The sequence below is a fragment of the Chryseobacterium sp. POL2 genome (assembly GCF_011058315.1).
GTDB lineage: Bacteria > Bacteroidota > Bacteroidia > Flavobacteriales > Weeksellaceae > Soonwooa.
Window position 1 is genome coordinate 2,652,704 of the sequence record NZ_CP049298.1, and the last position, 115,343, is coordinate 2,768,046.

Annotated in this window: 110 protein-coding genes, 3 tRNA genes, 3 rRNA genes and 1 riboswitch (2 of these 117 running past the window's edge); of the genes, 54 read left to right on the top strand and 62 right to left on the bottom strand. The window is 35.0% G+C overall.

The window, feature by feature from the left end; translation table 11 throughout:
* Positions 1-468: the 5' end (the start) of a nicotinate phosphoribosyltransferase gene (gene pncB, locus G6R40_RS12270; RefSeq protein WP_165135942.1), read on the bottom strand. It extends 711 nt beyond the left edge of the window; only the first 468 of its 1,179 coding nucleotides appear in the window; it begins with the start codon at positions 466-468; its stop codon lies beyond the left edge, outside the window.
* Between the two features lie 39 nt (positions 469-507).
* On the opposite strand from pncB, the gene G6R40_RS12275 reads away from it, so the two are divergent.
* A complete protein-coding gene (locus G6R40_RS12275; protein WP_165135945.1) occupies positions 508-765 on the top strand; it encodes a hypothetical protein in 258 nt (85 codons plus the stop codon).
* Here the strand turns inward: G6R40_RS12275 and G6R40_RS12280 are convergent.
* Positions 712-2,337 (bottom strand): T9SS type A sorting domain-containing protein, encoded by a 1,626-nt coding sequence (locus tag G6R40_RS12280; protein WP_165135948.1) that lies wholly within the window; start codon positions 2,335-2,337, stop codon positions 712-714. The two genes, G6R40_RS12275 and G6R40_RS12280, sit on opposite strands and share 54 nt — an antisense overlap.
* A gap of 163 nt (positions 2,338-2,500) precedes the next feature.
* Here G6R40_RS12280 and G6R40_RS12285 point away from each other — a divergent pair, with 163 nt between their 5' ends.
* The 5 genes from G6R40_RS12285 to rpsJ all read left to right on the top strand — a co-directional run bounded on the left by G6R40_RS12285 (position 2,501) and on the right by rpsJ (position 7,487).
* Positions 2,501-3,880 (top strand): hypothetical protein, encoded by a 1,380-nt coding sequence (locus G6R40_RS12285; RefSeq protein WP_165135951.1) that lies wholly within the window; start codon positions 2,501-2,503, stop codon positions 3,878-3,880.
* 250 nt (positions 3,881-4,130) lie between these two features.
* The gene (gene rpsL / locus G6R40_RS12290; RefSeq protein WP_165135954.1) at positions 4,131-4,538 is read left to right on the top strand and encodes a 30S ribosomal protein S12; all 408 of its coding nucleotides are present in this window, start codon (positions 4,131-4,133) and stop codon (positions 4,536-4,538) included.
* Positions 4,539-4,561: 23 nt separating this feature from the next.
* Complete coding sequence (rpsG, locus tag G6R40_RS12295; protein ID WP_079667158.1) at positions 4,562-5,038, top strand: 30S ribosomal protein S7; 477 nt, start codon at positions 4,562-4,564, stop codon at positions 5,036-5,038.
* Positions 5,039-5,046: 8 nt separating this feature from the next.
* Positions 5,047-7,164 carry an elongation factor G gene (gene fusA / locus G6R40_RS12300; protein ID WP_165135957.1) on the top strand — a complete coding sequence of 706 codons (2,118 nt, stop codon included), beginning with the start codon at positions 5,047-5,049 and terminating at the stop codon, positions 7,162-7,164.
* A gap of 17 nt (positions 7,165-7,181) precedes the next feature.
* The gene (gene rpsJ, locus G6R40_RS12305; RefSeq protein WP_002661363.1) at positions 7,182-7,487 is read left to right on the top strand and encodes a 30S ribosomal protein S10; all 306 of its coding nucleotides are present in this window, start codon (positions 7,182-7,184) and stop codon (positions 7,485-7,487) included.
* Positions 7,488-8,160: 673 nt separating this feature from the next.
* Here the strand turns inward: rpsJ and G6R40_RS12310 are convergent.
* The 4 genes from G6R40_RS12310 to G6R40_RS12325 all read right to left on the bottom strand — a co-directional run bounded on the left by G6R40_RS12310 (position 8,161) and on the right by G6R40_RS12325 (position 11,459).
* Positions 8,161-9,102, bottom strand: coding sequence for a HipA domain-containing protein (locus tag G6R40_RS12310; protein WP_165135960.1), 942 nt, complete (start codon positions 9,100-9,102; stop codon positions 8,161-8,163).
* Positions 9,095-9,430 (bottom strand): HipA N-terminal domain-containing protein, encoded by a 336-nt coding sequence (locus G6R40_RS12315; protein WP_165135963.1) that lies wholly within the window; start codon positions 9,428-9,430, stop codon positions 9,095-9,097. The genes G6R40_RS12310 and G6R40_RS12315 overlap by 8 nt, the downstream gene beginning before the upstream one ends.
* On the bottom strand, positions 9,427-9,639 hold the full coding sequence (locus G6R40_RS12320) for a helix-turn-helix domain-containing protein (protein ID WP_078703592.1): 213 nt from the start codon (positions 9,637-9,639) through the stop codon (positions 9,427-9,429). The genes G6R40_RS12315 and G6R40_RS12320 overlap by 4 nt, the downstream gene beginning before the upstream one ends.
* 770 nt (positions 9,640-10,409) lie before the next feature.
* A complete protein-coding gene (locus tag G6R40_RS12325; RefSeq protein WP_262887649.1) occupies positions 10,410-11,459 on the bottom strand; it encodes an ATP-binding protein in 1,050 nt (349 codons plus the stop codon).
* Between the two features lie 740 nt (positions 11,460-12,199).
* On the opposite strand from G6R40_RS12325, the gene G6R40_RS12330 reads away from it, so the two are divergent.
* Entirely contained in the window at positions 12,200-12,748 is a 549-nt protein-coding gene (locus tag G6R40_RS12330) for a hypothetical protein (protein ID WP_165135966.1), read from the top strand.
* Positions 12,749-13,443: 695 nt separating this feature from the next.
* Here the strand turns inward: G6R40_RS12330 and G6R40_RS12335 are convergent.
* The gene (locus tag G6R40_RS12335) at positions 13,444-13,779 is read right to left on the bottom strand and encodes a winged helix-turn-helix transcriptional regulator (protein ID WP_165135969.1); all 336 of its coding nucleotides are present in this window, start codon (positions 13,777-13,779) and stop codon (positions 13,444-13,446) included.
* A gap of 94 nt (positions 13,780-13,873) precedes the next feature.
* Between G6R40_RS12335 and G6R40_RS12340 the strand changes: the two genes are divergently transcribed.
* A complete protein-coding gene (locus G6R40_RS12340; protein WP_165135972.1) occupies positions 13,874-14,497 on the top strand; it encodes an FMN-dependent NADH-azoreductase in 624 nt (207 codons plus the stop codon).
* Positions 14,491-15,309, top strand: coding sequence for a DNA alkylation repair protein (locus G6R40_RS12345; RefSeq protein WP_165135975.1), 819 nt, complete (start codon positions 14,491-14,493; stop codon positions 15,307-15,309). Before G6R40_RS12340 ends, G6R40_RS12345 begins: the two co-directional genes overlap by 7 nt.
* Positions 15,310-15,419: 110 nt before the next feature.
* On the opposite strand, the gene G6R40_RS12350 is transcribed toward G6R40_RS12345, so the two are convergent.
* Positions 15,420-16,994, bottom strand: a complete 1,575-nt coding sequence (locus tag G6R40_RS12350) for an IS1182 family transposase (protein WP_165131100.1) — start codon at positions 16,992-16,994, stop codon at positions 15,420-15,422.
* Positions 16,995-17,275: 281 nt separating this feature from the next.
* On the opposite strand from G6R40_RS12350, the gene G6R40_RS12355 reads away from it, so the two are divergent.
* The 4 genes from G6R40_RS12355 to abc-f all read left to right on the top strand — a co-directional run bounded on the left by G6R40_RS12355 (position 17,276) and on the right by abc-f (position 20,768).
* On the top strand, positions 17,276-18,013 hold the full coding sequence (locus tag G6R40_RS12355) for a helix-turn-helix domain-containing protein (protein WP_165135978.1): 738 nt from the start codon (positions 17,276-17,278) through the stop codon (positions 18,011-18,013).
* Positions 18,014-18,048: 35 nt separating this feature from the next.
* The gene (locus G6R40_RS12360; RefSeq protein ID WP_165135981.1) at positions 18,049-18,471 is read left to right on the top strand and encodes a VOC family protein; all 423 of its coding nucleotides are present in this window, start codon (positions 18,049-18,051) and stop codon (positions 18,469-18,471) included.
* 2 nt (positions 18,472-18,473) lie between these two features.
* Positions 18,474-18,827, top strand: coding sequence for an MmcQ/YjbR family DNA-binding protein (locus G6R40_RS12365; RefSeq protein ID WP_165135984.1), 354 nt, complete (start codon positions 18,474-18,476; stop codon positions 18,825-18,827).
* Positions 18,828-19,181: 354 nt separating this feature from the next.
* Positions 19,182-20,768: a ribosomal protection-like ABC-F family protein gene (gene abc-f / locus G6R40_RS12370; protein WP_165135987.1), complete on the top strand. Its 1,587-nt coding sequence runs from the start codon at positions 19,182-19,184 to the stop codon at positions 20,766-20,768.
* 279 nt (positions 20,769-21,047) lie between these two features.
* On the opposite strand, the gene G6R40_RS12375 is transcribed toward abc-f, so the two are convergent.
* Positions 21,048-21,356: a helix-turn-helix domain-containing protein gene (locus tag G6R40_RS12375; protein ID WP_165135990.1), complete on the bottom strand. Its 309-nt coding sequence runs from the start codon at positions 21,354-21,356 to the stop codon at positions 21,048-21,050.
* A gap of 373 nt (positions 21,357-21,729) precedes the next feature.
* Between G6R40_RS12375 and G6R40_RS12380 the strand changes: the two genes are divergently transcribed.
* The 3 genes from G6R40_RS12380 (at position 21,730) to G6R40_RS12390 (ending at position 25,161) form a co-directional block, all read left to right on the top strand.
* On the top strand, positions 21,730-22,548 hold the full coding sequence (locus tag G6R40_RS12380) for an RNA polymerase sigma factor (RefSeq protein WP_165135993.1): 819 nt from the start codon (positions 21,730-21,732) through the stop codon (positions 22,546-22,548).
* Position 22,549: 1 nt separating this feature from the next.
* Positions 22,550-23,644 (top strand): hypothetical protein, encoded by a 1,095-nt coding sequence (locus G6R40_RS12385; protein ID WP_165135996.1) that lies wholly within the window; start codon positions 22,550-22,552, stop codon positions 23,642-23,644.
* Positions 23,645-23,958: 314 nt separating this feature from the next.
* Positions 23,959-25,161 carry a S41 family peptidase gene (locus G6R40_RS12390; protein WP_165136000.1) on the top strand — a complete coding sequence of 401 codons (1,203 nt, stop codon included), beginning with the start codon at positions 23,959-23,961 and terminating at the stop codon, positions 25,159-25,161.
* Positions 25,162-25,251: 90 nt separating this feature from the next.
* Here G6R40_RS12390 and G6R40_RS12395 read toward each other — a convergent pair whose 3' ends face one another.
* The 12 genes from G6R40_RS12395 to dnaK all read right to left on the bottom strand — a co-directional run bounded on the left by G6R40_RS12395 (position 25,252) and on the right by dnaK (position 36,592).
* The gene (locus G6R40_RS12395) at positions 25,252-26,499 is read right to left on the bottom strand and encodes a type II toxin-antitoxin system HipA family toxin (RefSeq protein WP_165136003.1); all 1,248 of its coding nucleotides are present in this window, start codon (positions 26,497-26,499) and stop codon (positions 25,252-25,254) included.
* Positions 26,500-26,511: 12 nt separating this feature from the next.
* The gene (locus tag G6R40_RS12400; protein WP_058879002.1) at positions 26,512-26,796 is read right to left on the bottom strand and encodes a helix-turn-helix domain-containing protein; all 285 of its coding nucleotides are present in this window, start codon (positions 26,794-26,796) and stop codon (positions 26,512-26,514) included.
* 72 nt (positions 26,797-26,868) lie between these two features.
* Positions 26,869-27,519: a hypothetical protein gene (locus G6R40_RS12405; protein WP_165136006.1), complete on the bottom strand. Its 651-nt coding sequence runs from the start codon at positions 27,517-27,519 to the stop codon at positions 26,869-26,871.
* Between the two features lies 1 nt (position 27,520).
* Entirely contained in the window at positions 27,521-28,432 is a 912-nt protein-coding gene (locus G6R40_RS12410; protein WP_165136009.1) for a relaxase/mobilization nuclease domain-containing protein, read from the bottom strand.
* 13 nt (positions 28,433-28,445) lie between these two features.
* Positions 28,446-28,901 carry a plasmid mobilization protein gene (locus tag G6R40_RS12415; protein WP_165136012.1) on the bottom strand — a complete coding sequence of 152 codons (456 nt, stop codon included), beginning with the start codon at positions 28,899-28,901 and terminating at the stop codon, positions 28,446-28,448.
* Between the two features lie 149 nt (positions 28,902-29,050).
* Complete coding sequence (locus tag G6R40_RS12420) at positions 29,051-29,962, bottom strand: toprim domain-containing protein (protein WP_165136015.1); 912 nt, start codon at positions 29,960-29,962, stop codon at positions 29,051-29,053.
* 234 nt (positions 29,963-30,196) lie between these two features.
* Positions 30,197-31,354 (bottom strand): VapE domain-containing protein, encoded by a 1,158-nt coding sequence (locus tag G6R40_RS12425; RefSeq protein ID WP_165136018.1) that lies wholly within the window; start codon positions 31,352-31,354, stop codon positions 30,197-30,199.
* Positions 31,355-31,358: 4 nt separating this feature from the next.
* The gene (locus tag G6R40_RS12430) at positions 31,359-31,697 is read right to left on the bottom strand and encodes a helix-turn-helix domain-containing protein (protein WP_058877525.1); all 339 of its coding nucleotides are present in this window, start codon (positions 31,695-31,697) and stop codon (positions 31,359-31,361) included.
* 133 nt (positions 31,698-31,830) lie between these two features.
* The gene (locus G6R40_RS12435; RefSeq protein ID WP_165136021.1) at positions 31,831-32,655 is read right to left on the bottom strand and encodes a hypothetical protein; all 825 of its coding nucleotides are present in this window, start codon (positions 32,653-32,655) and stop codon (positions 31,831-31,833) included.
* Positions 32,652-33,908: a site-specific integrase gene (locus G6R40_RS12440; protein WP_165136024.1), complete on the bottom strand. Its 1,257-nt coding sequence runs from the start codon at positions 33,906-33,908 to the stop codon at positions 32,652-32,654. The genes G6R40_RS12435 and G6R40_RS12440 overlap by 4 nt, the downstream gene beginning before the upstream one ends.
* Positions 33,905-34,471 carry a helix-turn-helix domain-containing protein gene (locus G6R40_RS12445; protein WP_165136027.1) on the bottom strand — a complete coding sequence of 189 codons (567 nt, stop codon included), beginning with the start codon at positions 34,469-34,471 and terminating at the stop codon, positions 33,905-33,907. Before G6R40_RS12445 ends, G6R40_RS12440 begins: the two co-directional genes overlap by 4 nt.
* Positions 34,472-34,699: 228 nt before the next feature.
* Positions 34,700-36,592, bottom strand: a complete 1,893-nt coding sequence (gene dnaK, locus G6R40_RS12450; RefSeq protein WP_165136030.1) for a molecular chaperone DnaK — start codon at positions 36,590-36,592, stop codon at positions 34,700-34,702.
* Between the two features lie 349 nt (positions 36,593-36,941).
* Between dnaK and ppk1 the strand changes: the two genes are divergently transcribed.
* The 3 genes from ppk1 (at position 36,942) to G6R40_RS12465 (ending at position 41,066) form a co-directional block, all read left to right on the top strand.
* Entirely contained in the window at positions 36,942-39,005 is a 2,064-nt protein-coding gene (gene ppk1 / locus G6R40_RS12455) for a polyphosphate kinase 1 (protein ID WP_165136033.1), read from the top strand.
* Positions 39,006-39,014: 9 nt separating this feature from the next.
* Complete coding sequence (locus G6R40_RS12460) at positions 39,015-39,896, top strand: exopolyphosphatase (RefSeq protein ID WP_165136036.1); 882 nt, start codon at positions 39,015-39,017, stop codon at positions 39,894-39,896.
* Positions 39,897-40,046: 150 nt separating this feature from the next.
* Positions 40,047-41,066: an LLM class flavin-dependent oxidoreductase gene (locus G6R40_RS12465; RefSeq protein ID WP_165136039.1), complete on the top strand. Its 1,020-nt coding sequence runs from the start codon at positions 40,047-40,049 to the stop codon at positions 41,064-41,066.
* Between the two features lie 38 nt (positions 41,067-41,104).
* Here the strand turns inward: G6R40_RS12465 and G6R40_RS12470 are convergent, their stop codons facing one another.
* The 8 genes from G6R40_RS12470 to G6R40_RS12505 form a co-directional block, all read right to left on the bottom strand.
* Entirely contained in the window at positions 41,105-42,676 is a 1,572-nt protein-coding gene (locus G6R40_RS12470; protein WP_165136042.1) for a flotillin family protein, read from the bottom strand.
* A gap of 12 nt (positions 42,677-42,688) precedes the next feature.
* A complete protein-coding gene (locus G6R40_RS12475; protein ID WP_165136045.1) occupies positions 42,689-43,255 on the bottom strand; it encodes an NfeD family protein in 567 nt (188 codons plus the stop codon).
* 174 nt (positions 43,256-43,429) lie between these two features.
* Positions 43,430-44,896 carry an RNA polymerase factor sigma-54 gene (rpoN, locus tag G6R40_RS12480; protein WP_165136048.1) on the bottom strand — a complete coding sequence of 489 codons (1,467 nt, stop codon included), beginning with the start codon at positions 44,894-44,896 and terminating at the stop codon, positions 43,430-43,432.
* 156 nt (positions 44,897-45,052) lie between these two features.
* Positions 45,053-45,385 carry a preprotein translocase subunit YajC gene (gene yajC / locus G6R40_RS12485; protein ID WP_165136087.1) on the bottom strand — a complete coding sequence of 111 codons (333 nt, stop codon included), beginning with the start codon at positions 45,383-45,385 and terminating at the stop codon, positions 45,053-45,055.
* Between the two features lie 11 nt (positions 45,386-45,396).
* Positions 45,397-45,915, bottom strand: a complete 519-nt coding sequence (locus G6R40_RS12490) for a DUF1573 domain-containing protein (protein ID WP_165136090.1) — start codon at positions 45,913-45,915, stop codon at positions 45,397-45,399.
* 17 nt (positions 45,916-45,932) lie between these two features.
* Entirely contained in the window at positions 45,933-46,838 is a 906-nt protein-coding gene (gene nusB / locus G6R40_RS12495; RefSeq protein ID WP_165136093.1) for a transcription antitermination factor NusB, read from the bottom strand.
* Between the two features lie 81 nt (positions 46,839-46,919).
* Positions 46,920-47,606, bottom strand: coding sequence for a beta-carotene 15,15'-monooxygenase (locus G6R40_RS12500; RefSeq protein WP_165136096.1), 687 nt, complete (start codon positions 47,604-47,606; stop codon positions 46,920-46,922).
* Positions 47,599-48,093: an RNA polymerase sigma factor gene (locus tag G6R40_RS12505; RefSeq protein ID WP_165137712.1), complete on the bottom strand. Its 495-nt coding sequence runs from the start codon at positions 48,091-48,093 to the stop codon at positions 47,599-47,601. Before G6R40_RS12505 ends, G6R40_RS12500 begins: the two co-directional genes overlap by 8 nt.
* A 154-nt stretch (positions 48,094-48,247) precedes the next feature.
* On the opposite strand from G6R40_RS12505, the gene G6R40_RS12510 reads away from it, so the two are divergent.
* Positions 48,248-49,111, top strand: coding sequence for a mechanosensitive ion channel family protein (locus G6R40_RS12510; RefSeq protein ID WP_165136099.1), 864 nt, complete (start codon positions 48,248-48,250; stop codon positions 49,109-49,111).
* On the opposite strand, the gene G6R40_RS12515 is transcribed toward G6R40_RS12510, so the two are convergent.
* The 6 genes from G6R40_RS12515 to G6R40_RS12540 form a co-directional block, all read right to left on the bottom strand.
* Positions 49,101-49,886 carry a T9SS type A sorting domain-containing protein gene (locus G6R40_RS12515; protein ID WP_165136102.1) on the bottom strand — a complete coding sequence of 262 codons (786 nt, stop codon included), beginning with the start codon at positions 49,884-49,886 and terminating at the stop codon, positions 49,101-49,103. The genes G6R40_RS12510 and G6R40_RS12515 overlap by 11 nt on opposite strands.
* Before the next feature lie 96 nt (positions 49,887-49,982).
* Complete coding sequence (gene sucC, locus G6R40_RS12520; RefSeq protein WP_165136105.1) at positions 49,983-51,176, bottom strand: ADP-forming succinate--CoA ligase subunit beta; 1,194 nt, start codon at positions 51,174-51,176, stop codon at positions 49,983-49,985.
* 120 nt (positions 51,177-51,296) lie between these two features.
* Entirely contained in the window at positions 51,297-51,557 is a 261-nt protein-coding gene (locus G6R40_RS12525) for a hypothetical protein (RefSeq protein ID WP_165136108.1), read from the bottom strand.
* 6 nt (positions 51,558-51,563) lie between these two features.
* Positions 51,564-52,103 carry a hypothetical protein gene (locus tag G6R40_RS12530; protein WP_165136111.1) on the bottom strand — a complete coding sequence of 180 codons (540 nt, stop codon included), beginning with the start codon at positions 52,101-52,103 and terminating at the stop codon, positions 51,564-51,566.
* Between the two features lie 6 nt (positions 52,104-52,109).
* Complete coding sequence (locus tag G6R40_RS12535; protein ID WP_165136114.1) at positions 52,110-52,496, bottom strand: DUF423 domain-containing protein; 387 nt, start codon at positions 52,494-52,496, stop codon at positions 52,110-52,112.
* Positions 52,497-52,690: 194 nt separating this feature from the next.
* Positions 52,691-54,019: a hydroxymethylglutaryl-CoA reductase, degradative gene (locus G6R40_RS12540; protein ID WP_165136117.1), complete on the bottom strand. Its 1,329-nt coding sequence runs from the start codon at positions 54,017-54,019 to the stop codon at positions 52,691-52,693.
* A gap of 168 nt (positions 54,020-54,187) precedes the next feature.
* Here G6R40_RS12540 and G6R40_RS12545 point away from each other — a divergent pair, with 168 nt between their 5' ends.
* From G6R40_RS12545 to ygiD, 3 genes are all read left to right on the top strand, one after another.
* On the top strand, positions 54,188-55,366 hold the full coding sequence (locus G6R40_RS12545) for an MFS transporter (protein WP_165136120.1): 1,179 nt from the start codon (positions 54,188-54,190) through the stop codon (positions 55,364-55,366).
* 202 nt (positions 55,367-55,568) lie between these two features.
* Entirely contained in the window at positions 55,569-56,081 is a 513-nt protein-coding gene (locus G6R40_RS12550; protein ID WP_165136123.1) for a YceI family protein, read from the top strand.
* 70 nt (positions 56,082-56,151) lie between these two features.
* On the top strand, positions 56,152-56,976 hold the full coding sequence (ygiD, locus tag G6R40_RS12555) for a 4,5-DOPA dioxygenase extradiol (protein WP_165136126.1): 825 nt from the start codon (positions 56,152-56,154) through the stop codon (positions 56,974-56,976).
* A 112-nt stretch (positions 56,977-57,088) separates the two neighbouring features.
* On the opposite strand, the gene G6R40_RS12560 is transcribed toward ygiD, so the two are convergent.
* Both G6R40_RS12560 and hutH read right to left on the bottom strand, forming a co-directional pair.
* Positions 57,089-57,544: a DUF2059 domain-containing protein gene (locus G6R40_RS12560; RefSeq protein WP_165136129.1), complete on the bottom strand. Its 456-nt coding sequence runs from the start codon at positions 57,542-57,544 to the stop codon at positions 57,089-57,091.
* Between the two features lie 4 nt (positions 57,545-57,548).
* On the bottom strand, positions 57,549-59,039 hold the full coding sequence (gene hutH / locus G6R40_RS12565; RefSeq protein ID WP_165136132.1) for a histidine ammonia-lyase: 1,491 nt from the start codon (positions 59,037-59,039) through the stop codon (positions 57,549-57,551).
* Positions 59,040-59,112: 73 nt separating this feature from the next.
* Between hutH and uvrC the strand changes: the two genes are divergently transcribed.
* Positions 59,113-60,909: an excinuclease ABC subunit UvrC gene (uvrC, locus tag G6R40_RS12570; protein ID WP_165136135.1), complete on the top strand. Its 1,797-nt coding sequence runs from the start codon at positions 59,113-59,115 to the stop codon at positions 60,907-60,909.
* A gap of 51 nt (positions 60,910-60,960) precedes the next feature.
* On the opposite strand, the gene G6R40_RS12575 is transcribed toward uvrC, so the two are convergent.
* From G6R40_RS12575 to G6R40_RS12590, 4 genes are all read right to left on the bottom strand, one after another.
* Complete coding sequence (locus G6R40_RS12575) at positions 60,961-61,728, bottom strand: hypothetical protein (protein ID WP_165136138.1); 768 nt, start codon at positions 61,726-61,728, stop codon at positions 60,961-60,963.
* A gap of 293 nt (positions 61,729-62,021) precedes the next feature.
* Positions 62,022-62,453 carry a PepSY-like domain-containing protein gene (locus G6R40_RS12580; RefSeq protein ID WP_165136141.1) on the bottom strand — a complete coding sequence of 144 codons (432 nt, stop codon included), beginning with the start codon at positions 62,451-62,453 and terminating at the stop codon, positions 62,022-62,024.
* Positions 62,454-62,511: 58 nt separating this feature from the next.
* Positions 62,512-62,838: a DMT family transporter gene (locus G6R40_RS12585; RefSeq protein ID WP_165136144.1), complete on the bottom strand. Its 327-nt coding sequence runs from the start codon at positions 62,836-62,838 to the stop codon at positions 62,512-62,514.
* A 67-nt stretch (positions 62,839-62,905) separates the two neighbouring features.
* Positions 62,906-63,469 (bottom strand): Crp/Fnr family transcriptional regulator, encoded by a 564-nt coding sequence (locus tag G6R40_RS12590; RefSeq protein WP_165136147.1) that lies wholly within the window; start codon positions 63,467-63,469, stop codon positions 62,906-62,908.
* A gap of 780 nt (positions 63,470-64,249) precedes the next feature.
* Between G6R40_RS12590 and G6R40_RS12595 the strand changes: the two genes are divergently transcribed.
* From G6R40_RS12595 to G6R40_RS12620, 6 genes are all read left to right on the top strand, one after another.
* Positions 64,250-65,766, top strand: a 16S ribosomal RNA gene (locus G6R40_RS12595).
* Between the two features lie 210 nt (positions 65,767-65,976).
* Positions 65,977-66,050: transfer RNA gene (locus G6R40_RS12600), tRNA-Ile, on the top strand.
* An 83-nt stretch (positions 66,051-66,133) separates the two neighbouring features.
* Positions 66,134-66,207: transfer RNA gene (locus G6R40_RS12605), tRNA-Ala, on the top strand.
* Positions 66,208-66,364: 157 nt separating this feature from the next.
* Positions 66,365-69,116 (top strand): 23S ribosomal RNA (locus G6R40_RS12610).
* 159 nt (positions 69,117-69,275) lie between these two features.
* A 5S ribosomal RNA gene (rrf, locus tag G6R40_RS12615) occupies positions 69,276-69,383 on the top strand.
* Together the 16S, 23S and 5S rRNA genes with 2 tRNA genes alongside form the textbook arrangement of a ribosomal RNA operon.
* Before the next feature lie 210 nt (positions 69,384-69,593).
* The gene (locus tag G6R40_RS12620) at positions 69,594-70,679 is read left to right on the top strand and encodes a tyrosine-type recombinase/integrase (protein ID WP_165136150.1); all 1,086 of its coding nucleotides are present in this window, start codon (positions 69,594-69,596) and stop codon (positions 70,677-70,679) included.
* Here the strand turns inward: G6R40_RS12620 and G6R40_RS12625 are convergent.
* Positions 70,676-72,565 (bottom strand): ABC-F family ATP-binding cassette domain-containing protein, encoded by a 1,890-nt coding sequence (locus tag G6R40_RS12625; protein ID WP_165136153.1) that lies wholly within the window; start codon positions 72,563-72,565, stop codon positions 70,676-70,678. The genes G6R40_RS12620 and G6R40_RS12625 overlap by 4 nt on opposite strands.
* Positions 72,566-72,757: 192 nt before the next feature.
* Here G6R40_RS12625 and G6R40_RS12630 point away from each other — a divergent pair, with 192 nt between their 5' ends.
* Positions 72,758-73,657 carry a carbohydrate kinase family protein gene (locus tag G6R40_RS12630; RefSeq protein WP_165136156.1) on the top strand — a complete coding sequence of 300 codons (900 nt, stop codon included), beginning with the start codon at positions 72,758-72,760 and terminating at the stop codon, positions 73,655-73,657.
* Here G6R40_RS12630 and G6R40_RS12635 read toward each other — a convergent pair.
* Complete coding sequence (locus tag G6R40_RS12635) at positions 73,634-74,497, bottom strand: glycoside hydrolase family 25 protein (RefSeq protein WP_165136159.1); 864 nt, start codon at positions 74,495-74,497, stop codon at positions 73,634-73,636. The two genes, G6R40_RS12630 and G6R40_RS12635, sit on opposite strands and share 24 nt — an antisense overlap.
* Positions 74,498-74,538: 41 nt before the next feature.
* On the bottom strand, positions 74,539-74,985 hold the full coding sequence (locus G6R40_RS12640; RefSeq protein WP_165136162.1) for a GreA/GreB family elongation factor: 447 nt from the start codon (positions 74,983-74,985) through the stop codon (positions 74,539-74,541).
* Between G6R40_RS12640 and G6R40_RS12645 the strand changes: the two genes are divergently transcribed.
* Complete coding sequence (locus tag G6R40_RS12645; protein WP_165136165.1) at positions 74,978-75,175, top strand: hypothetical protein; 198 nt, start codon at positions 74,978-74,980, stop codon at positions 75,173-75,175. The genes G6R40_RS12640 and G6R40_RS12645 overlap by 8 nt on opposite strands.
* Here G6R40_RS12645 and dinB read toward each other — a convergent pair whose 3' ends face one another.
* From dinB to lpxK, 4 genes are all read right to left on the bottom strand, one after another.
* A complete protein-coding gene (dinB, locus tag G6R40_RS12650; protein WP_165136183.1) occupies positions 75,176-76,261 on the bottom strand; it encodes a DNA polymerase IV in 1,086 nt (361 codons plus the stop codon).
* Positions 76,262-76,304: 43 nt separating this feature from the next.
* On the bottom strand, positions 76,305-76,820 hold the full coding sequence (locus G6R40_RS12655) for a TlpA family protein disulfide reductase (RefSeq protein ID WP_165136186.1): 516 nt from the start codon (positions 76,818-76,820) through the stop codon (positions 76,305-76,307).
* 286 nt (positions 76,821-77,106) lie between these two features.
* The gene (locus G6R40_RS12660) at positions 77,107-77,922 is read right to left on the bottom strand and encodes a purine-nucleoside phosphorylase (protein WP_165136189.1); all 816 of its coding nucleotides are present in this window, start codon (positions 77,920-77,922) and stop codon (positions 77,107-77,109) included.
* Entirely contained in the window at positions 77,906-78,931 is a 1,026-nt protein-coding gene (lpxK, locus tag G6R40_RS12665) for a tetraacyldisaccharide 4'-kinase (RefSeq protein ID WP_165136192.1), read from the bottom strand. The genes G6R40_RS12660 and lpxK overlap by 17 nt, the downstream gene beginning before the upstream one ends.
* 213 nt (positions 78,932-79,144) lie before the next feature.
* On the opposite strand from lpxK, the gene G6R40_RS12670 reads away from it, so the two are divergent.
* The 6 genes from G6R40_RS12670 (at position 79,145) to G6R40_RS12695 (ending at position 83,534) form a co-directional block, all read left to right on the top strand.
* Entirely contained in the window at positions 79,145-80,002 is an 858-nt protein-coding gene (locus G6R40_RS12670; protein ID WP_165136195.1) for a YicC/YloC family endoribonuclease, read from the top strand.
* Positions 80,003-80,055: 53 nt separating this feature from the next.
* A complete protein-coding gene (gene gmk, locus G6R40_RS12675) occupies positions 80,056-80,619 on the top strand; it encodes a guanylate kinase (RefSeq protein WP_165136198.1) in 564 nt (187 codons plus the stop codon).
* An 18-nt stretch (positions 80,620-80,637) separates the two neighbouring features.
* Positions 80,638-81,654 (top strand): quinolinate synthase NadA, encoded by a 1,017-nt coding sequence (nadA, locus tag G6R40_RS12680; RefSeq protein ID WP_165136201.1) that lies wholly within the window; start codon positions 80,638-80,640, stop codon positions 81,652-81,654.
* A 216-nt stretch (positions 81,655-81,870) separates the two neighbouring features.
* A complete protein-coding gene (gene folB, locus G6R40_RS12685) occupies positions 81,871-82,230 on the top strand; it encodes a dihydroneopterin aldolase (RefSeq protein ID WP_165136204.1) in 360 nt (119 codons plus the stop codon).
* A gap of 4 nt (positions 82,231-82,234) precedes the next feature.
* Positions 82,235-82,738 (top strand): RDD family protein, encoded by a 504-nt coding sequence (locus G6R40_RS12690; RefSeq protein WP_165136207.1) that lies wholly within the window; start codon positions 82,235-82,237, stop codon positions 82,736-82,738.
* 64 nt (positions 82,739-82,802) lie between these two features.
* On the top strand, positions 82,803-83,534 hold the full coding sequence (locus G6R40_RS12695) for an SIMPL domain-containing protein (protein ID WP_165136210.1): 732 nt from the start codon (positions 82,803-82,805) through the stop codon (positions 83,532-83,534).
* A 42-nt stretch (positions 83,535-83,576) separates the two neighbouring features.
* On the opposite strand, the gene dtd is transcribed toward G6R40_RS12695, so the two are convergent.
* Both dtd and G6R40_RS12705 read right to left on the bottom strand, forming a co-directional pair.
* Positions 83,577-84,026, bottom strand: coding sequence for a D-aminoacyl-tRNA deacylase (gene dtd / locus G6R40_RS12700; RefSeq protein WP_165136213.1), 450 nt, complete (start codon positions 84,024-84,026; stop codon positions 83,577-83,579).
* 9 nt (positions 84,027-84,035) lie between these two features.
* On the bottom strand, positions 84,036-84,488 hold the full coding sequence (locus G6R40_RS12705; RefSeq protein WP_165136216.1) for a hypothetical protein: 453 nt from the start codon (positions 84,486-84,488) through the stop codon (positions 84,036-84,038).
* Positions 84,489-84,598: 110 nt separating this feature from the next.
* On the opposite strand from G6R40_RS12705, the gene greA reads away from it, so the two are divergent.
* From greA to G6R40_RS12740, 7 genes are all read left to right on the top strand, one after another.
* The gene (gene greA, locus G6R40_RS12710; RefSeq protein WP_165136219.1) at positions 84,599-85,066 is read left to right on the top strand and encodes a transcription elongation factor GreA; all 468 of its coding nucleotides are present in this window, start codon (positions 84,599-84,601) and stop codon (positions 85,064-85,066) included.
* Positions 85,067-85,094: 28 nt separating this feature from the next.
* Positions 85,095-85,484 carry an HIT family protein gene (locus G6R40_RS12715; RefSeq protein WP_165136222.1) on the top strand — a complete coding sequence of 130 codons (390 nt, stop codon included), beginning with the start codon at positions 85,095-85,097 and terminating at the stop codon, positions 85,482-85,484.
* A gap of 62 nt (positions 85,485-85,546) precedes the next feature.
* Positions 85,547-86,713, top strand: a complete 1,167-nt coding sequence (gene clpX, locus G6R40_RS12720; protein ID WP_165136225.1) for an ATP-dependent Clp protease ATP-binding subunit ClpX — start codon at positions 85,547-85,549, stop codon at positions 86,711-86,713.
* Positions 86,714-86,852: 139 nt separating this feature from the next.
* The gene (locus tag G6R40_RS12725) at positions 86,853-88,832 is read left to right on the top strand and encodes a T9SS type A sorting domain-containing protein (protein WP_165136228.1); all 1,980 of its coding nucleotides are present in this window, start codon (positions 86,853-86,855) and stop codon (positions 88,830-88,832) included.
* Between the two features lie 13 nt (positions 88,833-88,845).
* Complete coding sequence (locus G6R40_RS12730) at positions 88,846-89,094, top strand: signal peptidase (RefSeq protein ID WP_165136231.1); 249 nt, start codon at positions 88,846-88,848, stop codon at positions 89,092-89,094.
* A 48-nt stretch (positions 89,095-89,142) separates the two neighbouring features.
* Positions 89,143-90,426, top strand: a complete 1,284-nt coding sequence (locus G6R40_RS12735) for a peroxiredoxin family protein (RefSeq protein ID WP_165136233.1) — start codon at positions 89,143-89,145, stop codon at positions 90,424-90,426.
* A gap of 44 nt (positions 90,427-90,470) precedes the next feature.
* Positions 90,471-90,544, top strand: a tRNA-Met gene (locus tag G6R40_RS12740).
* A gap of 114 nt (positions 90,545-90,658) precedes the next feature.
* Here G6R40_RS12740 and G6R40_RS12745 read toward each other — a convergent pair.
* Both G6R40_RS12745 and G6R40_RS12750 read right to left on the bottom strand, forming a co-directional pair.
* Complete coding sequence (locus G6R40_RS12745; protein WP_165136236.1) at positions 90,659-90,994, bottom strand: DUF3276 family protein; 336 nt, start codon at positions 90,992-90,994, stop codon at positions 90,659-90,661.
* Positions 90,995-91,132: 138 nt separating this feature from the next.
* Complete coding sequence (locus G6R40_RS12750) at positions 91,133-92,821, bottom strand: ABC transporter ATP-binding protein (RefSeq protein ID WP_165136239.1); 1,689 nt, start codon at positions 92,819-92,821, stop codon at positions 91,133-91,135.
* Positions 92,822-92,971: 150 nt separating this feature from the next.
* Between G6R40_RS12750 and mqo the strand changes: the two genes are divergently transcribed.
* The 3 genes from mqo to G6R40_RS12765 are packed head-to-tail and all read left to right on the top strand — an operon-like array spanning position 92,972 to position 95,475.
* The gene (gene mqo / locus G6R40_RS12755) at positions 92,972-94,459 is read left to right on the top strand and encodes a malate dehydrogenase (quinone) (protein WP_165136242.1); all 1,488 of its coding nucleotides are present in this window, start codon (positions 92,972-92,974) and stop codon (positions 94,457-94,459) included.
* 2 nt (positions 94,460-94,461) lie between these two features.
* A complete protein-coding gene (locus tag G6R40_RS12760) occupies positions 94,462-94,857 on the top strand; it encodes a hypothetical protein (RefSeq protein WP_165136245.1) in 396 nt (131 codons plus the stop codon).
* On the top strand, positions 94,858-95,475 hold the full coding sequence (locus tag G6R40_RS12765; protein ID WP_165136248.1) for a DUF1684 domain-containing protein: 618 nt from the start codon (positions 94,858-94,860) through the stop codon (positions 95,473-95,475).
* Here the strand turns inward: G6R40_RS12765 and recO are convergent.
* Genes recO through G6R40_RS12785 form a run of 4 tightly spaced genes read right to left on the bottom strand, consistent with a single transcriptional unit; the run spans position 95,472 to position 100,103 of the window.
* Entirely contained in the window at positions 95,472-96,161 is a 690-nt protein-coding gene (gene recO, locus G6R40_RS12770) for a DNA repair protein RecO (protein ID WP_165136251.1), read from the bottom strand. The genes G6R40_RS12765 and recO overlap by 4 nt on opposite strands.
* On the bottom strand, positions 96,161-98,398 hold the full coding sequence (locus G6R40_RS12775) for a T9SS type A sorting domain-containing protein (RefSeq protein WP_165136254.1): 2,238 nt from the start codon (positions 98,396-98,398) through the stop codon (positions 96,161-96,163). The genes recO and G6R40_RS12775 overlap by 1 nt, the downstream gene beginning before the upstream one ends.
* Before the next feature lies 1 nt (position 98,399).
* Entirely contained in the window at positions 98,400-99,350 is a 951-nt protein-coding gene (locus G6R40_RS12780) for a bifunctional metallophosphatase/5'-nucleotidase (protein WP_165136257.1), read from the bottom strand.
* Positions 99,351-99,356: 6 nt separating this feature from the next.
* The gene (locus G6R40_RS12785) at positions 99,357-100,103 is read right to left on the bottom strand and encodes a 5'-nucleotidase C-terminal domain-containing protein (RefSeq protein ID WP_165136260.1); all 747 of its coding nucleotides are present in this window, start codon (positions 100,101-100,103) and stop codon (positions 99,357-99,359) included.
* Positions 100,104-100,323: 220 nt separating this feature from the next.
* Between G6R40_RS12785 and dapA the strand changes: the two genes are divergently transcribed.
* Entirely contained in the window at positions 100,324-101,196 is an 873-nt protein-coding gene (gene dapA / locus G6R40_RS12790) for a 4-hydroxy-tetrahydrodipicolinate synthase (protein WP_165136263.1), read from the top strand.
* A 42-nt stretch (positions 101,197-101,238) separates the two neighbouring features.
* On the top strand, positions 101,239-101,733 hold the full coding sequence (locus tag G6R40_RS12795) for a GNAT family N-acetyltransferase (protein WP_228455861.1): 495 nt from the start codon (positions 101,239-101,241) through the stop codon (positions 101,731-101,733).
* Here G6R40_RS12795 and G6R40_RS12800 read toward each other — a convergent pair.
* Both G6R40_RS12800 and recG read right to left on the bottom strand, forming a co-directional pair.
* The gene (locus G6R40_RS12800; RefSeq protein WP_165137718.1) at positions 101,709-103,019 is read right to left on the bottom strand and encodes a Na+/H+ antiporter NhaC family protein; all 1,311 of its coding nucleotides are present in this window, start codon (positions 103,017-103,019) and stop codon (positions 101,709-101,711) included. The two genes, G6R40_RS12795 and G6R40_RS12800, sit on opposite strands and share 25 nt — an antisense overlap.
* Positions 103,020-103,053: 34 nt before the next feature.
* Positions 103,054-103,147: riboswitch (SAM-I-IV-variant riboswitch) on the bottom strand.
* Positions 103,148-103,185: 38 nt separating this feature from the next.
* Positions 103,186-105,273, bottom strand: coding sequence for an ATP-dependent DNA helicase RecG (gene recG / locus G6R40_RS12805; RefSeq protein ID WP_165136266.1), 2,088 nt, complete (start codon positions 105,271-105,273; stop codon positions 103,186-103,188).
* A 179-nt stretch (positions 105,274-105,452) separates the two neighbouring features.
* Here recG and G6R40_RS12810 point away from each other — a divergent pair, with 179 nt between their 5' ends.
* Positions 105,453-106,721 (top strand): ectonucleotide pyrophosphatase/phosphodiesterase, encoded by a 1,269-nt coding sequence (locus G6R40_RS12810; protein ID WP_165136269.1) that lies wholly within the window; start codon positions 105,453-105,455, stop codon positions 106,719-106,721.
* A gap of 54 nt (positions 106,722-106,775) precedes the next feature.
* On the opposite strand, the gene G6R40_RS12815 is transcribed toward G6R40_RS12810, so the two are convergent.
* The gene (locus G6R40_RS12815; RefSeq protein ID WP_165136272.1) at positions 106,776-108,470 is read right to left on the bottom strand and encodes an OmpA family protein; all 1,695 of its coding nucleotides are present in this window, start codon (positions 108,468-108,470) and stop codon (positions 106,776-106,778) included.
* 114 nt (positions 108,471-108,584) lie between these two features.
* On the opposite strand from G6R40_RS12815, the gene G6R40_RS12820 reads away from it, so the two are divergent.
* Positions 108,585-109,805 (top strand): hypothetical protein, encoded by a 1,221-nt coding sequence (locus G6R40_RS12820; protein WP_165136275.1) that lies wholly within the window; start codon positions 108,585-108,587, stop codon positions 109,803-109,805.
* Positions 109,806-109,821: 16 nt separating this feature from the next.
* On the opposite strand, the gene G6R40_RS12825 is transcribed toward G6R40_RS12820, so the two are convergent.
* On the bottom strand, positions 109,822-110,952 hold the full coding sequence (locus tag G6R40_RS12825) for a serine hydrolase domain-containing protein (RefSeq protein WP_165136278.1): 1,131 nt from the start codon (positions 110,950-110,952) through the stop codon (positions 109,822-109,824).
* 444 nt (positions 110,953-111,396) lie between these two features.
* On the opposite strand from G6R40_RS12825, the gene G6R40_RS12830 reads away from it, so the two are divergent.
* Positions 111,397-112,104, top strand: a complete 708-nt coding sequence (locus G6R40_RS12830; RefSeq protein WP_165136281.1) for a tetratricopeptide repeat protein — start codon at positions 111,397-111,399, stop codon at positions 112,102-112,104.
* A gap of 72 nt (positions 112,105-112,176) precedes the next feature.
* The gene (locus G6R40_RS12835) at positions 112,177-113,004 is read left to right on the top strand and encodes a helix-turn-helix transcriptional regulator (RefSeq protein ID WP_165136284.1); all 828 of its coding nucleotides are present in this window, start codon (positions 112,177-112,179) and stop codon (positions 113,002-113,004) included.
* Positions 113,005-113,013: 9 nt separating this feature from the next.
* Here G6R40_RS12835 and G6R40_RS12840 read toward each other — a convergent pair whose 3' ends face one another.
* Both G6R40_RS12840 and G6R40_RS12845 read right to left on the bottom strand, forming a co-directional pair.
* Entirely contained in the window at positions 113,014-113,316 is a 303-nt protein-coding gene (locus tag G6R40_RS12840) for a hypothetical protein (RefSeq protein WP_165136287.1), read from the bottom strand.
* Positions 113,317-113,444: 128 nt separating this feature from the next.
* On the bottom strand, positions 113,445-115,343 hold the 3' portion of the coding sequence (locus G6R40_RS12845) for a T9SS type A sorting domain-containing protein (protein WP_165136290.1). The gene runs 1,065 nt beyond the window's last position; 1,899 of the gene's 2,964 nt are visible here — the last part of the coding sequence; the start codon falls outside the window, past its right edge — the gene reads right to left on this strand; the stop codon is at positions 113,445-113,447.

Below are 115,343 nucleotides of genomic sequence, written 5' to 3' on the forward strand. Positions count from 1 at the left end.
GTGTTTTGCTTTTTCCACTGTCTTGTCGATGACTTCTTGGTTGGATTGTCGCTCGAGGTGGTTCATTTCATAATGGAGCTCGCTGATTAAAGATAATAACGGGACTTCCCAAAGGATGGTTCTGTACCAAAGTCCTTCGGCGCTGACTTTTAGGTCGTTGCCATGTTGTTCAATTTTTATTTCAGAAGGATCATATTGATAGCCTTCGAGAAAGTCTAAGTAGGGGAGGCTAAGGTACGGGCAAGTTTTTTTAAGGTAGGCTTTTTCCTCTTTGGTAAGTTTGAGGTTTGCCATGTCATTAACCGCTTTGCGCAGTTCTTCGGCGAAACCCTCGGGGAAGTTGTGTTTGCCACGGTTGATGAATTCGTATTTTACGACTTCGTTGGTAAAGAGTTTTACGACGGCATTTTGCATCGTAATTTTATAAAAATCATTATCTAATATAGACTGAAGTCTTACTTCTTGCATAAAAGCTTGTTTTATACAAAGCTACTGAAATATCATATTGTGAAGAATATTTTTAGTCAAAAGAATGTTGAATGTTTTAATCTAGCCCCGATGGAAGCGGCATCCTTTGGGCTTGGCGTGAGGCGGCGGAGCGTAGCGGAGCCGACCGAGCGCCAAGACGAAAGATATAGCGGACAGCGGGTGGGAAAAGTCAAGAGCATGACAACTTGCCATGCTCCTAATTTTATTGAAAATTTTAAACCTTTATTGTTTGATAAATTTAAAGTTTTTGTAGCCGTTGTCGGTTTTTATGTTTAAGATATAGGCACCCGAAGGAAGTCGAGCAACGTTGATTCTTGTAGAATTGGTGGATATAATTTGCTTGCCACTGAGATCATAAATGAAGATTCTTTCAATGTTTTTGTTGGTTGCCAAAATATTGATGAAATCAGAAGTAGGATTTGGGAAAATCTTGATAATTCTTGATGGATCTTCTATGCCAAGTTTGTCTGTTAGCTTAATAGGTTCGCGGAACAAAGAGAGTTGCATGAGATTTTTGCCAATCAGTTTGTAGGTGTAGGCTTCCACAGTGTAGGATCCGTAATCTTCGGTTGTTACTTCGTTGAAAAACAGGTTTTCTGTGGAAATGTCCATGTTTTCATCTAGATTTTTGAACCAAGTAAAGCTGTAGTCTGGTCCTGTTAAATATTGATGAAGAGAGGCGGGTTGTCCTATAACGCCCAGCACTTCTGCTGGCGCATCATAACGTTGTGGTGAATAATAAAATCCATCGTAATTGAAATTTTCTGAAGCGAATTTTGCTTGTAGTGCTTGTGGTGTATATCTGTTGTTGCTAAGGTCACAAACTGGTGGGAGCTTTGTTGGAAGTTCGCCTTCCAAATGATTGTCGCGTATGGATAACATTAACAAAGTCGGAATGTTTAGCAACTCCGAAGGAAAACTTCCCCGAAGTTCGTTTTCGTCAATCGAAAGTTGTTGGAGTTTTTTCAGTTGGATAAGGTTTGATAGCCCCGATTTTATTTTATTTTGGCTCAGATTGAGATTTAATAGATTTGAAAAACTCGCGATTTTTGCGGGTAATTGTTCAAGGTTGTTAGCGGCGATATTGAGTTGTTCAAGATTGTTAAGATTGCCAATGTTAGAATAGTTTGAAATGTTGTTCTTACTAAGGTTTAGTTTAATCAAACGTGTGAAACTATTAATAACATTGGGAACTGCTGTTAATTGATTGTTGGATAAATTAAAATCCTGTAATGCTGAAAGATTTGTAAGCCTGTCGAAGCCAGAAGTAATTTGGTTGTCGCTAAGGTCGAGTTGTAGAAGGTTTATAAAAGACGATAAGCTTGTTGGTACTTCGGTTAGTTGAAGATTGGAAAGGTTAAGGTTTTTCAGTTTTGTAAATGGCTGAAGCGTTTGGTTGATGTTAGGAATTTCGAAACGGTTGCCACCAAGTCCAAGATCTTCAAGATTGGTAAGGCTTGTGATTTTGGAAGATGGATCGCCTGATAAGCGGTTGTGGGAAATGTCTAATACTTTTAGATTTGTTAATCCGCCAAGGCTTCCTGCTAATTCGCCATTTAGTTCGTTATTACTTAAGTCTAGCTTTTGAAGTTTCGAAAATATAGAAAGATTGGACGGGAAAACACCTTTTAAGGCGTTGTTGTTAAGTGAAATTTCTACGACATCGCCGTTTTTTATATTGATACCAAACCAGTTTCTGGGATCTTTGGATAGATCCCAAGTGCGGTTCCAGTCTGGGCCATTGGTAGTGTTGTAGATGTTGATTAGCGCATTTCGTTGTGCGTTAGAAATGCTCCATTGTGCCCATACAAAATTGGAAATCAGTAGAAAAAGTAGAGTTTTTTTCAAAAGCTAAATGTTTTTTGCAAATATATATTTTATATGTAATACTTGTTTTATTTTTTTTGTTACAACTGATAAGCCTATCTCTAAGAATTTGAAAAATTATATCCAAAGGCTTGTGTTTTATTTCTTGAGAAAATTCTTAATATTGCGGGTTTTAGACTTTTCCATGAAGAAATATGTTATTCTTGCTGTTATTGTAGTTATTGTTAATCTGTTAGAAAGTTTTCTGTTACCAACAGGCGGCGTCTATGCGGATAGTTTGTCTTACTTCGAAATCGCTGCGGATTTACCTACTCCCGTGACAGATCTTTTCCCATTGGGATATCCTATTTTTTTGAGGGCTTTCTTTGAGGTGTTTAAAGATTACTTTTGGGCGTATAAGCTTCTTAATGTTAGTATGCTTATGACGGTATTTTTGTTTTCATATTTTAAAAAGTTTTTTTTCAGAGAAACGGTTTTGTTGTTCATGGGAAAAACCTTGTTGTTTGTAATGGCTATTGCGATTTCGGAAGGTCCATTTTTGTTCTTAATGTATTTTCTGATTTACTTTTTCTACCAAATTTTAACAAGTAATTCTTTTAAATATAGAGATGTTGTTTTCGCGTCGCTCCTTATGGTATTGATGTTTGTTGTAAGGTATTCGGGCATTTATGTGTATTTGGGTATAAGCTTATTCGCGCTGTATATGTTGCTAAAATCTAAAGACCGCAAACGGGTCACAACTTTGTTTTCATTTCTTTTAATTTCCGGAGTGGGCATTGCAAGTTATTTAGCCTTCAATTATATTTCTTTTGGAAGTTTTACAGGAGAAGATCTTAGAGGGCAGCCCCATGAGATTTTGGGAATTAGTGTTTTAAGAGGCGTTTTAGGAACTGTCAACGCGATTAATCCGTACATTGGTCTAAAGCCGGCATCGAATAGTATGTTTAGTATAGGCTTTCAATTTGTTTTAATGCTGGTTGATGTTGCAATATTGCTGTATTTTCTCAAATATTTTAAAAAATCAAAAAATACCACTGCTTCTTATTTCCATATGTTGTTGTGGACCATTGCAGGCGTATATGCAATTTGTCTTTTTGTTTCCAGTCTGGCGCAACAAATCGAAGAAATGAATACAAGAATGCAAGCTGCAGTCAATGTATGCTTGTTTTTCTCGTTCCTTATATTGTTCTTTCAAACGGGAAAATCGGATAAGATTATTGTAAGACTGTCTTGTTTTTTCTTTTGTTTTGGAGTGCTATATAGTTTGAAAAGTCCTGAAAGCTATTTCGAAAATCGCAAGCAGATTGAGCCACAAATGTCAATGTTCATAGATAAGGAATATAGTTTTAATAACGAAAGTAATAAGAGAGAAATGACAACCTATTATATCCCTATTATTAAAAAGACTTTCCAATACAGGCATACGGGAGGGCAAGCGGGCGATACCAAGCAGTCTATTATTGGAACGATTAATCCTAAAATAAAATGGTTAAAATTCGATACCGTGCAAGACAAGTCTAAAGTCTTGTACACTTCCGAAATTGTTTTGGACGGAAGTCAATAAGAATAGAATATTTATTAATCCTGTTTTTGTTACTATTAAATTTTCTCTTGCTACTAAAAGCAGTATCTGAACAAATCAGCGATTGTTAGTCTAGATAAAAACACTAATAGAAATGAAAAGCCTTTTAAAATATATTGTCCTAAACAAATGATTTTTAATGAGAAAGAATATTAAATTTTTATAGCATGTGTTGTTAATTAAAAAAATATTATTACTTTTGCACCCTGAATTATAATATAAAAGCAATTAAATGCCTACTATTCAACAATTAGTAAGAAAAGGAAGAGCCACGCTTGCCAAGAAGAGCAAATCGGCTGCCCTTGATTCTTGTCCACAAAGACGAGGAGTATGTACAAGAGTATATACTACTACACCTAAGAAACCTAACTCTGCACTTAGAAAAGTTGCAAGGGTAAGACTTTCTAACGGTAAGGAAGTTAACGCCTACATCCCGGGCGAAGGACATAATCTTCAAGAGCACTCGATAGTATTGGTAAGAGGCGGAAGGGTGAAAGACCTACCGGGAGTACGTTACCATATCGTAAGAGGTGCATTAGACACTGCAGGTGTTAATGGAAGAACACAAAGAAGATCTAAGTATGGAGCTAAGAGACCAAAACCAGGTCAAGCGCCAGCTGCAACAGGTAAGAAAAAATAATCATTAAATAAGGTACAAAAGCAATGAGAAAGACAAAAGCGAAAAAAAGACCGTTGTTACCAGATCCGAAATTTAATGATCAATTGGTAACAAGATTCGTAAACAACCTAATGTTAGACGGTAAAAAATCTATCGCATTCAAAATTTTTTATGATGCGCTAGATATCGTTGAAAACAAAAAAGGAGATAACGAAAAAACATCACTAGAAATCTGGAAAGATGCATTAACTAACGTTATGCCACACGTAGAAGTACGTTCTAGAAGAGTTGGTGGTGCTAACTTCCAAATCCCAATGCCAATCAGAGCAGATAGAAAAATTTCTATGGCTATGAAATGGTTAATCAAGTACTCTAAAGCAAGAAACGATAAATCTATGGCTCAGAAATTAGCTGCAGAAGTTATTGCTGCTGCTAAAGAAGAAGGTGCTGCTTATAAAAAGAAAACAGATACTCACAAAATGGCAGAAGCTAACAAAGCTTTCTCTCACTTTAAATTTTAATTAAGACAATGAGTAGAGATCTTAAATTAACAAGAAATATTGGTATCGCAGCACACATCGATGCTGGTAAAACAACTACAACAGAACGTATTTTGTTCTATTCTGGTAAAAACCATAAGTTAGGAGAAACTCACGAAGGTTCTGCTACGACTGACTGGATGGAGCAAGAAGCTGAAAGAGGTATTACAATTACTTCTGCTGCTGTTACTGTAGATTGGAAATTCCCTACAGAGCAAGGGAAAGCCCTTCCAGATGCAAAAGATTATCATTTCAATATCATCGATACCCCAGGACACGTTGACTTCACAGTAGAGGTTAACCGTTCTTTAAGAGTTTTGGATGGTTTGGTATTCTTATTCTCTGCTGTAGATGGTGTTGAGCCTCAGTCTGAAACCAACTGGAGACTTGCTGATAACTACAAAGTTCCAAGAATGGGATTTGTAAACAAAATGGACAGACAAGGAGCTGATTTCCTTAATGTTTGTAAGCAAGTTAAAGAAATGTTAGGTTCTAATGCAGTGCCTATCGTTTTACCAATTGGTGACGAATCCGACTTTAAAGGTGTGGTAGATTTAGTGAAAAACAGAGCAATCGTTTGGCATGATGAAAACCACGGATCTACTTTTGATATTGTTGAAATCCCAGCTGAAATGGTTGACGAGGTAAGACAATACAGAGGTCAATTAATCGAAGAAATTGCTGCATACGACGAAAATCTTCTTGAGAAGTTTATGGAGGACGAAAACTCTATTACAGAAGAAGAAATTCATGTTGCATTAAGAGCTGCTACTTTGGATATGAGTATCATTCCAATGACTTGTGGTTCTTCATTCAAAAATAAAGGTGTTCAGTTTATGCTAGATGCTGTTTGTCGTTACTTACCTGCTCCAACAGATAAAGAAGCGATCGACGGTACAGATCCTAAGACTGATTTGCCAGTTACAAGAAAACCTTCAGTAACTGAACCATTCTCAGCTTTAGCATTTAAAATTGCAACTGACCCATTCGTAGGTAGATTAGCATTCTTCAGAGCTTATTCTGGTAGATTAGATGCTGGTTCTTACGTATTGAATACAAGATCAAATAACAGAGAGAGAATCTCTCGTATCTTCCAAATGCACGCTAACAAGCAAGAGCCTATCGAGTACATCGAGGCTGGAGATATTGGTGCTGCTGTAGGATTTAAAGATATCAAAACTGGAGATACATTATGTGATGAAAAGAACCCAATCGTTCTTGAATCTATGGTGTTCCCAGATCCAGTAATTGGTATCGCTGTTGAGCCTAAAACTAAGGCTGACCAAGATAAAATGGGTAACGCTTTAGCTAAATTGGCTGAAGAAGATCCTACTTTCACAGTGAAAACTGATGAAGCTTCTGGTCAAACAATTATCTCAGGTATGGGTGAGCTTCACTTAGATATCATCGTAGACCGTATGAGAAGAGAGTTTAAAGTAGAAGTTAACCAAGGTCAACCACAAGTAGAATACAAAGAAGCGCTTACAGCAACAGCTAATCACAGAGAAACTTATAAAAAGCAATCTGGTGGTAGAGGTAAGTTCGCAGATATCGTATTTACTATTGGTCCAGCAGAAGAAGGTAAATCTGGTCTTGAATTCGTAAACGAAATTAAAGGTGGTAACATTCCTAAAGAATTTATCCCTTCAGTTGAGAAAGGATTCAAAGAAGCTATGAAAAATGGTCCATTAGCAGGTTTCGAAGTTGATGCTATGAAAGTCGTTCTTAAAGACGGATCTTTCCACGCGGTTGACTCGGATCAGTTATCGTTTGAATTAGCTGCTAAGATGGGATTCAAAGAATCAGGAAGAGCTGCAAAAGCAGTTATCATGGAACCTATCATGAAGCTTGAAGTGGTAACACCTGAGGAATACATGGGAGACATCGTTGGTGACCTTAACAGAAGAAGAGGTACTGTAAACGGTATGGATGACAGAAATAACGCTAAAGTTATCAAAGCATTCGTTCCCCTTTCTGAAATGTTTGGTTATGTAACGACACTAAGAACATTATCTTCTGGTAGAGCTACATCTTCTATGGAATTCGAAAAGTACGAAGCTGCTCCTAATAACGTTGCTGAAGAAGTAATCGCTAAAGCTAAAGGTTAATTTTAAATTAGATTAAAATGTCACAAAGAATCAGAATAAAACTTAAGTCTTACGATTACAATTTAGTAGATAAATCTGCTGAGAAAATCGTAAAAACGGTAAAAGCAACTGGTGCTGTAGTTAACGGTCCAATCCCTTTACCAACTAACAAGAGAATCTTCACTGTGTTAAGATCTCCACACGTTAACAAAAAAGCTAGAGAACAGTTCCAATTATCAGCTCACAAGAGATTGATGGATATCTACTCTTCTTCTTCTAAAACTGTGGATGCGCTTATGAAGCTTGAGCTTCCTTCAGGTGTAGACGTAGAAATTAAAGTGTGATACTAGCATACTTTGCTATGATTATAGAATCCCTTTCCAATTTTGGAAAGGGATTTTTTGTTGTAACAGCATTTGTTTAAAATTAACTTTTTTTGTGCACAAAGATTAATTATGATATTAGGACTTTTCTTTAACCTGAGTTTATTCTGTGATGTGTTTTAGTTGAGCCTCATTTACCGCATTCTCTGAGTCAAAGAAAGAAGTCTTTTTTAATAGCAAGAAAATTTTTGTAGAAACACAATCAATAGATTTAAAGTTGTCAACTAAGTCAGGCAAAAAAATAAAAGAATTAAGAGAACAGCTAAAATGAAATAGGAATTTATTGAAACTGAAAGCTTGAAATAGAATTAGTATTCTTTTTTAACCAAAAAATCCCCTCGTTTTCACGGAGGGGAGTTTATTTTATACCTTCAAGATTCCTAAAACCTTGAAGGTTGGTTGTAAAATTACTTCACTTCTTCAAAAATAACGATATATGATAATCAATTAGTTATGATTTTACGGTACAAATAAGGTACAGATAAAAGATCGTGAACATTGTCTTCTTTTTTATTCTTTTTGCCGTTTTCTTTAATTTATTAATTTTTGAAAAATAATTCATAAATATCAAAATTAAAGATTAACGCGTATTATTTCATACATTAAATTTGTCGGTGAAAAAAAATATAATTTTTTATTGAAAGATTAGCAATCTATTTTGGAGCAGTTTGATGTATTTTTCTTGATGTTCTTTACTTAAATAGGATTGATGAATGAGTGATAACATTTTCTTCTCTGATTTTAGAAAACGTTTAAAAGTATTCTCCACTTGTTTTTGGTTTAATCCTAATTTTAATCCTAAATTAATAAAATCGCTTTTGGAAAGTTTTTTCTTTTTTCCACCAATAGTTAATGCTGATTCTTCTTTATCTTCAGGTAAATGAAGTTGAACGTTGAGCAAATCGTAAGCAGGAGATATTTCCCAATTTTCACCATTTAATATGAGCGAAAAATTTTTGAGATGCATATCATTATTTCCTGTAATGTAACAGAAAATTACTATTTCATAAAACCTCATTAAATCTAATAAAGTGTTTGCAGAATGCTCTTTAATCGCTTTTCCAACCTTCTCTACTGAACCACGATATTTATCAAATGCTTCTAAGATTTGAAACATATCCAGCATATGAATTTTGTTTCCATTATCGTCTCTGTCAATTCGTTTTGTAATGTAGGATAATTCGCCAGATTTTAAACGAATGAGTGAGGACATCACGGTAGTAATACCGCATATTTCAGCCATTTTCATCGTCAGATGTTCATTTTCGGGCATCTCCGAAAAAGTGGAATTTTGCGGTTTTAAAATATAGTTACCTCCCAAAGCACCAACAACCGTTAATCTACCTCTGTTTGCATCCTTTAGAACATCTTTAATGAAGCCCATCGATAATTTTGGCTGAACTCCTGGAACTGCAACGGAAGTTTCAATGACTTGTTTTGCCAAAATTTCCATTTCCTGCAACGTATAATCTAAAATTGGAGGATTAGTTGTCCCAAAGAATTTCTGACTGCAATGCGGATGAAAATCCTCTTCGCCCATTACTTCTTGATAGCAATATAGACATTTTTTACCCATCACTTTTCACAATTAAAGGTTCTACACTTACTGCACCAATGCAATTTTTGCAACACGCCAAAAGCAATCCCATTCTGTCGTTTTTGTTGATTTTCCAACTTTCGGAGGCAATTTCCAAAAGCCAACCTTCTGGAATTAATCCTTCAAAAAAAGGGAACAACCTATTTTCTCTATATAATTTCTCGGAAACAGGCATTGAAAAGGTAATGAATTGATACGGAAATTTTTGAATATAATCATTATCATATTCAAAGGTGTAATCTCCATCGTTGGTTTCCGTAACGACTCCTGCAAAATGATTTTGATAAAAAACTTTTCCCTGTCTCATTTTTCAATTTCTTTTAAATTGGCAGGAACAAGTTTACTCCCAAACATCAGAAGTACCTGATTTACTTTTGACAAGCTGAGATTTTCTTTTCCCTGTTCTATTTTCCGAACCACAGTTAATGCAACACCAGCTCTTTCCGCAAATTCTTGTTGGGTAAGATTGGCTTCTTTCCTTTTTGTCTTTATAAAATTGGCTAGGTTAACGTACATAATTATATGCTTTTGCAATTATTTTATGCAAATATATTAAATTATATGCAAAAACGTATAAAATAATTAAATTTGCAATAATTATATGCAATTAGATATATAAATTTAGTATTAAATACATTGTCTAATAAATAAAGACTTTATGCTATTAAACCCTTCGGATAACTTGTCTGAAGTTAATAATATTTTAAAATGAGTTGTTTTTAACCCCTATTATATTGTGCATTAAAATCACTGTTTAAATGTCTTGCTAAATCTTTTGAAACTTTACCATCGCAAACCAATACTTCATTCTTCAATTCTGATTTGAATCGTTTCTCAAGATGATGAATTGTATCTACATATTTGAAAACAGAATAATTTTTCTGTTCGGCTCATTAGCTAGAAGGCGTTTTATTTTTTTATAATTTCTTCCTGCTTAGGATCATTCTCTACTAATTTTAAGTCTTTCAGTCGCTTTTGAATATCTTTAAATAATTGAATATCCGAATCTATATCATCTAAAAACTCTTGTTGCCTATGAAAAGTATCAACATTATAAACTTCATTGTTTTTAGGAGTTTTTCGTTTGAGTGCCTAAATAATTACAAAGGTGTAACCCCACTAACAATTTTATTTTTTATTGAGGATTTTTTTGAAGACTTAAGTAGATATCTGACCATCCTGAAAAATAAAAATAACCTACCAGAAATTTCAGCTTATCACTAATGGAAATCAAATTATTCAATCTTCCTTTTAGTGTTTTTTGTTGTTTATTATTGGTAATAAAATTATTCGACATTGTATTTAGTGATAAAGTAATTGATATATTGTTTTAAATACGTCCCTAAATAGTAAGGCAAATTCATTAACAAGTAAGGTTTCCCTTCTGGTGTAACAGTTTCTTCAATGTTGAATTTCCCTCCATACATTCTGACTGCGAATTGATGAGGGGCTTGATTCACAAATTGATGCAAGGATTTCAAACTTCCCGTTTTCCCCGATTTAATTTCAATAGGAATCAAGAATTTCCCGTGAGCAATGAGCAAATCAACCTCTGCTGACGATTGCGTTTTGTCCCGAACCCAAAAGTTGGTCTTTTTGTAATCCGTAGTATTCAAAGACAAAACTTCCTGATTGATAATATGAGGGATAGTCGCTCCTTTGTATGCTTCGTTAAGGTCTTTCATTAGCAACAAATCGGCTTGAATATTCTGATCAAAATTTAAAATTCCTGTATCCAAAAATTGTAATCGTGGCGATTTTTTATAATCTGGAAGAATTGGCGGCTCTACATTGGTACAAGGATAAATTACCTGAATGACCTTTGCGGCATCTAAATTATTGAATGCCTCGCTCACTTCCCTCGACTTATAATTAGAGTGTCCGAAATTTTGAAATTTAATCCGTTGGTCAACAAATGATGCAGCGGTATTTACGATGTGTTGCATCACATTTTCTTCCGATTTACTATCTGCATATTTTATCACATCATCTTTGTAGGTATTCCAAATACTTTCATAAATCTGTGGAAGGAATAATAAATCTTTATGAGCAACATAGTTGACAACAATTTCGGGCATTCCCCCAATAATACAATAGGTGTGGAATTCTTTCATCAAAAGTTCGTGGGCAATGTCGTCAACGGGAACATTCCGAAATCTTTCTAACAAATTCTTTTTCCCCTGTGCTTCAAGATATTCCTGAAAATTTAAAGGAAACAAATACAGATAATTAATCCTACCTACTGGATAATTTTTAGTTTTCTTTAAGGTATGCTCCAGCAAAGACCCCGCAGCAATGACATTCAATTCTGGCAAGTCCTCATAAAAATACCGCAAAAAAGAAATAGCTTTTTCGGATTCCTGGATTTCATCAATAAAAAGCAGTGTCTAGGGAAAATCTTTTGGAGAGATTTCATTTTTTAATGCAAAAAATTGACCAATTCCTGCACACTATTACTCCGTTCTACGAGATTAGCATCTTCGCTTTTTTCTAAATTAAACTCTATAAAATGGGTATAACTTTCCCCGAAACTACGAACCAAGGTCGTTTTCCTACTTGTCGAGCTCCTCTTAGTATCAACGGTATGGCATTAGAACTCGTTTTCCATTGAACCAACTCATCAAAAAATATGTCGTTTAAAATTCATTCTTATCATAAAACAAACCCAAATTTACTAAATTTTCGTAACAAAACAAGGGTGATTTTTGCACTTCATTTTTGATTTGATTTATATATAAAATGCAAATCGAGCTCCGTTAACAATTTTCTATAATAATTATCCTCAGGAACTAGCATATCTAGACTGAGTTCGTAGAACAGTTGTGATGTAAAGTGTTTTCGTCCTTGCATATTTAAATTTACGAAAATTTCATATCATAAATAACAGTTTTTAACTATATTTGAGTTGTGCAACAGGCACAAGGGTTTTGCAATAGTGGGGCTGAAAGTTAAAGGCTCAACATTTGTGCTACTATTGAGCTTTGGTGCAATCATCAACTAACGTTCTTCGATTGCCCCACCATCGCAAAGCCCCAAACCGTTATCTGCAAAGCAAAAACCATGATTGTCAATTAAAATGAAGGAAGAAAAATTCCAATTTGGTCAGTACTCAAATGAAAATCACACTTATTATGATGAAAATAATGAGGAATATGAATCATTCTTACAACAAACCGCTCCATTAATTGGTTACATTGTGCATGATTTTAATAAACTTGATGAGAGTTTAAACAACGCTATTTGGCAAATAATATCTGATAGAACTGACGAAATAGGAGCATTAATTACTTACAAAATGAATTTTTCCGCAAAAGTTGATTTGTTTAATAGAATAATTAAATCAATGGAAATAGGTTGTGATAATGAAATTCCAATTTTAAATGAATTAATTGAAAAACTTAAGAGATGTGCAACTTTAAGAAATGCTGTAGTACATGCTGAATGGTATAATATGAATGAAAAAGGCTATACTTTTGTAAAACTAAATTTTGAAAAAAATGGTTTGAAACAACATTATTGGCAGTTTACACCAGAGTCTCTTAGAAAAATAGTTGATTTAATTAACGAAACTTACTTTCTATTTGATACTTATTATGAACAAAAAGATGATTTGCTCAGCAGCTAACATATTCTATGTCAAAAAACAAGAAAAATTTTAAATATTTTCAATTGGCAAATTGATGGGTTTTTACATAGGGCGTTTCTCGTTTGATGACTGCAAAAATGCGGCTTACCAGTTTGCATTTTACATTATTTAAGGCTAATAAACTGTGTTTGCCTTCTCCTTTTTTTCGTTCGTAGTATAATTTGAGTTTCCGTTGTTGGCACAAGCATCTTGCCCGTGTCTGCATAACCTATTTTCATTAATCTGTAAAATTTGTATTACTGCTCATCTTTTATTTATTGTAAGCACGAGCGCTAGGGAGACCCTGCTAAGAATGATAAGATAAAAAAAGTGATAACGTTGTTATGTTCTTTTAATCGCAAAGGTTTTATATGCTTTGTATTTAGTTTTTAAAAAAAAAAAATTAACATGTTATAAAGCTAAAAAACAATGGTAAAAACATTCCTTTTGTATTCTTTTATCATAAAAATATGATATTATTATAAATCTCATAAATTAATAGCCATAACACAGCAATTTAACTTCGCATTTTATATAGATTAAAAAACAGAACGAAACATACAACTTACTAATTCTATACAAAATACGAAACCAAAAAAACACAAAAAACATATATAAAATAAACACTTACAATAAATAATAAAAATATTTGTGGTTTCACAAAACTTTCGTACATTTACGTGTTGTAGGCAATTTTAACCGCCCGAACCGTCCAAAGATTTTCCCCATTCGTTTAAATCCCAAAGAATTTTTACCAAACCATTTCCTAAATCCGACAACTCATATTCAACACGAGGAGGAAGCTCATTAAAAGAAGTTTTGGTAAGCAATCCATCTTCAACCATTTCAGAAAGTTGTTGATTGAGTACTCTTCGGTCAACATTTTTTATGCCACGCAAAAACTCGCTTGGTCGTTTTTTTCCTTCGTTGATTTGCCAAACGATGGAGATTTTCCATTTTCCATTAATGGCGTTTACTGCTTTTTCCAACGGACACATTTTTTCTTCTATCGTTAAAACCTTTATCCCCATAAAATTGACTTTTTTATCCCCTATTGATTAATTAATGCGGTATTGTGAGAGCGTTTCTACTACTATAAATTTGCTCAAATTCAACTACAAAAATATGAATATTTTAAGAATCGATTCAAGCGTAAGAGTACAAAACTCGAAGTCAAGAGAATTGACGGATTTTTTTCTGAAAGAACTTTCAACAAAACAAAATTTTAACCTAAAAATCTGTGACGTAGGCATTAATCCACCAGCATTTCCAACCGATGAATTCATAAAAGCAAATTACACTTTGCCCGAAAACAGGACGGACGAAATGAAATCAATTTTAGCAAATTCAGATGCGTTGATTGATGAATTGTTTTGGGCGGATAAAATCGTGATTGCTTCGCCAATGTACAATTTTACCATTTCGGCAACATTAAAGGCGTATATCGATAATATCGTAAGAATTGGACGCACATTTTACATAAACGAAAAAAGTGAAATGCAAGGTTTACTCAACGATAAAAAACTATTGGTCATCACTTCCAGAGGTGCAATGTTTTACGGCAAAAATGAAAATTTGGAATCGTTCGATTTTCAAGAAAGCTATCTAAAATCGGTGTTTCTGTTTATGGGAATTTCCGATTCCACTTTTGTAAATACAGAAGCCCAAGACTTTGGAACTACCGAAATGAAAATGATTAACTTTGAACATTCTAAAAATCAATTATCCGAACTTTCTAAAATATGGTAGAACCGCAGATTTTAAACAGAAAAGGAGCTTTAAAGGCAGAGAATATTCCAACCGAAGTTTTGGAATTATTGAATAGCGGAAAAATAGAAACCGTGAATTTAACGGAATGGTTGGCTGTAAATCATATTCAACTCATCAAAACCAATTTTTCGGAATTGGGAATTTCAAATTCAGTCATAGAAAAGGTTTTGGGCGAAATCCAAAAGCAGAAAAAATCTTCCACAATGAACACCATAAAAGTTGTTGGCGAAATGCTTTACAAAGAATTGAAAGACAAAAAAGAGTTTGAAAAAATCTTAGATAGTTTAAGCAATCATCCGTCCGATTCTATTCGTTGTTATGCTCCGTATTTAATTTCGCTGAATGAAAAATTAGAAATTCAAGAAAAGCTAAACCAAGCAAAACCTTTGATTGCCGACACTCATTTTGGTGTTCGGGAAATAGTTTGGATGGCTTTACGCCTCGAAATTGAAAAAAATCTTGAAGTATCGATTGAGTTTCTAACAGATTGGACAAAAAATGAAGATGAAAATATCAGACGATTTACCACCGAAGCAACAAGACCAAGAGGCGTTTGGTGCAAACACATTGACCAACTGAAAGAAACACCTGAAATCGCTTTGCCCATTCTGGAAAACTTAAAATCCGACACTTCAAAATATGTTCAAGACAGCGTTGGGAATTGGCTCAATGATGCAAGTAAATCCCGACCCGATTTCGTAATTGAACTCTGCAAAAAATGGCAAAAAGAATCGCCCACAAAAGAAACCGAAAAAATAATTAAAAGGGCAAAAAGAACGATTGAGAAATAAAAACTGCCTACAACATCGGTAACTGTTGCACAACTCCTTTTTTTTAGAAAATAGTTTTCAAAAACATGAAATTTTGACCTCTTTAGAAGCAATTTTAGAGAGGTTTTTTTTTAGTTGTAGTTCAAAATTCTAGAATTTGAATAGCTTAAAATCGAGTTTTTATAGACTGAAAAGGCGCGTTTTGAAAAAGCAAAGTTCTTCCCTTGTTTTAGAGATAGAACTTGGGCTAAAATACTTGGTTTTTTAATGGTAAAACGCATGTATTTCTTCAAGTTGTAGGTTAAACTTGCCATCAGTACATGTTTGTTTGCGTTTTTGATGCCTCGAGTGTTGACTCGTTTCATGTTGGTAAAGTTGATCAACGTTCCAATGACGGGTTCTACCGTTTTGCTTCGCACTCTAACCATTTTCTTGGCATATTTCTCGTTTTGGGTGAGTTTTTGATGCATACGGTCGTAATGTTCTTTGTGGATGCTGTCGTCTAGCTTTTTAAACTTGGTGCTTTTGCCACAGCATTGTTCTCTTAGTGGACAGTTTTTGCAATCTGTTTCACTGCTTCGGTACGTTCGTTTGGTGTAGCCTTTACTATCCATTTTTTCGCCTTTGAAAAGCAGTTTAGCTTGCTTACCTTCGGGTTTTGTGCATTGATAATAGTTTTCTTCTTTGTGGTAAGTAAAACCTTCTCGCTCTGATTTGTATTGTCCGAAGTTAGGGATGTAGGCGTTGATGTTTTTTTCGTGCAAATACGCCAATGCTTCGCCACTGCTGTAACCACCATCGGCTAAAAGTTCTTGTAATTCTATTCCGTTTTCCTTTAGGTTTTCTTCTGTGAGTTCTACAATTTGTTCTAAACACTGACTGTCGCGTTTATCCGCAAAATCTGAACACGCTCCTGTAATGACATGGTGCGCATCGTCAACTGCGATTTGTCCAAAATAATTTAATTGTCGCGCTTTGCCGGGTTTTACACTCACTCTAGCATCGCTATCTGTGGGAGAATAATGGGTGTGATTAGATAGGTATTTGGGACGGATGAGATTGCCGTTTTCATCTATCTGTCTACTATTGCTATTTGCTGGCATTCCTTTATACGCTTCTGCTTTCCAATCATGGTGGCGTTCAACGAGTTTCTTGCGGGTGGTAGTTACTTTGTATTCGCTGTTTTCTTCTAGTTCGTTTACAAAAGCACTGGCGTCTTCTAAAACTTCTTTCTCTACCAAGCTATCCATAGAAGCATTAGCTTTGATGAAAACGCTGTCCACCGCTTGTCGTTTACCACGAACCATATTTTTAGAAACGCACATTCTCAAGACTTCTTTAAACAAGTTTAAAAAGACTTCTTCGCCATACAAACCGCGAGTTCGGCTAATGGTACTGTGCCAAGGAAGCTGCTCATGTACATCATAACCTAAAAACAATCTTATCGACAAGCTATCACTACAAAAAGCTATCAACTGTCTATCTGAATTGATATTGTTTAAATATCCCACCAATAATATCTTAAAGAAAACAACAGGATCTATACTCTCTTGTCCTTCCTTACCATAATACTTTTGAGTTGCTTTATAAATGAAATCTAAATTGAGTTCGGATAACATTTTTCTATAAAAATTATCCTCTGGAACTAGGTCTAATAAATTGACCGAAACAAATAATTGTGGTGTAAAACTCTTCTTTCCTTGCATACATCAATTTACGAAATATCCCGTTTTTATACAAGTTTATTTGTATATTTGAGTTGTGCAACAAGCACATCGTGTTTGCGAAAGAGCGGGTTAAGTTCAAACCTGAACTTTTGTACTTTTTTCACCGCAAAAACCATTTTTTATTTGCAAAAAAATGTAAATTAGCAAATAAAAAAATGGTTTTGCTAACGTCGGTGCAAAGTTGAAACTTACTGCTTTCTACCCCGCTCCTTCGCAAACACGCGGATCGTTATATGCCATTTTAGAGCAACGTTACGTCAATGAAATACAGAGAAATAGCACCGAAGGGATTTTTGACGAACTTCATTCAAAGTTTTTGGGAATATGAAACTTTTGAAACTGATTTTGAGCATACCATTATTCCAGACGGATATTTTGACTTGATTGCCCAATTTGAAAACAACAAATTGACCCTTGTAAAACTCACAGGGGTTTGGACTAATCCTATTAACGTAAATATTCCAAAATCAACAAAAATATTTGCTGTTCGTTTCAAGCTTTTGGCAACTGAATATTTATTTCAGCAGGAAATAAAATCTATTCTGAACACAACCAAAAATTTACCACAAACATTTTGGAATCTAAACATCTATACAACTGATGAATTTGAAAAATTTGTTTTTGATATTTTTAATCGGTTAGAAAATTCAATCAAACATTTAAAAGAAATCGACAACAGAAAACTCAAACTTTTTGAACTGATTTACAGCAAACAAAACTTATCCGTTGAGCAGCTTTCGGAGAATGTATTTTGGAGCAGTCGCCAAATAAACCGTTATTTCAACCAACAATTTGGATTTTCTTTGAAGTCGTTTTTAAATATTGTTCGTTGCAATTCTTCCTACAAGGATATTTCTAAAGGCAATCTTTTCCCAAGCGAAAATTATTTTGACCAAGCACATTTCATCAAAGAAATCAAAAGATATACAGGAACAACGCCAAGCAAATTATTCAAAAACGAAAACGTCCGATTTTTACAATTAGCAACCAAAGAGTAAGAGTAATTTTGCATCATAAACTAAAAAGATTTATAATGAAGATTACGAAACTCACCCCAAATTTTGAAGTAACAGATGTGAAAAAATCAGTCGCTTATTATACAGAAAACTTCGGTTTTAAATTGATAATGACTGTTCCAGCGACACAAGACGCAATAGAACAAGGCTTTGCTGAAAATAAAGAGTATGTCTATGCAATGATGCAAAAAGACAATGTGGAGATTTTTTTTCAACGCACCGACACATTCAAGGAAGATGTTGTTTTTGCACAAGGTTTGCCAATCGGAGCATCCGTTTCATTTTATATGGACATTGAAGGAATTAAGGAATTTCGTCAAGAAATGAAATCGAAAAATCTGAAAGTAACCGAGCTGAAAACAACTTGGTACGGAATGCAGGAATTTTATTTAAAAGACCTTAATGGATATATTCTTGGATTTGCCGAAAAAGCCGAATAAAAATGAACATCGAAGAATTAAGAGCATTCTGTTTGTCGTTGAAAGGTGCGGAAGAATCCTTGCCTTTTGACGACAAAACACTTGTGTTTTCCGTGAAAGGGAAAATGTTTTGTGCAACCGACATCACAACTTTTAAACTTGTAAACGTAAAATGTGACCCAGAAAAAGCGGTTGAATTACGAGAACAATTTGAGGAAGTAAATCCCGGTTATTATATGAACAAAAAACATTGGAACAGCATAAGCACAAACGGAAAAATCACAACAGAACAGTTTAAAAAGTGGATTATCGATTCTTATAATTTAATTGTTGCTGGATTACCAAAAAAAGTCCAAAAAGAGTTGAACGAAGAATAAAAACGGCATATAATGGGTTTTGCAAGATGCGGGATTGAAGGAAATCTCAGAAATATTCTAGAAAATACCCGCAAAAAACCATTTCATTTTTTTTTTGTAAATTTGAAAAAATGAAAATGGTTTTTGCTAGAGATTGGTTCTCCTCCCGACTTTCAGTTTACAGTAGCCCGCACCTCGCAAAGCCCCTTTCCGTTACAGGCAATATTACGAACGACCGTACTAAAAGAAAAGTCGTATATTTGCAGACACAAAAACTTAAACAACACGAAATGTAAAATATAATTTCTTTCAAACAAATCAGAACAACAACCGCAAAGCGGTCGCTGTATTGTTTCATCTTTAAAGAAAGGAATTATGCTTACTTTACAAAATATTTCATATACACACCCTAACAAGGATTTACTGTTTAGCGACATCAATCTGACAGTAAACAATCACGAAAAAACCGCTTTAATCGGTAACAACGGAGTAGGAAAATCTACTTTACTCAAAATTATTGCAGGCGAATTTCAACCATCAAACGGACAAATAAACGTTGAAGTCGAACCGTATTATGTACCGCAGATTTTCGGACAGTTCAATCATTTGAGCATCGCACAAGCGTTGCAAATCGAAGACAAATTGAATGCTCTAAAAGAAATTTTGGATGGAAATACAAGCGAAGAAAATTTCAATTTGCTGAATGACGATTGGACAATCGAAGACCGTTGCAATGAAGCATTAAACCATTGGAAACTCAACGATTTAGACTTATCACAAAAAATGGAAGCGTTGAGTGGCGGACAAAAAACCAAAGTTTTCCTTGCGGGAATTTCCATTCATCAACCCGAATTGATTTTGTTGGACGAGCCAAGTAATCATTTGGACATCGCCAGCCGACAACTTTTGTATGACTTTGTTCAAACCACAAAAAGTGCCTTGATTGTCGTAAGCCACGATAGAAAATTGCTCAATCTTTTGAACAGCGTTTGCGAATTGAGCAAACACGGAATTAAAGTTTATGGTGGTAATTACGATTTTTATAAAGAGCAAAAACAAATAGAAAATAATGCTTTGAGCCAAGATATTCAAAGCAAAGAAAAGGCATTGCGAAAAGCCAAAGAGAAAGAACGGGAAACTTTGGAGCGACAACAAAAATTGGACAGTCGTGGCAAAGGCAAACAAGAAAAATCGGGTGTTGCCCGAATAATGATGAACACGCTTCGGAACAATGCTGAAAATAGCACTTCAAAATTGAAAAGTGTTCACGCAGAAAAAATCGGTGGACTTTCGCAAGACTTACAAGAGCTTCGTTCTTCCCTACCCGACATTGATAAAATGAAATTCGGCTTTGATAATTCGGCTTTACATAAAGGTAAAGTTTTGTTCACAGCAACGGACATCAACTTTGGTTATGGCAACAAACCGCTTTGGGAAAACGGCTTGACTTTTCAAATCACAAGTGGCGAACGTATTGCGTTGAAAGGGAAAAACGGTTCGGGAAAAACAACTTTAATCAATTTGATTTTAGGAAATTTAGAACAGCAATCAGGAACAATTTACCGAGCGGACAATAAATCGGTTTACATTGACCAGGATTATTCTTTGCTTGACAACACGTTGAAAGTTTACGAACAAGCCCAACAATTCAATACTTTGGCATTACAAGAGCACGAAATCAAAATCCGCTTAAACCGATTTTTGTTTACAAAAGACGATTGGGAAAAACCTTGCATTGCGTTGAGTGGTGGAGAAAGAATGCGTTTGTTACTTTGTTGTTTAACCATTAACAGCCAATCGCCCGACATTATTATCTTTGACGAACCAACCAACAATTTGGACATTCAGAATGTTGAAATTTTGACGACAGCCATAAATGAATATCAAGGAACATTAATTGTTGTGTCGCACGATGAAACATTTTTGGAGCAGATAAATATAGAACGAACAATTGAACTCTGAAAAAATACTGCCTGTAATAACTAGAGTTTCGTTGCGTGCGGAGCACGAACAATGAAACTCCTGTTGAACGGAAGCTTTGGGAGCTCTTTTCAGGAGTTATGGGGTTGTCGTAAAATTTTTAAATGATATTTGAAAGAGAACAGGACGTTCTCTTTTTTTTGTTGCCATTTTGCTGATTTTTAATTAGTTTCACAAAGTAACTAAATATGGCGCTGAGAAAGCTACCGAAGGTTTAGTTCAACATATTCTACGTCTAAAAAAGAAAAAAATCCCAATCTCTTAGGATTTTCTTTTATTTTGATTTTTAAATTTTTCTTTCAAATCAATAATTTCACTTTCAATATTATTGAGTTCATTTTTATTTAGAGTTGAGAATAAATATAGAACATCAATCTCAAAAAAATTACAGATTTTAACAATATTTTCTAGTGTAGGATTGGTTTCTGCTCTTTCAATTCTTCCTATATGATTGCTTGATAAATTAAGTTCATTTCCCAGTTGCAATTGTGACATTCCTTTTCTTAATCTATACAATTGTAAAAGCTTTCCGATTTGATTTTTTAATTCCTCAAGTACTAATTTATTCATTTAGTAAATTTTGGACTTTCTAAAGTTTTTCAACAACACATATATGTTGTGTATTTATTTTTTTTGTTTATATTTGTAAAAATTACAGTGAATATGTAATTTTGCGATAGTACAAAAAAATATAGAAGCTATTGCTTAGATTCTCGACTGGAAAACTGGCACTTTTCAAAAAGCAACGAGTTGATAAGTAAACGTGCCCACGACCTTGGCGTGGGCTCGCTTATCGTTGCTTGGTATGCCAGTACCACCAGTCGGTAAGTTGAGTTCCACGCCTTTTCTATTGGGCAAAATGTAGTGAGTATGTGTGTTGAATAGTACAAAAGAATTCATCTTCATGATCGAAGCAGTTCCTTCCAGCTAAAACACACTGCTTATGAAAAGAACAGACTCTTTGCCTCGGATACTGAAAGATGCTCAGCTCTATGAACTGCTGAAAAAAGGCGACCCAAACTCTTTAGAACATATTTATTTGCGCTACAAAAGACTTCTTTTCTGGATAGGAAAACAAATAGTGGAGGATGATTTTGTGGTAGAAACGCTTGTTCAGGATGTCTTTCTCAAACTTTGGTTGCAACGTGATTCTATTGAAACACCGAATCATATTTTGGGGTTTTTAAGGTTTGTTTTAAAAAGAGATTGCCTCACTTATTACAGTTCTCCAAGAAATAAATTTACTCGCCTTATTAATTCCTTAGAACGTTACGAGAACTATCAGGATTATCTGGCTGGTTACGACCCTGCTCAAGATAAAGAGCTTCTCCTCCTTCAAGAATCTGAACAGAAAAATTTAGATGAAGTGAAGAAGGTTTTAAATGTTTTGGATTCTAAAAGGAAACACCTCATAGAACTTTGCCTTGAATATGGCTTCCAGTACAAACCTATTGCAGAAGCTATGGGAAGCAGTGTAAAAGACATTAGCAATGAAGTGAACAGAGCCATCAATGACCTTCGGGACATTATTAAAGGTAGTTCTTTTGAACAGCCCAAAGCAAAAGTTTCTGAACATGAAAAGCAACCCAATAAACTCAGCAGTCGACAACTTGAGATTCTGAAAAGAAGGTTTGAGCATAAATCGTCTTTCTCGGTGATTGCTCAAGAGCTCAATTTATCTGAAAAGGATGTTCATCGGGAATTTCTTTTTGCGTATCAATTTCTACAAAGTAAAAAAAACACCACTGAAACACTTCTTTGAAATGGAAAAATCTACAATTACTCTTACCCGAAGAATTCAGTTGCTCCTAGATGTTTCTAGTGAGGAGAAAAAAGCAATATGGGAAAAACTGTATCGCTATCAGAACAGGTGTTATAGAGCAGCTAATTTTATTGTTTCTCATTTGTATGTTCAGGAAATGATGAAGGATTTCTTTTATTTTACAGAAGACATTCAATACAAGTTGGCGGACATCAATAAAGATGAAATGGGAATGTTTAACCGCTCAAAAACCAATACTACAGCACGAATGGTGTTTGATAAATTCAAAGGGGAAATTCCTACTGATATTTTGGGAAGTTTGAATAATACGATTCAATCTGTTTTTTCAAAAGAAAAATCTGACTATTGGCGAGGTGTAAAATCTTTGAGGAATTTTAGAAAAGATATTCCTATTCCTCTTCCTGTTAAATGCATCAGCAAAATGAGATATGAAGAGGAAACGAAAGCATTTTGTTTTAATGTATTTGCCATTCCTGTAAAAACGTATTTGGGAAAAGACTTTACGGATAAGCGTTTGATTATGGAACGCCTTTTAAGAGGGGAAATAAAACTTTGTACCTCACAGATCCAATTGAAAGACAAGAAAATCTATTGGCTTGCTGTATTTGAATTTGAAAAAGAGGAGCATCTTTTAAAACCCGAAATCATTGCTGAAGCTTCTTTGTCTCTGGAACATCCTATTGTAGCTAAAGCCAATAATGTACGCATCAATATTGGCACAAAGGAGGAGTTTCTCTACCGAAGACTTGCTTTACAGGCTAGCCTGAAGAGGATTCAAAATGGTATTGCTTCTGCCCGTTCTGGAAAAGGGGCAAAACGTAAAAAAAAGGCTCTTTACAATAGAGAAAATATAGAAGCTAGGTATGTGAATCATCGACTTCATTTGTACAGCAAACAGCTTATTGATTTTTGTATTGAGCAACAGGCAGGCACGCTGATCCTTAAAAATCAGGAAGACAAGATTGGCATTGCCCAAGAACGGGAATTTGTGCTTCGCAACTGGAGTTACTATGAATTGCAGTCCAAAATAAAATACAAAGCTGAAAAAGCGGGTATTGAATTGATTATAGGATAGCAGCAAGCAGCATAACGAGGGTGCTTGTACACCCGTAAGGTGAGGTCTTGAACGCTCACTAAATACTCTAGCAGTATATACAACGGCGTGGGTCTCTTTTTTTTCTGAAATAGTGATTGTGAGAAGAGGAAAACAGACAAGAAGGATAAGATGTATTTTAAATCCCTAATTACTTTATCTGTGTAAGCTTAAAAATTAAATAACATTGCTTCTTTAGCAAACTAAGTAAAACGCAGTACAGTTTGTGAAAGTTATGTAACAAAACTCTTATTTCAATTGTCTTTAAAGAGACAATTAAAATAATAAAAGATCAAATGTTACATATAGTCCGAATTAAAATTTCATATATTCTCCTCTTATTTCTATTATCAATTTTTAAAATTAATGCACAGAATTTAACCGAAAAACAATTTATTGAAGATTTAGAATTTCTAAAAACCGAATTACCTAAAAGACATAAAAATCTATTTGGGAAAATCTCTGAAAGAAAATTCAACCAAAAAATATTAGAAATTGAGAAAAAAAGGCAATCTCTGAATAATGAAACTTTTGAAATTGAATTATACAAATTGATTAAAAAAATTGGGGATGAACACACAAGAATAGAACCAAAATATAGAAACATTTTTCCAATTTATTTTGATTTTTTTAAAGAAGGTATTTTTGTTGTAAAAACAGATTCTATTCATTCTAAGCTAATGTATAAAAAACTTAATGGAATAGAAACTCACACAATTAAAAGTGTAATCAATGATTACAAAAGAATAATCAAAGATGATAATAAATCTTATTTTGAAATAAATTTTTTAAACTTCATCAATAATCCGAGCATATTAAAAGGCTTAAATATCACCAAATCAAATTCAGAAATCAAATCTATTTTAGACAACCAAGAATTTCCAATTTTAGCAACAAATAAAGAAAATTCTGCACTGACAAAAAACACTCAACTTTTAAGATTTAAACATAAGAATAATTATTGGTATGAACTGATTGAGAATAATAAAACAATGTATTTCAATTATCAAGATTGTGCAGAACAAGATGGAAAGACCTTCGAAATATTTAATAATGAATTATTCAATGCTATAGAGATTCAAAAACCTGAAAAACTTATAATTGATTTAAGAAATAATAGCGGTGGAAATTCAGCTATTCTAAAACCTTTTCTCGAAAATTTGAAAACAAACTATCTGAATAAAAAGGGTTCATTATACATTTTGATTGGTAAGAAAACATTTTCTTCCGCTTTAATGAATGCGATTGATTTGAAAAGAGATTACAACTCAATTCTTATTGGTGAACCAACAAGTGGAAATGTAAATCATTATGGAGAAACTAGAGGCTTTTATCTTCCAAATTCAAAAATAATTATTGGCTATTCAACCAAATATTGGGAAAATTGGAAAGGTTATTCTGGTTCACTCAAACCAGATATTCAAATAGATTATTCAATTGAAAACTTCAAAAATAATATTGATGAAGCAATTGAATACATAAAACAATTAGAATTTTAGTTTTTGCAACATGTATTTATTTTTTTCTCTTTCAGCGAGTATTACTTTTAATCTATTGATTTCCATTAGCTGTTAAAATACAATTTATATTCAATACAAAAAAGCCCCTTTCATCATTTCCTGTTCTGCTCTTGTAATCCCAATTTCTGTTGCAATGTTTTTCCAATTGCGGACTGCATCTTGAATTTCAGCAATAATAGCATCCATTTCAGAATCGCTTAATCGAAAATAAATCCCTACGCTTTTTGCTAATTCGAGATTCAGAGCATTATCATCCATATAAATATTTAAAGCCAATCCATCTTTCTCAACAGAAGGATTTAGGTCATAAGCAGGCGATAAAATCCAACCATTTTCTGTTAAAATAAAACCGTGATTCCGAAGATGGTCGTCTGTATTTGAAATACAAATATTGAACACAATTCTTCGCCATAATTGATGAAGATTTTCGTTGATATTTACGCCATTATTCATTACAAATTCGGCTATATCGAGATAACTTGCGGTGTGAAATCGTAAATTTTCTTCACTGTTTCCCGTCATTGTCATTGCCGAAGCAAAGTGAATTCTATCATCGCCTTCTCTGTCGAACCTTTTAGTGAAAAAAGTATGGTGTTTTCCTGCTATTTTTTCTATTCTGCATTCGTTCATTTCAATGCCACTTTTCAAAGCTAATTGATATGCTAAAAATTCCCAAGCTCCTTTGTCAATCGTATCATTTTTTGAAGGAAATTTCGCAATCCACAAATCGCCTTTTTCATCTACAATATTGGCTTTGGGTCTTGCTCCTCCCAACGAAGATCCTGGAGCCATAAGAATCGCTAACCATTTTTTTACATCTATATTTTCGTCATCCTCCAAATTTTTCGCAGCGGCTTGAAGCTCTCGAATAGACGACCAAGGCGGTGTAGCATTTTCATGATCGTCATCAAGAAAAGAACCATCTAAAGACGTTTTAAACCTCAAAGCGCCCATTCTTGTTTTGTCGAAGACACCCAAAAGATAATCTATATCGTAAAGAGTTTGTGGCTTCTCTCCAAATTCTCTTGCATGTTGTGCGGCTTTTCTTTTCATTAAAGTGCGCCCCCAAGTATCTGGCATACTGTCTAAAAAAACTCCAAAATTTTCTTTATTGTTTGGAAATTGTGCACCCGAAAAAAACTGAATATCTGGGTCAATCAAACGTTGAGATGCTGTTTTTATCCAATCCTTATCGTATTCAAAACCAAACGCCTTTTTCCCTTTTCCGTAATGTGCAGAAAGAATTCCCATCAATTTCGGGGCTGCCATTCCTTTCCAATCAGCGAAAACGTAAATATCAAATTTTCCTTGCTTCATAATAGTAGATGTTTATTTAAGTAATTCCAAATCCTGCAATTTTCTGCCAAACTCGTCATCAGCAGCTAATTTCAGAAAATCGTTTTGCAATCCCAGAACTCTTAAAACATTAAAATAAGCTCCCAAAGAAACACTTGCATCGCCTTTTTCAATCAAATACAATGTGGAACGAGCAATTCCCGCTCTTTCAGAAACCTGAACAGCAGTGAGCTTTCTACGTTTTCTTGCGAGCTTAATATTTTCCCCCATTTGCCCTAATAGTTGATTGAATTTTGGGAGGATTACCTGTTGTTTCATTACAATAGTGATTGTTATTTCGAACAAAAATACATATTTTGATTGAAATAACAATCATAAAATATATTATTTTTATTCCCTACTCGCCTCATACCCATCTTTAAATCTCAAAAAATTCTTTGCATCTTTGGGGTTTTTCTCTATCCATTTATTCATCAACTCAGTATTATTTTGTAGTTGAAGGTAATCTTCATCTTTATAAATAGATTGACCATCTTTTTTAATTTCATCCAAAATCTCTTGGCGGATTTCGCTTTTTGATTTAATGCTTTCCACATACCATTGCTTGGTAAAAAAGATGTTTCCTGCTGTTATTATAACTGAAAGGAATAATGCTGCAATCATTCCATAAAAGATAATTTTCATAAATTTTGAATTCTTTTCAAGTGCTTTATTTAGATTCAAATAATCTTCAGAGGGTATGATTTCAATGGTTTTAGGAATCCTTTCTATAAATTCATTCCTTTCTTGAGTTTCTTTTTCTAAAGATTCTGATAATTTTAAAATTGTAGCATTAAATCTCCTCATCGTAGATTCTGTTTCTCCTTTTATATTCAATAAATCTTCATACACAAATTCTGTTTTTATTCCTTGTTCAATGTTTCTTTCATTGGTTTCAATGACTTTTTTTAATAGTTCCAAGCCATTGTTTTGATTGTGATCTTGATTACGTTCCTGATTGTACTCTTGGTTTCCTTTTTGTTTTTTTTCTTGATTTTCCATTTTATCTAAATTTTCGTTTTTTCTTTTTTAATAGTTCGTCTTCTGGTGATGAAGTGTAGGTGGGCATTAATAATTCTTTTGCTATATTTTCAAACTGTTTGCTCACAGATGTTGAATCTCTTTTTTCATCTTTATTGATTTGTTCTGTTGCTGTTGAATTGAAAACGATTGTCCTTTCATTATTTTCTTGAAGTTTCTGCTTGATATCTTTAATTTTTAATGTATTGGTGATTTCAGAGAGTTTATATCCTGGTTTGTATTCTCTCTCGGTTTGATGGTTTATATCTTCAAACTTTACTATTCTCATTCCCGAGATTCCTACTTTTTCATTTTGTGAAAGTGTTACCCTATAACCTAGCTTTTTCATATTATTAATCAGTTCTTCAAAGCTTCTTGAAATTCTAAGGGAAGTTGTGAGTGCTTTCAGCATTTGCTTTTTCTTTTCTTTGCCAATTTCAATATCGGTTTTAAGGTTCATTTCTTTGCAAACTTCACGAACGGCTTTCCCAAAGACTTCTCCTATGTTGTGGGCTTTAATGGTATTCTCTCCGTGTATATTTACTCTATTGACAATAAAGTGAATGTGTCTCTGTTTGGTTGAAGAATGAATATCTAAAACCATTTGGTTGTTATTACTCACTCCAATTTTCTTCAAAGCTCTTAATGCCAACTGTGTGAGTTCTTCATTGGATAATTGGTTTCCAATGGATTTTTCTGGAGAAATATATCCTGTCAATGCCCAGTTTTTTACATTTTTATTGCGGTCTGCAACGGTTTTCATTTCTGTAAACTGTTGTTCTGGGTTCTGACTTAATAGATTGTTTTGATATACTCGTTCTGCTGTTCCTTTGTCATTGCCATTATATTCGATGGCGATTTTGGTAATTCGTCTGGTGGTTGCGCTGTTATTCATTTTTGAATTTCAGTTATGTGGGTTTCTGCTTGTTTTGTTTTTCATACAGATATTGGTAAATCAGTGTAGTGACGGTTTCAATTTCATGGAGGATTTGTTTCTTGTTTTCAAATTCGGAAAACGCTCTATGTCTCAATAAATTTTTAATTCTGATGAAATGATTTCCATATTGAAGCAGCACTTCTTCGGTTTTAAATTCATTGATCTTTAATTCTTTTTCAGTAAGAATCATCCTTACATATTTTGATATTTTCAAGTGATATTTTGAGGCTTGCTTTTCTATTTCGTCAAACTCTTTTTCGGTTAATCTTACGGAAATAACTTTTGAAAATTGTTGTGATGTTTTCTTTTTTAAACCTCCTTTTCTGCCGATTTCCTGAAAGTGTTTTTTTCTCTTTTCACCATCGGCTTTCTTTTCATTTTCTTCTAAGGATTTCTTGACAAATTCTTCTAAAAAGTCTTTTTCCATATTGGTGTGCATTTAGTTTTTAATTGAATTTTAGTTGGTTTTTGAAAAAGGTTTTTCAAGACATTTCTGACGATAGGAAGAAATCAAAAATCCCAATTTTGCAATTAGCGGCTACGCTTATTGTAAACTTTGGGTACTTTTTGCACTAACTATCTGCCGATTTTGCGTGTGTTTATTTTATTCAGGTCTTCATATTCTCTGCCTGTATCTCTTTTAAGCATTTCCCAACTCATTAAAAACTCGTTCAGGTCTTTTTGGTTTTTGTATAGAATCCGACAGTCTTCTATGTTTTCTCCTGCACTCTTTATCATTTCGATAGCTCGGTTTCCTGCGTTGTCGTTATCAAAATACAGTTCTACTTTTTGATAATTCTGAATTAAATTTTTGATTTTTGGAATCATCGAAACGGAGTTTAGGATGATGTAATCTGAAGGCTTTTTTTGCAAATCATCTTCTATATTTTTAAAGGAAAGGAAATCGAAAAAACCTTCGAAAATGCGAAGTGATTCTTCTCCATTTTTAATGGTGGAAATATCTTTTTTTCCTAAGCATATCTTAGAGTATTTATTGCGAATTTCGTAACCTCCAGAATCATTTTTGAAGCCTATTCCGAAATAGCTTTTATCGTTTATTTGGTAATGTATCTCTTTTAAGTAGGTGGTCTGATTTTCTACTTTTCGGCTTTTTAAATATTCCAAAAGTGCTGGATGTTGAATGTCTTTAACTTCAATTATTGTATAATTATTTGCTAGAGCTTCTTGCTTTGGATTAGAATTACTTTGATGTTGAAAAGAAGAGAAATTTTGTCTTTCTGCCCATTCCAGAACTTCTTTTATGGAAGCATTTAAATATTTTTTCATAAAGTCAATATTGTTTCCGCCTATTCCTTCGGAATGGAGATACCAAATGTTGTTTCTTTTATTGAGTTTGAAAGAGGCTTGTGTTTCTGTGGAAAAAGGATTGAGGTACCAAGCTTCTTTTTCATTTTGTTTTGTTGGATGGTGTCCTAGTGAAACAAGGACTTCTTCCAACTTTATAGAGTTGAATTGGTTGCAGTTCATTGTGATGTTTTTGTTTTCTTTGTTTTTTTGAATTACTCTTACCTAATTACCTTTTTATTGACTAACAATACTTTAAGGCAAATTTTTACAACTACCTGTTTTTACCTTCTTACCATAAATTTCTAATCAAGGTAACTTTAGGTAACTATTTTTAAAATTAAATTACCTTTATAAATCATTGATGATTAAATTGTTTAAAGATTTAAGGTAACTTGGTAACTTTGGTAGGTTGATTTATTCAGTTTTTCTCTTGATGAGATAACCATAAACTTGAAGTTTGTGATGTTTTATCCTTTGGTATTTCAAACTGGTAAGTGCTTTTCCTATTTTCACGTTATTTAACCGCAATCCTAAAGCGTTATTCATCGCCAACATAATATCAGTTGCTGTGAGAAATTCTTCTGTTTTTTCAGATTTTTCAAAATGAGCGGAAATCAGTTCTTGCTCCATTGAAACTTGTGCATATTTCTCGTTTCGCTTTTCGTTTTCAGCGATATCTGTTGCGGTTAATTCGGGATTGTAATTTTTCCTTTCAAAAGCATTGTGGTATGCTTGAGCCCAGACTTTATCCATTTCAATTTCTTTGGAATATTCAAAATCAAAAGAATACACCTCAAAAATTAACCATCTAATACTTCCTGTTTCATCGGTAAGAAAATCAGTTCGATTGGTAGAACCTACAAACGAGCATATTCTTTCTAAAAATTCAGCTTTTCTTGCATAAGGCAAACGAATATTTGCACTACTTTTTGAGATGAAAGATTTCAAAGTATTAACATCGGATTTAGATAAAACCGCCAATTCATCTAGATTGCAAATCAAATTTTTACAAATGGAAATGATACCATCTTTGTCGATGGAGATATTTTCGGTGTAATAATTCTCTAATTTTGGCGGAATTAAAAATCGTAAAAATGAGGATTTCCCTGAATTTTGATGAGATGCTAAAACCAATGACTGTTTATTGACATAGCCTTTTGTAAGCGAACACAATACCGCTCTTGTTAGCCATTTTTCAAAATGATAATAAAATGCTTCATCATCATTGGTTTTAAGATATTGAGAGAGTTTCTTGATATAATCTATACCATCCCAAGTTTCTAAATTTTCAAAATACTCACGAATTGGATTGTATTGCTGAATCATATGGCTTCTAACCAAAATTTCCAACTTATTCATATTAATTTCAATTCCAGACTGCGCCAACTCAATCAATAAAGAATTGATGTTGAGAACAGTCCAAGTTCCAACCTGCTCTTTCAACTGAATTTCCAACTCCAAAGCAATGGTATTAAAACGAATGTTGTATTTTTCGTCTAAATAATTCATCGCTCTATCGTAAATGGTCTTGGAAGGAGTGTCTGATTGATACAAGAATTTTTGTTCGTTCATAACCTTATCTATTTCGGTTATGATATTTCAGAGCTTCGGATTCTATTTCTAGTAAGGTTTTCTTTTTACCTTTAGAAATCCATTCCAAAAGTTCATCTTCAAAAAAATAGAGTTTTTTACCGTTTTTGTAACACGGAATTTTTCTTTGCCTTACAAGAGTATAAATTGTAGGTTTGGCTTTCCCTATTATCTTACATACATCTTCAATTCCAATAGGAATGCGTTTTTCTTTCGGTTCAGAAATTTTCGCATTCTGAACCATAGATTTAATTTCGGCAATTTCGTTCGTTAAGTGAGCAACTGCTTTTGGCAGGTTTTCAAAAGAAATTTCATTTACGTCCATAATTATCGTTTATGATTGTTATGGTGCAATGATAATTTATGTTATACGTATGTTTTTTGTATGATAAAGAATGTTTAAATCATACTAATAACATAAATAGTTTTCTGCTCAATATTAATTGTATTTTCCTTTACTAAAGGCGGTTATCTTCAATTTTTATTAATCCTTCCTCTTTTCTCGAAGAGAGTAATTTTTCTATTGTTGATTCTTCCATTTCTTTAAAACTTTCAGAAAAAACAATTTTCAAAAATTTAGCGACATCTTTTCTCTGATTGTTTCCTCTATAATGGTGCCACACATTCCATCCGAAATGCATTAGATCAATCGTTTTAAGAGTATTCACTCTTATTGGGGTAACAGTATCAATCTTACTATCTTTCAAAAATTCTATTAAATAAATGCTAAATCTATTGATTTCTTCATCCGAAGAGTATGGTGCAAATTTTTCTTTAGTGTATTGAACAATAAAACCCAGCTTTTCCTGGACGATTTTTTCACTTTCAGATTTTGCCTTAATTCTTATTTTTTCAATATCAGATATTTCAATAGGTTCTTCATTTTCCAATATTGTTTCGGATATTTTTTTTTCAACTTCAAAAGTTGGTTCTTCTTCGTTAATATTTGGGAAACTTTGCATGTGTTTTTCATTCAATTCAAAATTCTCCGTAGAATTAACTATTTGGATATTCTTTGAATCGTCTTCTTGTTCTTCAACTAATTTGGATTTTGAATTGTTTAAAAAACGTTTTACTATCCAATTTACTATTGGATCAAGAAATAAAATTACAAATACGAATATTAATACACCCAAACCAATACCACCCCAGAAAAACAAATTAATTGTAAATTCATCTGCTCCATTTCTAATAGAATATTCTCTAGCAGCATTACCTATGAATATGCAAGCTAGAAAAACTGACAACCAAATAGCGATATATTCAAAGTACTTTATTTTCATTCAGATTGATTTTTTAAAGATTTTAATTGTATCGCTTCCGCCGCTTTATTTTTCTTTTCATCAATCACTTTTGCATAGACTTGTGTGGTTTTCACATTGGTATGTCCCAACATTTTGCTTACTGTGTAAATATCAGTGCCACTCGAAAGTTGCAACGTAGCAAAAGTATGTCTGAAACAATGAAAAGTGATATTTTTATTGATTCCCGCTTTTGCAACCCAAGTTTTTAATGGACGATTAATCCAAGCAGGATTGGTTAAATTTTCAAAAACCAAATCATTTGGCGATTTTGGTTCTCCACAAATTTCTAAAGCCTGTTGAGAAATAGGCATATATTCTACGCCTTTTGTCTTTTTTTGCGTGAAATTAATTCTTGGCTGTCCGTTATCCATATTTATTTCATTCCACTTCAGTTTTTGAATATCAGAATGTCGCAAACCTGTTAATGCCGAAAAAAGCGCCGCTCGTTTCAAGACATCATTTTCACAAGGCGTTTCAACTAAAGTATTAAGTTCATCAATCGTTAAATATTCTCTTCTTGTTTCCTGGGCAGGAATAGATTTTATTTTTGCAGAAATGTCTGTGGTAAAATAACCATCAATAAAAGCTTGTTTCAATGCCGCTTTGAAAACAGAAAAATAAGTTGATGCACTATTTTGAGATAATTTCCCATTTTTATTTCCACCGCGAGGTGCATTCAAAAGAAAGGTTTTAAAATTCTCACAAAATTTAATATCAATTTTAGAAAAAGGGATTTCAGAACCTTCATAAGAGATTAAAAAGTCAATTGCTCTTTCCCAATTTATCTTAATTGATTCAGAATTATTTTTGTGTCGTCTTTTGATTAATGCTTCAAAATATTTAACAAAATTTTCTTGAGATTTTTCTTTTTGTTCCGATTTAATCAGGTCAATTTCGTTATAAAGCTCAATATTGTCGTATTCTCTTTGTCTTAATTTCCTTACTGAATCTGCATAAAACATTGTTTCTCTATCGTTCTCACTTTTGCAAATAATAATTCCATTATCGTCTCTTTTAGGTTTATAAGAAATTGACTTTTGAGTCGTTTTCGCTGGTCTTTTTTTATCAAAATCTACAGTTGTTACACTTCGGTTGAGATACTCACGAATTCTTTGAGGATTTTTTTTGCCTTTTATCATCACAGGATAACTCTCCAAATAGATGTACCATTCTTTTCGGAATTCTGCTTTTCTCAACCTTACGGTGACTTTAGTTTTTAAAAGTTCTTTCATTGTCCTGCGAAAATTTTGTCAATAAGATTTTTTGGCGCATACACAAAACTACCTACTTTTTTAGTTGGTATTTTGTTCTTCTTAATTACAAGATAAATAGTACTTGGATCTGCACGAAATTTTGTACTTATCTCTGAAATCGTGTAGCAATTGCCAATTTCAAATTTTGGTTTTTCTGCTTTCTTCTTTTCAATAGGCATTTCTATTGTAGAGAATAAGTTCTCTAAATCTGCTCGTTTTACTCGAGTTAATCTTATCCCAAGATTAGCACCACCAATCAATCCTTTTTTTATCATTCTATGAATGGTATCTTTTGAAATTCCATACATTACAGTTGCTTCAGAAACAGAAATAAATTCTCGAGTTTGAACTTCCGCAATTTTATTAGAATATTTTTGTAACAGATTTTCTTTTTCTTTTTGTTGCTTTTCTAATTTTTTACGTTCCTTTCCTGCTTTATTCGCACAAGAAACACCACAAAAACGTGTCGTAACTGTCTTTGCTTCAAAGGGTTTTGAGCATTGCTCACATACTCTTGGTATTTTTAATTTACTAAATCCCATTCTGAAATAACATCGGGTACATTGTCTCCTTTTTATGCTTTTTTAATTATTTTAGCGCATAAGACGCACATTATATCCAAATAGAGCGCGGTACAAATATGATACAAAAATATGACAAAAAACGATTAAAAACAAGTATTTTCAAAAAACATTAAAAATAAAAAAATCGCTGTAAATAGTACATTTACAGCGATTTAATTATTTATTTTAATTGATATTAATCAGTCTTTACTTGACTTCTTCGAAGTCTGCATCTTGTACATCATCTGCACCAGCGTTTGCATGACTTTGTTGTTGTCCAGCGTTTGGATCCGCTTGTTGACCTTGAGCATACATTTCTTCTGAAGCAGCCATCCACGCAGCATCTAAAGCTTCAGTTTTTGTTTTTGTAGCTTCTAAATCTTTAGCATCAAAAGCTGTTTTCAATTCAGCTGCTGCAGATTCTACTGCTGCTTTTTTGTCCGCGGAAAGTTTATCTCCAAATTCTTTCAATTGTTTTTCAGTTTGGAAAATCAATCCATCTGCTTTGTTGAAAACTTCAACTTCTTCTTTTTTCTTAGCATCGGCAGAAGCATTTTCTTCAGCTTCACGCTTCATTCTTTCGATTTCGTCTTCAGAAAGTCCAGAAGATGCTTGAATTTTGATAGATTGTTCTTTTCCTGTTCCTTTATCTTTTGCAGAAACACTCAAAATACCGTTTGCATCGATATCGAAAGTTACTTCAATTTGAGGAACGCCTCTTGGTGCTGGTGGAATATCTGTAAGATCGAATTTACCGATTTCTTTGTTATCGTTGAACATGGGCCTTTCACCTTGTCCTACTCTGATGCTTACTGCAGGCTGATTGTCAGACGCTGTAGAGAAAACTTCAGATTTTTTAGTTGGGATGGTAGTATTCGCATCAATTAATTTTGTGAATACAGAACCCATGGTTTCGATACCTAAAGAAAGTGGCGTTACGTCTAATAACAATACATCTTTAACATCACCTGTTAAAACTCCACCTTGGATCGCAGCACCAATAGCTACCACTTCGTCCGGATTCACCCCTTTTGAAGGCTTTTTACCGAAGAATTTCTCAACTTCTTCTTGGATGATTGGGATACGTGTAGAACCACCCACCAAGATAACCTCATCGATATCAGAGGCAGAAAGACCTGCATCAGATAACGCTTTTTTACAAGGCTCCATAGATCTTCTTACCAAATCAGCAGCTAATTGCTCGAACTTCGCTTTTGTTAAGGTTTTCACCAAGTGTTTTGGTCCTGTTGCTGTTGCTGTAATATAAGGTAAGTTGATTTCTGTTTGTGAAGTCGCAGATAATTCGATTTTTGCTTTTTCCGCAGCTTCTTTTAGTCTTTGTAGTGCGATTGGATCCGCTTTTAAATCAACACCTTCTTCAGTTTTGAACTCGTCTGCTAACCAATTGATGATTACGTCATCAAAATCATCACCACCTAAGTGTGTGTCACCGTTTGTTGATAATACTTCGAAAACACCATCTCCTAAATCTAGGATTGAGATATCGAAAGTACCACCACCAAGGTCATACACTGCGATTTTTTGATCTTTATGTGCTTTATCAAGACCGTAAGCTAAAGCTGCAGCTGTAGGTTCGTTGATAATTCTTTCTACTTTAAGACCTGCAATTTCTCCAGCTTCTTTCGTCGCTTGTCTTTGTGCATCGTTGAAGTATGCAGGAACTGTAATTACCGCTCTGGTTACTTCTTGACCCAAATAATCCTCAGCAGTTTTCTTCATTTTCTGAAGAATCATTGCAGAAATTTCTTGCGGCGTGTATTCTCTATCGTCGATTTTTACTTTTACAGTATCATTTGGTCCAGATACTACTTTATAAGGTACTCTAGTGATTTCCGAAGCGTCATCTTTAAAGTGCGTTCCGATAAATCTTTTGATAGAGTAAACCGTTTTTGTAGGGTTGGTTACTGCTTGTCTTTTTGCAGGATCACCAACTTTTCTTTCACCATCTTCTGTAAAAGCTACGATAGATGGAGTTGTTCTTTTCCCTTCTGCGTTAGGGATAACTACAGGATCTTTTCCTTCCATTACTGAAACGCAAGAGTTGGTTGTTCCTAAGTCAATTCCGATTATTTTGCTCATATTTTTATTTTTTAAATTTTAAATTATTGATGAGAAATTCTCAATCTTTGTGCCATAGCCGATTGATGACAGAAATTGAGGTTTTCAATGACAAATTGTCAGTTTTGATTGTTGTTTATTTTGAAATATGATTAAAAAGGACAGGCTTTTCTAAAATGCTTATTATTAAATTCGGTTTAAAATTAAAGCTTGTCATTAAAAGTAGTAAGAGATTTTGAATCAAATTTTTTCTTATATTAAACAAAGGCTAAATAACGATATCCTTTTACCAGCAAGCAATAATTTAATATTATAAATATTTAAAAATTATTTTTATTAAACGTAAATTTGAAACATATCAAATCCAAATATGGCGCAGCAATTCAATCCTAGAGATATAACATGGTTAGGTTTTAATGCCAGAGTTTTACAAGAAGCAAAAGACGCGACAGTGCCTTTGCCTCTCAGAATTCGTTTTTTAGGAATCTTTTCCAACAATCTTGATGAGTTTTTTCGAGTTAGGGTAGCGGGTCTGAAAAGAGCTATGGATTTTAAAACAAAAGTCATTCAAGAATCTTTTTACGAAGCACCTTCCAAAATTCTTCAAAAAATTAACAAAATAGTAATCGACCAGCAGTCGGATTTCGAGAAAACATGGCGAGAAGTCCAAAAAGAAATGGCCAAACAAAATGTTTTTATTAAAGACAGTAAAAGCTTGTCGGCAGCCCAAAAAGATTTTGTGGTAAAATATTTTGATGAAGAAATAGAAAGTAATATGATCCCAATTTTGCTGCACGAAAATGTCCCCATGCCCTATATGCGAGACAAAAGCTTGTATATTGGTGTTGCAATGCGACGAAAAGAATGGCAGTACGAAAGCAAATTTGCAATCATAGAAGTGCCCACAACGACCAATAGCCGATTCGTAATTCTTCCAACTGAGAACAAATCAGAGAAAAATGTTATGCTTTTGGAAGACGTTATTATCTATAATCTGCCTCATATTTTTTCATATTTTGGTTATGATGATTTTGAAGCAAATTGTTTTAAAGTAACGAAAGATGCGGAATTCGACTTGGATAACGACATCAAAACAACTTTGGCAGACAAAATCGAAAAAGGTATTAAAAGCCGAAGAAAAGGTAAGCCGACACGTTTTGTTTTTGATAAAGAAATGGACAAAGCGCTTCTGGAATTTTTGATTCGAAAACTCAATTTATCAAAAAAAGACAGCATTATTCCGGGGCAAAAGATTCATAACTTCAGACATTTTATGGATTTTCCAGATGTTTTTAAAGCTTACGAAAAGCCAGTTGAAAGAACGTCTTTTACCCATCAGGCTTTCGATAATAAAGAAAGAGTTACAGATGTTATTATCAAAAAAGACATCTTGTTGACCTTTCCGTATCATACATATACGCCAGTTATCGACTTGTTGCGCGAGTCAGCAATGGATCCCGATGTCAAATCCATTCAGTTGACTGCCTATCGTTTGGCGAGCAATTCCAAAATTATAAATGCTTTGGTTAATGCCGCGCGTAACGGAAAAGATGTAACAGTAATGTTGGAGCTGCGCGCACGTTTTGATGAAGAAGCCAATCTCCAATGGAAAGAAAGGTTGGAGCTAGAAGGCGTGAAAGTTTTGGTGGGAATCCCCAATAAAAAGATCCACGCCAAATTGTGCGTCATCAAAAAACGGGTCAACAATAAAACCATTCAGTATGGATTCGTCAGTACTGGAAATTTTAATGAGAAAACAGCAAAAATCTATGGTGACAGCATGTTGATGACAGCTAATCGATCCATAATGGCCGATATCAATAAGGTTTTCAGCGTTCTTAATAAGCCCAAAGCTGATCCAACTGCAATTCTGAAAAGTTGCAAAACTTTATTGGTGTGTCCACAGTTTATGCGGGACAAAATTATTTGGCACATCGACCGCGAGATTGAAGAGGCGAAAGCTGGACGCAAAGCGGAGATAATAATTAAAGTCAATTCTTTGAGTGATAAAATTTTGATTACCAAAATATACCAAGCTGCCGAAGTTGGCGTGGATATGAAAATGATTGTTCGAGGGATTTATTGCGCAGTCAATCAAAAAGGTTTTAAAAAGAAAATCTATGCCATAAGCATTGTTGACGAATATCTGGAACACGCCAGAATTATGTATTTTTATAATAAAGGTAAGAACGATTTTTATCTTTCTTCCGCCGATTGGATGTCACGGAACTTGGATTATCGCATCGAAGCAGCAACGCCAATTTTGCAAAATGACCTTAAAAAACAACTCAAGCATATGTTAGAAATTCAGTTAGCAGATAATGTTAAAGCCAGAGTTCTTGACAAAAATATTAGAAATGAATATGTTAAAGGTGACGAGAAAAAATTAATTCGGTCCCAAATAGAAATTTACCATTATCTAAAAAATCTTTAGATTTAAATTATGAAAATTGCAGCTATCGATATAGGCAGTAATGCCGCACGTCTTCTAATAAATGATGTACAAGAAGTCAATGGCAAAGCCACATTTACAAAGCTCAATCTTTTGAGAATACCGCTTCGTCTGGGGATGGATGTTTTCAACCTTGGAGAGATTGGCCCGCAGCGTAAAGAGATGTTTATTAATTCTATGAAGATTTTTCATCAGTTGATGGAGATTTACCATGTTGAGCATTATCGGGCTTGTGCGACGAGTGCCATGCGCGATGCCAAAAACGGAAATCAACTTATAGAATTGGCAAAAAAAGAAGCCAATATTGATATTGAAATTATTTCTGGTGACGAAGAAGCAACTTTGATTTATGCCAATCACGTTGAAGAAAATCTTGACAAAAAATCCGCTTATCTATACATCGATGTTGGCGGTGGCTCAACCGAATTGACCTTCTACGAAAATGGAAAAATGCTTTATGAAAGATCTTTCAATATTGGGACGATCCGTCTTTTGCAAGGTCTGGTCACAGATGATATGTGGTTCGAAATGAAATCTGAAATTAAACGTAACATTCTTAGCAAAAACAATGTTGTGGCGATTGGATCTGGCGGTAACATCAATAAAATTTTCTCCTTAAGCAAAACCAAAGATGGTAAAGCAATGGCCGCAAGCGCACTAAAAAAATATTATAAAACCATGAAGGAAATGAGCGTTTTGGAAAGAATGTCATTCTACCAAATTCGTGAAGATCGTGCAGATGTTTTGGTTCCGGCGCTTCAGATTTTTAATAACGTGATGCAGTGGGCAGATATACATCAGATTTTTGTTCCGAAAATCTCTGTTGCAGATGGTCTTGTCAAAAATATTTATACCAATCTTAAAACCAAATAAAGATTCTATTCTGCAAAAAATCGATTGTTTTTTTTCTAAAAATAAACACAAAGACATTCTTAAATGTTCAGATTTTTACAAATTTCATTCTTATCGTATGTTAATGTTAAGCCTAAAAAAGCATCGTAATTTTGTCAAAAATAATTGAATATGGAATTAGGAATAGGAATGTTTGGAGATTTGTCAATAGACTCCAAAACCGGAAAATATAGAAATGCTAGCGACAAACTAAACGAAATTCTTGAGCAAGTTGTACTTATGGATCAAACGGGAATAGATGTTTTTGCCATGGGAGAACATCACCGCGCAGACTATGCCGTTTCTTCTCCAGAAATACTTTTGGCAGCAGCTTCTAGCGTGACTAAGACTATTAAATTGGCAAGTGGCGTAACGGTTTTAAGCTCATCAGAGCCTGTTAAAGTTTATGAAGATTTTGCCACATTAGACTTGCTATCAAAGGGTCGAGCCGAAATTGTTGTGGGGCGCGGTAGCTTCATTGAGTCTTTCCCGCTTTATGGTTATGACTTGTCTAATTATAATCAGCTTTTCGAGGAAAAATTAGATTTACTTTTAAAAATAAATGCAGAGGAAAATGTGACTTGGACAGGACAACTTCGTGCGCCAATGCATAACCAAACAGTGTATCCACGCGCAACTAAGGATGGAAAACTTCCAATTTGGATTGCTGTTGGGGGCACGCCAGAATCGGTATTAAGAGCTGCGAAATTAGGATTGCCTTTAATTGTTGCAATAATTGGTGGAATGCCACTTCAGTTCAAAGCATTAATTGTTTTTTATAAAGAAGAGTATTTGAAAGCTGGACATCCAGAATCTGAAATGCAAATTGCCATACATTCTCATACTTTTGTGAGTGATAATCCGCAAGTGATTGAAAATTATTTTGAAACCTATAAATCACAAATGGATAGAATAGGGGCAAGTCGCGGTTGGGCACCTTATACCAAAATGCAATACGATGGTGGACGAAGCAAAGATGGCGCATTGTTTATCGGAAATGCTGAAGAGGTTGCTGAAAAAATTAACCGAATGAAAGAAGTTTTTGGATTAACAAGATTTCTTGGGCACATGGATATTGGCGATCCGTCGCATGATATTATGATGAAATCGATAGAGCTTTTCGGTACAAAAGTAGCAGAGCAAGTAAAATAACAAAATCGCCTTTCAAAATTTTTTGAAAGGCGATTTTTTTAAGCATTACTATCTGGATTATCCGTCTTTGGCGGATCTTCTTTTTTGATGATTTTTACCGTTTTAGTTTCCGTGGCTTTGGTTGCTTCTGTATCTTCTCCTTTTAAATAAGATGGCAAATTAAGTCCAGCCATATTGAATAAATCATTCAAAGGTGGAACGCTTTTCATCATCCCGGAAACGAAATTTGCTGTTGAAGTTGTTCCTTCAGGATTGTTGCCGCCATCCCAAACGGTAACTTTATCAATCTTAATATTTTTAACTGCTTCCACTTGGGTTTTCACCAATTCCGGAAGTTTCTCAATCAACAATAATTGGAAGGCGCTATTAGTGTCGCCACCAGCAGCTTTCACTACTTGGTCATAACCTTCGGCTTGTTTCGTTAGAATTTCGTACAAACCTTTTGCCTCGGCTTCCATTTTTGCGAAAATCGCGTCTGCTTCACCTTTGGCTTGTAATCTAATTTTTTCGGCTTGCGCTTGTGCGTCGATTATGGCTTTTTGTTTCGCAATTTCCGCAGGAACAACGATATTAGCTTGTTGTGTTGATCTTTCTCTTTCCGCACGGGCAGTTTCTGCTTTTTGTTCTGCTAAATAGGATTCCTCCAAAGCTCTTGCGGCTTGTACTTTTTCTGCGGCCATGGCTATTTTCAAAGCTTCTGCTTCTTTTTCGCGGCGTTCAGCATCCGAGTTGGCGATGGTGATTTTTGCTTCGTTTTCCCCTTTTACGGCTAATGAGTTGGCTTCGGAAGTCGCGATACGTGCATCTCTTTCTGCTTCTGCTTTTCCAATGGCTTCATCTTTTCCAGCAGACGCAATGCTGACTTCTCTGTCTTTTTGGGTGATGGCAATCTTTACATCGCGATCTCTTTGTGTTTCCGCAATTTGGGTGTCTTTTTCTCTGTCGGCAATTGCTTTTCCTGTTTCCCCAATTTTTTCTTGTTCGGCAACAGAAATTTTAGCTTCGTTGATGGCTTTTGCTGCAGCTTCTTTTCCTAAAGCTTCAATATATCCAGATTCATCTTTGATGTCGGTAACGTTTACGTTGATGAGTTTTAAACCGATTTTCTTTAATTCTGTATCCACATTTTTAGAAATATTATCCAAAAATTTGTCACGATCCGAGTTGATTTCTTCAATTGTCATCGTCGCAATAACCAAACGTAATTGTCCGAACAAGATGTCTTTTGATAATTCTTGAATTTGCTCAGGATGAAGTCCTAACAATCTTTCTGCGGCATTTCCCATAGAATCAGGCTCTGTAGAAATAGCAATCGTGAATCGACATGGGACATCGACACGAATATTTTGACGGGAAAGTGCATTGGTCAAATTGGCTTCAATAGAAATTGGTTTTAAATCTAAATATGCAAAATCCTGAATAACTGGCCATACAAATGCGCCACCACCATGAATACATTTGGCTGAGCTTCCGCCGGTTTTTCCATAGATTACTAAAATTTTGTCCGATGGACATCGTTTGTAGCGCGAGATAAGCGCCATAAAAGTTACGAACAGTACAAAGACTGCCACGAGAATCAAGATGAAAGTCCCGTTAATTCCTTCAATCATAGTTTATGTTATTTATATTTTTTCGACAATTAAAATGTTGTTTTCGTGGCGAATAACGCGTACCATATTTCCTGACGAAATTGTTTCGTTTTCCGTCATAGCTTGTAGTTCGCGTTGGCTGCCTTTATAAGAGATTAAAACTTTTCCATATCCAGTTTTATCTTTAGGAATTGTTAGATAGACTTCCGCATTTTTACCAATTAAGGCTTCATAATTAAAGGTATTATCTTCGGAGAGTTTTAAAATTTGTTTAATCATTACAAAGTATAATAAGACAAAACCAAGCCCAATAAGTGTCGCGATAACGATGAGAAATGTTGGACTTTTGATAGTGTTAAACAAGGCGACGCCTGCCCAGCCAAAACCTAAAAGAAAGTTGATAAGGTTTCGGAAAGAAAATAATTGAAATGGCGCTGCGTCATGATCGAGGTTGCCATCGAAATCAGCATTAATTCCGTCAGAGAAATCACTTCCAAATATAGTTAGCAAAGTTTGGACTATAAAAATGACGCTTGCCACAATAGCGACCCACCAAAAAGCTTGTTCTAGCGGCGCTAATTCTTGAATGAAATTGAACATAGTTGTGTTTAGAATATTTTTAAAAATACTAAAAAATATACATATCTGAAAGGTTTTTCAAAGCTTTTAATTGATTTTTTAAACATTCATCATGTTTGAAATTAAATCTTAATTAATGGTTTAATTTTTAAATAACGACAACGAAAAAGCACTCCGTTGTGAAGTGCTTTTTTGTTATAATTCTTTTCGTAAACGAGCAACTGGAATGTTGAGTTGTTCGCGGTATTTTGCTATTGTACGTCGTGCGATATTGTAGCCTTTTTCTTTAAGAAGCCCAACTAAAGCATCGTCGGTAAGAGGTTTTCGTTTGTCCTCGTTGTCGACAATATCTTGGAGATGATTTTTGATTTCTTTAGTAGAAACTTCTTCGCCATCATCGTTTGTCAAGCTGTCAGAGAAAAGGTTTTTAAGATAAATAATCCCATTCGGCGTGTCTGCATATTTGCTTTTTACAACTCTTGAAATGGTTGAAATGTCGAAGCCTGTAATGTCTGCAACGTCTTTCAGAATCATAGGTTTGATACTTTTTTCGTCACCAGTTATGAAATATTCTTTCTGAAGTTTTACAATTGCAGTTATGGTTTGCAAAAGTGTATTTTGGCGTTGGTTAATTGCGTCAATATACCATTTTGCAGCATCTAATTTTTGCTTGATAAACAAAGCTGCCTGCTTGTGTTCTGCAGAATTTTTATCGTGAGAATAGGTTGTTAAAATTTCTTTATATTCTTCCGATACACGCAGGGTAGGTGCGTTTTTGCTATTCAAAGATGGGGTCACCTCATTGTCTTTAACCTGAATAACAAAATCTGGAATAATTTCTTGATTAATAGTAATTGTCTGCGTATCGAAGTTACCACCCACGCGAGGCGAAAGCTTAGAGATAATGTCTAAGGCATCTTTAAGATCTTCTTCTTCGATATCGTATTTTTGGATGATTTTATTATAGTGCTTGTTGCTTAGCGCATCGAATTGGTTTCTTAAAATATTTGCTGCCAAAGAAACGGCAGGATCTGCTGTGACTTTTTTTTCGATTTGTAATAAAAGACATTCGCGCAAATCTCGGGCACCAACGCCTGCTGGATCAAGTTTTTGCACGTAGTTTTCTAAAATCTCTTGCGTTTTTTCTGTCGTAGTGTAAATACCTTGAGAAAAAGCTAAGTCATCCACAATGGATTTTATTTCACGGCGTAGATAGCCGTCATTGTCCAAATTTCCGATAAGGTATTCTGCGATATTTAGATCGTCACCGTCAATTTTGGCTAGTCTAATTTGTTCTAATAAATAGTCATAAAGGCTTTGGCCTTCTGTTAATAAGGATTGGTTGTCGAACTCATCATCATCTTGAGAATAGTTGCTGGATGCCGTTTTATAACTTGGTTCGTCGTCGTAAATGTAGTCGTTGACGTCGAAATCTGTTTCGATGCTTTCGTTACCTTCGTCTTCAAAATCGCTTTCGTTGGAATCCGCGTAATCGTCTTCTGAGTCGTTGTCCGAAGCTTTTTCTAAGGCGGGATTTTCTTCGAGCTCGCGTTCTAATTCTTCCTCAAATTCTAATGTATGAAGCTGAATCAATTTCATCAATTGAATTTGTTGAGGGGCTAGTTTTTGACCTAACTTAAGTTGTAAATTTTGTTTCAGCATATTTTTTTGTTTCAGACGAAATAATACATCTGTGCTACGAATTTACAATTTTTTTTAATATAGCATAGGCTTTTGCATGATTTTTGCTATTAGTTTAAATAACAAAAAAACCTTCAATATTGAAGGCTTTTTTTGTTAGGAGCTAGACTCTGTCGTTTATTTTTTCGTAATACCTAAAGTTTCAGGAAATCTTTGTGCTGTAAAATCTCTTGATATTGCGGCTTTTTCGAATTTTAATTTTCCTGATAAAGTTTCAAGAACAACACCATCTTCGTTAATACTGAAAATAGTCCCGTGCATTCCTGAAGTAGTCACTACTTTTGCGCCAGGTTTTAGCGCTTCTTGGAATGTTTTTTCTTGTTTTTGTTTACGCATTTGCGGACGGATCATTAAGAAATAGAATCCTACAAACATTAATCCCATCATAATTAAAGTTGGGGTCATCGATTGTTGTCCTCCTGCTGCTTGCAAAAATATTGTCATGTTCATTGTTTGTTATTTTAGTTGGTGATTTCGGCTGTGAAACCAATTCTGATAGGTGCTTTTTCTACGTTTGCATAGATGTCAGCAGCTTTTGCTACATTTCCATCAAAGCTTGATGAATCGAATTTAAGTGTTATTTTTCCTGATTTTCCTGGAAGGATTGGCTCTTTTGTGTAATCTGGAGCTGTACAACCACAACCTGGTTTAACACTAGAGATGATTAATGGATTAGTCCCTGTATTGGTAATTTCGTAAATGTGCTCTACGATATCCCCTTTTTTAATTTTCCCAAAAGAAAAATCAGATTCTTTTAACGCGACAGTAGTCAAAGGGTTTTTCTTAGCTTCTTCTAGCATTGCATCTTCTTCGGTAGCGTGGTCATGTCCTGCATGCTCATCTACTACAGCGTCCATAGCTTGGTTTTCTACAACTGCTGAACTATTGTCTGCTACGAGTGTAGTGTCGTCTTTTTTCTTACATGCCACAATGCTGATTGCCATGGCTGCGATTGCTAAATACTTGAATGATTTTTTCATAATATTTTAGTATGAGATTATGCTCTATTGTTGTCTTTGCTGTATTTATCCAAAATACCGTTGATAAAGATATTCGATTTTTCGCTAGCATAGACTTTAGAAATATCGATATATTCATTAATAATAACTTTGGAAGGTGTTTGTGGGAAATAGTCCATTTCTGTAATTGCAGCGACTAAAATGATTTTGTCCATCAGTGAGATACGTTCCAGCTCCCAGTTTACCAATCTTTCTTCAAGTTTTTTCTCTGCATCTTCCCAGTTGTTAAGACTTTGGCGCAAAAGTTTTTTTGCAAATTCTTCGTCTTCTTCATCTTTTATCGCTTTAACTAAAGTATGGCTGGGAACATCTTCTTTAAGGAATCCAATGGTTTTCTGGATCATCGAGTTAGAGATGTGATAATCATCTGCCCAACTCATTTCAAATTCTTCGAATTTTTCATGTAAGTCGTTGTTTTCTGCGATGTATCTTAGAAAAAGCTTTCCGATAAATTTTTGATCTTCTTCAAAAGAAATTTCTTGGCTCGCCATATAGTCTTGATAGCGTTTTCCAGCTTTAATTCTTTGAAAGGTTTTGATAAGGATTTCGTCGTTGTAATCCCAGGTTAGTTCCTTGTGTTTTTCTGTGAAACTTCTGCGTTCTTCGTTGTTTTCCAGACTTTCCAAAATTTGGTTACGTACAAATTTCTGGTTTGGATTAATATCGCTATCGATTTTAATAAACTTGTTTTTACCAATTTCAATTTGGTTTTCGGCAACATGTTTTAGCGCAACCAAAAAGTTGAGCTGATAGATGTACAAGTTGTAGATTTTTGACATTTCTGTCACAAGATTTTTTTCTACGAGATCTTGTTTTATCGGGTTTTGGTAGTAAGAATAGAGATTTTCTATTACTTTTTCACGGATTTGTCGTCTTCCAAGCATTTTCAAAGAACTTTTATGGCGGCAAAGATACGCATTTTAATTTTTCTGGAAAGCTGACTTTTGTACGAGCAACTATTAGATTTAAAATTTATTCTTATCGGATTCTATTTGTCGAAGTTGTTCTAAAGTTTTGCTAAGCCTTTTTAATAAAATACCATAGAAAACGCGATAGTAAATGATGATGAGGAGAATGCTTAACAATAAAGCGGTAATAACCCCGGTAATAAATCCTATTTTGGTGGTGTTGTTGAGGTGAATGCTTTGTTCTCCCATGACAATGCTGATGTAAACGCTGAACGATATAATGTATAAAACCAAAAGCAGAATATTGATGCCGATAAAAGCATTGACTTTTTTCTTGAAACTGAGGATTCTAAGGATGAATTGTTTTAAATTATCTTCAATGCTTATTTTTCTGAAGCTGTTATAAAATAAATAGACAAAAATCCCTGTTAAGCTCAAACTCAGAACTTTAATAACAAAATAAATATTGTCCATCGTTTGCATGATTTTTTCCTGATCCCGAATTTGTAATCTTTCCAAAATTTCTCGGAAGTTGCTATGGTTGTCTTTGTTGATTAATGAAAAAACTAATAAACCGATAAATACCAAAAACTCAGCAATACTTATCCACAGAAGGTATTTAACATAGTTTCTGGATTTTGTATTCAGCATGGCTTCGATGTCAGATTGCTGGTAGGCATCCTCGACATTTTGGTTCTGCCAAGCAGATTTTAGTTGGTCTATATCGAAATCGTTATTAGGCATGTTGCGTCATTAGTTCTTTTAGAGTTTTTTTCAATCTATTCATTTTTACGCGCGCATTAACTTCTGTAATACCGAGCGTTTCAGCAATTTCTTTATACGAAACATCGTCCAGATACATCATAACAATTGCACGTTCTACATTTGGAAGAAGTTTGATAACCTTGTAGAGTAACGAAATTTGTGCTTGTTTTTCCTCATCTTCATCTTGTTTGTAATTAAAATGAACTTCGTCTAACTCGTCAGTAAGAGGCGATTTTGTTTTTTTTCGAAATAAAGTAATGGCTGTATTAAGCGCAACACGATACATCCATGTAGATATTTTGGAATTTCCTTTGAAAGAATCGTACGAGCGCCACAATTGCAAAACAATTTCCTGAAAAAGATCTTGCTCATCTTCAATAGAATTGGTGTACAATCGTGAAACCTTAATGATAAGGCCTTGATTGTTTTTAATGAGTTGAGAAAATTCTTTCTGTTTCGAGTCCAATTTTTGTTGAAGGCTAAGATTTTTGTTTGCTTTGCTAAAGATAATAGTTTTTTTTGATACCATTAAATTAAATATTAATTCTCCGAAAAGCGTATCTATTCGTATTTTTGTGTTTTATGGTATTTTATTTGATAACAAAAGTCAAAATTATTTTATGGAAGAACAATCCGCCACTTATGTAGAACTTGTCTATCGTGTCCTTAATAATTGGTATGTTAAACTTGCGGAAATAACACCGAATCTTATTGTAGGCGTTTTGGTGTTCTTTTTCTTTTTCAGCAGTAGCAAGTATCTCAGCAGACTATCGGTAAAATTGTTTCATAAAGCCTTTCCGAAAAGTAGAATAGAATCCGTAGCAACTTTGGTAGGTATTTTCCGATTTCTGATTATGATTATGGGAACTTTTATTTCCCTTGAAATCATGGGATTCAGTGGTTTTTTTGTGAAATTCCTCGGAAGTCTCGGAGTGGCTGGGGTTATCGCTGGGGTTGCGCTGAAAGATTTGGTGTCGAGTATGTTTTCCGGTATGTTGGTGGGGATTGACAAAGCTTTTGTTGTAGGCGATTATATCACCATTGGGAATCATTCTGGAACGGTACAAGAAATTGGCTTTTTAACAACCAAACTAATTACCGACGAAGGAAAAAAAGTCTATGTCCCAAATCAAGTGATTTTCAATGCGCCGTTTTATAACATTACAGCATCGCCACAACGTAAAGTCATTATTAATTTTGATATTCCTATTAGTGAAGATCTGGATCAGGTTAAAACGGCAATAGAAAGCGTTATTAAAAATCTCGATAAAGTTGAAGGCGCTCATCCTGATGTATTGTTTACCAATCTTAATGCAGGATTGGCAACGGTACAAGCAAAGTTTGTTGTTGCACCAGGCGCGAGTCCATTGCTGTTGAAAAGTAATGCTATTTTGGCGATTAAAGATGAAATGACCAAACGCGATATTAAATTAACAAGCCCAACGAGTATTAGTCTAGAAAATCCAAATTCTGCTAGTTCTTAAATAGTATTTTTTGCTGATAATATTTGTTGTTATATAAATATTTGATGATGTAAACGCCTTGTGGGTATTGTTGAATATCGAAGTTGTTATTAGAGCTTTTAATTTCTTTTTCTAAAACTAATTTCCCATCATTACTGAAAATTTGCATCGACGTTTTTATTGGAGAAAACACGATAAGTTGGCCTTTCTCTGCAACCAATTGGAGTGGCTTTTGAGACGTTTCTTGTGTTTTTAAAGTCGAAGCAATCGTTATTTCGTCGATGCCGAGGAAGTACGTTCGGACATTTAGAAAGATTCGGATTTCGTCAACATCACCAAAAGCTGGAGTGTCTTCAAAATCAAATTTTGACCAACGCTCTGGCGTAAAGGTTCTAAAGTTTTTTGCCGCATTAGGGACTTCAACACCATTGACATAGCCAATAAAAGTGACATTGAGATTGCTGTCTGGTTTTAAATGAATGGAAGAAAATTTGAATCTCGAAGCATCGTTGGATTTAATTTTAACATACTTCATATCCCAATTGTCAAGACTGATGCATCCGTCAAGATTGTCGATACCACCGTAAGGAAAGCGCTTGTAATTGAATTGTCCCGTGTTGTCAAATGCGGTAATGTCCCAGCCGGTATCAAAAATATTATTAATCCAAGTATCGTTGTTGTAGGTGTTTTCTTCGTGTTCTGTGATGAAATTAAAGTCGGTTACGCCAATTGTAGGCGACTTTTGGGCTTTTATAGGAATGAAGAAAAGTGTGATAAACAGATACAAATATTTCATATAATTACTTTGTTGTTAAAGTTATTAAATTTAATAATAAAAAAAACTCCAGACTTATTAAAAGCTGGAGTTCTATATATTTAAAAAATTCTAGGATTAAGCGCCTAAAACTTCCTTTACTTTGTTAGCAGCTTCTTCCAAAGTAATTGCAGAATGTACTGGAAGACCAGACTCGTCAATTAATTTTTTAGCTTCAACAGCGTTAGTTCCTTGTAATCTTACGATCAATGGAACTGGAAGGCTTCCCATTGCTTTATAAGCGTCAACAACACCTTGAGCAACTCTATCACATCTTACGATACCTCCGAAGATATTAATAAGAATAGCTTTTACGTTAGGATCTCTCAAGATAATTCCGAAAGCTGTTTGTACTCTTTGTGCATCAGCAGTTCCTCCTACGTCTAGGAAGTTTGCAGGGTTACCACCAGATAACTTAATAATATCCATAGTTGCCATTGCAAGACCAGCTCCGTTTACCATACAAGCAACGTTACCATCTAGTTTTACGAAGTTAAGACCAGCTTCGCCAGCTTCAACATCCATAGGATCTTCTTCTCTTGTATCTCTTAGTTCAGCAAGGTCTTTGTGACGGAACATTGCGTTGTCATCCAAAGTTACTTTAGCATCTACCGCAATAATTTTGTTATCTGAAGTTTTTAAAACTGGATTGATTTCAAATAAAGAGGCATCGATGCCGATATAAGCGTTGTAAAGATTGGTGATGAATTTTGTAAATTCTTTGAAAGCATTTCCTTCAAGACCTAGGTTGAAAGCGATTTTTCTAGCTTGGAAACCTTGAAGTCCCAAAGTAGCATCGATAACTTCTTTGTGAATAAGGTGTGGCGTAACTTCAGCAACGTGCTCAATATCCATACCGCCTTCTGTAGAATATACTACAGTGTTTTTTCCTAAAGCTCTGTCCAAAAGGATTGAAACGTAAAATTCTTTAGTTTCTGATTCTCCAGGATAATATACATCTTCTGCAACCAAAACAGAATGTACTTTTTTACCTTCTGCAGAAGTCTGAGGCGTTACCAATTGCATCCCGATGATGTTGGAAGCATTTTCTTTAAGTTTATCCATGTTTGGAGAAAACTTAACACCTCCACCTTTACCACGACCGCCTGCATGGATTTGTGCTTTTACAACCCAAGCTTGTGCGCCGGTTTCAGAAGTCAATTTTTCAGCAGCTGCTACAGCTTCATCTACGTTGTTTGCAACGAAACCACGTTGTATAGCAACGCCGTACTTTGATAAAATCTCTTTTGATTGATACTCGTGAAGATTCATAATATTTTTATTGTTTAATTTTCAAAAATTTAAGATTTACAAATTTACAAAATCATGGCATACTTACAAGATTTTAGTATTTAGATTTAATAATTTATAATAAAATAAGCTATTTTTTATTTAATATTTTTCCCCGACCTCTTTACAAAGCATCAGATATTCCTGAGGCATGTTACCAAAATTTCCATTTTCATAGTATTCGTCACTGTGTGGAATGTACATGCTGTATTTTTTTCCGATGGGGAAAATAGGAATGAAAAACAATTCGAAATAATTTTTATAAATTGTTATAATCGCATTAACATCAAATCCGTTTTTTTGGATTTTTCGCTCTTCTTTGCCTACGATTTTGGATTTGATACCGAAAATGAAAAATAGCATGTCGAATTAATTAACTTCTTTGAAACTTCCAGCAATTTTTCTAAACTCTTCTATGTATTTGGATTTGTTTTCCTGATTGCTCCAAGAAAGTATTTGATAATAATAATTCGGGGTTTCAACAATGCTGAAATGATAAAATATTTTGGATAATTCAGATGTTTCTTCATCTTTTAATGCACCTTCCAATTCCATTTCAATAGTGTTGTAGTTATTTATTTTTAAGGTTTTTAATCCCGATTTTTTCGTAGATCCTTCTTCCATAGAAGCTACTAAGTTTTTGATATAAAAATCTAAGGCTTCTTCTAGGTTTCCAAACTTGATTTTAAAGTGATCTAAAGAGGCTTTTTCGTCCTGAATTATTATACTGAATTTACCCAAAGCCAAGTTAATCATTTGTAAAGAAGCGCTTTCGTTGAGATCATAAGTTCTCACAAAACTATTAGGATAATCTACTGTAAAAGTTTGTCCAACCCTGATTGTACTTGTTTGCGCAAAACTGAAACTTACAGTCAATAAGACTATACTTATTATTAATTTTCTTAGCATACAATTTTAAATTTTATTCTTTGCAAAATACCAAATCAACATTCCCCAAGAGATTATCATGAAAAGTCCTCCCAATGGCGTGATAGGTCCAAGAAGTTTTAGGTTAACGCCCCAATAATCCTGGAAACTTAAAAAATAGATACTAAACGAAAATAGAAAAGTCCCGATAATCATTAATAATGAAATCCATTTTTCGGATCCTGTTTCGAATTTTAAAATATAGCCGACAATTAGTAGAAAAAACGCCGCATACATCTGATATCTTACGCCCGTTTCGAAACTTTCTAATCGTTCTACGGAAAGAATTTTCTTAAAAGCATGCGCACCAAAAGCACCAAGGATTACGGACAATAAACCGTAAAATGCACCAAATATCAAAGTGAAAGTTTTCATTTATAATTTATTTTTGAGTTATTAATATAAATATTTTTCCCGCCGTTGTCAAAATTCCGAGAATGATAAAAAACCAAGCAAAACGTTTGCTACTCGCAAATCCTGGGTTGTGTGTGATTTTTAAAAATATACCGAAGCCTAGTATAAATAGGGCTAATCCAAGTCCAAACATGTAGTGATATTTTTTATTGAAATTATTGTCCTCTCAGTTTATTCAATTCCGAAATCACTTCATGGTGACTTACCGTTTTGTCTTTAAAATACGTCACAAAATGTTGTTTTTCTGCTTCGGTTGCCCCAAACTGATTAAGGATGTTAAACAAGTGCATTTTCATGTGACCTTTTTGGATTCCCGTTGTCACCAAAGAACGCAAGGCTCCGAAGTTTTGTGCTAATCCAGAAACCGCTAAAATACTCATCAACTCTTGTGCAGAAGGCTTTCCTAAAAGTGCTAAAGAGAATTTTACCAATGGATGAAGATTGGTTAATCCGCCAACTACACCCACGGAAATTGGTAAGTCAATCCAAAATCTAAATATGCCGTTATCTATTGTGCAATGCGTTAATGACGAATATTTACCGTTCCTAGAAGCATAGGCGTGGGCGCAGGCTTCTGTCGCACGGAAGTCGTTTCCTGTCGCGATAACTACGGCATCTACGCCATTCATAATGCCTTTGTTGTGCGTTGTTGCGCGGTAAGGTTCGATCTCGGCAATGCTCACTGCTTGTTTAAACTTCCATGCAAACTCTTCATTGGAAATGCCGCTATCATCTTTCAGCTCCTCAATTAGGCAAGATACTTCGGCGCGAACGATGCAGTCTGGGGTGTAGTTGGAAAGAATATTCATAACCACTTGCAAAGAGGCTTTTTCTTCTGGAGTGAAATCTTCTTCTAAAGCAATTTCCTCTTTCAAGGTTTTTCCAAATTGTTCCAAACACGAGTTGATAAAATTGGCGCCCATAGAATCCACCGTATCAAAACTCGCTTTCAGCTGAAAATAATTTTCCATTTCGGCGGTTTTGTCAATCAATCTGATATTCAAAATGCCGCCACCACGTTTCCTCATATTTGCGGTGATATCTTCGGTCGCTTCGAAAAGTTTTTTCTTTAATTTAAAATTAAAAAAATGTTGCAGTTTGTGTGGTTCAACATTCAATATAAAATGAGTGTGACCTAATTTTTTGGTGTTGATAATGGTTGTTTTGAAACCGCCTTTGTCCAACCAAAATTTTGCTGCTTTGGACGCTGCTGCTACAACAGAGCTTTCTTCAACAGCCATAGGAAGCGCTAATAATTTGCCATCGATAAGGAAATTAGGCGCAATTCCGTAAGGCATATAAAAATTGGAAATGGTGTTTTCCGAGAATTCTTCATGCAGTTTTTGTATGTCGTGATCGTTATTCCAATATTGTTGTAAGATCTGCTCGTAGCTACGATCTTGGCTAAGATATTCTTTGATTAACCAATCTATTTTTTGTTGTTTGGATAGTTTTGAAAAACCTTCAACGGGTTGGTGATTCATGTTTGTAAAAAATTTGATGTTCAAAGATAAGCAATTCGTTTTTGCCTTTTGAGAGATTCTTGTCAGGTATTGTTTTTTTTGTAATCAATTTTATAATTAGGCATTTTCTATGATTTTAAATTTCAAATAGTGGTAACTTTGCACTCGTTTTTTTAACACCTAATATATATGTCTATTACTTTCACTTTAGCCAAGCCCAAAAGAGTTTCCATTATACGTTATCGAACGGCGGTTTTTGGATATTTTTTCTGTCAAGGACTTGGTTTCGCATCATGGGCAAGTCGTATTCCTACAATAAAAGAAGCGCTAGGTCTTAGCGAAGGACAGTTGGGTGCCATGTTGTTGATGTTGCCATTAGGACAATTGTTTACGATGCCTTTGTCTGGGAAGTTGGTGACGAAATATGGTAGCGCAAAAGTTATTTCTGTTGTTTCCATATTATATGCTTTGATATTGTTGAGTATTTCTTTCGCTTCTAATATTTATATGTTGGCGGCGTCATTATTTTTATTTGGTATTGCTGGTAATATGGGAAGTATTGCGGTTAATACGCAAGCGGTTGCTGTGGAAAAAATGTTTCGGAAATCAATTATGACGTCGTTTCATGGTGGTTGGAGTTTGGCAGGGTTTTTCGGAGCGCTTATCGGATTATTAACGATTAATTTTCATCTTAATACAACCTATCATTTTTTGATTATTCTAAGTTTGGTTTTAATCAATACATTTTGGAATATTAAGTATCTTGTTCCGAAAGTAGAACATGCAAGTTCTAATGCCGAGAAAATAAAATTTAAGCCAGATGCTATTTTAATTCAGTTGGGTATTGTTGGTTTTTTCAGTATGGCGACGGAAGGTGCGATGTTCGACTGGACAGGCGTCTATTTTAAAGATGTTGTGAAATCTCCAACGTCTTTGGTTATTTTGGGTTATACATCATTTATGATTATGATGGCTACAGGAAGGTTTTTGGGTGACTTTCTCATTACTAAATTAGGCAAAAGAAAAGTACTTATTATAAGTGGACTTTTGATGTTTGTGGGGATGATGACTTCTGTATTGTTTCCTTATGTTGCGACGTCAACTATTGGTTTTATGCTAGTCGGTTTGGGCGTTGCGTGTTGTGTGCCAACCGTGTATAGTATGGCGGGGAAACATCCCAGTATTCCTCCAGGAATGGCCATTGCCTTGGTGTCGAGTATTAGCTTTTTAGGTTTTTTGATGGGGCCTCCTTTAATAGGGTTTATTGCGGAAATTTTCGGATTGCGTTGGTCGTTTACCTTGTTTTCTGTATTTGGGTTGGCAATGGTTGTGATGATGTTCACCAATTCTTACTTCAAAAAATCATAATCTTTTGTTAAGTTCGATTGTAATAAATTAAATATTTAAAATTTTAAAATATAATAAAGCCTTTTGTTGAAGGGGTTTTTGTTTTTATCATTTAAAATCTTAACATAGATCAAGCTGTTAAGTTATCATAAATCAATGTTTTATATAGATTCGCAGTGCTACATTTGCAATAGAAATTTTAATCAATAAAAAACAAAATATTATGGCAACTAAATGGCTACTAGATCCAGCACACAGCGAAATTACTTTTAAAGTAAGACACATGATGATCTCTAATGTTAAAGGACAATTCCAAAATTTCAACGCAGAAATAGAGGCAGAAGATGACACTTTTGAACATGCAAAAACTACTGCTTATATTGATGTCGATTCCATTTACACAAATAATACAGATCGTGATAATCACCTGAAATCAGCAGATTTTTTCAATGCAGAAGCGAATCCTAAAATCACTTTCGAAACCGGAACTCTTAATAATGATATCACTGGAAATTTAACAATAAATGGTATTACAAAACCAATTAAATTAGAAGTAGAATTTGGAGGGATTTCTAAAGACCCTTGGGGTAATACCAAAGCCGGTTTCACTTTCGAAGGAAAAATAAGCAGAAAAGAATTTGATCTTAACTGGAATGCCGCATTGGAAACGGGTGGTGTTATGGTGGGTGACGATGTTAAAATATCAGGCGATCTACAGTTTGTAAAACAAGCTTAAAAATCTTTCTACAAATCTATTTTAGAAAAATTTAAGAGGTCTTTGATTTCTTAAATTTTTCGTTTTTATCATGAATATCAATCATCTTAATCAAATAGTCGAGACTTTTGCTCCAACACCCAAAATGCCAGTTTTGTTTTTGGGACATGGCTCGCCGATGAACGCCATCGAAGATAATGTCTTTGTACAAGGATTCAGAAAAATATCAAAAGAAATCCCAACACCCAATGCTATACTTTGTGTGTCGGCCCATTGGTATACAGACGGAACTTTTGTTACCGCAATGCAATATCCAAAGACGATTCATGATTTTTATGGCTTTCCAAAAGAACTGTTCGAAGTGGAATATCCCGCGCCAGGTTCGCCAGAATTGGCTAAAGAAACCACTGAACTTTTGTCGCCTTTTGCCGAAGAAGATCTCAGTTGGGGGTTGGATCATGGCGCGTGGTCGGTGATTCGACATATGTATCCGGACGCTAATATTCCGGTAATCCAATTGAGCATCGATTATACAAAATCGCCTCAATACCATTTCGAACTTGCACAGAAATTAGACAAACTGCGTGAAAAAGGAATTCTGATTGTTGGAAGCGGTAATATTGTACATAATCTTCGAATGATTGACTGGCGAAATATAAATACAATAGGTGCCGGATGGGATTGGGCAATCGAAGCTCGAGAAAAAACCAAGCATTGGTTATTAGAGGGTGATTTCAAAAGTTTAATAAATTATACAAAACAAGGTTCTGCGCTGCAAAATGCAATACCAACGCCCGAACATTTTTTACCCTTGATATATACTCTAGGTTTAAAACACAAGTCGGAAGAGCTTTCACTTTTTAATGATGCATTAATCGGCGGAAGCCTTAGTATGACAAGTGTTTTGATTGGTTAACTTTAATGGTTAATTGTTTTTTTTTAGCCCTATTTCAAACAGAGATAGGATTTTTTGTTTCGAATGAAGTGAAAAAAAATCCCGATAAACTTTTATCAGGATTTTGTATTTTTTAATTTGTTTCCATTGGAGGTGGTGGGTTTTGCAGATAGCCATCTTTTTCAAGATCTTCTATAATTTTATTTCCAATATTAATTCCCCATTCTTGGCCAATCGCCATACTTTCTTGCATGATTTGTGGAAGTGTCGTTATCGTCTTTTGACCTAGGGGACTTTGGTAGAATTTAATTAGTCCATCAATATCTTCTCCTGTAAAATGTTTGGAGTAAACAGGAATCATTTTGGATTGTAAATCTTTGTAGTTGATGTTTTCACGAAACTTTGTCCAAAAAATAGAAGGGACATTAGGATATGTTTCGTTGTAATGTTGCATCATTTGGTCAAACATCAAGGCCATATTCTTTTGCATGCCCATAACTTCCATTAGCCTCTCAACTTTTTGCTCTTTGGTTTGTGCAAAAGAAAACGAACATGTGATTAAACCGAATATTAAAATTACTTTCTTCATTATTTTAAACAGTTACCTTTAGCTTTCTATTTCTTATTAAATCAGCAATTGCCAACATATCTTTTCCAATCAGTCGATCGTCTTCCAATTTTGGGACAACACTTCTTATAATGCTGAAGTTTTCTTCAATAATTTTCGAACATTTTGCTGGTCTGCGGAATTCCAAACCTTGCGCAGCGAACATCAATTCAACAGAGAAAATGTTTACCAAATTGTCTAAAACCTGATTGAATTTTCTCCCCGAAATACTGCCCATAGATACATGGTCTTCTTGACCTAAACTTGTCGGTATAGAATCTGCCGATGCTGGGAAACAAAGGGTTTTGTTTTCTGTAACTAAAGCTGCTGAGGTATATTGTGGAATCATAAATCCTGAGTTAAGTCCAGAACTTTCCGTCAACAATCTTGGCAAACCAAATTTTCCTTCTAGCAAAAGATAACTTCTTCTGTCAGAAATGTTACCCAATTCAGCAGCCGCTAAAGTGGCATAATCTAAAGGTAAAGCCATCAGTTGTCCATGGAAGTTTCCTCCAGAGATCGACTCTTCGGCGCTCAAGACGATAGGATTATCGGTTACAGAATTTAGTTCTGTTTCGGCCATCATTTTTAAATGTTCAAAAGCATTTCTGCTGGCACCATGTACTTGCGGAACACAACGCATAGAGTAGGGGTCTTGTACCCTTTCGCAGTCTTCGTGCGCTTGTAGATTTTCCGAATTTTTCAAAAATTTCAACATTCTTGCTGCTACTTTTTTGCTTCCAGCAAAGGGGCGAATATCGTGCAGTTCTTTTTTGAAAGGACTAGCAGAACCTCGGTAAGCTTCCAGACTCATCGCTGCCGTCATATCGGCAAGGTCGAGAAGATATTCCATTTTTTCTAAACCTTTGATAGCGTGGGCTAAAATAAATTGCGTACCGTTGATTAATCCTAGACCTTCTTTTGGTCCTAGTTTTAATGCTTTTAGTTTATGTTTTTTTAAAGCTTTTTCAGTGTCAACGATTTTGTTACCATCCCATACCTGTCCAAGTCCCAAAAGAGGTAACACAAGATGAGATAAAGGCGCCAAATCCCCCGAAGCACCGACAGATCCTTGTTCTGGAACAACAGGGATAATGCCTTTTTCCAACATCAAAATCATACGTTCGATAAGTTCTAGAGAAACACCTGAAAAACCTTTCGATAATGCATGGATCTTTGCAATCATCATTATTTTTGACAATTCTTTATCAATTGGCTTTCCAACGCCAACTGCATGGGAAATGATGAGGTTGTGTTGCAGCTGTGCCGTTTCTTCCTCAGAAATTTTCACGTCGCAAAGTGGTCCAAATCCTGTGTTGATACCATAAACTGTATCGTCCGAAGCTACAATTTTAGCCACGTTTTTTTGAGATTTTATAATTTGCTCTTTCGCAACTTTATTAAGTTTTGCCTTTTTTGAGTCTTTGCAAATTTCTAAAACATCTTTATATGTAAACAAATCGATTCCGTAAATCATTAGTATAAATTTTCGTTAAAAATACTGATTTTTGTTGAGCTTGTCAAAGGACAATTATTAGTATTTTTGTTGTATGAATCCTTCTTTAGAACTTCAGTTAAAAACTTTGACATCCGATCCTGGCGTTTATCGTTATTATGATAAAAACGAGCAATTGCTTTATGTCGGAAAAGCTAAAAATCTTAAGAAAAGAGTCCTTTCTTATTTCAACAAAAATTTGTCAAGTTATCGTACCAGAATTATGGTTGGTAAAATTTTTCGTTTGGAGACAACCGTTGTTAATAGCGAGTACGAAGCGCTTTTGTTGGAAAATAATTTGATAAAAGAGCATCAGCCGTTTTATAATGTGATGCTTAAAGATGACAAAACTTATCCGTGGATTTGTATTAAAAACGAAGCTTTCCCAAGAATTTTTATGACTCGGAATGTTATTAAAGACGGTTCGGAATATTTTGGTCCTTATGCAAAAGTGCGTCCAGCAAAAATTCTTTTAGATACGATAAAACATATTTATAAACTCCGAACTTGTAACCTAAATCTTTCGGAGGACAAAATTGAAAGTGGCAAATATAAAGTCTGTCTCGAATATCATATTAAAAATTGTGAAGGACCGTGCGAAGCTTTGGAAACCGAAGAAGAGTATAATGAAAAAATTGATGCAATCCGAGGAATTATTAAAGGGGATTTCCGAAAGGCAAAAGACTATTTGATCAATCAGATGATGCGCTATGCGGCTGATCTTAAGTTCGAAAATGCGCAGATGATAAAAGAAAGAATAGATGCTTTGGAAGATTATCAAACAAAAAATACCATTGTTAACCCCAATATAGATGATGTTGATGTATTTGGGATGACAAGCGACGAGACCGCAGCATATGTCAATTTTTTTAAAATAAGAAACGGGAATATTATTCAGAGTTTTACAACAGAAATTAAGAAGATTCTGGATGAAAGCGACGAAGATATTTTGGAAGAAGCTTTAATTGAGATTCGACAAAAATTTGGGTCAGATTCCAAAGAGATATTAATCCCATTTCATCTAAGTGTTGAAATTCCTAATGTAAAACTTATTGTTCCGAAAGTTGGTGACAAAAAACGTATAGTTGAACTCTCGGAAAAAAATGCAAAAGAATATCGACTTGAAAAATTAAAACAAGTCCAAATTGTGGATCCTGATCGTCACACCAATCGCATTATGGCGGAGATGAAACAGCTTCTGCGCATGCCTGTTGAGCCACGACATATTGAAGGTTTTGACAATTCTAATATTCAAGGGACAAATCCTGTTTCGGCTTGTGTGGTCTTCAAGGATGGAAAACCTAGTAAAGCAGATTATAGAATTTTTCATCCCAAAACCGTCGTGGGTGCTAACGACTTTGCAACGATGGAAGAAGTGATATATCGACGTTACAAAAGAATGTTGGATGAAGGCGAAGCTTTACCACAATTGATATTGATAGATGGAGGAAAAGGACAACTATCTTCTTCGGTGAAGAGTCTTAAATTACTTGGTTTATATGGTAAAATTACAATAATTGGTATTGCAAAACGTTTGGAAGAAATCTTTTTTCCTGACGATTCTATTCCGTTGTATCTAGATAAAAAGTCGGAAACTTTAAAAATACTTCAGCGTGTTCGTGATGAGGCGCATCGTTTTGGGGTTCGACATCACAGAACGCGACGTAAAAATTCTACGATAAAATCGGAGTTGGAAGAAATTCCGGGAGTCGGTCCGAAATCAATTGAATTATTACTATCCAAATTAAAATCGGTGAAACGAATAAAAGAAGCCAACTTGGAAACTTTAGAAGAAATACTTGGAAAGTCCAAGGCTAAAGTAGTTTGGGAATATTTTAATAATGGAAATTAATTTTTTTAAAATACATAAAAAAAGCAGCTCTTGTTGGGCTACTTTTTAGTTTTATTTTTTATTAAAAATTTCTTTGGAGTATGATCCATCTAATTTTGGAATTTCTATAACGATATTCCCATTTTCAGTATAACCAAGTGTTTTTATATTATTTCCCAATGTTACATGGAAAATCCCAGGTTTACTACTTTCAAATAATTTGGCAAAAGGTGTTGAACTTTTTGAAGATACCAAAATGAAATTGCCCGTTGCTAGATTGATGAGTTGGTAGTTTTCATTTTTGTTGGTAAAAACCAAAGCTTCTTCTTTTGCTGAGCTAATCGGCGCGGAGCTTACATTTTCAACAATTGTTTGCGCAGTTGTAGCTGTTGTTTCTTTTTTAGAATCTAGCTCTATGATGCTTTTGGGTGTAGAAAATGCAATGCTTTGTGTTGCTTGCTTCAAAGCTTTTGGAAATCCAATTTCAAATTCTTTTTCATCTGCGCTACCTTTGGATTCTAGAATTGTCTTCTTTTGACAGTCCGTAAAATTAACTTTCACTTTGTTTTTAAAAAATGAGCTGTCATCCAAGAGATTGGCGCTAAGTACAGCACAAGGATTATCTTTTAATGCGGCAGGCCAATCATGAGGTGCTTCCTGTATAACTTTGTATTTTTTTGCTTTTAGTTGGTCAACTAGGATTTTGTTGAGACCAAATTTGTTCATCTCTTTATCTTTTTCAAAGGTCTTTGGCACGTAGATATATTCGTAATCGGCTATATTTTGTGCAAAGCCCAAAGGAGATAAGGCTAAAAGTAATATTGCAAATGATTTTTTCATAAGATAATTTTGAACTACGAAGATAATAATACTTTTAGATTTCTTGATTAAATTTAAAATTCGGATTTTTAATATAAATGTAATTGAAAGGTATTTTTTAAAGTTTTATTTCTATGTATATTGCTTTTATTTATAACAAAAACGTTAAAATGTTTTTGTTTTTATAAAATTAATATTTACATTTGAGGCAGATTTCAAATCACATTAACATATTTAAAATTTACCAAACTCACAATTTGAAATTAACCCTTCTTAGCCTAAGAAGGGTTTTTATGAATTTAATACAGAAAAAATTACTTTTTTATTCCTAAGAAAATGCCTTTTTCGTTGAATTCCAAAACCCAACCATTGCTTAGATCCAGACGTTGTTTTTTGTTTTCTTTTTCCCAACCGATAATTTGTTGAGTCAAATAATTGGCTTTCGCGTAATCCCAAACATTTTTAGGTACAACAGAGTTAGGGAGTTCTTGCATGGACTTGCTTTCGATATCTTCCAATTGGTTTTTATGATCAAAGTCCAATTCGATTTTATTATCAAGACTCACATTATATTCGGTGCCAAATTTTGTGTTTTCTTCAGTTAGTTTTACAATTTTGGAATCGGGAAAATGTTTCTTTATATAATTTGAAATGCCTTGTGGAACTTTATCAACGGGTATTTCTTTTTCTTGAGCTTGTGTAAAAATTGACAAACAGAAAATACATAAATAGATTATTGGTTTCATGGGGTTAAAGTTTTGTCCAAAGCTAAGAAAAAATATGGATGTGTTAATTTGATAGAAATTAGTGACTGGCAGATTTTAGTCCAATAATAGAACCTATCAAAGTGGTTATGAAAAATAAACGCCAAAATGTTGCGGGCTCTTTAAAAATGAAAATTCCTACCAAAACGGTTCCTATAGCACCAATTCCTGTCCAGACGGCGTAGGCTGTTCCGATGGGTAAATTCTGGGTCGCCTTCATAAGGCCTAGCATACTTATGGTGAGGCATACCAAGAATCCTGCATACCAAAAATAAGATTCTGTTCCCGATGTTTCTTTTGCTTTTCCTAGACAAGATGCGAAGGCAACTTCAAATAATCCTGCGATAATTAATATAATCCAGCTCATTAAAATAAATTTTCCGCAAATGTCGAACTTTTAAATACGAATCCTTTTTACAAATGTTAAAAAAAAATTATTTGATTTGTGCTCGGATTCTGCTCAAGCTGACTTGTGTAATGCCAAGAAAAGATGCTATATGGCCTAATGAAGCGCGTTGTAGAAGATCTGGGTGTTCGGATAATAAAGCTAAATAGCGATCTGTAGCTTTCATCGAAATTCGAGAAATAAGACGTTGTTCGGTTGTAACCAATTCTTTCTCTGCCAAAATTCTTCCCCAATTGGCGATTTCCTGATTTTCCAAATATAGCTTTTGCAAGGTTTCAATAGATACTTTATACAAAATACTATCTTCTAAAAGTTCAATATATTCGTAGTTCTTCTTATTATAAACGTAGCTATTCATTGGTAAAATTGGCGCACCTTCTGTCCCGAACCAAAATGTAATGTCTTGATCTTTGTATTGTGTGAAAGCACGCACCAGACCAGACTTTATAAAATACATGTCTTTTTCAAGCTTATTTGCTTGAAGTAGGATTTCGTTTTTTTGAAAAGCTTCTTCCCTGAAAAGTAAAGCCAGTTTTTGGTTAGAGCTCGTTGAAAGTGTAGAAATTCTATTTATAATCTCTTTCGGCGTCATATCGAAGTATTATATAAGATACGAAACTACTGATATTTTAGTTGACTCGTGTTTTTTTTTCTTTCCTGGCAATCCGCCTCCTTTTCTAATTCTTTGCTACGGCCGGGCTGTCCGCTGTATCTTGCTTGCTCCGCTCGGGCGACTATCTTCTCTAGGCTTCGCTTTTCGAAGACCGTCGCCTCGCTGCGCTCCACAAGGATGCCGCTTCCATCCCTATTGCGGTGGGGAGAGATTTGTAGATTATGAATGATAAGGACCTCTATAAATTTAAAATTTGTAAAAGCGTTGAATTGTTAAACTGTATAATTGTTTAATTGTTTAATCGTACAATTGTTCATTAAATCCTTTTATACCATTGTTTCGTGTTTATTCTTTGTTTTCGGTTCTTGATTCTAAAAAAAAACGAACTTGAAAACAAGCAAGTTAGGATATAATTAAAAAATAAGTTCCGATAAGTTTGTGTGATAATAAAAAAGCCTCTACTTTTGCACTCGCAAATCAGAAGTGTTTTGCAGCGCAGAAGAGAGATAGAAATAAATTTAGAGATTGATTATAGGTTTTTGAAAAAAAATTTTAAAAAAACTTTCAAAAACATTTGGTCAATTTGGGAAAAGTTTTTACTTTTGCACTCGCAAATCGGCTGAAAGATGACAGAAAACAGTATGCTGATTTATGCGAAAAGAACGAAGTTCATTGACATAAATATAACAACCAAGTAAGGAAAAAAACCAAAGCGTCAATTTTAATAAATTGAGTTAGAGTTTAAGGACAAACAAACATACAATGGAGAGTTTGATCCTGGCTCAGGATGAACGCTAGCGGGAGGCCTAACACATGCAAGCTGAGCGGTAGAAATCTTTCGGGATTTTGAGAGCGGCGTACGGGTGCGTAACACGTGTGCAACCTGCCCTTATCAAGAGGATAGCCCGGAGAAATTCGGATTAATACTCTATAATATATTGACTGGCCTCAGTTTATATTGAAAGATTTATCGGATAAGGATGGGCACGCGCAAGATTAGGTAGTTGGTAGGGTAACGGCCTACCAAGCCGATGATCTTTAGGGGGCCTGAGAGGGTGATCCCCCACACTGGTACTGAGACACGGACCAGACTCCTACGGGAGGCAGCAGTGAGGAATATTGGACAATGGGTTAGCGCCTGATCCAGCCATCCCGCGTGAAGGACGACGGTTCTATGGATTGTAAACTTCTTTTATATAGGGATAAACCTACTCTCGTGAGAGTAGCTGAAGGTACTATATGAATAAGCACCGGCTAACTCCGTGCCAGCAGCCGCGGTAATACGGAGGGTGCAAGCGTTATCCGGATTTATTGGGTTTAAAGGGTCCGTAGGCGGGCTTGTAAGTCAGTGGTGAAATCCGGCAGCTCAACTGTCGAACTGCCATTGATACTGCAAGTCTTGAGTAAAGTAGAAGTGGCTGGAATAAGTAGTGTAGCGGTGAAATGCATAGATATTACTTAGAACACCAATTGCGAAGGCAGGTCACTATGTTTTAACTGACGCTGATGGACGAAAGCGTGGGTAGCGAACAGGATTAGATACCCTGGTAGTCCACGCCGTAAACGATGATTACTCGTTTTTGGGGATTTATCTTCAGAGACTAAGCGAAAGTGATAAGTAATCCACCTGGGGAGTACGTTCGCAAGAATGAAACTCAAAGGAATTGACGGGGGCCCGCACAAGCGGTGGAGCATGTGGTTTAATTCGATGATACGCGAGGAACCTTACCAAGGCTTAAATGGGAATTGACAGGTTTAGAAATAGACTTTTCTTCGGACAATTTTCAAGGTGCTGCATGGTTGTCGTCAGCTCGTGCCGTGAGGTGTTAGGTTAAGTCCTGCAACGAGCGCAACCCCTGTCACTAGTTGCTAACATTTAGTTGAGGACTCTAGTGAGACTGCCTACGCAAGTAGAGAGGAAGGTGGGGATGACGTCAAATCATCACGGCCCTTACGCCTTGGGCCACACACGTGCTACAATGGTAGGTACAGAGGGCAGCTACACAGCGATGTGATGCAAATCTCGAAAGCCTATCTCAGTTCGGATTGGAGTCTGCAACTCGACTCTATGAAGCTGGAATCGCTAGTAATCGCGCATCAGCCATGGCGCGGTGAATACGTTCCCGGGCCTTGTACACACCGCCCGTCAAGCCATGGAAGTTTGGGGTACCTGAAGTCGGTGACCGTAACAGGAGCTGCCTAGGGTAAAACAAGTAACTAGGGCTAAGTCGTAACAAGGTAGCCGTACCGGAAGGTGCGGCTGGAACATCTCATTTTAGAGCGTTGAAGAACGTAAAACAAATAAGTCATTTATATGACACTTACCTTAAACAAAGCATAGCTTTGGTTTTTTTTACTCGGTTGTAAATATTAAAATATACCCACTAGAAATTAGTACAGGGAAGAGATACAAGAGCCGAGAGCCAAGAATCAAGACGAAAGAAAGTCTTGTATCTAGGATCTTGAATCTATAAGTCTAAAAAGACAGTCTCGTAGCTCAGCTGGTTAGAGCGCTACACTGATAATGTAGAGGTCGGCAGTTCGAGCCTGCCCGAGACTACTAATTAAAGCGGTAAGCTGTTAAGCGATAGGCAGTAAGCATTTAGCTTAAAGCATATAGCATATAGCGTACAGCACCTAGAGGGGGAATTAGCTCAGCTGGCTAGAGCGCCTGCCTTGCACGCAGGAGGTCAAGGGTTCGACTCCCTTATTCTCCACAGTATTTTGAATTTGATTTAAAAGTTACGGATAGAGCCAAAAACAATATCTGTTCATCAGAGGATAAATAAGACAAAAGATCATTGACATTAACGGTAAAGACATCACAAAGAGAAAACCGAGCACTTATAAGTGCTTGAGTAACCTAAAAATAGGAAAGAAATCGTTAAGGGCGTATGGCGGATGCCTAGGCTTTCAGAGGCGACGAAGGACGTGGTAAGCTGCGAAAAGCTCGGGGGATTGGCACACACGAATTGATCCCGAGATGTCCGAATGGGGCAACCCGGCATGTTGAAGACATGTCACCTCGCAAGAGGAGCAAACCCGGAGAACTGAAACATCTAAGTACCCGGAGGAAAAGAAATCGAAGAGATTCCGTAAGTAGTGGCGAGCGAAAGCGGATTAGCCCAAAAGCTTTTATATGTTTAATAGAATGTTCTGGAAAGAACAGCCATAGACGGTGATAGCCCGGTATATGAAAGGCATATTTAAGTGATAAATGAGTAGGGCGGGACACGTGAAATCCTGTCTGAATATGGGGGGACCATCCTCCAAGGCTAAATACTCCTGAAAGACCGATAGTGAACAAGTACTGTGAAGGAAAGGTGAAAAGCACTTCGAATAGAAGGGTGAAATAGAACCTGAAACCGTACGCCTACAAGCGGTCGGAGCTGGCAAGTCCAGTGACGGCGTGCCTTTTGCATAATGAGCCTACGAGTTAATTTTACTAGCGAGGTTAAGGACTTCAGGTCCGGAGCCGGAGCGAAAGCGAGTCTGAATAGGGCGGTTAGTTAGTAGGATTAGACGCGAAACCTTGTGATCTACCCATGGGCAGGTTGAAGCTTTGGTAACACAAAGTGGAGGACCGAACCCGTTGACGTTGAAAAGTCTTGGGATGACTTGTGGGTAGGGGTGAAAGGCCAATCAAACTGGGAGATAGCTCGTACTCTCCGAAATGCATTTAGGTGCAGCGTCGTATATAAGTTTATTAGAGGTAGAGCTACTGATTGGATGCGGGGGAGTCAAATCCTACCAATTCCTGACAAACTCCGAATGCTAATAAATGTTTTACGGCAGTGAGGGCATGGGTGCTAAGGTCCATGTCCGAGAGGGAAAGAACCCGGACCAACAGCTAAGGTCCCTAAATCTATACTAAGTTGAAACAACGCGGTTGGACTGCATTGACAGCTAGGATGTTGGCTTGGAAGCAGCCATTCATTTAAAGAGTGCGTAACAGCTCACTAGTCGAGCGGTCCGGCATGGATAATAATCGGGCATAAGTATAGTACCGAAGCTATGGGATTATTTAATAATCGGTAGGAGAGCATTCTATTTGCGCTGAAGCAGAGTCGTGAGGCTTTGTGGAGCGGATAGAAAAGAAAATGTAGGCATAAGTAACGATAAAGGGGGCGAGAAACCCCCTCACCGAAAGACTAAGGTTTCCTCAGCCATGCTAATCAGCTGAGGGTTAGTCGGGACCTAACGCGCACCCGAAAGGGGAAGTGGATGGACAATGGGTTAATATTCCCATACTTGCTCACACTAAAAAGGGGACGGATTGCCGTACTTACTGGAGACTGACGGAATAGTCAAGGCCTAGCCTTCGGGCGAAGCTGCTGTAGGGAAAGCGGTTCCAAGAAAAGCCGAAGTGAAGCAACCCGTACCAAAACCGACACAGGTAGTCGAGGAGAGAATCCTAAGGTGCTCGAGTGAGTCGTGGCTAAGGAACTAGGCAAAATAGTCTCGTAACTTCGGAAGAAGAGACGCCATCAGCAATGGTGGCCGCAGTGAAGAGGCCCAGGCGACTGTTTATCAAAAACACAGGACTCTGCTAAATCGAAAGATGCTGTATAGGGTCTGACACCTGCCCGGTGCTGGAAGGTTAAGGAAGGTGCTTAGAGGTAACTCGAAGGCATTAACTGAAGCCCCAGTAAACGGCGGCCGTAACTATAACGGTCCTAAGGTAGCGAAATTCCTTGTCGGGTAAGTTCCGACCTGCACGAATGGTGTAACGATCTGGGCACTGTCTCAGCCACGAGCTCGGTGAAATTGTAGTATCGGTGAAGATGCCGATTACCCGCAATGGGACGAAAAGACCCTGTGAACCTTTACTATAACTTCGTATTGACTTTGAGTAAGTAATGTGTAGGATAGGTGGGAGACTATGAAGCAGGCACGCTAGTGTTTGTGGAGTCAACGTTGAAATACCACCCTTTACTTACTTGGAGCCTAACTTCTTTTAGAAGGACATTGCGTGGTGGGTAGTTTGACTGGGGTGGTCGCCTCCAAAAGAGTAACGGAGGCTTTCAAAGGTACCCTCAGCACGCTTGGTAACCGTGCGTAGAGTGTAATGGCATAAGGGTGCTTGACTGTGAGACCAACAAGTCGATCAGGTGCGAAAGCAGGACATAGTGATCCGGTGGTTCCGTATGGAAGGGCCATCGCTCATAGGATAAAAGGTACTCCGGGGATAACAGGCTAGTCTCCCCCAAGAGCTCACATCGACGGGGAGGTTCGGCACCTCGATGTCGGCTCGTCACATCCTGGGGCTGGAGAAGGTCCCAAGGGTTGGGCTGTTCGCCCATTAAAGTGGCACGCGAGCTGGGTTCAGAACGTCGTGAGACAGTTCGGTCTCTATCTATTGCGGGCGTTAGATGTTTGCGCGGAGTTGACTCTAGTACGAGAGGACCGTGTTGAACAAACCTCTGGTGTATCAGTTGTACCGCCAGGTGCACCGCTGAGTAGCTATGTTTGGATGAGATAAGCACTGAAAGCATATAAGTGCGAAACTCGCCGCAAGATTAGACATCTTTTAAGGGTCGTGGGAGATGACCACGTTGATAGGCTATAGGTGTAAAGGCAGTAATGTCATAGCCGAGTAGTACTAATTACCCGTAGATTTATAGCCTATTGGTTGCTATAATCTTAAAATTAATATTTAAAGACAAGTTCTTATAAGTGCGCTAAAGGTTTTGCCTTTGTGATGTATATTACCGATAAAAAGCAGTATGCTTTACGCTGTAAGCCTAGAGCTTATAGCCTACTGCCTACAGCTATATACCTTATTTAGGGTGGTTTTAGCAGAGGGGCTCACCTGTTCCCATTCCGAACACAGAAGTTAAGCCCTCTAGCGCCGATGGTACTGCTAACGCGGGAGAGTAGGTCGCCGCCAGTTTTTATTAGAAAGCTCATCAACATTGTTGATGAGCTTTTTTTGTTTTAGAATATAATATAAATGGAGAAAGTGAATAAAACAAAGCTGCTTTAACCACAAAATTATGATGCTATTAAAATTTGGCTAATATTTATTAGTTATAATTTTTTTAATTTCAGCTTATATTTGTAAAAATCTTACTAAATTTATTAGTTTGCTATTGACACAATTATGGAAACTAATATTATTAATCAATTTCCTATGCTAGGCGTCTTAAATAATCGGAATATTATTTGGCTTGGAGATAAGGTTTCTTATGAAATTTTAAATATCATACGGGATAAGTTCAACATTAAGCTAGAGCTAGAAAGCGGAATTAATTATTTAGAAGATTCTGAATATGCTCGTTTTCTTCTCGGTCTTGATAGTCAATTTAAAGGGCGGAAATTTATTTCTAAAATACACTTTGACAATCTATCAGAATTCTACCGATACCTTGATTCTTTAGTATTAAAAGGATTTTCTACGAGTACTATTAAAACTTATTGTGGCGAGTTTGCCCAACTTCTAAATATTATTGGCGATTTTTCTGTGAAAAAACTTTCCGAAGACAAATTGAGAAGCTATTTCCTATATTGTCATATGGAATTGAATTTATCAGAAAACCAGATTCACAGTCGGATGAATGCTGTTAAGTTTTATTTTGAAAAGGTTTTGGGTAGAGATAAATTTTTTGTAGATATTCCGCGGCCAAAAAAGGCTCAGATTTTACCTAAAGCTTTGAATGAGAAAGATATCTCGAAATTGATAGATGTTACCACAAATGTAAAACATCAACTTATTTTGAAACTTTGTTATGGCATGGGACTTCGAGTAAGTGAAATTGTTAATATCAAAATTCAGGATATTGATGGAGTTAAGCTTAAAGTTCTTATCGAAAGAGCGAAAGGTAAGAAAGACCGCTATGTTAATCTTCCGAAAAGTATTTTGAAAGAATTAAGAGATTATTATAAAGAATACCGCCCTCAATATTATCTTTTTGAAGGAGAACCTGGACAACAATATTCTAAACGCAGTGCACAAGCAGTTTTCAAACAAGCTATGAAAAAAGCGAACATCAGCAAGAAAGTTGGTATCCATAGTCTGCGACACAGTTATGCAACCCATTTGTTAGAATACGGAACCGATATTTCTTTAATCCAAAAATTATTAGGCCATAATAGTATAAAAACAACCTTAATCTATACAGAAGTTACGGATAAGAATATTGCTAATGTTGTGTCACCTTTAGATCGATTAAATAAAAATAAATTTTAAGATTCTAATAGTTCTTGAAGTTCTAGCCAACGCAATTCTGACATTTCTAAGGCTTCCGAAATCTGTTCTAAATCTGTGGAAAGTTTAGCAATCTTGTCATAATCTGTTTCATTACTTAATGCATCAAGGATTGTAGCTCTTTTTGCTTCTAACTCAGGCAGGTCTTTTTCCAAAGTTTCCAACTCACGTTGGTCTTTATAAGAAAGTTTCTTTTTAGGCTTGTTGTTTTGTGTAAGAGTCTTTTCTACAGTTGTTTTAGCTTTAGATTCATCTATTTTTTTAGTTTCGGAATCTTGCGTTTTTTTCCATTCGCGATATTCTGTAAAATTACCGACAAAATCCTTAATTTTTCCTTGACCTTCAAATGCTAATACATGATCAATTATACGATCCATAAAATAACGATCGTGGGAAACGATGATTAAACAGCCCTGGAATTGTAACAAGAAGTTTTCTAAAACCGTTAAAGTAGGCAAATCCAAATCGTTAGTTGGCTCATCGAAAATCAAAAAATTAGGATTTTGATACAGGACATACATCAAATGCAAACGGCGTTTTTCACCGCCAGAAAGTTTAGAAATTGGTGAATACTGCGTTTGATCATCGAATAAGAATAGTCTTAAAAATTGTGAAGCAGACAAGCTCCTCCCATTTGCTAATGGATAATATTCTGCTTTTTCTTTGATGAAATCGATAACGCGTTCGTCTTCTTTAAAACTAAGACCTTTTTGAGAAAAATAACCGAAACTTATCGTTTCACCTGTTTCTATTGTCCCATGGTCAGCCTTTTCTAAATTTTGAATAATATTGAGAAGTGTGGATTTTCCAGCACCATTTTTTCCAACAATTCCGACTTTCTCACCACGCTGAAATTGATAACTAAAATCCTTCAGTAGAACATTGTCACCAAAAGCCTTGTCAATATTTTTAAGTTCAAGGATTTTTTTACCCAAGCGTTTCATTTCAAAATCCAGTTCTAGACTTTGTTTTCTGGTGTCGGTTTTTGCTACTTTTTCAGTTTCGTAGAAAGCGTCAATTCTGCTTTTGGACTTAGTGGTTCTTGCTTTTGGTTGACGACGCATCCACTCCAATTCTTTTCTATAAAGATTGTTGGCTTTGTCGATTGTGGATTCTAGATTGTCTTCTCGGATCATTTTATTTTCAAGATAGGTCGCGTAACTTCCGTTATGGACGTAGAGTTGTGCGTCTTCCATTTCCCAAATTATATCACAAACGGCATCTAGAAAATAGCGGTCGTGCGTTACGAGAAGCAAGGTGATTTTTTGTTTAGAAAGATAATTTTCCAACCATTCTACCATTTCGACATCGAGGTGGTTGGTAGGTTCGTCCATAATTAAAAGTACATGCCGATGTTCAGCTCTGGTCTCTGTAAGAAGCTTTGCAAGGGCAACACGTTTTACTTGTCCACCCGATAATTTGCCCATCTGGATTGATAAATCCGTAATTTGAAGTTGGGAAAGTATTTGTTTCATTTCGTTTTCCAAATCCCAAGCTTTGTGAACTTCCATTTCTAAAAGCGCCTTTTCAATAAAGTCGTGGTTGCTCGACGTCAACGACAAATGATAATTTTTGAGTGCTACAATGGGTGGAGAGTTCAACGTCATCATAAATTCTTCAACCGTTAATTTGGGGTCAAAGTCAATCTCTTGGTCGAACAGAACAACTTGTATATCTTTATTAATGGAGATAGAGCCATGGTCGGAAATCTCTTTTCCCATAAGGATTTTTAAGAGTGTAGATTTTCCACTACCGTTTTTTGCGACAATCGCTATTTTGTCACCTTCATTAATATTAAAGCTAATATCTTCAAATAAAACCTTCAATCCATAGGATTTTGAAAGCTGTTCTGCCGTCACGTAATTCATAGTTCAAAAATACGAATAAGAATTGGCTTTGTTGCTTTTTATAAATTTGTTCCAATAATTTATTTTTGTTGATTTTACTATTTGTAAGGTTTTAGATTCATATAACTTAAAATTTGTTAAAAAATGTTATAATATTTGGAATATTTGGTAGTCATATTATAAAAATATTATCTTAGGTTTAAAATTAAATCTATGAGAAAAGCCATCTGTTTCGGAGAAGTATTATGGGATATTTTCCCAAATGGGAAAGTTATTGGTGGAGCTCCTTTGCATGTTGCTGCTAGATTATCTAGCCTAGGTGTGCCATCTCGTATTGTTTCTAAAATCGGAAATGATGCGGCTGGAAGAACACTTTTAGAACATATTCAAAATCTTAATTTGACGGGTGTGTACATCAAAATCGATCAGGATTATCCAACAGGTGAAGCTATCGTTAAGTTTGACGAAAATTCTGAAGCTTTTTATGACATTAAAACAGCCTCGGCTTGGGATAATATAGAATTGACCAAAGAAATTGAAGAAGCTGTTTCCGCTGCAGATATTTTTGTATATGGTTCGCTGGCTGCTCGTGGACAAACATCCAAAGAAACATTGCATGAACTTCTTAAAAAAGCAAAATACAAAGTTTTTGATGTTAATGTACGAAAACCTTATTGCGATTTTGATGAGATTTTGTTTTTAATGCGACAAGCAGATTTAATCAAACTTAATGAAATAGAACTTCGTTATTTGGTTAGACATCTTGGCGCAGAGAATGAATCTTTAGAATTAGATATTTTGTTTTTATCAGATTATACAGAAACTTCCCAGATCTGTGTTACACGTGGATTAGACGGTGCCGTTCTTTTAAGTGGTGAAAATCTTTATTCGCATCCTGGTTACGACGTGGAAGTTGTAGATACAATCGGTTCTGGTGATAACTTTTTAGCCGCTTTACTTTCCAAGATTCAAGATTGCGAAACCGAGCAGGATTTTAATGATTTGTTGGCTTATGCGAGTGCTGTAGGTGCGGTTGCAGCAACCAAAAAAGGTCCAGCTTCTAGAATTGATAAAGAAGAAGTTTTGCAATTAATCCAAGGTCAGTTGTCGTAAAGACCAATAGCTGCCGTTGTAAACGTTGAGATCAACTTTGACATTGATGCCGTAGGCAATTCCGTTTTCTGTGAATTGCCAGAATTGCCAATTTTCCTCTGGAGATGGCGCAGGAACATCGTTATAATTGGCTAGCCAAAGTGGATAATCCTCGAACTCGCCTGCTAGTACATCTTTGTGATAATGATAATAGGTGTAGATAATTGGTTTTACACCATAAGCGTTTTCCATTATTTTTAACCAAAGTTTAAGATCAGCAATCAGTTGTGCTTTGGTTTTATGGCGAGGCATTTTTTCAATATCCAAAACAGGTGGAAGATCACCAGATTCTAATTTGACAACGGAAGCGAAAGAATTAGCTTGCAAAATAGGATCTTCGTCGGGACGGTAAAAATGATAAGCACCACGCAAAAGTTCATGCTTTTTGGCTTGCTCCCAAAAGTGGTCAAAGTTTTTATCCGTTTTTTTGTTTCCCATCGATGCGCGGAGAAGAACAAATTTTAACGGAATTGTTTTGTTGCCGATGCTGAGGCTGTCCCACTTTATATCTTCTTTATTTTGATAATGAGAAATGTCAAAGCCAAAAGTTTTTGTCGCATAATCGCCAATAATTCTATTGATGCGTTGCTCCTCTTGCGCAGAATTTTTTAATTTTTTGTGATGAAATTTGTTGAAATAACTCGAGTAATAAAAATGAATTTTTTCCTTTAAATAATAGCCTGTTCCAAAAAGGCCAAGAAAAGTAAAAGCCAAGCTCCACCATAATAATTGGCGTTTTAGTTGACGTTTTTTTGATTTTGCTTGTCTTGATTTTTTATAATTCGGAACTCTTTTTTTCATCGGCGCAAAACTACAAAACAAATCCTGAAGTAGAGCGGATTTTAATAAATTTCCAAAATGGAAATATTTTGTTTGTTAAAGCTAACTATATCACCCGTTTTATGATTTAAAAGTGCTTGTGCGATGGGACTTTTATCAGAAATAACATAAAGCTTTTTGTCCTCAAATTTTATTTCTCCTAATGAAACTGAAACAAAAAAATCGGAAAGCGAAGTTTTGACGTAACTTCCCAGACTCACGACTTTCTTCTCGGAAAGCTTGATGTTTTTCAGTAAATTGTGTTGTTGTTGAAGTTCGTTAAGTTGAATTTGCAAATTGTTGATCTGTTGCTGCAACATTTCGCGTCCCGTTTCGTATTTGTCGCCCATGCTACTTTTGGTGTCATTATTTGACGTTCGCGTATCATCGATTAATTGTTCGAGTTTTGTGATTTTTTGATTTATAATTTCCAACAATTGCTCTTGAAGTGCTATTTTATTAATGGGCATTTTTTTAATTTTGAGGATTAAATCTTCGACAAAACTACTCAATGATCTTATGATTTCCTATAATTCTAAATTTAAAATTTTAATTTTCATCAACTTGGGACTTTTAATGTTTGGACAGAAAATGCCGCGCCCAGCAGAAGTTGTTGCCAATTATTACAAAGCTTTGGGAGGGAAAGAAGATTTGCGCTAATTAATCAAAATCTTCAAACGGGATTTTCAACTGTATCGAAACTTGTTTCTTTTCGTCGGTGTTGAGATTGGATAAGGACAGACCTAAAAGTCTTACGGCGCGATTAAAAGGTTTCTGTTGCCAAAGATTTTTTGCGGTTTTGTAATAATCGTCTTGGGATTGGAAATAGTCCGTCTTTGTAAAACTTCGTGTAAAAAGTGAAAAATCTTTGTATTTAATTTTTAAAGTCAGACTTTTTCCAAGAATTTGGTGTTTCGAAAGTCGTGTTTCGAGCTCTTGCGAAAGATATTTTAATTTTTCGTCAATTTGTTGTTCATCCAAAAGATCATCAAAAAACGTACGTTCTACAGCAACACTTTTCTGTATCCGATTGGGCTTTACCTCACTATTATGGATGCCACGCACTACATTGTAATAATATTGTCCAGATTTCCCGAAAAGTCGTGTAAGCTCCTCAATTGTTTTTTTCTTAAGGTCCAAACCTTTGTAAATGGATAAGCTGAACATTTTGTTAGCTGTTACTTTTCCGACACCATAAAATTTTTCAATCGGAAGTTCTTCCAAAAATTTTTCGATATGTTGCGGATGTATGGTTTTTTGTCCGTTTGGTTTGTTAATATCCGAGGCTACCTTTGCCAAAAATTTGTTAACCGAAATGCCTGCCGATGCGGTAAGTCCTGTTTCATCAAAAATGCGTTGTCGAATTTCTTTGGCGATTTGGTTAGCAGATTTGATGCCTTTTTTGTTTTCGGTAACATCGAGATAAGCTTCATCCAAAGATAGTGGTTCGACCAGGTCTGTGTAGTCGTAAAATATACTTCTAATTTTTCGAGAAATCTCTTTGTAACGTTGAAAGCGATGAGGAACGAATATAAGATGAGGACATTTTTCTTTGGCTGTCTTACTTGGCATTGCCGATCGTACACCATATTTTCTTGCTTCGTAACTTGCAGCTGATACAACGCCGCGATGACCGCCACCAACAGCAATGGCTTTGCCTTTCAGTTCGGGATTGTCGAGCTGTTCCACCGACGCATAAAAAGCGTCCATGTCAACGTGAATGATTTTTCTTTGTGGTAAAGGCATACACAAATTTAGAAATAAATAGACTTAAATTATTGATTTGAGTCTATTTTGAAAGTTGATCGATGGTCTTTTGGATGGCAGGATCTTCGGGAGATATTGCGTAATATTTTGCAATATTCGAAGATTGGTCAATCACCATGAATCTCGGAATCCAATTGAGTTCGATATAGTCATTGAAAGGATTTTTCCAGCCTGATGAGAACCAATAATTTTCTTTTTGCTTCATATTAAATCGTTCTAGACTTCTGTCGAATCCTTCTTTGTTGCGTTCCAAAGAAAAGTAAATGAAGTCTATATTGGGATTTTTATCGGCGAGTTCATTAGACTTTGGAATGGCTAGAATGCAGTCTTTGCACCAGCTTGCCCAAAAATCGATGACTAAAATTTTGCCTTTGTGTTGTTCCAAAATTTCTTTTACTGAAATGGATTTGCCTTCTTCGTCCTGCATTTTTTCAGCAAGGGCTTCTTGGCTAAATGTTGTTTTGTTTACGGATGGGATTTTTTGAGAAAAGCCTAAAGTGAAAATGGATAAACAAAAAATGGGAATTATCTTCTTCATTAATTCTAAAATCTAATATGACAAAGCTAAGTATTCTTGTTTGAGATTATCTTTTTTTTGATGTTAAAATTATATAAAAGTATTATTAAAGTCGCGTTGAAAAATTTTTCTAAAAACTCTGTATTTGCGCCCCGGCGTAGGTGGAGCTCTTTTCTATCTACAAGGCTGTGGCGGCGAAGCCGCCACAGCCTTGTAGATAGAAAAAGCGGGAGCCGAAGACGGAAATGGCGCCCAAATAAAAAATGCATCCTTAAGTAGAATGCATTTAATGATATGTTTTAAAATCTTAATTGTAATTTTTAACAAGACCTTTTACGATTTTGATAACGTCTGGCATGGCTTTGTTAGCGGCATTCAGAACTTCTTCGTGGGAAACAGCAAAAGCAATTTCTGGACCGCCCAAATCGGTAATAATTGAAATGCAGAATACGTCCATGCCCATGTGCTTGGCCACGATAACTTCCGGAACGGTGCTCATCCCAACGGCATCACCACCGATGAAACGTACCAATCCGTATTCTGAAGGTGTTTCGAAAGTTGGACCTTGCAAACCAACATAGACACCTTCGTGTACCAAAATATTATTTTCTTTAGCCACATCGTGTGCGGTTTGTAACATGTTTTTGTTGTAAGCTTCGCTCATATCCACAAATCTAGGACCTAGCTCGTCGATGTTTTTACCACGTAATGGATGTTCTGGCATCATGTTGATATGGTCTTTCACCAGCATAATGTCACCAACGTGGAAGTTCGGATTAACACCACCTGAAGCGTTGGAAAGCAACAGGTTTTTGATTCCTAAAAGATGGAAAACTTTGAAGGGAAAAGTTACAGTTTCCATTGGATAACCTTCGTAATAGTGGAAACGTCCACTCATCATAAGTACTTTTTTACCTTCAAGAATTCCGTAGATCAGTTTTCCGCCATGACCAACAACGGTAACTTGGGGGAAGTTAGGGATATCTTCGTATTCTATCGTATGGATGGGTTGTACTTCGTCTTGTAATTTTCCAAGTCCAGAGCCTAAGACGATTGCAAAATCGGGTGTGTCTTGGATAATATTTTTGATAAAGGCTGCTGTTTCTTTAATTTTTTCTAACATAATCGTTGATAATTTGATTAAACGCTTCTTGATTGTCAATTTCTACATTAATGGGCCAATAAAAGATTTTATCTCTAAGATAATCGAAAGTTTTTAGTCTTACATAATCTTTTTCTGTGGTGAGGATAATTTTGTATTCTCCTAGTTTTTTATATTCGGATACTATTTTTTTGATGTCGTCATCAGAAAAATTGTGGTGGTCTTTGTATTTAAGATGGGTTACTTTGTTAGAATATTTTCCAACTTCTTTTACAATTTGTGTTGGATTTGCAATTCCAGTTATCAGAAGAACGTCATAATAATCCAGATTTTTAACAGGCATATATTTGTCGATACTTATGATGTTTTCATCATATTCTATCGAAGAGAAAAACACCTTTTGATAATGTTGTGGTTTTATCCTTGAGATATAATATTGTTTTTTTTCTTCCGTAAGATCGTCTGGACATTTGGTTACCATAATAATGTCCGCGCGGCTTGCACCTCTACGGCTTTCTCTTAAGTCGCCAGCTGGTAAGATGAAATCTTTAAAGTAAGGATCATTATAAACAGTTAATAAAATGTTGAGTCCTGGTTTTATAGCGCGATGTTGATAGCTGTCGTCCAAAACTAAAACATTGAGGTCCATGTCTTCAATCAGTTTTTTGGCGCCAAATACGCGGTCTTCACACACGGCAATTACGAAACGATTTTTAAACCTTTCGAAAAGCTGCATGGGTTCGTCACCAACAGTTTTGTAGTTGCTGTCATAGTTCACAACATGATAGCCTTTGGTCATTCTGCCATAGCCACGGGACAAAACGCCCGTTCTGTAATATTTGGAGAGATAAGCTGCCAAATACATTACCATAGGCGATTTGCCACTTCCGCCCACGGAGAGGTTACCTACGCCAATGATAGGAGTTTTGAATCGTTTTGAAGAAGAGATTCCCCAATCAAACATTCGGTTTCTAATAGAAGTTCCGAGATGATAACCAAGGGAAAAAGGGTAGAGATACCATCTTTTCATAGCCGACAAAATTACAATAATCGATTGTCTTTATCAATAGGTTTTTGTCTAAAAAGGATTAATATTTATCAGTTTATTGAAAATTTTGAACCAAAAAATATTTAGTGCCTCTTTAAAATTCAAGCAAAACACAATTTATATTGATTATTAAGAATCTTTGAAAGGCTTTTCGAGGAACATCGTTATATTTGCATATTAATAAGAAAGTCAATTATGGTATTATCAATGACGGGATTTGGCCGTGCAGAAGGCGTTTTCGAAGGAAAAAAACTTACTGTCGACATCAAATCACTCAACAGCAAAACATTCGACCTTAACATCAAAGTGCCTCTTCGGTATAAAGAAAAAGAATTTGATGTTCGGAAATTGCTGAACGATAAATTGCTTCGTGGAAAAGTAGATTGTTACATCAATTGTGAAAATCTTGAAGATAGCAACGATGTCAATATTAATAAAGAAATTGTAAAGTCTTATATCGCCCAACTTAGTGATATTTCGCCAGGTGCAGAAGCTGTAGAATACTTGCAGATGGCCGTTCGTATGCCAGAAGCGATTAGCAACAAAACAACGGATCTAAATGATGAAGAATGGCGTTTTCTTTTAAAAATTATTAATGAAGCGATTTCTAAATTCTTAGAATTCCGTACCACAGAAGGTGCAATTTTGCAAACTGAATTAGGAAAAAACATCAAAAATATTGAGCTTAAATTATCCGAAGTTCCACCTTATGAAGAAGAAAGAATTGTTGCAATAAGAGAGCGTTATCAAAATGTTTTGAAAGAATTCGAAAATGTTGATGAAACGCGTTTTTACCAGGAAATGGCTTATTATACAGAAAAGCTAGATATTTCTGAAGAAAAAGTGAGATTGGCGCAACATCTTAAATATTATAATGACGTCATGAATACTGAAGATTTTAATGGAAAGAAATTAGGTTTTATTTCCCAAGAAATCGGACGCGAGATTAATACACTTGGTTCCAAAGCCAACCATACAGCCATTCAAAAATTGGTTGTAGAGATGAAAGATGATCTCGAAAAAATTAAAGAACAAACCCTTAACGTTTTGTAAAGTATAATTTTCAGTTACAACTTAGTTTTGTAATCATAATTATTAAATGAAAAATGAATAAAGTAGTCATATTTTCGGCACCATCAGGAAGTGGGAAAACCACTCTGGTAAAACATTGTTTGGCACATTTTCCAGAATTGCAATTTTCGATTTCTTGTACCACGCGTGACCCGCGAGGAGAGGAAAAACATGGGGTTGATTATCACTTTTTGAGTCCAGACGATTTTAAGAAAAAAATTTCTGAAAATGCCTTTGTTGAGTTTGAAGAAGTCTATACGGACAAATTTTATGGTACGTTGAAGGACGAAGTGCAAAAGATTTGGGATAATGGGAAAATCGTTATTTTTGATGTAGATGTCAAAGGCGGTGTTAACTTGAAAAAGATTTTTGGAGAACAAGCGCTTTCTATTTTTATTGCACCGCCAAGTATTGAGGAGCTAGAACGTCGACTGATTACTCGAGGAACAGATAATCTAGACACTATAAAAACGCGTGTAGCCAAAGCCGAGGAAGAATTAACTTACAAAGATCAGTTTGATAAAGTTGTCGTTAATGATGTTTTAGAAATAGCAACTCAAGAAATGGAAAATATTTTGACGGCCTTTATTAAAGCCTAATTTTAAGCACAAACTAATATGGAAAGTACATTACAAAAAGCAACATCCAACCTTCCTGTTAAAGGTTTTTTAGATATTAAAGACATTGCAATTCCGCAAGGACAAGATCTTGTAGATGCAATTTTGAAATTAAAAGAAGAAAAAAATGCGGTTATTTTGGCGCATTATTATCAACCTGCAGCGATTCAGGATATTGCAGATTTTTTAGGAGATTCACTTCAACTAGCACGTCAAGCAAAAGATACCAATGCAGATATGATTGTTTTCTGTGGTGTACATTTTATGGCAGAAGCAGCGAAAATCCTTAATCCGACTAAGAAAGTGGTATTGCCAGATACCTTGGCAGGATGCTCTCTAGCAGATGGTTGTAGCGGAGAAGGTCTTCGGAAAATGAAAGCACAACATCCAGGTGCTTTAGTAGCAACGTATATCAATTGTAATGCGGAGACAAAAGCAGAAAGTGACATTATTGTGACAAGCTCTAATGCGGAAACTATTATCAATGCATTATCCAAAGACCAACCAATTATTTTTGCACCAGACAAAAACTTGGGTAGATATTTAGCTCAAAAAACTGGTAGAGATATGATATTGTGGGACGGTAGCTGTATTGTTCACGAAGCTTTTTCTATGGAAAGAATTGCCAAACAATTGGCAGAAAATCCAGATGCAAAACTTATCGCGCATCCAGAGAGCGAAGAAGCGGTGCTTAAGTTGGCACATTTCATAGGTTCTACTTCAGCTTTATTAAATTATGTTGAGCAAGACGATTGTCAAAAATTTATCATTGCAACGGAGGAAGGTATTCTTCACGAGATGAAAAAGCGTGCGCCACATAAAGAACTTATTCCCGCGTTGGTGTTCGATGAAAGTTGTAATTGTAGCGAATGTTTTTTTATGAAACGAAACACCATGGAAAAACTTTATCTATGTATGAAGTACGAACTTCCAGAAATTCTTATCGATGAAGAATTGCGTCTTAAAGCTTTGAAACCAATTGAAGCGATGTTGGATTTGTCAAAAAGTATTAAGTAATAGGGCAATCCCGCGCCGAAGCTTTCCCAAGCTAGCGGTCGGGCTGTACGCTATATCTTGAGCGCTTCGCTCGGTCGACTCCGCGATGCTCCGTCGCCTCGCTCCGCTCCCAAGGATGTCGCTTCCATCCCTATTGCAATCAAAATAGAAATAAACTACAAGTTTTGTTGAGAAATTGGCAAAACTTGTTTAGTTTTACGAAAACGATTAAAGCCTATGAATTCAAAAATTATCCTTGAAAATATTAAGATATTTGCCTATCACGGTGTTTTACCAGAAGAAACGATATTAGGAACCTACTATATTGTCAATGTAGAATTACATGCAGATTTATCGAAGGCCACAGCGTCGGATGATTTGGAAGATACCATTAACTATGCCGAAGTCAACGATGTCATTCATCAAGAAATGAATGTGTCTTCCAAATTGTTAGAGCATGTTATTGGCAGGATTATTTCGAAACTAGAAACAAACTTTCCGCAGCTCAGTTTTATAAAAGTAAAACTAACCAAAACCCGTCCGCCAATGCATGGTGAAATGAAAGGCGTTAGCATCGAGATGGAGAAAAAACTATAATTGTATGAAGCCTAATTACAAACGCGTTAATCGATTTAAAGCCAGCCAAATGACGCGGTTTTATAATTTAATAATTGACAGTATTTTTCTTTTCATTCTCAATTATTGTATTGGGATGATTATCGGTCTTCTTTATGTGTTAACTAACTCTATGTTTATCTTAAAATTAATCTATAGTTTGGAAGACAAATTAATTAATTGGATGTTTGGAGCGGTAACTATGATACTGTATTATTTCTTGTTCGAATATTTTTCAAAAGGAAGAACAATTGGGAAGTTAATCACAGGAACTTGCGTTGTTGACATTAATGGATTGACGCCTTCCAGATGGGAATTTTTTACAAGAACTTTATCAAGAATAGTCCCTTTTGAAGCTTTTTCTTTTTTATCAAGTGTAGATAGGGGCTGGCATGACCGCTGGAGCGATACCGCAGTTGTACAGTGGAAAGACTATAACGAAGATATTCAGCAAGCAGTGGCATTAGATGAATTAGGAAAGTCTACATAATTATCATTATCAAAAAGCTTGGAATAAACTTTGATGTCATTTCGGAACACTAAAAACAAAAAATATGAAACAATACATTACGGTTGGCATCGCTGCGTTGGGGCTTATAATCTCTGCCGCTTTTCTCGGAAATGCAATCAAAAACCGTAACAAAGCAGATAATACAATTTCGGTAACAGGTTTGGGATCCAAGACCTTTACTTCCGATTTAATTACTTGGTCGGGAAGTTTTTCAAAAAATAATTTTGATCTAAAATCGGCTTATGACGAATTGGCGATTGATAAAAATGTCATTGCGCAATACCTAAAATCAAAAGGTGTTAAAGATGATGAGATGGTTTTTTCAGCGGTAGACATTCAGAAAAATTTTCGAAGTTATAATGACGCAAATGGGAACTATGTGCAAGGCGAATTTGCTGGGTATAATTTATCACAAAGCGTTAGCATAGAATCCAAGGAAGTTGCGAAAATCGAAAATATATCACGAAATATTACAGAAATTATCAACCGCGGTATTGAATTTACCTCTTCTTCTCCACAATATTTTTATACCAAACTTGCAGAAGTCAAACAACAAATGATTGCCGATGCGACCAAAGATGCCAAAGAACGCGCTGAAAAAATTGCCGATAATGCAGGAAGTAGTCTTGGTAATCTTAAAAAAGCAACCATGGGTGTTATCCAAATTACCGCGCCTAACTCCAACGAAGACTATTCGTACGGCGGGACTTTTAATACTTCATCAAAAGAAAAAGAAGCATCAATTACCATAAAATTAGAATATCAGGTTGACTAATTTTACTAAAAAATATTTCAAAAAAGCTAGATTTTCAAGAATCTAGCTTTTTGTTTTACTATCCATTACAATCGTTACAGGACCGTCGTTGATTAAAGAAACTTTCATGTCTGCGCCGAAGATTCCACTTTCTATTTTTAAAGATGATTTTTTGAGTTCAGCCTTAAAATACTCAAATAATGGAATGGCCTGGTCGGGTTTTGCAGCTTTAATGAAAGAAGGACGATTCCCTTTTTTGTAATCCGCAATCAATGTAAATTGGCTGATGCAAAGGATTTCGCCACCAATATCTTTTATGGATAAATTCAGCTTTCCTTCCTCATCACCAAAAACTCTCAGGTCCAGTATTTTTTTTACTAGCCAATTGGCATCTTCCTGATTGTCGCTTTCGTCAATACCAATTAGAAGCATAAAGCCTTTTCCAATTTCACCAACAATAACATTATCTACTTTTACCGAAGATTCGGAGACACGCTGAATAACAACTTTCATTTTTAAAATTTAATAATACACAGAAATAGTTCCCGATGCAGCATCGTATGCAAATGGATACGTTTTTGGCGGAAGCCCTTTTGAGGTTTCATTAATCGGAGTTCCGTTCATCATCCATTCAGCACCATCTTTTGGACAAACTATCGTCGTATTGTCTTTTACATAAAGTATTGTTTTGTCGGTGTCTGGACAGATGTGTGGTGCGTTACGATCAAAAATTTTAAAACCAGAATTGGTGTTTACGATGATAAGTCCATGCGTGCCAGAGCCGGCCTGGTCAACATACACCCAACCGCCCTGATAGTTCAAAGCATGGTACAATGGTGTGTTGATATTGATGCTTACATTGATTTGTACTTGTGGGAAACAAGAAACGGTTTCGGCACGTTCACTACAGGAGTTGATAATGAATAAATTACTGAAAACCAGAAAAATAATTGGCCCAAAATGCTTCAATCTCATTTTCATATCAAAATTAATTTATATATTTGTCAAAACGATTCAACACAGCAAAAATTATATCCGGCAAAGGTCGGATAATTTTTTTATATCAACGTTAAAAAATTATTGACATGAATTACGTGACTAAAGAGGGGTTAGATAAAATGAAAACCGAGCTAGAACGATTGGAATCTATCGAAAGACCGAAAGTGACGCAACAGATTGCAGAAGCGAGAGATAAAGGTGACCTTTCTGAAAATGCAGAATACGATGCTGCTAAAGAAGCGCAAGGTCTTTTAGAAATGAGAATTTCTAAACTGAAAGATGCTATCTCTGGTTCAAAAATTATTGATGAAAGTTTATTAGATATCTCGAAAGTTTCCATTCTTACAACAGTTAGATTGAAAAATCATGCTACGAAAGCAGAACAAAAATTCACGCTTGTGCCTGATAATGAAAGTGATTTGAAATCAGGGAAAATATCTGTTAATACTCCAATCGCAAAAGGTCTGCTAGGGAAAATCGTGGGTGATGTTGCAGAAATTGTATTGCCAAATGGTAATAAGTTAACTTTTGAAGTTTTGGAAATTAGTCTGTAAATTTGCAAAAGATTTAATTTTTAAAATAATGAGTTCTATTTTCACAAAAATCATCAACGGAGAAATCCCAAGCTACAAAATAACCGAGGATGACAACTTCATTGCCTTCCTAGATGTTATGCCTTTGGTGAAAGGTCATACTTTGGTAATTCCAAAAAAGGAAGTCGATTTGATATTTGATTTAGAATCTGAAGATTTTAAAAATCTTTGGGGCTTTGCCCAGCAGGTTGCAAAAAAAATTGAAAAGGCAATTCCTTGCAAAAGAGTCGGCGTTGCCGTGGTGGGATTAGAAGTTCCACACGCGCACATCCACTTGGTGCCGCTTAATGCTATGCAAGATCTTAATTTTGGGAATGAAAGGCTTAAGCTAAATCCTGAAGAATATCAAGCAATTCAAGAAGCTATTACAAACGCATAATTTAAAAGAAGCAACTGCTTCTTTTTTTATCATTATAAAAGAAAAACGTACAGAATTATTATATGAATCCGAACCAATGTTCTTTCTGTGGAAGAAAAAGAAATGAAGTACAAACCCTAATATCTGGGCAGAATGGTTTTATCTGCGAAAACTGTATCGAACAGGCACATGCTATTGTTAAAGATAGTATGAAAGCTAATGGCGATGCTGGATTTACTATGGAAGAATTGTCAAAGCCCAAGCAGATTAAAGAATTTTTGGACGAGTATATTATTGGTCAAGATCAAGCTAAAAAACAATTGTCAATCGCGGTTTATAACCATTATAAAAGACTACTTCACAAACAAGATGAAAATCGCGAAGTAGAAATTGAAAAATCAAATATCCTGATGGTTGGTGAGACTGGGACGGGTAAAACCTTGTTGGCAAAAACAATTGCAAAACAGCTTAATGTTCCTTTTTGTATCGTAGATGCAACGATATTGACAGAAGCAGGCTATGTAGGAGAAGATGTGGAAAGTATCCTGTCCAGACTTTTGATGGTGTCCGATTATGATGTTGAAAAAGCAGAAAGAGGTATCGTCTTTATTGACGAAATTGATAAAATCGCCCGTAAGTCTGATAATCCCAGCATTACAAGAGATGTTTCTGGAGAAGGCGTTCAGCAAGGTTTGTTAAAACTTTTGGAAGGAAGTGTTGTTAATGTGCCACCGCAAGGCGGAAGAAAACATCCTGATCAAAAATATATTCAGGTTAATACACAGAATATTTTGTTTATCGCGGGAGGTGCTTTTGATGGTATTAAAGAAATCATCGAAAGACGTCTTAACAAGCAAGCGATCGGTTTCAGCGCAGAGAAGCTTAATAATACCGAGGATGACGAATATATTTTGAGCCAAATCAATGCGATCGATTTAAAATCATTTGGACTAATCCCCGAACTTTTGGGACGATTTCCTATTATTACCTATCTTGAGAGTTTGACGAAAGAAACTTTGGTGAGAATTATGAAAGAACCAAAAAACTCTATTATTAATCAATTTGTAGAATTGTTTAAGATGGATGGTGTTAAGCTAAGTTTTACAGATGAGGCTATTGAAAAAATAGTTGATGATACCGTAGAAAAGGGACTTGGCGCTAGAGGACTTCGTGGTACAACGGAAAAAGTTTTAGAAGATTATATGTATGATATTGGTAATGTGGAAGAAATTGTAATTAATAAGATCTAAACTAAAGTATGTTTGAAAATGAATTAAAATATTCTTAAAAATGAATTAAGTATTGATTTTTAAGGATATGATTTCATATTTTCAAAAAAAAGGCATAGTTTTGCAATTGACAAAAACACATAACACAATTTTGTAAATCATGAGAAAAACTTTATTAATTTTAGGAACTATTGTTATTTTTGCACAAGTTCATGCTCAAGATAATTTCACATATATTGGAGATAAAGCTTATTTTAAAGTAAGTGAAGGTGCATTAGTGTATAGCAAAGATCTTAGTATGCGTACGGTTGGCTCTGGTGTTCTCGATGTTTCTGGCGATGTTATGATTGATGGAGGAGTCAATAATACTTTCGAGACAGTCAATACCAACGGAAGTGCCAAGAGTAATGGAGGGAATATAATTCTGAGAATGAATAATGCTTCCAACAATACTTATGGGCAGTTGTATATTGAAGGTTTTAACCAAAATAATATAACAGGTATAGTAGATAAAGAGTATCGTGAGAGAAAACATGGTACTTATCAACAATTATCATTGCCATTTTATGGGAAAATTTTATCGACACTAAATACTGAATTTGGAAAACCTTTTTCCGATGTAAGATGGTCAAAAAATGAAATCCTAAAATGGAATAACCCAAAACCAAGATTCGATATTTTTTCAGTAAATCAACAAACTTTAACTGGATTAGAATATATTGCATTAGGCTCAGGAAATTTTGACGCATCGAGTAATCCAATTGTAGGAATTCAGAATCCAAATGTTGCGACTAACGCAACAGTGCCTAACTATACAAATGGCGTCTATATTGTAAGAGGGAAACCTATCGCCGATACACAAAGCAAGACTGCAAGGCTGTATGGCGCAGGACTTGGTATTGATTATGGAACCAGCGGACAGGTTAGAAATTTACATGGAGAAACTTATAATTCTTATCTTCAGGATAATTTTGATGCCTCTGTAACCAATCCATGGTTACAAGCCAACTTCGGTAAAAATCTTTATCAATATGGAAACCCATATTTAACCAATTTAGATCTAAGTCAAATAGGAATTGTAGAATCGGCTACTATAGGAGATGGAAATGCTATTCCAAACATACAAGGTATTAGATTCGATCCAGGAGAAGTTACTTCAGATAGCGATGGTGCAACTTATTCTACTAACGCAAGATATATTACCTATGCTGGAGGGGTTCCTGTAGCGGATGTTAATAATGCTATTATTAAACCAATGCAAACCTTTGTAGTAAAGTTGGCAAATAGTGTGGATAATGCGTCTTATAATTTGAATTTTAAAACCCTAAGACGTTTTAAATACACAGCCCGCGCAGCAAATGTCAATTATGACGTTACCGCAAATAGAGGAGCTTCCGCAACGACTGTTAAGCAACTTGGTGTTATTGCTTTAGATGCTAACGGGAAAGAATTGTCAAGAACCTATTACGTTGTCTATGCAGATGCTAAGACAGGTATGTTGGATTTAAACCAAGTGAGTTCGCAGGTAACAGCAGGGCCTATAGATATTATTGGTACCTATGAGGAAAAGCCAGACGGAGGTATGGATACTAATTTGTCCGACAAATATTGGCTGTATGTTAACGAAGCTAACGAAACTAACTTTGCTGGAAAGCCAATTGTAATGGAGCTGTATAGCAATGATATTAAATCATTAAAATTCGAAATTCTAGAAGATGCCGAAATGATTGATGATAACCAAAGTTTATTATCATCAGGTAAAGCTTTTTATATCCGTAAAAGTGATTCTTCGGAATTGGTAAGTATTTCTCAAGGGAAAATATTAGATATAACAGGAGATCAGTTTAATCTTTATTATGATAAACCTAATGATGCTACTTTAGGAAATGATGAGGCTAAAATGTCTAGATCTAAGATTGCATACAATCCGAATATTGATGAATACGTTTTACTTTTTGATCCAAAATGGAATGAAGCAGACGTTAAGGTGTATGACATAAGTGGCAAATTGATATTATCAAAAAATAGAGTTTCAACAAAAAAAGATTTGATATTAGATATCCAGAAGTTCAACGGAACCTATGTTGTAACTGCAACATCTGAAAAAGGTGAAGTATTTAATGGTAAAATTATAAGATAAAACACAAACACATATGAAAAATTCTTTTTTTAAATATCTTGCTTTAGTACTTTTTTGTGCAAATCAGTTCGTTTTAGCGCAGATGGCGCCACCGGTGCCAGAATCCCGACCAGGTGCAGGAGGAGGTGGTGGAGCCGGAGGAGTTGGACCTGGTGGACAACCGAAAAACCCAATCGATATGTATGAATATGTTTTAGTAATTGCTGCAATTCTTTTGGTATTCTACTTCTATCAACGAAATAAGAAATTAAAATTATCTTAATATCATAAAAACTCACTTATTATTAAGTGAGTTTTTTATATTTGTAATATGAGAAATATAGCGCTGGCTCTATGTATTTTAGGAGCTTCTACTGTGTCCGCACAATTTAAGGTTAATGCTAATTTGCCTTCCAATTTTGAAGTTAATGATGCTTACTTATTCGGTTATGATGGTTCCAAAGATATTTTATTAGGAAAAGGAAGCATAAAAGGAACTGATCTGAAAATTTCCGTTCCCAAAGCGTATAAAGGAATGTTGCGTTTAGTGCTTTTTCCTTCCAATAATAGCATTCAGATGGCTTCGGAGAATAAAGACATCACGCTTAGTATTAATAAAGTTGAAAACAAAGCCATTAAAGATGTGAGCTTTTCCGATGAGGTTAACAAATATTTTGAATTTTCACAAAATGGACAAAAGAAAAAAGAAGTCATTTATCCCGCACTTCTGCAAATAAAAGAATATTATACGCCTTCCGATACGTTTTATTCCGCATTAGAAAAAGAAATTCTGGCACTATCTTCTGCTGAAGCTTCGAGTAATAATTATCCCTTTATTAATTATTATAACGAAACTTCATCAAAGTATGTTAATAACCCGAATTATAAATCAATCCCTTTACAAGAATACATTAATTTCTTTAACAATTCGGGAAGCTATTTAGAAACCTCGTCTTTGTTGAAGCCCGCACTTATTTCGTATCTTAATGCTGCTGGTAAAGATAATGTGAATACAGATATAGAAAAGCTGTTAAAAGCTGTTAATATTGAAACACCAAGAGGTCAGACCATTTTGTCAGAATTAATTGATATTTTTGATACGTATGAGATGCATGACCTTAAAGACAAATATTTCAAAGAAGCAAAAGACCTAAAATGTACAATTAATGACAGGCTAGCCGGAACCATTAAAAGTATTGATGATGTCAAAATAGGATCTACATTTGCAAATGCTGATTTATATAATACTTATAATACAAAAGCTAAATCAATCTATGATGTAAAAGCCGACCACAAAGTTATTGTATTTTGGTCTTCCACTTGTTCACACTGTACAAGCGAGTTGCCTAGATTCATCGAGAAATATCCAACGATGAAAACCAAGAAAATCGAGATTATTGGTTTGTCGCTAGATGCCGATCTTAAGTCTTATGCGGATATGGCATCAAAATTTCCATGGATAAATGCATCAGAAGCCAAAGGTTGGTATAGCGACTATGCAAAAAAATATAATATCCACGCAACGCCAACTTACTTTATATTAGATAGTTCTAATAAGATAGTTGCGAAGCCTAATCATCTCAATGAAGTTTTTGATTATTTTAGTCTAAAATAATTTTGTGCAAGTGCAAATTTTTTCTATATTTGCACCACAAAATCGGCGAGGTAGCTCAGATGGTTAGAGCGCAGGATTCATAACCCTGAGGTCACGGGTTCAATTCCCGTCTTCGCTACAAAAGACACTTATTTGATAGGTGTCTTTTTTTTTGTCTTTAATTTTAAAATTAAGGCAAAAAAAACATCCTAATTTTAAAATTAGGATGCCTTTTGCTCTTTTCTTTTCATTCTTAAACTTCGTCGTCGGACTCTAAAGTATAAGATTTGGATTTAAAATCTTTGTCATGCTTTTCAGAAATCACATCTTCACCTTTTTGATCGATGATGAAATCTGTTGACTCATTGAACATGTCTAAGAAGTTCTTAAAATCTTCTTTGTAAAGATAGATTTTGTGCTTTTCAAAAGTTGCCTCTCCGTTTTCCCCGAAATTCTTTTTACTTTCAGTAATCGTAAGATAATAATCTCCAGCTTTTGTCTCGCGCACATCAAAGAAATAGGTTCTCCTACCTGCTTTCAATACTTTTGTGAAAATTTCATTTTCGTGGCGTTCCTTGTATTCACTCATTTGTACGATATTTTTGAAATCTGTGTAAACAAATATAATAGAATTCTGCCTAATCCAAAATTATTTTTGAATTATTTATAAAGAAAATTAAAAATTCATGTATTTAATTCTGTTTTTTTGGAAAAATTAAGAGTCTTTCTATGGTAGATAAAGTATTTTGTCTGCACGTTTTGCGCTTGATTCTCTGTGTGTTATAATAACAGAAGTCGCATTTTGCAAATCCTTCTCAATGTTTTGTAAAATATTTTCTTCGGTTTCTGTATCCAAGGCAGAAAGGCTATCATCGAACACAAGAAGTTGTGGTTCTTTTATTAATGCTCTGGCAATACAAATACGCTGTTTTTGTCCACCAGAAAGCATTACACCGCGTTCTCCTACAACTGTGTCGTATTGATCTTTGAACTCGATGATGTTTTTATGCACATCGGCTTTTTTAGCAAATGTGGTGATGAGGTCTTTCCCTGGATTGTCGATGGCAAAACCAATATTATAACCTATCGTATCAGAAAATAAGTAACTTTCTTGAGGAATGTAGCCAATCTTTTGGCGATAATTTTCGAGATTGTGATCTTTCAAACTTTTTCCATCGATCAAAACTTCACCTTCATCGGGATCAATTAAACGGCAAAGTAATAAAGCAATAGTAGACTTTCCACTACCAGTTTTTCCCATAATGGCAAGTGTTTCACCAGCATTTACTTTAAAACTTATGTTCTCCAAAGCTTTAATTCCCGTATTTGGATAAGTGTAGCTAACATTACGAAATTCGATATCGCCTTTTATAGGATATTCTTCATGGTTTTTGTTAATGATTGTAGACTTCATTTCTAAAAATTCATTAACACGTTGCATGGATGCTTCGGCTCTTTGGTTGACCGATGTTACCCAACCAACCATAGAGAATGGCCATATCAGAATGTTAATATATAAAAAGAAATCGGCTATGGTACCAACGCTCATTTCGCCAGCAATGTACTTTTGCCCGCCGATGTAGATAACCGCCACGTTAAGGAGTCCGATAACAAATAAGATGATTGTAAAGAAATAAGCTTCTGTTTTTGCAAGATCTAAAGCTTTGTCTTGGTAATCCTTGACTTTGATGCCGTAATTACGTTCGATGTATTTTTCTTTACTAAAATATTTAACAACGCGAATGCCCGAAAAACTGTCTTGGACAAAAGTCGAAATTGCAGATTGGCTTTTCTGCATGGTCTTCGATTTTTTGTTGATAATATCGCTAACCTTATAAATTACAAATGACAAAATGGGCAATGGTAACAAGGTCCACAAAGTCATTTCGACATCAGTCATCAACATATAAGTACTCGTGATAATCAACAAAATTGCAAGGTTGACCACATACATCACGCCAGGACCTAGATACATGCGGATGGCTACAACGTCTTCGCTTAATCTGTTCATAAGATCACCAATTGTGGTTTTCTTATAATCTGTTAGCGATAATTCTTCGTAATGTCTAAAGATTTTATTTTTAAGCTCATATTCGATTCTTCGTGAAGCAACGATAATGGTCTGGCGCATCATAAAAGTGAAAAATCCAGACAATAATGAACAAAGTAATAATATCCCGGAATTGATGAAAATAATGCGGAAATAATCCCAATTGGCTTTTACGTTATCAAAAATACTTGCCTCTTTAGAAAGTTTCAGATTGTCGTAATTACCTTCAATGATATTAATGGTTTGTCCAACAAATTGAACTTTGTAAATAGCAAAAAAATTACTGAGTATGATGAATAAAAATCCCCAAAAAAGGAGTACTCGATGTTTCCAAAAATAAGGGTTTAAGGTTTTTAAAGCTTTCATTATTTAAAAAAGTTTAGTCATTTCAATAGGCTAAACTTGGTCGTAAATTTACGAAAATATTTTTCAAGATATTCGGCAAATTAATTGCTTAGAAAGACTTCTTTGGTACGGAATTTTCTGCAAAATTTTGCATTAAACAATATAAATGTAATGGATACTCCGAAACCGAAATACGACCTTGTACTGATAGGTGGTGGTATTATGAGTGCAACATTGGGAACCATCGTTCACCAATTAGAACCCAATCTTAAGGTCGCAATTTTTGAACGTCTGGATGACGTCGCTAAAGAAAGTTCTGATGCCTGGAACAACGCAGGAACAGGGCATTCCGCTTTTTGCGAACTCAATTATACACCCCAAAAGAAAGATGGAAGTATTGATATCAAAAAAGCTGAAAAAATCGCTGAACAATTTGAAGTTTCTAAACAGTTTTGGTCTTATTTAATTGAAAATAAGTTAATCAGCAAGCCTAAAGATTTTATAAATTCTTGTCCGCACATGAGCTTTGTAATGGGCGAACACGATGTTGATTTTCTTCGAAAACGACACGCTGCGATGACAAAATCTCATCTTTTTGAAGGAATGGAATTTTCTGACAATCACGAAAATCTTCAGAAATGGATACCTTTAATCATGAGAAAACGTAACCCTAGTGACAAGTTAGCAGCCACCAAAATGGATATGGGGACAGATGTTAATTATGGCGCTTTAACAAAAAAACTAATTCATCATTTACAAGAAGATAGCAGTGTGGAAGTTTTCACGTTTCATGAAGTTAAGGATATTAGCTTGCAAGATGACGGCGAATGGCGCCTTACCGTGAAAGATCGTAAGAATCTCCATAAACAAGAAGTTGATGCACGATTTGTTTTCATAGGTGCAGGAGGTTATGCTTTGCCACTTTTAGATAGTTCTGATATTAATGAAAGTGCTGGTTATGGAGGCTTCCCAGTAAGTGGACAATGGTTGGTTTCGAAAAATCCAGAGTTAATTGCTCAGCACAAAGTGAAAGCGTATACACAAGCTACAGTTGATGCACCGCCGATGTCTGTGCCGCATTTGGATCTTAGAATTATCGATGGGGAAGAAGCTTTGTTGTTTGGTCCGTTCGCGGGATTTTCAACAAAATTTTTAAAGGAAGGAAGTTACCTAGATTTGCCAGAAAGTATTAACTTTAAAAACATAAGATCCTTGTTCGGCGCATGGTGGCACAATTTACCTTTAACAAGATATTTGATTCAGCAAGTTGCAATGACAAAATCTCAGAGAATTGCCCATTTGAGAGATTTTATCAAAGATGCTAAAGAAGAAGATTGGGATCTTAAAATAGCTGGTCAGCGTGTACAAATCATTAAAAAAGATGCAAAACACGGTGGGAAATTAGAGTTCGGGACAGAGGTTGTTGTCAACAAAAACGGAACTATAGCCTCGCTTTTGGGCGCTTCTCCTGGAGCAAGTACATCGGTTCATGCCATGTTGAGTGTCTTGGAAAAATGTTTCCCAGAAAATATGACAGGAAAATGGAAAGACAAAATCGTAGAAATGATTCCTAGTTACGGAACGAGCTTAGCGACGGACAAAGACCTAACTGAGAAAATAAGAGCTGCCAGCAAAAAAGCTTTGGAATTAAATTATTAAAAATGGAAACGATAAAAACCAAACCGATTATAGAAACGTCCCTGATGGAGGCTACAAAAGAGCTAGAACAACTGGACAAAATGGTAATTCTACATTGCCGCTATCAATCGATTGGTTTTTTTGAAGAAAAAATAAGAATTTGGGAATCCACTTATCTTTATGATGATGCAAGTCCCAATGATGTAAGTTTTCTTATCCATTGTGAAAATATTAGTCTTTACCCGCAGTGGACAGATGTGCCGCCGGGTAAGACTTTTTATTTTACTTTATATTTTACAGGCCTATCAGATTCTTGTAAAAGTTTTAGCTTGAGAGAAGTCATTGCCGAATCTGGAGGTTTTTTTGTGCCGAATATAAAACGTAACAAATCCGATGTCTATAACGTAATTATTGCTTAAATGAAACAAATTCTATTTTTTTTTATTTTTCTAAATGTCATTAATCTTAATGCACAATCTTCTAAATCATGGAAACAAAGTGTTATTGATTTTCAAAACGAACTAAACCGAGAATATAAAACGCTAGACGAAACCCCACTGCGAGGCGAGAATTTTGAAAAATTTAAACGTCATCCATTTTTTCCAATTAACAAAAAATACTATGTTGAAGCCAGATTAGAGAAAGCTACTTCCGAAAAAAAAATGATTATGCCAACCTCTTCTGGGAAATCAAAATCATTTACAGAATATGCTAAAGCTTATTTTAAATTGAATGGGAAAAACCTGGAATTGACACTTTATACCAACGATGCTTTGCAAAATAATCCCCAATATGCAAATCTCGTTTTTTTACCATTTAGAGATTTGACGAACGAGGATAAAACCTATGGTGGCGGGCGTTACCTTGATTTAGAAAAAGTTGATGGCGATACTATGATGATTGATTTTAATAAAGCTTATCAACCTTATTGCGCATACAATGCTTATGATTATAGTTGCCCTTTGGTGCCAGATCAAAATAAATTAAATGTAGCGATTGAGGCGGGTGTAATGTATGATGATGTCTACCATCATTAGAAAATATCCTGGATGATTTCTAATGATTTTGGGGTTCTGAAATCCACAAAATGAAAATGATAATACAACAAAAGACTATCTAAGAATTTTCTGCGTTGTTCTCTTTTTAAAGTTAAATCATAAGGCTTTTCCTTGGACAAGTAGGCTTTCCAGATTGCAGAATTTTCTTTATCAAATAAATAATGAACTTCGGAATGGACAAAAGTTCCCGTTTCTGGATTGAGATATGGCGCGTCGTTTTCCAAAGGTGCCCAACCTTGGATTTTAATTATTTTAAGCATCAAAACCAAATGCGCTTCCATATTGGCGCATTCCACTTCATGTAAAAATTCAGAAATAGCTTGGTACAGTTTTGTGTTGGCTTGGTTTTCGTGTTTTAAAATTTGATTTAAAAGATCCGCAATATAGAAGATAATAGCATTGGCCTTTATGTCTTGGTACAAATCATTTTTGTTGACCGATTCTATACTAGATACACTTAACAACTCCGAATTGAATTTGCTTTTTGAAGTGATTAATGCAATTTCATTTAATGGAAATAGATAAGCTTTCTTTTTGTTTTTTCCGGAATATATACCTTTTACATAAAAAGTTAAATAAGCACTTTCTTCTGTATAACAATGCAATATAGCATCATTATCTCCATATCTGATGTAGGAAAGAAGAAAGGCTTTGTAAGAGTTCATTAATTAACTACGGCAATTTTTGCAGTTTTTGTATCAGTACCATCTTCGTTGGTCATCAACACGAAATAAATTCCAGAGGCAACGCGAGCGCCTTTTGCATTGTTAAGATTCCATTCGTAATAACCACCACGGGCAACTGCAGAATGCACAACATTGCCAGCAGCATCTGTTATTCGGATGTTGGTTTTGGCTGCCAAACCTTTTATATACACATTGCCTTTGTGCTGTGCATATACGACAGGATTGGGATAAACCAAAACGTCGCCAAAGTTTTCTGTAACATCCGCAACATCGCCTTGATATACCATAATGCCATCAGCTGTTGCGAAATAGACTTTACCTGTTTTGCTGTCAATTTGGACATCTGTCACGGTGTCATTTGGTAGTGGCGAATTAGATTTTGTAAAATGTTGGTAAGTCTGCTCTCCATTTGGACTAAGATAGAAAACGCCACCGCCTGCAATAGAAATCCATTTTTGATTTCCAGAATCGACCGCAATCTGCAATATTTCTGAGTCACGGAAGAGTTCTTCTCCTAGTCCGTTTTCTTCAATTATTATAGGTTCGGTCTGTGGTTTGTCTTCATTAAAAGCTGCTTTGGGGTTGGATAGAATTCTAAGACCTTTGTGTCCTCCAATCCACAAATTGTCATTTTTATCTAAAGCAACACTAATTGCATCACTTGATGGTAGATTATTATCTTTTGTAAGATACTTAAGTGGATTAGTTGATGAAGAAGGATTGTTACCATAATCATACATAATTAAACCACTATTGTCGGCTCTAGGAGCGGGAATGTACATGGTGTTGTCCTTTAAAAGGTGCTTTTGAGCACGATTTGCATTAATTAAGGGAATTGTTATAAAATCGTCTGTACTTCGATTGTATAAATAATAACCAACATTGGCATTCGTATTATTTAATAAGCTTACGCTTACAAAAATATTATTGTTTTCATCTATTGCAAGACCTGTTGGTCTATTATAAAAATTAGGGCCTTCTGTTGATTTGTAAATTTTTACAAATTGATCGTTTTTCATTTTGTAAATACCTTTTTGTCCATTTGTAGAAGAGTAATTTGTGAAAAATACAATGCTAGGGTCAACCGGGTCTGATATTACATCAAACACATTAAATTGTATTGGATTTGAAATGAAATACTCTGGATAACTCCAAGTTTGACCGTTAAAATAATAATAACCTAGGTTTTTGTATATTGGTGTATCGTAGTTATCGCGGCTTCCAGTAGAGACCCATATTTTATTATCTATAATACTTAATTTATAGGAGAAGTTATTATACGGTCCATCTGGTTTAAAACTAGATTGGCTTTCATTAAGGAGCCCATTTAATTTTGTTGCAGAAAAAAACTGATTGTTAAGCGCATAACCAGAATTAAGTTCTTCAGAAAAGTCGATGTTTTTTTGTAATGCACCAGAGCTTTTATTAAAAATATATAATCGGCTGCCATCAGCAACAATTATATTTTGTGCCGTTATCACAACATCTTTTACATTGCTAAAATTTTGTGGCAAAGCGGTGGTTGATGTTATATTATCTCCATACCTCACTTGGTTTGCATTAGAATACGCAATGATATCTTTTGTAGCGATGTTTGTAAAACTACCAGCACTTTGCGTTGTCCAAGTTGAATATACCGGGAAAGTGGTATCAATTGCGTGGGTTAAAAGTCCATTCTGTGTGGCGACTACAACTTTTTCATCGATAATGCCAGCTTCGAGAGCTGCATTGTAATTTCCTCCAATATTAAAAAATGCACTTTCACCAAATTCTCTTTTTTCAAGATTAAAAATAGAAACGCCATATCCTGCCGAGATAACCGCCTTATTCCCAGAAATAGAAATGTGATTAATTTTTTTATCTCCTAAATACCCCATTGCAATTGGAATGTCAACGATAAGGAACACACCTTCTGGCGTAATAACGTCCATTGCACCAGATTTGTAACCTACAAGTCCGATTTGTGTTTCCGGATTGTAATCAAAAGCTGTTATTTTAACTTCGTGTAAGCCATTGGCTTTTGATAATTTTTTAATTTCGCCTGAGGTAGGATTATAATAAAAAATTCCGTTTTCTGTTGCAGCTATTAGTTTTTGTCCATCATCACGAATGGCCAATACGTTATTATAGGAAAACAAATCACTCCATTTTGAAGTGTTTTGTGCGGTCAATGCTCCTAAACTAAGCAATGAAGATAATAATAAAGCTTTTTTCATATTAGGCAATTATGCTTTCATCTATAACTTGATTTCTCCAAGAAATATTTTTCACAGACTTATCTTTATTAAAATAAAAATCGATTCTTCCCAACAAAAGTCCAGCCCAACCAACTTGATTCACCAAGACGTTTTTCCCGTCTTTATTAACAAAAATTTGAGGTTCTGGTAAAAAAGTGTGGGTGTGGCCTCCCAAAATAATATCGATTCCAGATGTTTTGCTGGCTAAGATTTTATCGGACATTTTCTCTGCTTCTTTTTCGTAATCGTAACCAAGGTGCGATAAACAAATTACCAAATCACATTGTTTTTCTTGTCTCAAAATACGACTGTATTCTTGGGCGGTTTCTATAGGATGCAGATATTCCGTTTCCTTATAATTCGCTTTTCCTACAAGCCCCTGAAGTTCTACACCCAGCCCGAAAATTCCGACTTTTATTCCGTTTTTATTAAAAATTTTATAAGTTTCTGTTTTGCCGTCTAAAATAGTATTTTTAAAATTATAATTGGAGCAAATAAATGGAAATTTCGCATTGGGTAAAACTTTTAGAAAACCTTCTAGTCCATTATCGAAATCGTGATTTCCCATTGTTGAGGCGTCATATTGCATCATACTCATCAATCGGAATTCTAATTCGCCACCGAAAAAGTTGAAATAAGGCGTACCCTGAAAGATGTCACCAGAGTCCAAAAGCAAAACATTGTTTTCCTGATTTCTGATTTGTTGGATAAGACTTGCTCTTCTTGCAAAACCTCCTTGGTTGGGGTTTTTGGAGTAAGAAGCATCAAATGGTTCGATACGGCTGTGTTGATCGTTGGTGTGTAAAATGGTTAACTTAAGATCTTTCGAAGATGTCGGTGAAGTTAGCGTATTAGCAAGCGTCAAACTTGGTGTCAAACTAAGTCCTAAAGTTCCTGCGCCTAGATATTTTAAAAATTCTTTTCTTTTCATAATTTTCTATTTTAAATCCAAACGTATGTCTGTTGGAACTTTCACTTCTTTATTTTCTTTAAATTTTTGAATGAAAAGATCCCGCATTTTGATGCCTGTCCCGATCATTTGACCTTTATTGAAAAAATACATACGATCGCCACCCATTGCCAAATAGTCCGAGGTTGCGATGTTATAGATTTTGTCTTTATCAATCGGTTGTCCCGATATTAACCCCGTTTTTATTTGATTACCACTTGTCAGAATTGTAATGTGCGAAACAGGATTGTTGGTTTTGTTTTCCAAATAATATTTGAACATATCTTCCAGATCGCTGCCTTTTATTTTGACAATTACGATTTCGTTTTCGAAAGGCATGACTTCATAAATTTGTTTGACTGTAATGTCACCTTGTGGAATAATTGTACGGATACCTCCGATGTTGATGACGCCACCATCGATTTGTGAAATGTTGTTTTTCTTCCCCCATTCTGCGGCACCATCGTAGGTGAAATCGGCTAGGAGATTTCCCAGGTTACTATTGTCACCCGTTTTGTTTAGCTCAACAGAAGTATGAGAGATTTTAATGTTCATTTGCTTTTCAAGTTCGCTTTTGTAAGGCGCAATTACTTGATTAAAATTCGGGTCTTCAACAAGTTTCACATCAATCACAATATTTTTTTGAGGGTCAATATTGCTGATGTTTTGACGTGGCGAGCAGGCGTTAAGTAGCATTAGTGAAAATGCTAGCGCCAAGATGTGTAAGCGTTTCATGTAAGGTGAAAGTTTTAGACAACAAATCTAAGGATTTTTCTTAAAGCAGATTTCTTATCTTTTTAGTAAGTAATACATTTTGCTGTGTATTTTTTCGCTCTAATATTTAATTATAAACAAACGATTGAACGCATCTTATTTTTTGAAAATTTGATAAAAGAAATTCACTTTAAAATAAAACAAAAATCATAACTTTACCTATCAGTAATTTTTTAATAATATGAGCAATTTAAAAGGTGTAGGTGTTGCATTGGTAACGCCATTTAATGAAGATTTATCGATAGATTTTGATGCGTTAACCAAGTTGGTTGACTACAATATCGATAATGGGACTAACTATCTCGTGGTTTTGGGGACAACAGCAGAAGCGGCAACACTTTCCGAGGACGAGAAGAAACAGGTTATTGAGCATATTATAAAGGTGAACAATGCACGTGTACCATTGGTATTAGGAATCGGTGGTAATAATACGATGGAAGTTAAAAAGCAAATTGAAGAAACAGACTTGTCGGCTTTTGATGCTGTACTTTCTGTATCGCCTTATTATAACAAACCAAATCAAGAAGGGCTTTACCAACATTATAAAATGATTGCTTCTACAGGGAAAAATATTATTATTTATAATGTTCCGTCAAGAACTGGACAAAATATCGAAGCTGATACAACTTTGAGATTGGCAACCGAATTCCCAAATCTAATCATGATAAAAGAAGCGGCACCTAATATTCTACAATATTTTGATATCATTAGAAAGAAACCAGCAGGATTTAACCTGGTTTCTGGTGATGACGAGTTTACACTGCCAGTGACTTTAGCGGGCGGTAACGGCGTAATTTCTGTAATCGGACAAGCTTATCCAAAAGAATTTTCAACGATGGTACAATTGGCTTTCGATGGAAAAGTGAAAGAAGCTTACGACATTCATAACAAATTGGTTAACATCACAAGATTGATTTTCGCAGAAGGAAATCCTTGCGGTATTAAAACTGTTTTAGCAGAAAAAGGAATTGTCAAAAACTATTTGAGATTGCCTTTAACAATCGCTTCGGAAGGATTGCAAGACAAGATAAAAGCAGAAATGCAAACCATCTAAAACAATATCTAGGGCTTCGGCCCTTTTTTTATTTTTTAAATTATGATAACAACGAAAAAGGCGAGTCAGTTCGATATTTCTATAATTCAGGATTTGGCGAGACGCTCATGGGAAGATGCTTACGCTGAGATTTTGTCTAAAGATCAGTTAGAATATATGTTGGATAAAATGTACTCTGAACACGAGATTATGTCGCATTTTCAGAATCCGAATTATCATTATTTTTTAATTTTTGAAAAGGAGACGCCACTAGGTTTTGTCGGTTTTGAGCATCATGTTGAGTCCGACATTACAAAACTTCACCGCATTTATCTCGTTCCGGAAGCCAAAGGAAAAGGTGCTGGAAAAATTGGACTTAATCTGGTTAAAGAAAAAACGAAAGAAAATCTGGATTCTAAAATTATACTCACGGTTAACAAAAACAATTCAGCAAGACAATTCTACGAATCCCAAGGTTTTAAAGTCTATGACGAAGCCGTGTTCGACATTGGGAACAATTATGTGATGGATGATTATTTAATGGAATTTGATATTTGATTTCGGTTAAAGAAAATAAATACAAATACACAAATCAGCAATAACCAAATATAATAAGAATGTCCAACGAGCGATAGATAATCAATATTCTCTTTGCTGAAACTCATTAATATTAAAACCTGTGCGCCGTAAGGAATAATGCCTTGGATGATACAGGCAAAAATGTCCAATACAGAAGCCATTTTTCGGGGCTCTATTTGATAATGTTCAGAAACAGGTTTTGCAACTTTTCCTGTAATTAAAATCGCAATGGTGTTGTTGGCAATACAAGCGTCCACCAGACTTACCAAAATGCCCATGCCAAACATTGCCGAGAATTTTGATTGAATGCTTTTCAGGATTTTATTTAATAAAAAACGAATGCCACCAGCATATTCAATAATGCCTGCAAGTCCTCCCGTTAGTAACGACAGTAGGAAAATTTCTGTCATCGAGGTAAAACCTTCATAACTGGTTTTCGAAAATGTGATGAGGTCCATTCCCGCGCTGTACCAACCGATAATTCCAGAAACGACAATCCCGATGAGCAATACGAAAAAAACATTCATGCCTAGAAATGCCAATCCAATAACCAGAATATAAGGAATCAAAAGATAAAAATGACTGTTGTGTTCGGTGTGATGCTGTAGTGGTGGCACATCCGAATTATTTAAAAATAGAAGGACAATTGTTATTAAAAATGCTGGCGCGGCAATCCACAAGTTGGTTCGGAATTTATCCGACATTTTGCTTCCCAAAGACTGAGACGCCGCAATAGTCGTATCCGAAATTACGGAAAGATTGTCCCCAAACATCGCTCCAGTCAACAAAGCCGCAGCCATAAGGTTGATGTCAATACCACTTTTTGTAGCCAGTTCAATAGCGATGGGCCCAAGGGCAACAATACAACCTACCGACGTTCCGGAGGCTAATGATAGAAAAGATGCTAAAATAAAAATCCCCAACGCAATGTAATTAATAGGAATATAGTCCAAACCCAAATTAACAATTGCATCAACACTTCCAGAAGCTTTTGCTACTGCTGAAAAAGCGCCTGCCAAAAGATAAATAATACACATGGTCAGCACATTCTTATCACCACAACCTTTTAAGAATTCATTCATTTTAGTTCTAAAGGGAAGACGGATTATCAAAAATGCGGAGATAATACCCACGGCCATAGCAATAGGAGACGGCAAGGCATAAAAATCACCCAAATATATTCCAGCGCCTAAAAAGCTAAATACAAAAACTAAAAAAGGAATAAGGCTAATGAAGCTTTCGCGAGATTTGTTTTCTGTCGTCATGTATTGATGTTTAGTAAGACCACAGCAGAAGATTGATAACAACATTTTTTCCAAAAATTGGCTTATCGCTTTAGCACCTTGCTTGTCGTTGCAGGTTGCTACCTCTGCGGAGGTTCCTGATAATTGAGTTACAAAACTATGTTATAAATGCCAATCTTCCAAATCTTTAGGAAATCTTGCCCCACTTATTTTTGCCTTTATATTGTTTGATGTAAAAATTCTTCATGGACAAATGCTTCGGATGTACAAGCAGTGCATCTTTTTGCAACAGATGTTCAACAGCCAGTTTTGCGCTTTTTATAATCTCCGAATCGGTCATGAGGTTCAGCTTTTTGAAATCGACAACGCCACTTTGTTGTGTGCCCAAAATATCGCCAGGACCACGAAGCTCCATATCCACTTCAGAAATTTTGAAGCCATCGTTGGTTTCGGTCATGGTTTTAATGCGTTTTCGACTTTCGTTAGATAATTTATCAGAAGTCATAAGAATGCAATAGCTCTGTTCTGCACCACGACCAACGCGCCCGCGCAGCTGATGAAGTTGTGACAATCCAAATCGTTCAGCACTTTCGATGACCATCACAGAAGCATTTGGGACATTTACGCCAACTTCAATAACCGTTGTTGCCACCATAACTTGTGCATTTCCTGAAGCAAAATATTGCATGGCTTGATCTTTTTCATCAGGTTTCATTTTACCATGAAGCATCGCAATATTGTAACTTTTGAAATGTTGTAAAATATGATCAAAACCATCTTGAAGATTCTTGTAATCTAAAGTTTCGGACTCTTCAATTAATGGATAAACGAAATAGATTTGTCGGCCTTTTTGTAATTCTTCATGACAAAAATTGTACACATAAGCGCGGTCTTTCTCACGGCGATGTGCTGTAACAATAGGTTTTCTACCAACAGGCATTTCGTCGATTACAGAAACATCAAGGTCAGAGTAGAAACTCATCGCTAATGTTCTCGGAATGGGCGTGGCGGTCATTACCAAAATATGAGGCGGGATTTTGTTTTTTGCCCAAAGTTTGGCACGTTGTGCAACGCCAAAACGATGTTGTTCATCAATAATTACCAAGCCTAAATTTTTGAACTGAACAACATCTTCCAATACAGCATGCGTCCCAATAAGTATAGATAGTTCCCCCGACAAAAGTTGTTCATGAATGATTTTCCGTTCAGATGTTTTTGTAGAACCCGTCAAAAGTTTGACCTTAATATCTGTGTTTTTTAATAAATCTTGAATCGAATTAAAATGTTGTTGCGCCAGAATTTCGGTGGGTGCCATCATACAGCTTTGGAAAAAATTATCCATCGCGATCAGCATTGTTAACAATGCGACCATGGTTTTTCCGGATCCAACATCGCCTTGTAGCAAACGATTCATTTGTGTGGAGCGTTTCATGTCGGTTCGTATCTCTTTCAAAACACGTTTTTGCGCGCCAGTCAAATCGAAAGGAAGTTGATGGTTATAAAAGTTATTAAAATAGTCACCAACAATTGGAAAAGGATTTCCTATAGATTTGGTGTGTTGATGCAGTTTTTTCAGTCCAAAACCTAACTGGAAAAAAAAGGCTTCCTCGAATTTTATTCTTCGCTCGGCTTCTGCAGCTAGTTTTGCATTTTGAGGAAAATGAATATTAAAATAGGCCTCCATACGTCCCATTAATTTTAAAGATTTAAGGAGGTTTTCTGGAAGATTTTCGGTTGTAAGTTGAGGTAAGTTTTTCAGAATTTCATAAATGACGTTCTGAAACAATTTGTTAGTAATGCCACGTTTGGTTAGTTTTTCGCTGCTGGAATAGACTGGAAGAAGACTGCCAGATATGGCTTTGGTTTCATCGGTTTCTATCTCGGGATGCGGCATGGAAAAACTGTTGTTAAACGATTGGACTTTTCCGAAAATAAATATATCGCGATTAGCAGGAATAGACTCTTTCATCCACTTGGTGTAACGGAACCACACCAAATCCATTGCGCCTGTCTGGTCCCGGAATTTTGCACTTAGTCGTTTGCCTTTTGGAGAAACTACCTCTTGCAAATCTGTGATTTTCCCTTTCAACTGAACATCAATTTCTAAAGAAGGCGAAAGTTCTGCTACCGTATAGATTTTACTTTTATCGATATAACGAATCGGGTAGAAGTTAAGAAAGTCTTCTACATTGTAAATGGCCAAAACATTTTTGATGAGTTTGGCACGTTCTGGGCCAATCCCTTTGATAAATTCTATTGGAGTTTCTAGACTCAAAATGGTGTTGAAATAAAATGCAATTTACGGGTTTTTAAACATAATTAAAAATAGAAAGACATTCTAAGTTCTGTTGGAATGATAAATTGATGTGCATGGATTCATTTTAATTATTTGATTCAAATTTAATCTCAGTTTCAAAAATCAAAACTACTTTTGTATAATCTAATGAAATAACAATGAAAAAGTTTTTGCTCATAATTAATTTGGTGGTGTTTAATCTTATTTTCTCACAAGTTGATACGGCACAAGTGATTGTCCCGAACCGAATAAATACGGCGACCAATTTTCAAGAAAAACCTTATGTTATCATGATTTCTGTTGATGGATTTCGTTACGATTATCCGCAAAAATATCAGACAGAACATCTTAATAAATTGGCATCTCAAGGTGTAAAAGCTAAGTATATGACTCCCAGTTATCCCAGTATAACTTTCCCAAATCATTATACTTTAGTCACGGGACTTTATCCATCGCATCATGGCTTGGTTGATAATTTTTTCTATGATTACAAACGTCAAGAAGCTTATAAAATGAACGATCGTAAAGTGGTCAGCGATGGCTCTTGGTATGGTGGAAAGCCACTTTGGAGTTTGGCGGAAGAACAAGGCTTGCTGTCGGCTTCGCTGTTCTGGGTGAGTTCTCAGAGCGATGCGGGCAAGACACGTCCAACTTATTATTATAATTATCATGAAAAATTTAATAACGAAACCAAAGAAAATATTGTCCTTAACTGGTTGAAACTTCCTGAAGAAAAAAGACCACATTTTATAACATTATATTATCCAGAAGTTGATGCCAAGGGTCATCATCATGGTCCAGATGCAAAAGAAACCGCACAAGCTGTAAAAAGTGTTGACCAAAGTATTGGTAATCTGGTGCAAAAAATCAATGCCTTAGGTCTTAAAAACGTGAATTTTATTTTTGTTTCTGATCATGGTATGATTAAAGTTGATAAAGAACATACGATCGATATTCCAGAGATTTTGAAAGACAGGTCTCGTTTCGATTATTTTAATAGTCAAACTTTATTGCGTGTTAAAGTTAAAAATGCTGATGAAATAAAACAAGTTTATAGAGAACTAAAGCGCAGCAAATCCAAAGATTACAAAATTTATACGGCGGCTTGTATGCCACGACGCTTGCATTATGGTGCCAAAGATGATACATTCGGTAGAATTGGGGATATTTTTTTATTACCAAACGCCCCGAAAATTTTCTTAGAAAAAGGCAAAACGACTACTTTGGGAAAACATGGTTATGACCCCAAAAAAGTCCCTGAAATGCGAGCTGCTTTTATGGCTTGGGGCCCTGCTTTTAAAAATAATTTAGAAATTAATGCTTTTAACAATGTCAATGTTTATCCGCTTGTGACCAAGATTTTAGGACTTAAAATTTCCAGTTCTATTGATGGGACAGAAATGACGGCTGATAAAATCTTAAAATAGTTTTAAAGTTAGAAATTAAAAACGCCTTTCAAAAAAAATGAAAGGCGTTTTGCTTTATTTAGCACAAATTACTTTGAACTCAGTTCTTCTGTTATGCTGATGTTGATCTTCTCTGCAGTTGGCGTCATTGTAACATTCGTTTAACAACTTGGTTTCTCCATAACCTTTAGCAACAATTCGGTTTCTGCTAAGGCCTTTCGAAACTAAATAATTAACCGCAGAGTCGGCGCGACCTTGCGAAAGTTTCAGATTATAATCATCCGATCCACGCGAATCTGTATGCGAGGATAATTCTAATTTTATAGAGGGATTATCAGCTAAAAACTGATAAAGCTTGTCCAGTTCGGGTTTTGCATCGTTTCGGATTTCGGTTTTATCAAAATCATAGTTGATGTTTTGCAGGTTAATCGCTTTATCGCAAGTCGCTTCTTCCATACAAACCTGAAGGTTGAGAAATAACTTTTTAGTTCGGTCATTTAATTTGCCATCAAGATTTTCTGTTTGAGAAAAATAATTGCTTTTTTTCCCGTAGATACTGTATAATTCGTCTTTTTTAGCCATGAAACTAAAAGTTCCGTTGGCTGAAGTTTTCAAATTTCTGACTTCCGAAGTTGTTTCATTTTTAAGGCTGACACTTGCATAAGGAAGTGTTTTTTTTGTGTTACAATCGCTAACTTTTCCTTCGATGATAAATCTTTCGTCTTCGTTTTCCAAATCCATTTTCATAGGAATTAAGGTAATTAAAGTCGTTTTTTCAACACGTTTGCTGACCAGCGTTATATCACGAAATTTTCCTTTCAGTTCGTAATCATCAGGTTTTACATTATTAAAAGTGATTTTTCCTTCTTTATTAGACGTTCCGTAATAGGCGCGCTGACCTTGGCTGTTGATAAGTAGAACTTCTGCGTTGGGAAGCGCCTCGTCTGTATATTTGTCTTTTACGATAACTTCCAGTTTGTAAGGATAGCTTGTAGTTTTGGATTTTTTTGATGTATAAGAATTTCCGAATCGGTAAACCAAACCAGCAAATGCGCCTACAGAATGCGCTTCGTGCTCCAGGCTGCTTCGACCTTGGTAATTTTGTTCTACATTATTTTGGCCATTATTTTCTGTAAAAGGCCGATAGCCCGCAATATTTCCAGAGCCATTTTCTTTAACTTGAAAATGCTGCAAGTAATAAGCACCAAAATTTAACCCAAGATTTTCGGTAAAGAAATAATTAAATTCCAGTTGTGCTTTTGCCGAAGCTATACTTTTGATATCGTAACTGTTATGGCTGTTAAGGTCAATGCGATTGGCTTGGTCAACATATTGTTGCACTTCTCCGTTTTTTAACGTGCTAATGCCGCCTCTTAATTTAAAAATCGCAGAAAACTCCTCCGAAAATTCATGTTTAAAATTTGGTCCAATCCCGATAAACATTCTGTTGATAGGATGTTTGTCAAGTTTTATGTTATTGAGTTTAATCGTATTTAAAAATAAATTATCGCTAGGATACGTACTTTCTGTAGCATTGCTGATATAATTAAAATCGGCACCTAGCCCAAACCAAGTCCAGAAATAATCCAGATTAACACCAATATTAACACCAGGTTTATAATTGATGAAAGGGGTTTTGTTATCCAAAGACGGCATGTCTATTCCTGCATTGATTCCTATTTTGAAACTGTTGTCAAAATCTCCATAATACTGCGCTTTTGAGAATAAAAAAGAAGCGCAAATTAAAAATAAAATATAGATTTTCCTCACGAAATTAATTTTTGTAAAAATAAGGATTTTTAAAAGCATAATTTATAAATTGACATTTCTGGTAGAAATTAGTTTTCAGTTTGAATAAGAAGTTTATATTTGAAAAAAAAATTAATGAAGAAACTCTTATTAGTTCCAATGTTTCTTATCAGCGGATTGGCATTTTCACAGTCAAAGTTTGTGGAAGCAACAATTGTTAATAGAAATGGGCAATCAGAAAAAATACTGGTAAAAACGCAGAATCAAAACAATGCTGTAACATCATTCGTAACAAAAAAGAATGACAATGATAAGGAAGTTGTTTTGTTACCCAAAGATTTTGAAAGCATTAGTTATAACTCTGGAACAAAATATGTAAGCGTTGTTACTAATTTTTCGAGATTTGATGATATTAAAATTGAAGAAAATAACTCGATCTTGCAAACCGAAAAGGCGCTTTTACTGCGCGTTGTTTTAGAAGGACCATATAACTTGTTTCAATATAATGACAGCAATTCTAGAGCGTTTTTCTATCAGGATAAAAATGGTGAAATAAAGCAATTGATTAACAAACGCTATTATCGAGATACCAATGTTGTTACGGATAATTCTTATAAAAAAGAACTTGCAAATTTATTCGGGATTTCCGAAGATAGTAAAGACATCAGATTTCTAGAGTATTACGAAGATCCTTTGAAAAAATTATTTTTAAAATACTCAGGTAGTGATGCTTCTAATAATCAAGTGAAAGTTTATTCTGAAAAAGAAAAAACAGGGAATTTCTCTATGGGCATTGTCGCCGGTGTAGTTAATTCGTCTTTGTCAATGAATTACCAAGGTGATATCGCCGCAGAAAAAGCATCCTATAAATTTTCAAATACAGGATTTTTGATTGGAGTTAATTTTGAATACAGACTCAATTTTTTCAATGCTTCGGTTTTCATCCAACCAAGTTTTCAGTCATTCACAGATGAGGTGGATTCTGCCATAAATCCTTCGAAAAAAGTGAAGTTGGATTACAATAACATTTTGTTGCCTTTTGGCGTAAAGTATAATTTTTACAATCAAGAAAAATCCACCGTGTCTGCAAAAGCAATGGGGATTCTGTATTTACCAATGGATGCTAAAACGGAAAATCTTATGGATTATTCTTATGTAGGACAAGACAATAGCATCGATGCAAAATTAGGTTTTGGCATTGGCTTATCTTATGAATATAATAAAAAACTAAGTGCTGAAGTTAGATACAGCTTACCGAGAAAATTGGTGCAGTCAAAGAATGGATATGTATATTCTAGTCTATGGGATACGGAGTATAATTCGATATCCTTCATCCTTGGTTATCAATTGTTTTAAAATAATTAAAATGTGTTTACAAATTAGTAAGCACATTTTTTTTGTCTTGATTCCATATTGTTGTTAACGAATCCATTTTGATTCGGATTTGGCGATGTGTTTTATAAATTGCTTTTTTTCCTAAACTTTCATCAGCGATATTGGACAATATAATCACCGATGTTTTGGTCTCGGGATAATAAATGTTGAGCGAAGGCGCACCTTTCACATATCCAGAATGCATATAGGTTTGTGGTGATTTGGGACTTATCATAATGCCACAAGCGTAACCTACTTTGCCTAAAATATAATGTTCAAAATTCTTCTCAGGTTTTATGAAAATTTTGAAAGATTCCTTGGTCAAAACTTTGCCATTGTATAACGCATTATTCCATAAATGAAGATCGTCAACTGTTGATAAAATACCGCCTGCAGCAATAGAAATGTGATTTTTGTCCAAACGTTTTGGCATATTAGGAACTTCTTTAGGATTATTAAGTTTTCCTAAATGAGCACTTGCAAAATTTGTCCCAGAGTACAAGTTTCCCGTTGAGGAATGTCGCATGCCTAATTTTTGGAAAAGTGCCATAACATTTTCATCATAAGATTTTCCTGTGACCACTTCGATAATGTCGCCAAGATTTTTGTAAGCATCATTGGAATAATGAAAATCAGTGCCGGGTTTGAACATCAGTTTTTCACCAAAATAATTAATGCCCGAACTGTGATGAAGAAGCTCGGAAATTGTGATGCCTTTATAAGAAGGCGTTTGGTAAGATTTTAAATATTTTGAAACCTTATCATTAAGATTCAGTTTTTGTTGTTCTTCTAATTGTAGAATTAAAACCCCTGTAAATTGTTTGCTGTTTGACGCGATAGGAAATACCGTTTGGTTGTCGATGTTAGTTTGACGTTCAAAATTAGAAAAACCTTGTGCGCGTTCGTAGATTTTTTTTTGATCCCATTCGACAGACACAATGCCATTGAATTTATTTTTTGAAATAATAGAATCTAAAATTGGGACGATTTGTGATTTTTTCTGTTCCAAAAATATGCTGTCCCGAAGTGCGTTTTGGTCTATGATTTTTTCAGCTTCTGTTTTTTCTTGTTTTTTGCAAGCGTTTAGCATTAAGAAGCTTATAAACATAAGGATCAATTTCTTCTTCATTTGTTTTGTGTTTTTTACGAAAATAGGAAATTTAAAGTGAAAGTATTGCTGAAGTTAGTTCTAATTTTTCAAAAGATGAAGCTGATTTTATGTCGGGAAGTCGGCTTGTATGTGTTTTTGGTTTTAAAGATTCTGAAACCTATAAATTTATTAATAAGTAAATTTTGTTCAATATCATAATTATTTAATTGCATAGAAGTATTTTTATAAGTTAGAAGTCTCAAGATGTTTAGCATTTTGGGGCTTTTTTTATTTTATAACATATTTTAAATTTTTCAACAAAAAAATATTGTTTCTATCCAAAACCGTTTTTGATTAATTTTGTTTTAAGTTTAAGTCAAATATTATACGGAGGAATTATGTTATTGAGATATTTTTTATTCATTTCATTTTTTTTTGGGACAGGCTTTCAGTGCATAAGTTGCTGCTGAAGTTGCTAGCCCTATGGTAAAAAATATTGAAGATTTGGTTAGGAAATCGGACGAAGTCGCAAAATCAAATCTAGATTCTGCCCTTTATTATAGTAAAAGAGCGGAAATACTTATTAATCAACTTCCCGAGAATAATGATAAAGTCTATGTGTATAGAATGCTCGGCAGTATTTATTTAGGCAAAGGTAATTTTGCAAGTGCATTGAATTACAGTTTATCTTCTATAAAAATTAATGATAAATTATTAAAAAAAAATCCAAACGATCAAAGTTTAATTGTAAACAAAATCCGATTAATCACACAACTTGGTAACATAGAACTCCAACAAAACAATTATGACAAGGCGCTCTCAAAATATCAAGAAGTTCGAGCATTATTAAATAAAGAAAAAGTTCTGGTGCCTCAAAAAGTACAAGCTTGGCAAGCAAAAATACTCAATAACATTGCAGCAACTTACGCAAAACAAAAACAATTTGATAAAGCACTTGGCTTTTTTGAGTCAGCACAAAAAATAAATACTAATCTCAACGATCCTTCATTGGAAGCTTCTTTGCTCAACAATATTGGGATTTGTCATTTGGAAGGTAAAGAGTACAGACTTGCTATTTATTATTACAATCAATCTTTAAAAATCCGTGAAAACTTGGGCGAAGATCGCGGCGTGGCACAATGTTACAACAATTTGGGAAAAGCATATTCCGAAATTGGTGATTACGAATAATCCAAATATTACCTCAATAACGCGCTCTCTTTAGGGAAAAATCTAGGCAATACAGAGTCTATTCTCATAAGTTTGGAACTCTTACGGAATGTTTATAAAAAATTAGGTAATTACCAGCAGGCTTTAGAAAATCAAGAACAATATAGCCATTTGAGAGATAGTCTTTTTAATGCAGAAACGGTTAAGAAAGTTAGCGGTGTAGAGCTAAAATACGCTTTAGAAAAACAAAAAGAAGTTTATGAAGCCAATGCCCAAAAACAAGAAAGTGAAAAAGAAAAAAACCGTTTGGCGTTTTATGCCGCAGGTGGTATTTTGTTACTTTTGTTAGCCCTAGCGGCACTTTTTCTGTATTTACAAAAAACGAAACTCAAAAATGCTAAACTTTCTAATGACAAGTTGGAGCTAGAACGGAAAAATTTGTCTTTAGAAAAAGAAAAATTAACCGAAGATTTGGATTTTCAACATCGGGAAATGGCAAGCAAAGTCATGTATATTTTAAAAAAGAACGAACTTATAAAAAGTATTTCCGACCAATTGTCCACTTTGAAAGCGACAACACCTCCTCCAAATCAGAAGCAATTACAAGAAATAATCCGGGAGATGAATCAAAAAAAAGATCAAGATGTCTGGACAGAATTTGAAACCCATTTTACAAAAGTGCATCCTAATTTTTATGCAAAACTGAGTCAGCAATTTCCCAATCCCACCCCGAACGAAAAAAAAATGTGTGCGTTTCTTAGACTTAATATGTCCACCAAAGATATTTCCGCTATTACTTATCAGTCTGTTAACAGCATCAGCGTATCGCGGTCACGATTTCGCAGAAAACTCAATATCCAGGGTGAAGTCAAAAATCTCATTAATTTCTTGTCAGAATTGAATGAAATTTGTCCAAATTAGTTTGAAGACTTACAGAGATGTTAATGTGGTTTTAAAAACATTTAACCATTTTTTTTCAAATGAATCTGCTTTTGATTTGTAAATAAAAATATCATTCGTATTTACTGTAGGAATACTTTGTCCATCAATTTTAAAATCACCATTGGCAAAACCTGCAATTACAGTATTTCCGTTTTTATCAAATGCAGAGTGTAGTAATTGTCCGCCATTATATGTATTGACTTGATGAAGACTTTTTAATGATAGAGGATTTTCTTGTCCATATAGCAATGAAACCAAGAAAACTGTAACCAAGAAGTATATTTTTTTCATGTTGTTTATTATTTTGCTCTTGAAATACTCATTTAAGATACAAAAAAAAGAGCAAAAACATTATAGTTTTTACTCTTTTTTTACTGAACTTTTTCAGTGCCCTCCCAAAATAACTGAGGCTTTTTATTTTATAAAGTAATAGATTGATCTTTGATAAATTTAACAACGGCTTTTTCTTTACCAATAAGCTCCAGATAATAGACGCCTTTTGGTAGATCGCTAACATTGACTTGGTTGTTTTTCAAGCTTTGATTTAAAACCAATTTAGCTGAAGCATCATAAATTTTAACCTCTGTAAAATCCTTATTGTCTTTGATATTGATAACATCTTTCGTTGGATTAGGATAGATAACAATTGGGTTTTTCTTATAAGTTTCTGCCGTTTCCAATTCTTTTTCTTCAAGACTTATGAGCAACATATTATCCCCTTTTTTACTTGTTATATCTATATTGTCAATCTTATATTGATAAGAGTTCCCAAAAAGGATAGGCTTGTTATCAGAAGAAATACTTATATTAAAACTTTCGTTATGTATTCCTAATAATTTGTGCTGTAGTAGATTAGCATTTTTATCAAGTTTTAATAATATGTTTTCATTGTCATAAATATTGCCAAGGGTGATTTCTTGGTCTTGATATTTGATTTTGCCTTTCCAAGCGCTTGAAATATAGATGTTAGATTGCGCATCTGTAGTAATAAAATTTCCTTTTACTAAAGTATTAATATTAGAGTCTGATAATATTGGTTTTGACCAAAGTACTTGTCCTGTATTATTAATTTTAGAAATAATGTTAGTGTATTTAAAATTAGAATTATAAGGATTTGTAAATTCTACATTATCTAAAGTTTTATCAGCATCTGTCCAGCCAAAAATAATCTCGCCATCTTCAATTTGTTTGACATCAATAACAAAATGTGGTTGTCTTTTATTATGATCAGCAATAGGTGTATAATTTTTCAATTGAAGAATATTTCCATTTTGATCCATTTGGATTTTTATTGTTTGGTTTCCAGAAGATCGACTTTCAACAGAAAGATTGTCAAAGGTGATGCTCTCTCTTCCTGTGTTAAGATTAAGATATATATGCGCAATATTATTATTATCAAAATTTAGGAAAGCTTTTGAGCTAATAAATTTAGGATAAGTCTTCAAAAAGATAACTTGACCTTCTGAATTGATTTTTAAAACAAAAAAATTACTAATTATCCCATTATCTTCATCAATTGAAGTAAGATTAATAGGAAAACTGTTATACGTAAATTCCCCTGAGCCATGCCCTGTTAACCATATATTTCCTGATTTGTCATAATTGACACTTAAATCGTTAATCAGATTATTATAGCCATTTTTTATTGGTATGATAAATTGCTTCCAAATTAAAGATCCGTTATCATCAATTTTGGATACTAAAATAGATTTGTCAAAATAAGTATAATTCATGTTGGTGCCAGTAAGATAACATGATCCATGATTTTCAATATAAGATGGATATGTACAATCACTCACAAGGATACTTTCATTGTTTTGATTAATATCCAATTTGTTTCCTATAGAGAAAATGTCATTGTTTGGGTTATACATCATAGGACTTACTGTATTATTAGAGACAACATGCCAAAGGCTATTAGCTTCTTTGTCGAGTTTAGAATATATTTCAGAAGGCTTATTTACAATAAAGGGAACACCAAAATAATTTTCTATAACCCCTGATATGTCTGCACCAATGTATAGATTGTCATTTTTTGATATTAATGTACCTCTAGAAGTTGCAGTTCCTTGATTATTTGTAATCTTGAAATCTTTGTATAGTGTAAATGCGTTGTCATCTCCTTTTTTTGATAATTGAACTCTGTCAAAAAGATTAAATAGAATATATTCTTTATCATTAATGTTTACATAATCATCAATTTTGAAATAGTCGAAATAAGCATAGGATTTATAATCGCCATCTTTATCAATATTTATCAACGATTTTTCTGGGAAGGTCACCGTAACACCATTGAATTTTATATAAATATTGTAAGA

Coding starts and splice junctions, on each gene's coding strand:
- G6R40_RS12285 (WP_165135951.1), top strand. CDS start 2,501: ATGAAGAAATATGTTATTCTTGCTGTTATTGTAGTTATTGTTAATCTG.
- rpsL (WP_165135954.1), top strand. CDS start 4,131: ATGCCTACTATTCAACAATTAGTAAGAAAAGGAAGAGCCACGCTTGCC.
- rpsG (WP_079667158.1), top strand. CDS start 4,562: ATGAGAAAGACAAAAGCGAAAAAAAGACCGTTGTTACCAGATCCGAAA.
- fusA (WP_165135957.1), top strand. CDS start 5,047: ATGAGTAGAGATCTTAAATTAACAAGAAATATTGGTATCGCAGCACAC.
- rpsJ (WP_002661363.1), top strand. CDS start 7,182: ATGTCACAAAGAATCAGAATAAAACTTAAGTCTTACGATTACAATTTA.
- G6R40_RS12310 (WP_165135960.1), bottom strand. CDS start 9,102: ATGGGTAAAAAATGTCTATATTGCTATCAAGAAGTAATGGGCGAAGAG.
- G6R40_RS12315 (WP_165135963.1), bottom strand. CDS start 9,430: ATGAGACAGGGAAAAGTTTTTTATCAAAATCATTTTGCAGGAGTCGTT.
- G6R40_RS12320 (WP_078703592.1), bottom strand. CDS start 9,639: ATGTACGTTAACCTAGCCAATTTTATAAAGACAAAAAGGAAAGAAGCC.
- G6R40_RS12330 (WP_165135966.1), top strand. CDS start 12,200: ATGAAGGAAGAAAAATTCCAATTTGGTCAGTACTCAAATGAAAATCAC.
- G6R40_RS12335 (WP_165135969.1), bottom strand. CDS start 13,779: ATGGGGATAAAGGTTTTAACGATAGAAGAAAAAATGTGTCCGTTGGAA.
- G6R40_RS12340 (WP_165135972.1), top strand. CDS start 13,874: ATGAATATTTTAAGAATCGATTCAAGCGTAAGAGTACAAAACTCGAAG.
- G6R40_RS12345 (WP_165135975.1), top strand. CDS start 14,491: ATGGTAGAACCGCAGATTTTAAACAGAAAAGGAGCTTTAAAGGCAGAG.
- G6R40_RS12350 (WP_165131100.1), bottom strand. CDS start 16,994: ATGCAAGGAAAGAAGAGTTTTACACCACAATTATTTGTTTCGGTCAAT.
- G6R40_RS12355 (WP_165135978.1), top strand. CDS start 17,276: ATGAAATACAGAGAAATAGCACCGAAGGGATTTTTGACGAACTTCATT.
- G6R40_RS12360 (WP_165135981.1), top strand. CDS start 18,049: ATGAAGATTACGAAACTCACCCCAAATTTTGAAGTAACAGATGTGAAA.
- G6R40_RS12365 (WP_165135984.1), top strand. CDS start 18,474: ATGAACATCGAAGAATTAAGAGCATTCTGTTTGTCGTTGAAAGGTGCG.
- abc-f (WP_165135987.1), top strand. CDS start 19,182: ATGCTTACTTTACAAAATATTTCATATACACACCCTAACAAGGATTTA.
- G6R40_RS12375 (WP_165135990.1), bottom strand. CDS start 21,356: ATGAATAAATTAGTACTTGAGGAATTAAAAAATCAAATCGGAAAGCTT.
- G6R40_RS12380 (WP_165135993.1), top strand. CDS start 21,730: ATGAAAAGAACAGACTCTTTGCCTCGGATACTGAAAGATGCTCAGCTC.
- G6R40_RS12385 (WP_165135996.1), top strand. CDS start 22,550: ATGGAAAAATCTACAATTACTCTTACCCGAAGAATTCAGTTGCTCCTA.
- G6R40_RS12390 (WP_165136000.1), top strand. CDS start 23,959: ATGTTACATATAGTCCGAATTAAAATTTCATATATTCTCCTCTTATTT.
- G6R40_RS12395 (WP_165136003.1), bottom strand. CDS start 26,499: ATGAAGCAAGGAAAATTTGATATTTACGTTTTCGCTGATTGGAAAGGA.
- G6R40_RS12400 (WP_058879002.1), bottom strand. CDS start 26,796: ATGAAACAACAGGTAATCCTCCCAAAATTCAATCAACTATTAGGGCAA.
- G6R40_RS12405 (WP_165136006.1), bottom strand. CDS start 27,519: ATGGAAAATCAAGAAAAAAAACAAAAAGGAAACCAAGAGTACAATCAG.
- G6R40_RS12410 (WP_165136009.1), bottom strand. CDS start 28,432: ATGAATAACAGCGCAACCACCAGACGAATTACCAAAATCGCCATCGAA.
- G6R40_RS12415 (WP_165136012.1), bottom strand. CDS start 28,901: ATGGAAAAAGACTTTTTAGAAGAATTTGTCAAGAAATCCTTAGAAGAA.
- G6R40_RS12420 (WP_165136015.1), bottom strand. CDS start 29,962: ATGAACTGCAACCAATTCAACTCTATAAAGTTGGAAGAAGTCCTTGTT.
- G6R40_RS12425 (WP_165136018.1), bottom strand. CDS start 31,354: ATGAACGAACAAAAATTCTTGTATCAATCAGACACTCCTTCCAAGACC.
- G6R40_RS12430 (WP_058877525.1), bottom strand. CDS start 31,697: ATGGACGTAAATGAAATTTCTTTTGAAAACCTGCCAAAAGCAGTTGCT.
- G6R40_RS12435 (WP_165136021.1), bottom strand. CDS start 32,655: ATGAAAATAAAGTACTTTGAATATATCGCTATTTGGTTGTCAGTTTTT.
- G6R40_RS12440 (WP_165136024.1), bottom strand. CDS start 33,908: ATGAAAGAACTTTTAAAAACTAAAGTCACCGTAAGGTTGAGAAAAGCA.
- G6R40_RS12445 (WP_165136027.1), bottom strand. CDS start 34,471: ATGGGATTTAGTAAATTAAAAATACCAAGAGTATGTGAGCAATGCTCA.
- dnaK (WP_165136030.1), bottom strand. CDS start 36,592: ATGAGCAAAATAATCGGAATTGACTTAGGAACAACCAACTCTTGCGTT.
- ppk1 (WP_165136033.1), top strand. CDS start 36,942: ATGGCGCAGCAATTCAATCCTAGAGATATAACATGGTTAGGTTTTAAT.
- G6R40_RS12460 (WP_165136036.1), top strand. CDS start 39,015: ATGAAAATTGCAGCTATCGATATAGGCAGTAATGCCGCACGTCTTCTA.
- G6R40_RS12465 (WP_165136039.1), top strand. CDS start 40,047: ATGGAATTAGGAATAGGAATGTTTGGAGATTTGTCAATAGACTCCAAA.
- G6R40_RS12470 (WP_165136042.1), bottom strand. CDS start 42,676: ATGATTGAAGGAATTAACGGGACTTTCATCTTGATTCTCGTGGCAGTC.
- G6R40_RS12475 (WP_165136045.1), bottom strand. CDS start 43,255: ATGTTCAATTTCATTCAAGAATTAGCGCCGCTAGAACAAGCTTTTTGG.
- rpoN (WP_165136048.1), bottom strand. CDS start 44,896: ATGCTGAAACAAAATTTACAACTTAAGTTAGGTCAAAAACTAGCCCCT.
- yajC (WP_165136087.1), bottom strand. CDS start 45,385: ATGAACATGACAATATTTTTGCAAGCAGCAGGAGGACAACAATCGATG.
- G6R40_RS12490 (WP_165136090.1), bottom strand. CDS start 45,915: ATGAAAAAATCATTCAAGTATTTAGCAATCGCAGCCATGGCAATCAGC.
- nusB (WP_165136093.1), bottom strand. CDS start 46,838: ATGCTTGGAAGACGACAAATCCGTGAAAAAGTAATAGAAAATCTCTAT.
- G6R40_RS12500 (WP_165136096.1), bottom strand. CDS start 47,606: ATGCCTAATAACGATTTCGATATAGACCAACTAAAATCTGCTTGGCAG.
- G6R40_RS12510 (WP_165136099.1), top strand. CDS start 48,248: ATGGAAGAACAATCCGCCACTTATGTAGAACTTGTCTATCGTGTCCTT.
- G6R40_RS12515 (WP_165136102.1), bottom strand. CDS start 49,886: ATGAAATATTTGTATCTGTTTATCACACTTTTCTTCATTCCTATAAAA.
- sucC (WP_165136105.1), bottom strand. CDS start 51,176: ATGAATCTTCACGAGTATCAATCAAAAGAGATTTTATCAAAGTACGGC.
- G6R40_RS12525 (WP_165136108.1), bottom strand. CDS start 51,557: ATGCTATTTTTCATTTTCGGTATCAAATCCAAAATCGTAGGCAAAGAA.
- G6R40_RS12530 (WP_165136111.1), bottom strand. CDS start 52,103: ATGCTAAGAAAATTAATAATAAGTATAGTCTTATTGACTGTAAGTTTC.
- G6R40_RS12535 (WP_165136114.1), bottom strand. CDS start 52,496: ATGAAAACTTTCACTTTGATATTTGGTGCATTTTACGGTTTATTGTCC.
- G6R40_RS12540 (WP_165136117.1), bottom strand. CDS start 54,019: ATGAATCACCAACCCGTTGAAGGTTTTTCAAAACTATCCAAACAACAA.
- G6R40_RS12545 (WP_165136120.1), top strand. CDS start 54,188: ATGTCTATTACTTTCACTTTAGCCAAGCCCAAAAGAGTTTCCATTATA.
- G6R40_RS12550 (WP_165136123.1), top strand. CDS start 55,569: ATGGCAACTAAATGGCTACTAGATCCAGCACACAGCGAAATTACTTTT.
- ygiD (WP_165136126.1), top strand. CDS start 56,152: ATGAATATCAATCATCTTAATCAAATAGTCGAGACTTTTGCTCCAACA.
- G6R40_RS12560 (WP_165136129.1), bottom strand. CDS start 57,544: ATGAAGAAAGTAATTTTAATATTCGGTTTAATCACATGTTCGTTTTCT.
- hutH (WP_165136132.1), bottom strand. CDS start 59,039: ATGATTTACGGAATCGATTTGTTTACATATAAAGATGTTTTAGAAATT.
- uvrC (WP_165136135.1), top strand. CDS start 59,113: ATGAATCCTTCTTTAGAACTTCAGTTAAAAACTTTGACATCCGATCCT.
- G6R40_RS12575 (WP_165136138.1), bottom strand. CDS start 61,728: ATGAAAAAATCATTTGCAATATTACTTTTAGCCTTATCTCCTTTGGGC.
- G6R40_RS12580 (WP_165136141.1), bottom strand. CDS start 62,453: ATGAAACCAATAATCTATTTATGTATTTTCTGTTTGTCAATTTTTACA.
- G6R40_RS12585 (WP_165136144.1), bottom strand. CDS start 62,838: ATGAGCTGGATTATATTAATTATCGCAGGATTATTTGAAGTTGCCTTC.
- G6R40_RS12590 (WP_165136147.1), bottom strand. CDS start 63,469: ATGACGCCGAAAGAGATTATAAATAGAATTTCTACACTTTCAACGAGC.
- G6R40_RS12620 (WP_165136150.1), top strand. CDS start 69,594: ATGGAAACTAATATTATTAATCAATTTCCTATGCTAGGCGTCTTAAAT.
- G6R40_RS12625 (WP_165136153.1), bottom strand. CDS start 72,565: ATGAATTACGTGACGGCAGAACAGCTTTCAAAATCCTATGGATTGAAG.
- G6R40_RS12630 (WP_165136156.1), top strand. CDS start 72,758: ATGAGAAAAGCCATCTGTTTCGGAGAAGTATTATGGGATATTTTCCCA.
- G6R40_RS12635 (WP_165136159.1), bottom strand. CDS start 74,497: ATGAAAAAAAGAGTTCCGAATTATAAAAAATCAAGACAAGCAAAATCA.
- G6R40_RS12645 (WP_165136165.1), top strand. CDS start 74,978: ATGGGCATTTTTTTAATTTTGAGGATTAAATCTTCGACAAAACTACTC.
- G6R40_RS12640 (WP_165136162.1), bottom strand. CDS start 74,985: ATGCCCATTAATAAAATAGCACTTCAAGAGCAATTGTTGGAAATTATA.
- dinB (WP_165136183.1), bottom strand. CDS start 76,261: ATGCCTTTACCACAAAGAAAAATCATTCACGTTGACATGGACGCTTTT.
- G6R40_RS12655 (WP_165136186.1), bottom strand. CDS start 76,820: ATGAAGAAGATAATTCCCATTTTTTGTTTATCCATTTTCACTTTAGGC.
- G6R40_RS12660 (WP_165136189.1), bottom strand. CDS start 77,922: ATGTTAGAAAAAATTAAAGAAACAGCAGCCTTTATCAAAAATATTATC.
- lpxK (WP_165136192.1), bottom strand. CDS start 78,931: ATGAAAAGATGGTATCTCTACCCTTTTTCCCTTGGTTATCATCTCGGA.
- G6R40_RS12670 (WP_165136195.1), top strand. CDS start 79,145: ATGGTATTATCAATGACGGGATTTGGCCGTGCAGAAGGCGTTTTCGAA.
- gmk (WP_165136198.1), top strand. CDS start 80,056: ATGAATAAAGTAGTCATATTTTCGGCACCATCAGGAAGTGGGAAAACC.
- nadA (WP_165136201.1), top strand. CDS start 80,638: ATGGAAAGTACATTACAAAAAGCAACATCCAACCTTCCTGTTAAAGGT.
- folB (WP_165136204.1), top strand. CDS start 81,871: ATGAATTCAAAAATTATCCTTGAAAATATTAAGATATTTGCCTATCAC.
- G6R40_RS12690 (WP_165136207.1), top strand. CDS start 82,235: ATGAAGCCTAATTACAAACGCGTTAATCGATTTAAAGCCAGCCAAATG.
- G6R40_RS12695 (WP_165136210.1), top strand. CDS start 82,803: ATGAAACAATACATTACGGTTGGCATCGCTGCGTTGGGGCTTATAATC.
- dtd (WP_165136213.1), bottom strand. CDS start 84,026: ATGAAAGTTGTTATTCAGCGTGTCTCCGAATCTTCGGTAAAAGTAGAT.
- G6R40_RS12705 (WP_165136216.1), bottom strand. CDS start 84,488: ATGAGATTGAAGCATTTTGGGCCAATTATTTTTCTGGTTTTCAGTAAT.
- greA (WP_165136219.1), top strand. CDS start 84,599: ATGAATTACGTGACTAAAGAGGGGTTAGATAAAATGAAAACCGAGCTA.
- G6R40_RS12715 (WP_165136222.1), top strand. CDS start 85,095: ATGAGTTCTATTTTCACAAAAATCATCAACGGAGAAATCCCAAGCTAC.
- clpX (WP_165136225.1), top strand. CDS start 85,547: ATGAATCCGAACCAATGTTCTTTCTGTGGAAGAAAAAGAAATGAAGTA.
- G6R40_RS12725 (WP_165136228.1), top strand. CDS start 86,853: ATGAGAAAAACTTTATTAATTTTAGGAACTATTGTTATTTTTGCACAA.
- G6R40_RS12730 (WP_165136231.1), top strand. CDS start 88,846: ATGAAAAATTCTTTTTTTAAATATCTTGCTTTAGTACTTTTTTGTGCA.
- G6R40_RS12735 (WP_165136233.1), top strand. CDS start 89,143: ATGAGAAATATAGCGCTGGCTCTATGTATTTTAGGAGCTTCTACTGTG.
- G6R40_RS12745 (WP_165136236.1), bottom strand. CDS start 90,994: ATGAGTGAATACAAGGAACGCCACGAAAATGAAATTTTCACAAAAGTA.
- G6R40_RS12750 (WP_165136239.1), bottom strand. CDS start 92,821: ATGAAAGCTTTAAAAACCTTAAACCCTTATTTTTGGAAACATCGAGTA.
- mqo (WP_165136242.1), top strand. CDS start 92,972: ATGGATACTCCGAAACCGAAATACGACCTTGTACTGATAGGTGGTGGT.
- G6R40_RS12760 (WP_165136245.1), top strand. CDS start 94,462: ATGGAAACGATAAAAACCAAACCGATTATAGAAACGTCCCTGATGGAG.
- G6R40_RS12765 (WP_165136248.1), top strand. CDS start 94,858: ATGAAACAAATTCTATTTTTTTTTATTTTTCTAAATGTCATTAATCTT.
- recO (WP_165136251.1), bottom strand. CDS start 96,161: ATGAACTCTTACAAAGCCTTTCTTCTTTCCTACATCAGATATGGAGAT.
- G6R40_RS12775 (WP_165136254.1), bottom strand. CDS start 98,398: ATGAAAAAAGCTTTATTATTATCTTCATTGCTTAGTTTAGGAGCATTG.
- G6R40_RS12780 (WP_165136257.1), bottom strand. CDS start 99,350: ATGAAAAGAAAAGAATTTTTAAAATATCTAGGCGCAGGAACTTTAGGA.
- G6R40_RS12785 (WP_165136260.1), bottom strand. CDS start 100,103: ATGAAACGCTTACACATCTTGGCGCTAGCATTTTCACTAATGCTACTT.
- dapA (WP_165136263.1), top strand. CDS start 100,324: ATGAGCAATTTAAAAGGTGTAGGTGTTGCATTGGTAACGCCATTTAAT.
- G6R40_RS12795 (WP_228455861.1), top strand. CDS start 101,239: ATGATAACAACGAAAAAGGCGAGTCAGTTCGATATTTCTATAATTCAG.
- G6R40_RS12800 (WP_165137718.1), bottom strand. CDS start 103,019: ATGACGACAGAAAACAAATCTCGCGAAAGCTTCATTAGCCTTATTCCT.
- G6R40_RS12810 (WP_165136269.1), top strand. CDS start 105,453: ATGAAAAAGTTTTTGCTCATAATTAATTTGGTGGTGTTTAATCTTATT.
- G6R40_RS12820 (WP_165136275.1), top strand. CDS start 108,585: ATGAAGAAACTCTTATTAGTTCCAATGTTTCTTATCAGCGGATTGGCA.
- G6R40_RS12825 (WP_165136278.1), bottom strand. CDS start 110,952: ATGAAGAAGAAATTGATCCTTATGTTTATAAGCTTCTTAATGCTAAAC.
- G6R40_RS12830 (WP_165136281.1), top strand. CDS start 111,397: ATGGTAAAAAATATTGAAGATTTGGTTAGGAAATCGGACGAAGTCGCA.
- G6R40_RS12840 (WP_165136287.1), bottom strand. CDS start 113,316: ATGAAAAAAATATACTTCTTGGTTACAGTTTTCTTGGTTTCATTGCTA.